We start from the raw sequence: 115,343 nt of genomic DNA on the forward strand, positions 1-115,343 counted from the left end.
TACAAGGCGTGGATATCGTCATCGCTCATACCCTGGTAAGAGGTGTAGGGCATCGCCGGGTACAGGTGCTGGCCCTTGGCGTTGATGCCTTTGCGCAAGGCGTCCGCCAGTTGTTGCTCGGTGTAGTCGCCGATGCCGTAGGCCTTGGACGGGGTGATGTTGCTGGAGATGATCTTGCCCATGGGCGAGTCGATCACATACCCGCCGGCCAGCGGCGCGCCGCCATTCTCGGCGGTACGGTGGCAGGCTTCGCAGTCGCCGGCACGGGCGACATACGCACCTTTCTGGATCAGCGCGGCAGTGTCTTCAGCGGCAAACACCGGCAACGCGGTGAGCAGCAAGGCCAGCAATGGAAATTTAAGCAATCCCATGACCTAGACCTCCCGCGCAATGATGTCGGCCATACGGATACTCAGCGCCACGCCGGCCAGGGTCGGGTTGATGGTGCCGGAGGCCGGTATCACCCCGGTGGTGGCGAGAAACAGGTTGGCGTGGTCGTGGGTGCGGCACTCGTGGTTGACCACCGAATCCTTGGGGTTGGCGCCCATGATCACGGTGCCCATCAGGTGGTCGCGGTTCTGGTAGCCGGTGTTGTCTTCCACCACCGTGCCGCCCATCAGCTGCACGAAGTGCGCATAGTCTTCAGTGACGCCGGCCTTGGCCGCCTTCACGTAGTCGCCCACCTCGTAGTTGACCACCAGCATCGGAATGCCCAGGGCGTCCTTGCGGGTGCGGCTCGGGCGCACGGTGTTGGTCTGCAATGGCAGGGTTTCATACACGGTAGAGACGTCGACCCAACGCGCCGCATCGTGGCGGATGCGTTCGTCCAGCTCCTTGCCGTACACGCCCTGGGCGATCAGCCGCTTGGCCACGGCAATGTTCGGCACGTTGTTGGAGATCGAGTGTTTGACCGAGGCCCGCTCCTTGCGGAACTCGCCGTCGCGGCGGTTGAAAATCCCGCCCTGCTGCACCGCGCCGCGTCCCGGCCACAACGGCTCGTCGGCGATAAATTGCAGGCCTTGGCCAGTGTGGTCCATCAGGTTGCGACCGACCTGGTCGGAGGAGTTGGCCACCTCGGAAATCAGCAGCAGCTTGGGGGTTTCCAGACCGTGGGCGGCAACGATGAAGTACTTGGCAGTGAGCCGCACATCAGCGCCGGTGGAGCTGCGGTAATGGATCGCGACGATCTTGTCGTCCGCGCCTTTTTCCAGCTTGTAGGCGGTGGCGTCGGTGATCAGCTTGGCGCCGGCCTGTTCCGCATGGCGGGCGTGCACGTCGCCGCTGTACATCGCGCCAATGGGGCAGACCGGCATGCAGTTGTTGTTGCCGCTGCACGCCGGGCGCCCGTCGTAGGGTTCAGTGGCACGGCCATTGGGCTCATGGATAAAGTGATACCCCGCCGGTGCCATGCGTTCGCGCAGGCGCTGGAACAGGTAGGTATCACCTTCCGGCGCCATCGGGTACGGGCTTGAGCGTGGCGGGAAAGCGCCGCCGCCCTGCCCGCTCTGGTCCTGGGTGTCACTGCCGCATACGCCCAGGGCAATTTCCGCACGCACGTAATAGGGTTCCAGCTCGCTGTATTCCAGCGGCCAGTCGCGACCTACGCCGTAGAGCGTCTTGAGTTTCATATCGTTGGGCAAGTAACGCCAGCACGCTGCCGCCCAGTGCCAGGTGGTACCGCCCACCAGTTTCAACATGCCGGGGCGGAACTCGAAAGAACCGGTGTTCTCGATGTATTGCTCATCGTAAGAATGATGGGCCCACGGTTCATTCGGATAGGGTGAGTTGTAATTGCCCTTGTTCGACGAATTACGGAAGTTCTCGACTATCTTCCAGCGGGGAATATGTTCACCGGCTTCCAGAATAATCACTGACTTGCCGTGCCTGGCCAATTCAAAGGCTGCGTTACTGCCTAATGCGCCGGAGCCAACCACAATGACATCGGCGTCAAAATCCTGATTCATAAAAGTGCCTTGTCTTAGTCGTTGGCCAGCGTGGCCGGAGGATTGACCCAGTAATTGGTTTTTCCCCGGGAGTACGTCGGGATCACCGTGGCGTCCGCGGTCGGCGCATAGGCCAGGGCGCCGGTGAAGGTGACCAGGCGCGTGCCGTCGGTGGCGCGCAGGGACACCGGCGTGCCGGTGTAGCCCAGGTACCAGGCGGAGACGATTTTCTGCGTCGTGTCCTTGATCACCGGGTCGGCGTAGAACGGGCTGCCGGACAACTGGCCGACGTTGCGCAAGTGATGCTGGCCAACCTTGCTCCACAAGGCTTTGATCTTCTCGGGGAATGCAGGGTCGTTCCGGGTGCACTGAGCCAGGATGCGCAAGGACAAGGCGGCATCCAGGTTCGAGCGTTCGAGGAGGAACATCGACAGTTGGCGGAAGGATTCAATGTCGTCGCTGGCGGCGCTGCTGACTTCCTGCGCCAGCGCGGCACCTGCCCACAGCGGGGCAAACAGGCCAGCACCGGTCAAGGCTGCGCCTGAATACAGGAGTTTTCTTCGGGTTATCACGGGATATCTCCTCATGAGTCGAACAACTATCGGCGCACGGGCCTAGTTCGACTTCACTGCAAAAGGCTGAGTACTTCGTTCACGGAGGTTGAACGGACTTTAAGAGCCCTTTTTATAACTGCCAGGAGAACGCCAAGCTGTCGTGCAGCTTGTTAATGATGAGAATGAGCAACAACGCGACCGTCTATAACAGCCGCTTAAACACCGTACAGCAATTTATCCTGCAATAACATGAAACATCCATTTGGATGTTTGCTCAGTTGTGCAGGTAATCCGCGAGGGGATACTTCGCGCACAAGGCTTGAGCCTGCAAGCGCAGTGATTCCTGTGCATTCGGATCCAGGGTGAACTTGTGCTCGTTGAGGGGCGTGACCGCATCGAGTACCCGGCACACCAGTTCGACGACCTGCCGACATCCATCGGCGTCGAGCTGGCGTTGCGCCAGGGAGCCGGTGCCGATACACAACCCGCCAGCGACGAATGACGGTCGCGTCTCTCCCGGTGCGCGATGCTTGTCCACGATGATGCCGCACTGCTCCAGCGCCGCCTGGGCGATGGCGCCGGTGATGCCGCCACGCAAGCGAATCAGCACCGAGTGGTTTTCACTGCGCCCGCCCACCACCTCGTAGTCACAGGCCTGGAACGCGCTGGCCAGTTCGTCGGCCGTGGTGCGAATACGCGCCATCCAGGCGTCGAAATCCGCGGACATGGCGTAGCCGAACGCCGCCGCCTTTGCCGCGATCATGTTGAAGGCCGGTGCGCCCTGCATTCGTGGGAACACGGCTTGATCGAGGAGCCGGCTGAAGCTGGTCTTAAGGCCCGGCACCTTGGTTTCGGCGTCGCGACCGGAAAGGATCAGGCCGCCACGCGGGCCGCCCAGTTGTTTATGGGTGCACAGCGTAGTGACGTGGGCTGCGTCGATCGGGCTCGGATGGCGCCCGGTGGCGACCAGGCCGGCGATGGTCGAAATGTCCGCCAGCAGGATCGACCCGGCTTCGTCGGCAATCGCACGCAAGCGCGCGAAATCAATGGTGTGCGAGTAGGCCGTCGCCCCGCAGATGATCACGCGCGGGCGATGGGCCAGCGCCAGTGTGCGCACCTGGTCGTAGTCGATAACACCCTTGGAGGTAGTGCCGTACCTGAGCGCCTTGTAGTTCGCGCCGGTGAACGCGACGGGGCTGGCGTGGCTCAGATGCCCGCCGTGATCGGGGGCCATGCCGAGCACGGTGTCTCCCGGCTCCAGCAAGGCCGCCAGTACCTGATAGTTGGCAGTCGACCCCGAGTGTGATTGCACACCGGCGTATTGCGCACCGAACAGCTCACGCGCTCGGCGCACAGCCAGGGCTTCGACCCGGTCGGCATTCTCGCAGCCGGCGTGATGACGCCAGCCGGGCGTGCCCTCGGCGGTCACGTTGACCAGCAGCGAGGCGGACGCCGCCAGGATATTCGGCCTCACTGCGCAGGACGAAGCGGCCAGCGACAGCGTCTGGTGTTGGCGCGTGACTTCCGCATCCAGCAACCCTGCCAGCTCCGCGTCTTCTGCCCGTAGATCCGCCAGCCCTCGTTGCAGCAGGTCGGCCTGGTGGGTAAGTGGTTGCGTGTCGACTGCCATTGTCCTGTGTTCCTTCCCTGAAAATCCCGTGCGCCTTTCCGTTGGGCGCAGGGCAATTAAGCAGAAAAATGAACATTTTCCAAATTAAATGATTCTTTTTGGCCGCACACAGGGGGACAAGACGCGGTTTTTCCTGGCTGGATGATGGCCAATCGCCAAAAAACTGATCACGGTCTTTATTCTTGTGGCAGGCGCATGCAACACTTCGCGCCGCGGCGAAGCACGCACCCCAGCGCAACATGGACGCTCTGTGTAGAACATAAGGAAGTGGTGGGCATTTGATTCACAGAAAAGAACGCACCGAGTATTTGAAGAGCAATATCAAATACCTGATCAAGAGCCGCGGAGAGACGCAGCTGTCGTTGTGCAATGCGGCCGGGCTGACCAGAACCACGATCTACAACATTCTGGAAGGCAAGGTCGTCAACGTACAGCAGTCCACCATCCGCAAGATCTCGGATTTCTTCGGCGTTTCCTATGAAGAAATCGAGACCCTCGACTTCGAAGAAAAAGAGATCATCGACAGCAGTATTTCCCCCCAGGGCAACATGAACCCTGCTGCCGTGCCGATCATCAAGCAAAGCCAGGTCATGGCGAGCATGGACAAGCGCATTGGCGAACTCGCCACGCTGTACCCGCTGACCTACTACTTCGGCACTTCCTACAACTTGATAGCCGTGCTGCTGGAACATGCGATTGCCGGCGTCAACGAGCCGGGCGATTTGTTGATCGTGCAGAAAGGGACGTCGAGCGACGACAAGGAAAAGTTGGTGTACGACAGGCTCAGCAAAAAACTATTTATCACGGATCAAGCGTGTGTCAGCTCGGATCGTATCTGTGTGGTGGGAGATATCATCGAGGAGCGCTTCAATGACAACGTATGAGCACGAAGTCGAGAACAGCAAATACAAGTTGCTGGGGTTCGAGAATGACAAGAGCCTGGCGGTGATCATGGTGATCGCCACGGGCAAGATCATTCGGATAAAGCTGAGCGAAGTGCTGAACAGCGAAATCATGGACAATTTAAACAAAATGGAAGTCAAGAACATGTACAAGAAGTTCTACTCACAGGGCGGAGCGCTGACCGCGTACGACCTCAACGACCGCAACGAGAACTCATGGATGATTTACATCATCCTGAACCTGCTGCTCTTTACGTTCTATATCTTCACCAGCATCGCCGCGACCAAACCTATTTACCTGGAGTCGCTGGGCATTATCGTCACGCCCGGCACGTTCCTTTACCCGCTGACGTTTCTGATCGTGGACTTGCTCAACGAACAGTTCGGCCTGCGGCTGGCGAGACGGGCCATCCTGTTTGCGTTTGCCAGTAACGCGATGATCATCATCCTGCTCTACGGCTCGACCTTCCTCCCCGGTTTGCCAGGCTGGAAGCTCGACGGGCCTTACAACGACGTGATCATCCAGGTGTCGTCGGTGCTCATCGCCTCTTCGGTTTCGTTCCTGGTGTCGGAGAACATCAACTCGTACCTGCTGTGCAAGATCAAGGAGCTGACCAATTCCAGGTACCTGTTCCTGCGGATTTTCCTGAGTACGTTCTTCGCGGTGATCATCGACAGTTTCCTGTTCTGCTTCATCGCGTTCTACGGCGCCATGCAGACCAGCGACATCCTGAACATGATCTACGTGCAGATCGCGATCAAGGTTTGCTTTGCCTTCTTCAACATCCTGCCGGCCTATGGCGCCCGCTCGCTGTTCAAGCGCTACATCACGGGCGATACCCAGGCCCAACCACACGCCAGCTGATGATCGTTCCCACGCTCTGCGTGGGAATGCCGCCTTGGACGCTCCGCGTCCGCCTTTGTGACGCGGAGCGGCACGGGATGCGTTCCCACGCGGAGCGTGGGAACGATCGACATCACGCCAGTTTGCTTTTCAGGCTCTGCATGACGGCTGCCTTGTTTTCGAGGTAGTCGTTCAGGCCACGTGCGCGAAGGTTGCACGCGTCGCAGTTGCCACAACCCGTACCGATAATGCCGTTGTAGCAGGTCAGGGTCTGGTTGCGGATCAGGTCCAGCTGCTGATGATCGTCCGCCAGGGCCCAGGTCTCGGCCTTGTTCAGCCACATCAACGGCGTTTCCAGGCGCACGTCGTATTCCATGCCCAGTTGCAGCGCTTTGTTCAGCGCCTTGACGAACTCGTCCCGGCAATCGGGATAGCCGGAGAAGTCGGTTTCACACACCCCGGTGATCACCGTTTCCGCCTTGACCTGGTAGGCGTAGATCGCCGCGAGGGTCAAAAACAGAATGTTCCTGCCAGGCACGAAGGTGCTCGGCAAACTCTCGCCCGAGCTGTTCACCGTGGGTACCGGAATGTTGTCGCGGGTCAGGCTGCTGATGGCCAGCTCGTTCAACAGCGACACGTCCATCACTTTGTGAACGGTGGCGCCCAGCTGTTTGGCGAGTTTCTGTGCGACTTCGATTTCCGCCACATGGCGCTGGCCATAATCGAAGGTAATGCAGTGCACCTCGTCATACAGCGCCAGTGCCTGGATCAGGCAGGTGGTCGAATCCTGCCCACCACTGAATACGATAACGGCTTTTTTACTCATCACGCTGCTTCCTGCATTTGTAAGATTTGGCATAGTTTAAAGGCCCCTCAATAAAAAACCCCGCGCTTCTTTCGAAGGCGGGGTTTTTTACTGCTCGATCACTCAGTGAGCGTACGTCAGCAGCAACTCTTTCGGCACCTGGAAATCCAGGGACATCATCACGCTCAAGGCGGTGATGGTGAAGATCGAGAAGACGAACAGCTTGCGTGCCCAGACGGTGTCATCCACCGCCTTGTAGCCGGTCCAGGCCATGTACAACCAGTACATGCCCATGGCGGCGGCAACGGCGAGGTAGCTCATGCCGGCGTAGCCACTGAAGGTCAACATCAAGGTCGCCACGAGGAAGGCCAGGATGTAGAGCAGGATGTGTTTCTTAGCGACCTTGATGCCACGCTTGACCGGAAGAACCGGAATCGAGGCAGCCAGGTAGTCGTTGAAGCGGAAGATCGCGATGGCATAGGAGTGCGGCATCTGCCACAGGCTGAACATCACCAGTAGCACCAACGCGGCCATGTCGAAGCTATTGGTCACAGCCACATAACCAATCACCGGCGGCATCGCCCCCGACAGACTGCCCACCAGCGTGCCGTGAACCGACTTGCGCTTGAGGTACAGGCTGTAGAAGCCGACGTAGATGACAAAGCCGATCACGGCAAACAGCGCCGCCAGCGGGTTGGCCACCTTGTACAGCAACACCACGCCGGCGATACCCAGGATGGTCGCGAAGATCAGTGCCAGTTTCAGGGAGATAAGGCCCTGGACCAGCACACGATTCTTGGTGCGTTCCATCTTGATGTCGATATCGCGGTCGATGCAGTTGTTGAATACACAACCGGAAGCTACCACCAGGGACGTGCCGATCATCGCAGCCAGGAAAATGGCCAGATCGACATGCCCCTTGGAGGCCAGGAAGAAACCGCCTGCCACAGAAAGCACGTTACCGAAAATGATCCCCGGTTTGGTGATTTGGATAAAGTGCTTAAGCGACATCGGGTCTTACCTCACTTCGCCATCATGAACGTATGGATGCTGAACATGATCCATACCGACAGGCCAACCAGCAGGAGGATCACCAAACCTGCGAACACGAACGCAATCACGTTATCGCGCTGAGCCTTCGAGCGGTCCAGGTGCAGGAAGTACACCAGGTGAACCAGGACCTGGATCACCGCGAACGCCAGGACGATCATCAAGGTGATCGACTTCGGCAAGGTTGGGTACATCACCAGGCCGAACGGGATCAGCGTCAGGATGACCGACAGGATGAAGCCAATGGCGTACGACTTGACGCTGCCGTGGCTGTCATCATGGCTGTCATGGGAATGTGCATTAGCCATTACAGAGTCCCCATCAGGTAGACAACGGTGAAGACGCAGATCCAGACCACGTCCAGGAAGTGCCAGAACAGGCTCAGGCAGCTCAGGCGAGTCTTGTTGGTGTTGGTCAGGCCATGTTTGTTGACCTGATACATCATGGTCGCCATCCAGATCAGACCGGCAGTCACGTGCAGACCGTGGGTGCCTACCAGCGTGAAGAACGCCGACAGGAAGCCGCTACGGTGCGGGCCGTAACCTTCGGAGATCAGCAGGTGGAACTCGTTGACCTCCATGCCGATGAAGCCCAGGCCGAACAGGAAGGTCAGTGCCAACCAGCTCAGGACGCCTTTCTTGCTGCCCTTGTAGAAGGCCAGCATGGCGAAGCCGTAGGTGATCGAGCTGAACAACAGCAAGGCGGTTTCGCCGAGCACGTAAGGCAGTTCGAAGATGTCGTGGCCCGACGGGCCACCCGCTACGTTGTTTACCAGTACCGCGTACACCGCGAAGATCGACGCAAACAAGATGCAGTCGGTCATCAGGTAGAGCCAGAAACCGAATACGGTCATTGGCCCCGAGTCGTGGTGATGGTCATCGTGCCCATGGTCATCGACATGGGCGTGTCCAGCATTGGTCACTAAGTTCGACATGGTTTAAGCCTGTTCCAACGAGGTTTCAACACGGTTGGCCGGGATCTTCTTCTCGGCAACCAGGCGAGCGTGTTGCTCGGCTTCGATGCGTTCGATCACGTCGACCGGCACCATGTAGCCTTGGTCATCACGGGCAGCGTGAACGATGAAGTAGCCGATGGTGCCCACCAGGCTCACGATGGCCAGCCACCAGATGTGCCAGATCATCGCGAAACCGAACACGGTCAACAGCGCGCCCATCACAACGCCGGTAGCGGTGTTGTTAGGCATGTGGATCGGTTCGTAACGCGCAGGCTTCTGGTACGCAGTACCGTCTTCCTTGGCTTCGGTGAACGGATCGATGCTGTCAGCCTTCGGCAGTACGGCAAAGTTGTAGAACGGCGGTGGCGACGAAGTCGACCATTCCAGGGTGTGTGCATTCCATGGGTCGCCGGATTCGCACATGTTCTGCTTGCGATCACGCACGCTGACATACAGCTGGATCAGCTGGCAGGCGATACCCACAGCGATCATCAGTGCACCCACCATGGCAACGTACAGGTACGGTACCCACTCAGGGTTGGTCGTGGCGTTCAGACGACGGGTCATGCCCATGAAGCCCAGAGCGTAGAGCGGCATGAACGCGACGAAGAAGCCCGAGATCCAGAACCAGAATGCAGCCTTGCCCCAGCCTTCGTGCAGCTTGAAGCCGAACGCTTTCGGGAAGTAGAAGCTGAAACCTGCGATGTAGCCGAATACTGCGCCGCCGATGATCACGTTATGGAAGTGAGCAATGACGAACAGGCTGTTGTGCAGCACGAAGTCAGCACCCGGGATGGCCAGCAGTACGCCGGTCATGCCGCCGATCGCGAAGGTCACCATGAAGCCCAGGGTCCACAGAACCTGGCTGGTGATACGCAGACGACCGTGATAGATGGTGAATAGCCAGTTAAATAGCTTCACCCCCGTCGGGATGGAAATCAGCATCGTCGCCAGTCCGAAGAACGCGTTGACGCTGGCCCCCGAACCCATGGTGAAGAAGTGGTGCAGCCAAACCATGAAGCCCAGTACCGAGATCGCGCCCGAGGCGTAGATCATCGAATGGTGACCGAACAGGCGCTTGCCCGAGAAGGTCGAGATCACTTCAGAGAAGATACCGAACGCTGGCAGGATCAGGATGTACACCTCAGGGTGACCCCATGCCCAGAACAGGTTCACGTACATCATTGGATTGCCACCAAGTTCATTGGTGAAAATGTGGAAATCCAGGTAACGGTCAAGCGACAGCAACGCCATGGTTGCAGCCAGGATCGGGAACGATGCAACGATCAGTACGTTGGCCCAGGTGCAGGTCCAGGTGAAGATCGGCATGTCCATCAGCTTCATGCCAGGGGCGCGCATTTTCAAGACGGTGGCCAGGAAGTTGACCCCCGTCAGTGTCGTCCCGAGTCCTGATAACTGTAGCGCCCAGATGTAGTAATCCACACCCACGCCCGGACTGTAGGCCAGGCCCGACAATGGCGGATACGCAACCCAACCGGTCTTGGCGAATTCGCCGACGCCCAGGGACAGGTTGATCAGCACTACGCCGGATACCAGCAGCCAGAAGCTCAGGGAGTTCAGGAACGGGAACGCAACGTCACGCGCACCGATCTGCAGCGGCAAGGCAAGGTTCATCAGGCCGGTGAAGAAAGGCATCGCCATGAAGATGATCATGATCACACCGTGGGCGGTGAAGATCTGGTCATAGTGTTCAGGAGGCAGGTAGCCAGGCGAACCCTCGGTGGCCATGGCCAACTGGGTACGCATCATGATGGCGTCGGCAAAACCACGCAGCAGCATGACCATGGCAACGATGACGTACATGACGCCAATTTTCTTGTGGTCGACCGAAGTCAGCCACTCGGTCCACAGGTAGGTCCACTTCTTGAAGTAAGTGATACCTGCAAACAGTGCCAGACCACCCAGCGCGATCATGGCGATGGTCACCATCACGATCGGCTCGTGGAACGGGACCGCATCCCAACTTAATTTACCAAACATCGTTTACTCCTCTGCCCCAGCAGTTGAATGCGAGCCCGTGTCAGAACCTTCAACCGCGGCCACTTCTTTCTTCTCGTGCTCGATCGGCTTGCCTGGCTTCATACCTTCGTACTTGTCGACGATTTTCTGAAACAGGTCCGGCTCGTACGTGGAGTACAGGGCGACTGGGTTGTTCTGGCTTGGTTTGGCAAGGGCGTCGTATTCAGCTTGATCAAGCTGTTTAGGTGCGGCCTTGACTTCGGCTACCCAGGCGTTGAAATCTTCCTGGCTCGTCGAGATCGCTTTGAATTTCATGCCGGTGAAGCCAGCACCGCTGTAGTTGGCGGAGATGCCTTCCATTTCAGCTTTCTCGTTCGCGATCAGGTGCAGACGGGTCTGCATGCCTGCCATCGCGTAGATCTGGCCACCCAGTGCAGGGATGAAGAACGAGTTCATCACGGCGTCGGAGGTGATCCGGAAATTAAGCGGGGTGTTCTCCGGGAACCGGATCTGGTTCACAGTGGCGATACCCAGGTCCGGGTAGATGAACAGCCACTTCCAGTCCAGCGCGACCACTTCGATGTTGATCGGCTTGACGTCGGAGTCCAGCGGACGGTACGGGTCCAGCTCATGGGTCGACTTATAGGTGATGTAACCCAGGGCGATGATGATGAGGATCGGCACCAGCCACACCGCGATTTCAATCTTGGTGGAGTGCGACCACTTCGGCGCGTAGGTGGCGCTGGTGTTCGACGCGCGGTATTTCCAGGCGAACGCGAACGTCATGATGATCACGGGCACCACGACCAACAGCATCAGCAGGGTGGCGGTGATGATCAGGTTGCGTTGATCCAGACCGACCTGACCTTTAGGGTCGAGCAAGGTCCACTTGCAGCCTCCCAGCATTAACATCATGCCAAGCAGCGGCAAAAAGCCTAGTAATCGGGGGTACCTGTTTTTACTCATCTCACGACCTCTAAAGCAGCTTGCGCAATGCAGTTGGGTTTTGATCGCCAACACTTCACCCTGCCAAGGGTTGGCATTTCTCTTCGATTGAATAAGGGCCTGCCCGTCGCACCTTGCGCGAATCGACACGTCCCGGGCTAGCGGTGAGTTCTTATTCGAATTCGTTGGTCAAAGGCCTTGTTACAGACCAATTCCATTTGGTGCGGATAGTTGAAAGGCTGCCGGCACCTGGGGTCGCATGAAACGTTACATCCGCTTCTCGACCGCCCTAGTTTGCTCAGGGGTGAGCAGCACCGGACATTCAGTGCGGGCGATTGTAGTTAGCTAGCGATGTATAAACCATGTCTTATCCAGAAATAATTTTTATCGTTTCCAGCAATAATCCTTCACCATTATTGCAAAGGTCCGCGATCGTATCGCGTTTGATTCTCGACAAAAACCACAAAAAATGCCGTGTTATTGGGCAATCTGCCACATCCCTTACAGCCTGTAAGGGCATCGAAAACGGATCCAAGTCCCCTAAAAACAAGGCATTCGGACATCGGGCAATGTCGCCGACCGCACGCCACTCGCGGCGTCGGCCAGACGACGAACTGACAGCCATAAAACGCCGCTTCATGCAAATTTATGGCGCGTTTACGAGCGTCAGAAACGTCCTGCGACAGCTTCCGTGTGACAACATGTCGCACGCTGCGCACACCCAAACTTGCCCCGCGTCACGGCCTCTTCACAAATGCCTACAAACAAAAACGCCCCAGCCTTCTTTAGAGGAAGGCCGGGGCGTTGAGTTGTAACCGCTTAGGCTTTGCCCTGGCGATTACGGTAAATGCCCAGTGGCACCAGGATCACCGTCAGCACAAAGGCCACCAGCGCCCACTGGGCCAGGGACAGGCCGAGCACGGGCGGGTACGGCGTCTCACAGAAGCCGTCGACCTGGAACCCCAGGGGAAACACCGAGGCCAGCGGCAAGCCATCGACAATCGGTTGCAGCACGTCGATGCCGCAGCTGACCTTCGGAAAGAACTGGATGTACACGTGATAGCCGGCAGCGGCGACGCCCCCCAGGGCGCTGAGGGTCACCAGTGCTTCAAACACCGTGACACTGCGGGTGGTGCGCATGGCGGCACCGATGAAGGCGAAGATCGCGATCAGCAGCAAGGCATAACGTTGCAGGATGCACAGCGGGCAAGGGGCCTCGCCCAGCACCACCTGCATGTACAGCGCCCCGCCGATCAGCGCCAGGCAGATGATGCCCAGCAGTACCAGAAAGCGTCGCTCCCTGCCCAAACGCAATTCGTCGATCATCCCCGTTTCCCTTTAGCCAATGATGGTTGTGCCAATGGCCGCAAGTTTACACGCGGACGGTGAAAGTTGAGCAGTTGGCGTGTGGAGGTTTAAACAGGAGGCATTAACAGGAGATTAATCAGGGAAAATGGAGATCAAAATGTGGGAGCGGGCTTGCTCGCGAAAGCGGAGTGTCAGTCACTGAATGTGTGCCTGATACACCGCCTTCGCGAGCAAGTCGAATCGTCGCACCGCCGCTCCCACATTTTTGACCGAGTAAGTTATTCCAGGGCCGACGCCGGCCCAAAGAACTCATACCGGCTCTGCGCTTCCGGCACACCCAGGGCCTTCAAGTGACGCTTGATCGCCGCCATGAAGCCTTTAGGCCCCAGGAAGTACGCATCCACATCGCGCTCCTGCGGCAGCCACGCCGCCAGTTGCTCCTGGCTCAGCATCCCGACCTTGTCCGCCGCCGGGCTCACGCCATCATCCTCGGCGTAGCAATAGAAGCGCTTGAGCTGTGGATGCTGCGCCGCCAGGCCGTCCACCCATTCGCGGAACGCATGCACGCCGCCATTACGCGCGCAGTGGATAAAGTGAATCGGACGCTCGGTGGCCAGCGCCGCTTCGAGCATCGGCAATGTTGGCGTGATGCCCACGCCGCCGCTGATCAGCACCAATGGCTTGTCGCTGGCCGCCAGGGTGAACTCCCCCGAAGGCGGGAACAGATCGATGGTCGCACCCACATGGAACTGGTCATGCAGGTAGTTCGACACCCGCCCACCGGCTTCGCGCTTGACGCTGATGCGGTACTGGCCCGAATCGCCACGCGCCGACAGGGAATAGTTGCGGCGCACTTCCTCGCCCTCCAGCACCAGCTTCATGCCGATGTACTGCCCAGGCTCGGCGGCCAGGATCGGGCCGTTATCCACAGGCGCGAAGTAAAACGAGATAATTTCCGCGCTCTCCTCCACACGCTTGACCAAGGTGAACGGCCGCGCGCCACGCCAGCCGCCCGGTGCTTGTTCCTTCTCTTTATAGATAGCCGCCTCGGCACCGATCAGGATGTCGGCCAATTGGCCATAGGCGGCGCCCCAGGCACTCATCACTTCAGGGGTGGCGATTTCGCTGCCCAGCACTTCGGAAATTGCCCGCAGCAGGCAGGTACCGACAATCGGGTAATGCTCCGGCAGGATCTGCAGGGCCACGTGCTTGTTGATGATCTTTGCCACCAGATCGCCCAACTGGTCGAGTTGGTCGATATGCCGGGCGTACATCAGCACGCCGTTGGCCAAGGCCCGGGGCTGGTCGCCGCTGGCCTGGTGGGCCTGGTTGAACAGCGGACGTACTTCTGGGTATTCGGACAGCATCATCCGGTAGAAATGGGTGATCAGGGCTTCGCCGCCACTTTCCAGCAGGGGCACGGTGGATTTGACGATGGCACGGTCTTGGGCACTAAGCATGGCAGACTCCTGAGTCTTCTTACTGAATACCCTTTACTACTCAGTATTCATGCCAACTAATAAATCCTTATAAATCAAATGCTTAATATTAATGTAGTCAGTATGACTTCCTACGCTATATAGTCACTATGACTACAAGGAGTCATTATGACTGCGAAGCCGCTGCTCACCACCCTGCTGCCCCTGGTCGCCGACCTGTCCCGCGAGTTGCCCGAAGGCGAGCGTTACCGGCGTCTGCTCCAGGCCATGCGCGCCCTGCTACCCTGCGACGCGGCCGCCCTGCTGCGCCTCGACGGCGAATGGCTGGTGCCGCTGGCGGTGGATGGCTTGAGCACCGACACCCTCGGCCGGCGCTTCAAGGTCAGCGAACATCCGCGTTTCGCCGTGCTGCTCAGCAGCCCCGGCCCTACCCGCTTTGACAGCGACAGCGAACTGCCCGACCCCTATGACGGCCTGGTGGATGGCCTGCACGGGCATCTGGAAGTCCACGACTGCATGGGCTGCCCGCTGTTTGTCGACGACCGGCCCTGGGGCCTGCTGACCCTCGACGCCCTGGATACCGAGCGCTTCGAACGGGTGGAACTGGACGCCCTGCAAGCCTTCGCCAGCCTCGCCGCCGCCACCGTCAATGTCGCTGAACGCATTGAACGCCTGGCCCTGCGTGCCGAAGACGAACACCAGCGCGCCGAAATCTACCGCCAGGCCAGCGGCCAGCAGCACAAGGAAATGATCGGCCAGAGCAAGAGCCACAAACGCCTGGTGGAAGAAATCAACCTGGTGGGTGGCAGTGACCTGACGGTATTGATCACCGGCGAGACCGGCGTGGGCAAGGAGCTGGTGGCCCAGGCGATCCATGCTGCATCAAACCGCGCCGAGAAACCGCTGATCAGCCTCAACTGCGCCGCCCTGCCGGAAACCCTGGTGGAAAGCGAACTGTTCGGCCACGTGCGCGGGGCGTTTACCGGCGCGCTCAACGAACGCCGGGGCAAGTTCGAGCTGGCGAATGGCGGCACGCTGTTTCTTGATGAAGTGGGCGAGTTGTCCCTCACCGTGCAGGCCAAGCTGCTGCGGGTGCTGCAAAGTGGCCAGTTGCAGCGCCTGGGGTCTGACAAGGAGCATCAGGTGGATGTGCGCCTGATCGCTGCCACTAACCGGGATCTGGCCGAAGAAGTACGCAGCGGCCGCTATCGTGCCGACTTTTATCACCGTTTGAGTGTGTACCCGCTGCAAGTCCCGGCACTGCGTGAGCGCGGTCGCGATGTGCTGTTGCTGGCGGGCTTTTTCCTTGAACAGAACCGCTCACGCATGGGACTGGGCAGCCTGCGCCTGACCAGCGATGCCCAGGCGGCACTGCTGGCTTATACCTGGCCGGGGAATGTGCGCGAACTGGAACACTTGATCGGCCGCAGCGCCTTGAAAGCCCTGGGTAACTGCCGGGAGCGCCCGAAGATTCTCAGCCTCAGCGCGGCGGATCTGGACTTGCCGAACGCCACCGCGCCACCGCTCGAAGCGCAGCCCGACCCCGTGCCGGACGTCACCGGCGACCTGCGCCTGGCCACCGAGAACTACCAGCGCCAGGTCATCAGCGCCTGCCTGGAACGCCACCAGCACAACTGGGCCAGTGCCGCCCGCGAGCTGGGCCTGGACCGGGCCAACCTGGGACGAATGGCCAAGCGCCTGGGCCTGAAGTAATGAACGGTGATTCTCGGGTAAAGGAGATCAAATGTGGGAGCTGTCGAGCCCCCACACTAAACCTGCTTCGCCTTGTAGATTGGATTGATCGGCGCGCCAGCCTTGGGCTTGCGAAACACCAACACATTCCCCAGCATCACCAGCACCAACCCCGCCAACGCCGGCGCCGTCCACTGATAGCCCTCGGCAAACGCCGAGACGTTTAACGCCACCACCGGGAACAGCACGGTGCAATACGCCGCCCGCTCCGGCCCCATGCGCCCGACCAGGGTCAGGTAGGCGGTAAAGCCAATCACCGAACCCGGGATCACCAGGTACAGCAGCGAACCGATGTACCGGCTGTTCCATTCCATGTCGAACGGAATGCCCTGCACCGCGCAGTACATCGCCAGCATCGACGCACCATAGGCCATGCCCCAGGCATTGGTGGTCAGTGGCTTGAGGCCCGCCTTCTGCTGCAGGCTCGACAGCATATTGCCCGCCGAGAAACACATGGTGCCGAGCAATGCCAAACCCAGGCCGAGCAAGGTTTGCGGGCTGGCGGTGTGCCCCACCAGTTCCGGCCAGAACAACAGCCCGAGGCCGAGCAAGCCAAGGCCGCCGCCCATCAACACATTGCGTGCGACCTTCTGCCCGAAGAACACCCGGGCGTTCAGCGCGTTCCACAAGGTGGCCGTCGAGAACACCACCGCCACCAGGCCGCTGGGAATCCACTGGCTGGCGGTCAGGAAGCACATGAAGTTGACGCAAAACAGGCACAGGCCCTGGGCCAGGCAGATCAGATGCCCGCGCCGGTTCATCACCTGCAGCTTGCGGCTGAGCAGCAGCATCACGAACAGCACCAGCGCCGCGAGGCCAAAGCGATAGACGATGGACACCGGAATCGCCACCACGCCCAGTTGCCACTTGAGGGCAATCCAGGTGGTGCCCCAGATCAATACGGTGAGTAAATACAGGAAAAGGTTCATGGCGGGCTCCGAGGGTTGAGCCACAGTTTCGCCCCTGGCGGCACCAGGTCTCTTGCACATTCTTGCGCTTTTGTCGGCTGCCGGGATCACAGCCGCCGCCGCGGGGAGTAGGATGCAAGCCGTCAGAGAGTACGAATATGCCGCCACTGGAAACCCTGCAAGTCTTTCAATCCCTCAACCGCTCGCCCAACGCTCGCCTCGAGCTGTGCGCCGAGCTCGGTGACGGCTTGTCTGCAGCCTTGTGGAGCAACCATCACGACGCCCAGGATTACGAAGCCCCCGAGCACCACACCTTGTCCTGCTACATCGGCGGCGGCACCGGCACCTTTCGCCGCGACCAGCCCGGCACCAAGGGCGGCCCGGACAAGCTGTGCATCCTGCCGGCCGAGCATCAGTCGGCCTGGGTGATCAACGGCGAAATCCGCCTGGCCCACGTGTATTTCAGCCCCGAGCAATTCGCCCTGGGCTGCGTCACCTTGCTGGACCGCGAACCCCGCGAGTTGCAACTGCGCGAGAGCACCTTCCTCGACGATGCGCGGCAGGCCCGGCGTTTTCACCAGTTGATCGGCCTGAACTGGAAAGAGCCCGGCGAACGCCTGCTGACCAGCAGCCTGGCCCATGAAATGCTCAGCCATACCTTGCTCAGCCAGGTGGGGATGCGCGAGGGTTTGCGTTTGAAAGGCGGGCTGGCCGCCCACCAGCGCCGGCAACTGGTGGAGCACATCGACCAGCAGCTGGCAGAGCCGATCAGCCTGGGGCAGTTGGCAGGCTTGTGTGCGTTGTCGGAGTACCACTTTGCGCGGATGTTTCGCGAGAGTTTTGGACTGCCGCCCCATCAATATCTGCTGGCGCGGCGCCTGGCCCGCGCCCGGGAGTTGTTGCGGGGTGGGTCGTTGCCGCTGGGCGAGATTGCCCTGGCGTGCGGGTTTTCCAGTGCCAGCCACTTTACCAACCGGTTCCGCCAGGCGATGGGCGCCACCCCTGGTGAATACCGGCAGGCGTTCCTGCCTTGAAATGCAATCTGCCTGACAGCACAGGGCCAATGTGGGAGCGGGCTTGCTCGCGAAAGCGGTGTGACAGTCAACACATGTACTGACTGAACCAGCGCATTCGCGAGCAAGCCCGCTCCCACCTTTGATCTTCGGTGCTCAATAGTCCGTGCTGTTGGCCAGTGCCGTGGCCAGGCGGTTTTCCAGCGCCTTGACCCGCGCGCCTGCGACCACGTAATTGTTGGTCACCATCGAAAACACCAGCTTGCGCCCATTGGCATCGGTGACATACCCGGTCAACGACGACACGCCGCTCATGGAGCCGGTCTTGCCGTGCAGGTTGTTTTCCGCAGCGCTGCCCCGCAGGCGGTAACGCAGGCTGCCGCCCACCAGTCGCTGCGGATTACCGGCAACCGGCAACGCGTTGTACCAGGCGTTGAACCAGGGCTGTTTGCTGGCGGCCAGCAGCACATCCGTGAGGTTCTGCGACGACACCAGGTTACGCCGGGATAACCCCGAACCGTCCACCTGGTTCAACGTCGCCGTATCAATCCCCTGACGCTTCAGGAACCCGGCCACCGCCGCCACACCGGCAGGCGCCGTACCGGCATTCACGGTCTTGCGCCCCATGCTCTTGAGCAAGGCTTCAGACATGTTGTTATTGGAAAGCTTGAGCAACGGCGTGATCAGTTCCTGCAACGGCGCCGACTCATGCAGCGCGAGCACCGTCGCCGTGGTCGGCGTCACACCCCCGATCATCCGACGCCCCTGCACGACAATCCCCTGCTGCGCCAAGGCCTGTTCAAACAGGTTGGCCACCAGTTGCGTCGGCTCCCACACACTGACCAGTTGCGGGCTCTGCCTGCCCGGCGCCAGCGCGCCACTGAGGCGCAACAGGTTGGTGCCGTGCTGGCGATTGATTCCATAGCTGTTGCCTGTGCCGCTGACCGCACGGTTGCTGAGCTGCACGTAATCGGTAGCCGGGCTGATCTCCACCGTCACCGGGCGCCCTGCCACGACCGGCGCCCTGGCCGTGACCAGCAGGGAGCCCGCATCAAAGTCGTCATTGGGCGATACCGTCAGCGCCGAAATCTGCGCGCCGTAGTAGGTGCTTTCATCGTCCTGGGACCAGTCGGTGCCCAGGCGCTCGGCGTCGAAGAACGTGTCGTCGAACACCAGGTCGCCCCGCACCTGCCGGATGCCCTGCTGCGCCAGGTTGGCCGCCAGCGCCTGGTAATCCGCCCACTGGATCGTCGGGTCGCCCAGGCCGCGCAGGTAGAGGTTGCCGTCAAGCACCGCGCCCTGGCGGATGCCGTCGCTCAACAGTTGCGTGGAAAACCGATACTGCGGCCCCAGCACATCCATCGCCGCCGCAGTGGTCAACAGCTTGAGGCTCGAAGCCGGGCTCAGCCGCGTACGCGGGTTGTGCTGGTAGAGCGTGTTGCCGCTGCGGGCATCGCGCACCATCAGCGACACGCTGGCGCCGTGCAGTGCCGGGTCGGCCAGCAACTGGTCGAGGCTGGCGCTGGTGGAGGTTTTCGGCGCCGTGGCGCAACCGCCCAGCAACAAGCTCAAGCCCAGCAGCAGCCCGCCGGTGTGTGTCCATCGTCCCAACCGCATAAACCTGGTAGTCCTTGAATTTCGAGAGTGCGCAGCTTGTGGAATTCCTCCCGGTCAATCAAGGCCCGTAGGTCGTGACGGAAAACGTATTGGCATGAAACAGCGGGTCCGGCTTGGGCTCGGCCTTGCTCGGCGCCGGCTGGGTAAAGTCCATGGCCGGCAGGAATACCCGCTGGCTCGCCGGGTCGAACGCCATGTTGTAGGCCATCGGCAAGGTGCTGACGCTGGCGCGTACGGCGTAGTGGTCGGCATCCGTTTGATCCACCAGCGTCAGGTTGGCATCGACGCCACTGGGGATCAGCAAGCGCCGGTGCTGCTCGTCGTAGGCCAGGGCGTTGACGTCGCGGGTGATCGGCAGCTTCGCCTTTACTTCACCGGTTTTCCGGTCGGCAACGATCAACACCGGCACTTCACCGCGACACGCCACAAACAGTCGCTGGCGCGCCACGTCCTGGGCCAATGCGCTGGGCTTGGGGCAACCGGCAAACTGCCAGGTGTCAAGCAACGCAAAGGTGGTCGCCGAATAGCGGGCGACCTTGCCTTCATCGCGCATCGGCAGGAAGAAGCTGCCGTCGCCCTTGATCAGCAGCGGGTCGATTTTCTTCACCGCCAGTTCATGGGCGCCGGTGATTCGTTCCTGTTTCGGGTCGAATTCAAACAGCGTCGAACGATCCGCCCGACGCCCACTGACAATAATCACCTTGCCCGTCGATGGCTCGTACACCGCGCTGTTGAGGTTGCTTTGCGCCACCGGGATGCGCTTCAGGAATGTGAGTGTGGATAACTCCACCACACTCAGACTGCCGTCGGTGTTGAGCACGAATACCCGGTCTACCTCAGGCACGAACACCACGCCGTTGGCGCCTTCGGACTGCGCCACCGTCTCGACCAGGCGCTGCTGTTTCACATCAAACACGCTCAGGCCGTTTTCCCGGCGGGCCAGGAACAGATACGGCCGGGTCGGGTCCAGCCCGACAAAGCCCCAACTGTGGCCGGAGCCGGGCAATGTCACCCGGTGTTCGCGATGGTAGGTCGAGTCATCAGCCGATGCCGCGCCGCTGATCAACAGTGCTGCCAGTAACCAGTGTTTCATCAGAACTCCAGGGTGCTGGAGACGGACACCTGCCGCGCATCGCCGATGGACACGAACTGGGTGTTCACGGCCGAGGTGTAATAGGTACGGTCAAACAGGTTCTTCACGTTGAGCTGGAACTTGACCTTCTGCCCCTCGATTTTAGTGTCATAGGTGGCGAACGCATCGGCCACGGTGTAGCCCGGCAGTTCGAAGCTGTTGGCCGCGTCCCCTGCACGCTCGCCGACATAACGTGCCCCGGCGCCGACCCGCAGTTGGTCGCCACCGAGAATGCTGCCGAAGTCATACACCGCCGACAGCGAGCCAGTGTTCTTCGCCACGTTTTGCAGGCGATTACCTTTGTATTCCGGGTCTTCGGTAACCTCTGCATCGGTGTAGGCATAGCTGCCGATCACGCTCCACTTATCCGTCAGTTGGCCGCTGGCATCCAGTTCCAGACCACGGGAGCGCACTTTGCCGGCGACGCTGTAGACCGAGGTCAGGCCATCGCCGACCTGCACCAGCACGTTGCGTTTTTCGATGTTGAACAGGGCGGCGCTGGCGGTGATGCGCCCCGGTATATCGAGCTTGGTCCCCAACTCCCAGGACTTCGACTGCTCCGGCTCAAGGCTGCCATCCAGCACACTTTTGTTCGCCAGCGGTGCGATGGTGGAGTTGGGCTTGAACGACTCGGTGTAGCTGCCATAGAACGACAGCTCGTCAGTGTAGCGGTACACCAGGCCCGCGCGTGGCACCCACTTCTGGCCATTGCCGTCGGTGTTGGCGGTGAACGGGACACCCTTGCCGGCGTATTGGTCGTACATCTGATAACGCGCGCCACCCACCAGGATCCACTGGTCGGTGAGGTGGATCGCATCCTGCAGGAACAGCGAGTCGCTGCGCAGCAGGTCCGTCTGGTTGCTGTCCGGCGCGCTGACGGTGGTGCCCGCCACTTCATTGCCATAGACCGGGTCGTTGTAGTTGAACGTGCCACGGGGCGCCTGGCGGATCAGGTCGGCCCGGTAGATCTTGCGGTATTCGTCATCCAGGCCGAAGGTCAGGTCGTGCTGCATGCCTGCGACGTTGACCTTGCCTTCAAGGCTGGCGGTGGCGAAGCGGTCGGTGGTCAGTGCGCCCTGGGTGCCGTCCATGCTGCGGGTCAGGGTGCCATTGGCGTTGACCTTGACCACACGCACCTGGCTGGCGTCGTAGGTCTCGCGGTTCCAGCTGTAGCCGAAGTGGGCTTTCCAGTCGTCATTCAAATCGTGGTCGGCCTCGAAGCGGTACAGGTCGGAGCGGCCTTCCATGTTGTTGAAGGGCTCGTCCAGGCGGCGAGTCGACGGGATGTTGAGCGGGTGGTTGGTCTTGGGGTCGATGGCGGTGCCCCGGTCGAACGGCGAGAGAAACTCCCGGTGCTCATAGGCAAACAACAGCTTGGTGTTGTCGCCGTACCAGGCCAGCGACGGTGCGATCAGGCTCTCGCGGTGAGTGCCGTAGTTGCGCCAGTAATCTTCGTCTTCGTGATCGACGATCAAGCGGTACGCCAACCCGCTGTCACCGATGGGCCCTGTGGTGTCGAGGTTGCCGCCGCTGCCGTTCTTGCCGTCGCCAAAGGTCGAGCCGCGCACGGTCAGCGAGGTGGATTGGATCAGCTCGGGTTTCTTGCTGACGATATTGACCACGCCGCCCGGATCCTGGATGCCATACAGCAACGACGACGGGCCCTTGAGCACTTCGACGCGCTCGGCGGTGGAATTCAGCGCGCGGCCCTGCACCAGCGGCATGCCGTCCTGCATGATCGAACCGTTTCGGTTGTCACCAAAACCCCGCAGCATCACCGCGTCCTGGGTGCTGCCCAAGGTGTTGGCCTGGGTGATGCCACTGATGTTGGTCAGGGCATCGTCGAGGTTGCGCGGCTGTTGATCGCGCATCACCTGGGCCGGTACAACGTTGACAGTCTGTGGGGTTTCCAGCAGCAGGCCGTGGGAACGCATCACCGAACTGGTAGGCGGCGGTTGATAGCTGGTGGTATCCGAGGCCAGGGCGGCACCGTTGATGGTGGTGGCGCCGAGGTTCAGCGCGCCGTCGGTGGGCAGCGGTTCCAGGGCCAGGGTGCGGGCGTCGATCTGGCGGAAGGTGAAGCCGGAATTACCCAGCAGGCGTTGCATGGCCTGGGCCGCACTCATCTGCCCGGTGATGGCCGGGGCCTTGATGGCGTACGGCGCTTCGTCGGTGTAGACCACGCTGATGCCGGTCACCCGGGTGAAGTCGCTCAAGGCCTGGGGCAGCGGCTTGGCGGCCAGGGCAAAGTTGAACAGCGTGCTCTGCTGCTGCGCCTGCGCCGCCTGCGCCACGCCCAGGGGCAACAGCGCCAGCCCCGAAACTGCCAATACCGAGGCTCCCAGCCAATGTTTAACCGAACCCGCCGACGTTGCCCTGGACTTCATGCTTGAGAACCCGTGTGTAAAAACGCTGTTAATGCGAATTAATCGCAGTTTCAAGCACTACACGGATGGCCGACAGGTTTACCTCACACCGATTTGAAAATAATTTCAGTCACGCCGGTTGGATCCGAAATCCGAAGCGCGGAACGTGCACATGCACGGTGCCGGCGCGGTCATCGGTGCGCCGCAGAATCAGCTCTTCGCGGCCGGCAAACAGCAACTCCCCGGCCACCGGATCGGTGCCGTAGTCGGTGGCGCTGATGGTCACTTGCTGGCCGGGCTTGAAGCCGTTCGGGTCTTCGAAGATTTCTTCCGGCAGGTTGGCCGGCGTGGCATTGCGCGCGACTTCCAGGGCTTGCTCGGCACTCATCTGGCTCGACGTGCCATGCCCGAAACCCAACACCCGGGCGAGCCAGGCGGCCACCGCAGGATAGGTTTCCACCAGCGGCGAGGTGACCGACGATCCCATGAGGAACCACAACGGGTGCGCCAGGGCGAAGTCGGCAATCGACGGCTCGCCGAACAGGAAGTCGCCCTGCTGGTGCTGCAACTGCTGATTGATACGACCGATGATCACCGGCCATTGATGCTTGGCCTGATCCAGTTGCACACGGGTGGCCGTGCCGCCACTGAACAATTTGCTGCGGTCGGCCACCAGCACCTGGAGCATTTCCGGCGGCACTTTGGCGAACTTGACCGCCAGGGATTCCGGCTGGAACACCAGGCTCACGGCATGGGAGAACACCGTCGAATCAGCCCAGGCGGCGAAGCTTTGGCTGACCAGTTCCAGGCCTTGGGGAAACAGCGCCGGCACGGACTTTTCCTGCTCCAGGCGGCGGGCGATCAGTGCGGTGTCGCAGTAGATATCGGCGCTCACCTGCAACACCGGGGTCTTGCGATAACCACCGGTGAGGGCCGTCAAGTCAGGCTTGGGCATCACCGGCGAGATGTGCACCGAACGCCAGGACAAGCCCTTGAAGCCCAGCAACAGGCGGGCTTTTTCGGCAAATGGGGATTGCGGGTAGTGGTGGAGGATCAACTCAGTCATGCCAGGCTCCGCTCAATGAGTGAGCGTCCAGCTTAGCCTGCAAACCCGGCAAAGGCGCGCATGGGAACCTATCAGTCAAACTGATGGGCCGATCGCCGCCAGGCACTCCTTGGCGCTTTTCTTGAGTTTCTTGATCAGCCGTTCCTGGCGCAGCGCCTCGGCCTTGCTGATGCATGCCTCGGTGTACACCAGCGCCACGGCTGGGCTCGAGAGGAAAAACCGTGCGCCCTTGCCACTCTGGTGCATGGCAAAGCGGCGCACCGGGTCATTGCTGATACCGCAATAGAGCGAGCCATTGGCGGCGCGCACCAGGTAGACAAACCACGGTTTGGCTTCAGAAGGAGTCGTCACGGATCAATTCGGCAAACCAAAGGAACGCCAATCTTATCAACGACTGGCCTGGAACGCCTTCAACCCTTTCAGCGCCTGGGCCCGCACGGCGTTTTTCACCAGCGGCGTCCAGCCCAGCAACAGGCCTTTGGTGCCCAACGCCTGCCGTGACCAGCGCCACAGGTCAAAGTGGTCGTGGTGCTCGCAGATCTTGCCGTCGCGAAACACAAAGCGCGCCCGGATGTCGTTGACCACGGTGTTGCCCGTCGCGCTGAACAGGTAGGTCGCCACCCAATGGGCGCTGCCGGTGATTTCATCGCTGCGCACACTGTCGAAGGTCAGGGAAAAGTCCTTGGCCCGGGTGGTCAGCATGCGCCACATGTCGCCGGCATCACGGCCACGCAGTTCACCGAATGCCGGGTCGCTGAACACCACGTCGTCGCTGTAGCAGGCGCTCATGGCCTCGGCATCCAGGCGCTGGAAGGCACTGTAGAACTCGGTGATCAAGGCGTTATGGGCGTCGCTCATGGGCAGGTTCCGCAAAAGAAGTTGGGATGGCCGGTACGATAATCCCCAAGGCCGGGGAACACTACTGGCATCAACGCCAGGAATACCTCATCCCGTCCCTTCAGGGCACCATTCCGCTGCTGCGAGCATAGTGGAACAAATCCACATCGGTGGAGATACACAGCCGGTTCATCGCGGTACTTTTCTGTTTGCTGATGGTGGAGATGCTGCGATTGACCCGCGCGGCAATCTGGCTGACGGTCATGCCGCTGGCCAGCATGCGCACCACTTCGCGTTCCTTGCCCGACAGTTGCGGCGGTTGTGATTGATCGCCCGTGCCGGCCTGCACCAACTGGGTCCGCAGGGACTCGCTGACGAAGGTCTTGCCCTCGCAGACTTCCTTGATGGCCGTGGGCAACTCCTTGGCCGACGCACTCTTGGCGACAATGCCTCGGGCGCCCTCGGCGAACGAGGCACGCAGGGTGGCGATATTGGCGAACATCGTCACCAGGATCACCGGCACCCCGGGGTATTGGCGTTGCAACAAGCCCAACAACACATAGCCGTCAGCCTGCTGCCCGCCCGGCATGGCGAAGTCCGTCACCAGCACATCGCAAGGGGTGCTGCCCAGTACCCGCAGCAGCTCATCCGGGCCGTTGGCCTCACCGACCACCTTGCACTTGCCGTTGGCCTCGATCACCACCTTCTGCCCGATCCGAACAATGGGATGATCGTCAGCAATAATTACGCGAAGCATAGAAATCCATGAGTGATGGCAAATTGATTTGCGCAAAATAACCCTGTCCGTCCCGGGCAACAACCGCCCACCTGGGAGCGGTTTTCAATGGCGTCCCGTGTTCTTAAGCGGGTGATTTTTTACCTACAACAAAAAAGGAAACCACCTACAAACTAAGCCCACAGACAGAGGTAATACCCCCTACAGAATCGCTGAAAATGTCATAAATCTGTCAAATAGCGCAGATACACCAGCAGGTCTTGGTCGAACCGCTGCAATGCCCGCCTGTTGCACCGGATCCCGTGCTTGCGCACCTGTTCGATCAACTCCCCCGCACAGCGATCCAGCTCAGTCTCGCCAAAAAACGCCAGGCTTCCCGCCAGGCGATGCAGGCAGTCGACCAATGCATGCGGGTCGACGATGCGGCAAGCCTGTACCAGGCCGGCGTAATCAGCCTCGGCCTCGCGCACCAGGGTGCGCAACATTTGGTTCACCACCTGTTCATCGCCAAATGTCCTGATCAGTTCGGCACGAGTCGGCCAGTGCGCCCCGGCGCAGGCTGTGGCAGGCGGGTTCGTACTGGCGCCCGGCGGCTGTGGCAGCCACTGCTCCAGCACCCCGCGCAATTGTTCCAGGGTCAGCGGTTTGAGCAGCCAGGCATCCATGCCGGCCTCAAGGCAGCGGCGCGCATCGTCCGCAGAGAGTTTGGCGGTCAAGGCAATGATCGGCACACGCGGTCGGCTGTGTACGGCCTCTCGCCGCCTGATCTCACGAGCCATGCTATAGCCATCCAGCACCGGCATGCGGCAATCGCTGATCACTAGGTCGAAATGCCGCAGGGCGATGGCGGTCAACGCGGCCTGCCCGTTGCACACCAGTTCGTGATCGACTTCGAATTTTTGCAGGAACCAGCCCATCAAGGCGCGATAGGCCTGATGGTCCTCGACGATCAGCACGCTCAGGTGCTTCCAGTGAACAGGAGGACTGCGCCATGGCACCGTTTGCTGCCTGGGGGCGTCGTCAGCAAACACGCTTGGCGTCATGGCCACCTCGATATCGGCGCCGACCTGCCAGGGCCATCAGACGGCCCTGGCATATCGTCTAGTGAGGGTGCGCTTGACGGTGATCCTTAACCCATCCGCCTGGCACCCATTACCGAATCAAGCTATCCACATGAATACCACTCTTGCGATACAAGAACTACGAAAAGACAGTTTTTCCTACAGCTCCGCCCACCTATTCCGACTTGACGCAGGCGAGCTAGAGGGATAGCGGATTGTCGTAATTCTTGTATTTCCCCTCCTCTCCCCCGGCGCTAAATTGCGCCCCACCCCAAGAGGGCAATCCGCCAACTCACCTGGCGGCCAACTATCCGAACTGACCCGACGCCCAACCGCGCCTCTTTCTGCGCTGCGGTGAGCTGCACCCGTCAGTTGATCCAACACCGAGACAATACAACCATGAACAAGCACCTGATCGCCGTCGCCAGCGCCCTGCTGATCACTGGCACCGCCCCCGCCTTCGCCGCCAGCACCGTGGACCTGACAGTCAAGGGCATCATCACCCCGAATGCCTGCACGCCGAGCCTGTCCAGTGGCGGGGTCATCGACCACGGCAAGATGTCGGCCAAGGACTTGAACGCCACCCAGATCACCCTGTTGCCGAAAGTCACGCTGCAAATGACCGTGACCTGCGATGCGCCGGTGATCTTCGCCCTCAAGGCGACCGACAACCGTATTGGCTCCGGCAGCGGCAGCGGCTTCGGGCTGGGCTTTATCAACGGCACGCAAAAGCTGGGTTCCTATAGCTTGACCCTTGGCGCCAACGGTAGCCCGCCCCAGGCCGACGGCGAAACCGTGCAAGCCATCGGGTCTTTCGACAATGGCGTCACCTGGGAGCGTTGGAACAGCTTTGAAACCGGCACCTATCTCTCGGTCGCCACCCTGGCAGACGCCAGCACCCCGCGTGCCACCCAGCAACTGGTCACCCCCGTGGCCTACAGCGGCTACATCAACCGCACCGACGGCCTGGACCTGAGCAACGAAGTCAATATCGACGGCTCGGCCACCATTGAAGTGCTCTACCTGTAACCCACCTTCGCCCCTGACCTGCAACCAAAAGGTGCTGCTCGATGATGAATTCCTCACCCGCTGTCTTTCTCGCCACGTTGCTGCTGGCCCCCACCGTCCTGGCCGCCAGCAGTACCGACTTCGCCGTCACGGGCACCATCACACCCAATGCCTGTGAACCCATGCTCTCCGGCGGAGGCGTGGTGGATTACGGAAAAATGCCGGCCAAGGAACTCAACACCGACAGCCCGACCTCACTGCAGCCGCAGACCATGCAAATGGAAGTCCTGTGTGAAGCGCCAACGTTCATCGCGCTGAGCACGATCGATAACCGCGCCGGCACTTCGGCAATTAACGACTACTGGCATGGCCTGGGGCTGACGGACAGTGGCGAAAAACTTGGCGCCACCGCATTCGGCCTGCTCAACCCGGTCGCGGACGGCGTCACGGTCAAGACGATCAACTCGACCGATGGCGGGGTGACCTGGCTCCCGTCGATTTACCTGGGCCACTACACCCAGACCTCGGTCGCCACCAACGGCGGTGCGAACACCCCGATTGCGATACGGCAATTCAGTGCCGACCTGCGCGTGTACACGATGGTCGACGGCACCGACCGCCTGACCGTGCTCGACGAAGTGCCGCTGGACGGCCATGCCACCGTGCAACTGAAGTACCTGTAACCCTTTATTCAACCGGCCCCACTCGAAAGGAAACGTGTGCCCCATGAAACTTACGCTCAATGCCCTGGCCACCGCGCTGCTGCTCAGCACCAGCGCCTCTGCCCTGGCGGCGTCCACCGTCGACCTGACTGTCAAAGGGGTGATTACCCCCAACGCCTGCACACCTGGCCTGTCCGGCGGAGGGATGGTGGACTACGGCAAGATCTCCGCCAAAGACCTGAACCTCACGACCCCCAAACAACTGCCACGCACCACCTTGCAACTGACCATCACCTGCGACGGCGGCACCCTCTTTGCCGTCAAGGGCACCGACAACCGCGCCGGGTCCAACTCCAGCGGCGGCACCTACGGCCTGGGGTTGATCAACGGTACGCAGAAGCTGGGGGCCTACGACCTGATGCTGAATAACGCAGTCGCAGACTCTGTCGCCGTCACGGTGCTGGAATCCGGGGATAACGGCACGACCTGGGCAGAGTCGGCGGACGCGATCCTGCCACCCAGCGCATTGGCGGCTTTCGGCGATAGAACCTCGGGCACCTGGCTGCCGGTGCCGATCCAGCAAGTCGTCAGCGACCTGGTGGTGTACGCGCAGATCGCCCGGGCCGACAGCCTGGACCTGAGCGATGAACACCCGATCGACGGCTCGGCCACGCTGGAAGTGAAGTACCTGTAAACCCGCGGCCTCGCCGTTCGCAGCGAGGCGCCTTACTTGCACCGAACACATTGAAGACCGAATGATGAACAGAACCCTACGCCTGTGCACGGCGCTGTTATTGCTCAACACCGGCTCTAGCGTGTTTGCCAGCACCGCCACCGAGATGACCCTGTCGGGCCTGGTCACCCCCAGTTCCTGCACCATCGCGCTCTCCGGCAGCGGCATCATCGACCACGGCACCATCCCTGCCCATCTCCTCAACCAGGTGGTTCCCACCCCGTTGCCCACCCAATGGCTGGAGGTAGAGATCCACTGCAGCGGCCCCTTGTTGTTTGGCCTGATTGGCCTGGACAGCCGCGAAGATTCGTCCGCCGCACCGGACACTACCTACGGCCTGGGGAGAAACCCCAACGCGCCCGCGGAGCAGTTGGGTTACGTCGACCTGGCGTTCGAAGCGGCGCAAGGAGACGGCCAGGCCATGCAGTCACTTGTGTCAAACCCCGAAGGCGGCCTCTGGGCTCCCCAACCGGCCATCCACCCCAAGACCCTCATGGGCTTTGCCCGGCCCGGCCGACCGTTTCCGGAACCCATCGTCACCCTGACCACCCGGATCCGCGCACAGACCACCATCCACCCGGCGAACCGTCTGACCCTCAGGCAAGACGTTCCCCTCGATGGCTCACTGGTCCTGGATTTGCGTTACCTCTAAGCCCTGTGATCATTTTAGGAACTGCGTCATGAAGACCTATCCAACCTTGCTGGCCCTGGGCTGGCTGCTGAGCACCCAGGCGTTTGCCGACGGCATGGTGCCCGACACCTCGGTGGTGATCGTCAACGAGGCCGACGGCGAAGCTTCGGTGTCGGTGACCAACACCGACGGCAAACTGGCCCTGCTGCACGTCACCCTGGAAGACATTCCGGAGGACACCGAATCGCTGCTGTTCGTCACCCCGCCCCTGTCCCGGGTCGAGGCCGACAAAAGCCAGCTGGTGCGCTTTATCCTGCGCAACCCCACGCCCCTGAAAACCCAACGCCTGAAGCGGGTGATCTTCGAAGGCATGCCCAAGGACCGTGACGCCGCCCAGGCTGGCCATGCTCGGGTGGGCGTGACCGTGCGCCAGAACCTGCCGGTGATCATTCATCCCAAGGGCCTGGCGCCGAACCGCACACCCTGGACCGGGCTGACCTGGTCGTTGAACGCCGGTCACCTGAACGTCGCCAACCCCACGCCTTACGTGGTGCGCCTGGCCCAGGAGCTGCAATTGCTGCCCGGCAAGCAGAGCCTGGTGCTGCCGCGCACTTATGTGTTGCCCGGCGAAACCCTGCGGCTCAGCACGCCCCACACCGCCACGGCCGTACGCCTGCAACCGGCCACCGTGTACGGCTTTGCCGTCGCCGCCTATGAAGCACCGATAACCGCCGCAAACGCTGAATAACGAAGTGACAGCCCTGTGACTGTCACCGGGAAGCCCGCCAACCGTTGCCGGCTTCCATAACCTGAGTGCCTTTACGTGAACACAGTAACCACTGACCCGGCTGGCGAAGCCGTGCCCGACTGTCCTTTACGCCCCGCCCGGATGCGGGCCGCGCTGCCACTGACCATGGCGTTGCTGTCGGCCGATGCCTGGGCCGACGCCTTCGACGCGCAAACCCTGCACCAGCGCGGCATCGACCCGGAACTGGCCTACCTGCTGCTCGACGCACCGCGCTACACCAGCGGCCGCCATGCCGTGAGCCTGACGGTGAACGGCCAGCGCCGTGGCCGCCTCGATGTGCAGTTCGACAGCCAGGGGGCGCTGTGCTTCGACCGCCCGCTGCTGGACGCCGCCGACCTGGTGATACCGGCCCCGCTGGCCGACAGCCGCTGCCATGACTTCCTCGGCGAATACCCGCATACCGTGGTGGAGCAAGACCCCGCCAGCCTGAGCGTGAGCCTGATGGTGCCCACCGATGCCCTGCGCCCGCGCCAACGTGAGCTGTCCGGTTATGAAACCGGAGGGTTCGCCGGCTTGCTCAACTACGACCTCACCGGTTTGTACAACCGTTATGGCGACGACGCCAGCCGCTTCGGCTCGGCCAATACCGAGCTGGGCTTCAACGCCGGCGACTGGATCGTGCGCAGCCGCCAGGTACAGACCTGGCAAGACTCCCGGTCCCGCAGTACCCACCTGGAAGCCTATGCCCAGCGCACCTTCGCCGAGCAGCAGGCGGTGTTGCAGGCCGGGCAGATCAACCTCTACAACCCGGTGCTGTCGTCCGCGCAGATCACCGGCATGCAACTGTTTACCGAACAGGCCCTGCAGGACCAGGAACAGGGCTCGACCATCAGCGGCATCGCCAACAGCCCGGCCCAGGTCGAGGTACGCCAGAACGGCGCACTGATTCACTCCACGGTGGTGCCGGCCGGGCCGTTCTCCCTCACCGACGTACGGCGCCTGAACACACGCTCGGACGTTGAAGTGACGGTCAAGGAAAGCACCGGCGAAGAGCGGCGCTTCACCGTGCCGGCGGCGATGCTCGGCATCGGCTTGCCAGCCCCGGGTTACTCGTTGGGAGCAGGCCGGGTGCGCAATATCGGCGATACACGGGGCGACGATCCATGGGTAATCAGCGGCGGCTGGAGCGGTGCGTTGAACCCGCGCCTGAGCCTGGGGGCCGGCGCACTTGCCGCCGAAGACTACCGTGCCACGGGTGCCAGCCTCGGCCTGTTGCCGTGGCCAGACGGCCAGGTACAACTGTCGACCCAGATTGCCGATGCCCAACGCCTGGGTGAACGCGGCGTACAGACCGACCTGAGCCTGTCCCAGCGCCTGGGCCGGCAATGGTCGATCACCGCCGGCGCCTCCCACCGCACCATGGGCTACCGGGAGCTGGAAGACGCCGCCTACTACGACTCACGGGACGACGAAGGTCGCCTCACCCGCTATCGCGACCAGCAGAGCCTGGCCCTGGGCTGGGCCCATCCATGGCTGGGTGCCTTCAATGCCGGCCTGTCGCGCACCACCACGTTCAACGGCGAAAACAGCAGCCGTGCCCTGGCCTCATGGGGCACCAGCGTGCGCGGCGTGTCGCTGTCGGCCAGTGCCGAGTGGCAGGTCAGCGGCCGGCAGAATAACGAGAACGCGGTGTACCTGAACCTGAGCGTGCCACTGGGTGAGAACCGGCGTGGGCGCTCCTGGGTGCGCAACTCCGGTGGCGAGCATCGCATCGGCCTGGGGGTGAACGAGCAGGTCAACGATCAACTCAGTTACCGGGTCAGTGCCGAGCACGACAGCCGCGACCAACAAGTGGAATCCACCCTCGGCGTGTCCTATCTGCCGCGCTATGCACAACTGGACATGAACTACAGCCGCTCTGACGCCGAGCGCTCCAGCTACCAGGGCGGTGTGCGCGGTGCGGTGGTGGCCCACAGCGGTGGCGTGACCTTCTCGCCTTATCCGGTGCGCGACACCTTTGCGCTGGTGTCTGTCGGCGATATGGCCGGGGTCAAGCTCACCACGCCCAGCGGCCCGGTATGGACCGACTTCCAGGGCCAGGCCGTGGTACCGCAGGTGTCCGCCTACGGGCGCAGCCCCGTGGAAGTGCAAACCCAGTCGCTGCCGCGCAACGCCGATATCAGCAACGGCCTGGCCGTCATCAGCGCCGGGCGCGGCGCGGTGGATCGCGTGGAATTCGGCGTGGCCCTGACCCGTCGTGCCTTGCTCACAGTGACCACCGACCACGGCACGCCGCTGCCCCGTGGCGCCACGGTGAGTACCGTCGATGGCGAGTTCGTGACCCTGGTGCAGGAAGGCAGCCAGGTGTTCCTGCCGAACGTGCTGGACCCACGTCCCCTGTGGGTCAAGGCACCGGGCATGAGCCGCTGTGAACTGCAGGTTGAACTCGCGGAAAAAGCCGACCCGCAGGTGTATTTCGAAACCGCCCCGGCCCGCTGTGTGACGCCATGAGGAAGACTGTGATGAAGCGATTGTTACTGCTGGGATTGGCCCTGGGCGCCATCGTCCAGAGCCGGGCGCACGCCGACGAATGCCAACTGACCCTAAGCCAGTCGCGCCTGGATTTCGGCGTGATGAACCGCGCCGTGCAGCGCAACCCCGGCGCAGAAATCCTGCTGGGAGAACGCCGCCTGAGCCTCAACCTGAACTGCCCGACGCCCACCGATATGCACGTGTTCTACCGAGCCCTGGCCGCGACCGCCGAGCGCTACCGCTTTACCGAGCGTGGCAGTTACCGCGTGCACATCAGCGATGCGGTACTCGACGGCCAGGCTGTTGAACTGGGGTTGACCAGCGGGCAAGGCCAGGCGCCCAGTGCCAGGGGCAGGACACTCGATTGGCGGCCCGACCAGGCCATCGTACCGTTGCGCGACGGTGCGCCGACCACCGGCAGCAGCTTCTCGGCGCAATTGCTGGTCAATGCCTGGGCGCAGGCCGACGCCCTGCAAGTGCGCGACGCGGTGACCTGGGAAGCCACCGGCTTGATCGACGCCGTCGCCACCGGCCGCGCCCGGGAGCTGTCGCTGCAAGCCGGCTTCGCTCCGGCGGCCTGCGAGACCACGCTGTCCAACGGCGGCATCATCGACTTTGGCCGTATGTGGTCCAGGAGCCTTAACACCGACAAGGAAACCGGGCTGGTCTCCCGCAGCCTGCTGCTGAGTATCGGCTGCGACGGTCCGACTCATTTCGCCTTGCGCATGCATGACAACCGCAAAGGCTCGGCCACCGGCGGCATCGACGAAACCGCCTACGGCCTGGGAGTGGACGACAGCCGTAATAAAATCGGCCGGTACTTCCTCTATTTCGACCCCTTCGACCTGCGCGCCGATGCCCTGCCCCAGGTATATCGCACCGACTCCACCACCGGTGGCGTGGCCTGGAGCAGCTCCAGCGCCTACCCCATTCCCATCGGCAGCAGCAGTTTGCTCGGCTTTACCGCTCTACCCGGCAGCAATGCCGGCCCCACCGCGATCCAGAACCTGAGTGGGCAGATCAGCGTGCGCGCCGTCCTGTCCCCCATGAACAGCCTGGACCTGCGTACGGAAGTACTGCTCGACGGTTCGGGCACGATTGAAATCATCTACCTCTGATCAAGGAGTATGGTCATGCACCTACGCCAGCGTTCTCTCGCAACACTTGCCCTGCTGACCCTCAGCAGCGGCGCCACGGCAGCCTCCAGTGTCGAACTCGGCGTCACCGGCTTGCTCACTCCCAGTGCCTGTACACCGGCGCTGTCGAGCAACGGGCTGATCGACTACGGCAAGATTTCCCAACAGGAGTTGAACATTGATCGCGGCAAACGCCTGCCGGTGCGCTACCTGAGCGTGACCATCAACTGCGAGGCAGCGACTCGCTACGCCCTGCGCATGAGCGACAACCGCGACGGCACCGCCAACGTCAACAGCGAAATCTACTACGGGCTGGGACTGGACCCGAGCGGCAACAAGATCGGGCTGTACTCCCTGACCTTCGACCCCAAACAGACGGTGATCGACAGCCTGCCGGAGGTTTACGGCACCGAGTCCACCAGCGGCGGGATCGCCTGGCGCACCGCCAACAGCAACCCGATCGACATCGGTTCGCGCAGCTTTCTCGGCTTTACCGACACCGTCGGCAGCACCAGCGGGCCGACGGCCTTTCAGACGCTGAGCAGCCTGGTCAGGGTCGATACGGTGATCGCTGCCAAGAACAATCTCGACCTCAGCAGCGACGTGCATATCGATGGTTCCAGCACTATGGAAGTGCTGTACCTCTAGACCTTTTCGCTGGTCACGCCGACATACCGCGCACGCCCGGCGCCCAACCCCGCGATGATCGCGCCCAGGCCGATCACCGCGAAAATCCAACCGGTGGCGTTCCAGCCACCGGTCCAGTCATGCACCAGCCCGACCGCGAACGGCCCCATGGACGCCAGGGTGTAGCCGATGCCCTGGGCCATGCTCGACAGGTTGGCGGCTACATGGGCGTCCCGTGAACGCAGCACGATCAAGGTCAGCGCCAGGCTGAAAGTGCCACCCTGGCCCAGGCCCAGCAGAATCGCCCAGCCCCACAAGCCGTCCAACGGTGCATACAGGCAACCGAACAGGCCGCCCAGGGTCAGCACCATCACCACCACGATGGCCAGGCGCTGGTCCTTGCCGCGGGTGGCCAGCCAGGGCGCAGCCAGGGAACTGGCCAGTTGCACAATCACCGAACCGGAAAGCACCAGGCCCGCCTGGGTGGCGCTCAGGCCACGGCCGATCAGGATCGACGGCAGCCAGCCAAACACAATGTACGCCAGGGAGGATTGCAGGCCCATGTACAGGGTCACCTGCCAGGCCAGCGGATCACGCAACAAGCCCTTCACGCGATAGGCCACCTGGTGCGCGCCGTGTTTCTGGCCAACTTGCGGCAACCAGAACAACGCCGCGACCAACGCCGGGAGAATCCAGAACCCCAGGCCGATGTTCCAGCTGTCGCCGAAGTAATGACTCAGGGGGACCGTGGATCCCGCCGCCAGCGCTGCACCCAGGCATAAGGCCATGGTGTACACGCCCGTCATAGTGCCGGCCTGTTTGGCGAAATCGCGTTTGACGATGCCGGGCAACAGCACCCCGATGATGCCGATACTCGCGCCCGCCAGCAGGCTGCCCGCGAACAGCCCGGCCTCACCCAATGAGCTGCGCAGGATGATGCCGCCGGCCAGGGTCAGCAGAATGCCCAGCACCACCCGCTCGGCGCCAAAACGTCGGGCCAGGATCGGAGCCAGTGGCGCGAACAGGCCTAGGCACAAGACGGGCAGCGTCGTCAGCAACCCGGCCTTGGCCGCCGAGAGACCCAGGCTGTGGGAGACCTCAGCGAGCAGCGGCGCCATGCTCGACAACGCCGGGCGCAGGTTCAGCGCCACCAGGATCAGGCCCAACAGCAACAACCACGGACGGCTTACCACCGGCGGGCTGTGCTGGACCTCATCGTCATCGGCTTCGGCGTCGATCAGCAGTTCATCAAGGGCATTTTCTGAACGGGGCATGGTGGTCTCGGGTTCAAGGTTCATTGATCAACTGCCGGGACAGGGCCTTGGCGCGTTCCGGGTCCTGTTGCTCCACGGCATCGAGCAAGGCGCCGTGCAGGTCGAATACCGCTTGCCGACGCGGCTGGATATTCAGGGTCTGGCGCAGTTGCGCGCCGACAATGCTCGAGAAGTACTGATACAGCTCGCTCAAGGCCGGGTTGTGGGCCGCGTCCACCAGGCGTTTGTGGAACACCAGGTCGCAGCTGATGTAGTGCTCAAGATCACCGTGGTAATGGTCGCCGCTGGCGTTGAGGGCCGCGCGCAAAGCGACCAGGTCTTCATCGGTGCGGCGCAACGCGGCCAAGCCGACTGCCTCGACTTCAAGAATCTGCCGCGTCTCCTGCGCCTGAGCCAGGGTGCAGTGGGACAAGGCTTTCATCGCGCCCAGTGGGTCGGTCATGGAGCGCAAATAGCTGCCGTCGCCCTGGCGGATCTCGATCAACCCGGAGAATGCCAATACGCGCATGGCTTCACGCACGGTGTTGCGGCTGATCCCCAACTCGGCAGACAACTCGGGCTCGGTGGGCAGGCGTTCGCCGATGGCCCATACGCCTTGGGTGATGCGCTGGCGCAACTGTTCGAGGGCTTGATCGACGAGGGAGCGTTTGATCAGGGGGGCGATGTCTGTCATGGGTTTCGTCCTTTCATCCAATCATAGGATGAATTTTCCCACAGCCTATTCGGAGTTGCCTACAAAGGCAACGCACTAGGGTTCTTGGGCAGGCAAAGGAGCAGTATTTTCGATTGGTAAAATTACCCTCAGAGGGTAATTATTGGACTCAGGTGTCTTATGGAAAAGTACACACCTCATTACGATCTGGCGGTGATAAAGGCGGATGTCAGGCGGCTTGGAAAGCAAGCATTTACTCAAAGCGCACGCCGTTGCGGCGAGGATCTTGATTTAAGCATCGAACAAATGCAGGCGGTCATTTTCGAGTTGAAAAACACGATGTTGTACAAGTCGATGACCACTCATGACGACCATCGAGTTTGGCAAGATGTGTATCACATTCACTCATATGATCTGGAGATCTACATCAAGGTGACCTATCGCACGGATGGTAAACCTCCGGTGATCTCCTTCAAGGAGAAAAACCCATGAAAACAGAGCAATGCTTCAGCTGCGGCAGGCATGACGGAATGCATCACTTCTCAGGACGTAGCGAAACATCGGAAGTCAAAGGTTTGCATCGCCGTATAGACGATCTGTCTGGATGGGAGTGCCAGGCATGTGGAGAGGTGATCCTGGACCCCGAAGACGCGGAACGCTATTCAGACCACTGCGATGAAATCGTTCACAGTTTCAGGCAGATGGTCGGCACCGAGATGAAGCGCATACGCCGCAAACTGCACCTTTCACAAAAAGAAACGGTACAACTGCTATCGGGTGGCGGCCACAACGCCTTATCTCGCTACGAGCGCGGTGAGGTATTGCCCCCCAAATCCCTGGTAGTCCTGATGCGTTTGCTTGAGCGTCACCCCCACTTGCTGGTCGAAGCAAAAATCCTGAGTGAAGGCGCAGATCTTCGCAATTCCGTGCATACGGTACATAAAGAGCACGAGACCCTGACGACAACTTGATTGATGGCAAAAATAAACCCGGCACCAGGCCGGGTTTATTGTTTCAAGCATCACTCATCGATCAATGCAGAATCTGGCTCAAGAACAACTTGGTCCGATCATTCTGCGGGTTGTCGAAGAAGTCATTCGGCGCCGCCTGTTCAACGATCTCGCCCTTGTCCATGAAGATCACGCGGTTGGCCACGGTGCGCGCAAAGCCCATTTCGTGGGTCACGCAGAGCATGGTCATGCCGTCTTCCGCCAGGCCGATCATGGTGTCCAGTACCTCTTTCACCATTTCCGGATCGAGCGCCGAGGTCGGCTCATCGAACAGCATGATTTTCGGCTTCATGCACAGCGCACGGGCAATCGCCACGCGCTGTTGCTGGCCGCCGGACAACTGCCCCGGAAACTTGTGGGCCTGCTCCGGAATACGCACGCGCTCAAGGTAGTGCATGGCAATTTCTTCAGCCTTGCGCTTGGGCATCTTGCGTACCCACATCGGGGCCAGCGTGCAGTTCTGCAGGATGGTCAGGTGCGGGAACAGGTTGAAGTGCTGGAACACCATGCCGACTTCGCGGCGGATCGCTTCGATCTGCTTGAGGTCGTTGGTCAGTTCCACGCCATCGACCACGATGCGGCCCTGCTGGTGCTCTTCCAGGCGGTTGAGGCAGCGGATGGTGGTGGACTTGCCGGAACCCGACGGGCCGCACAGCACGATACGCTCGCCCTGCTTGACGTTCAGGTTGATGTCTTTCAACACGTGGAACTGGCCGTACCACTTGTTGACGCCCTGCATCTGAATAATGCCTTCAGGGCTCACAGGCTGTTTGATCGCTTCACTCATCACAAAACTCCTAACGCTTGTGGCCTGTGTCCAGCTTGTGTTCCAAATGAATGGAATAGCGGGACATACCAAAACAGAAAATCCAGAACACCAGGGCGGCGAACACGTAGCCTTCAGTGGCCATGCCCAACCATTTCGGGTCGGCGGCGGCTTGCTTGACGCTGTTGAGCAGGTCGAACAGGCCGATGATGATCACCAGGCTAGTGTCCTTGAACAACGCGATAAACGTGTTGACGATGCCCGGGATCACCATCTTCAGTGCCTGGGGCAAAATCACCAGGCCCATGCTGCGCCAGTAACCCAGGCCCATCGCGGCCGCAGCCTCGTATTGGCCCTTGGGAATCGCCTGCAAGCCACCGCGCACCACTTCGGCTACATAGGCCGACTGGAACAGGATCACGCCGATCAAGGCCCGCAGCAATTTGTCGATGCCCATGCCTTCCGGCAGGAACAGCGGCAACATTACCGACGACATGAACAGCACCGTGATCAACGGCACGCCGCGCCAGAACTCGATGAAGGTCACGCAGACCACACGAATCGCCGGCATGTTCGAACGCCGACCCAACGCCAGCACAATGCCCAGCGGCAAGGCCCCGGCAATGCCGACGGTGGCGATCACCAGGGTCAGCATCAAGCCGCCCCACTGGCTGGTGGCCACGTTGGTCATGCCGAAGATCCCGCCGTGCAGCAGGAAGTAGGCAACGATCGGGTACACCACCAAAAAGCTCAGGCCGTAGACCGCCTTGCGCGTGAAGCGCGAGATGAACAACGGCGCCACACCCACGATGGCCAGCCACACGGTCAGGTCGACGCGCCAGCGCAGGTCGCCGGGGTAGTAGCCGTACATGAACTGCCCGAAGCGCTGTTGGATAAACACCCAGCAGGCGCCCTCCTTGGTGCAGTCGGCGCGGGTGGTACCGACCCAGTTTGCATCGAGGATCGCCCAGTGCAGGATCGGCGGCACGACCAGGTAGATCAGGTAGAACGCCAGCAATGTCAGCAGGGTGTTGAGCCAGCTGGAAAACAGGTTGGCGCGCATCCATGCCATCGGCCCGAACACTTTGTTCGGTGGCGGCATATCAGGTTTGAAAGTATGCGTACTCATGCAGGTTTCCTCACCGCTCGATCAGCGCAATGCGCTTGTTGTACCAGTTCATCAGCAGGGAAATGCTGATGCTGATCGCCAGGTACACGCTCATGGTGATGGCAATAACCTCGATGGCCTGGCCGGTCTGGTTGAGCACCGTGCCGGCAAACAGCGAAACCATTTCCGGGTAACCGATACCGGCCGCCAGTGACGAGTTTTTCGCCAGGTTCAGGTATTGGCTGGTCAGCGGCGGAATGATCACGCGCAGGGCTTGCGGGATGATCACCTTGCGCAGGGTCGGACCGTTGCGCAGCCCGAGGGAACGCGCCGCTTCGGTCTGGCCGTGGCTGACGGACTTGATGCCTGAACGCACGATCTCGGCGATAAACGCCGCGGTATACACGGTCAGGGCCAGGGTCAGCGCCAGCAACTCGGGAATCAGTACCCAGCCGCCGACGAAGTTGAAGCCTTGCAGCTTGGGCATTTCCCAGTGCAGCGGCGCGCCGAACACCAAAGCGCACAGCGCAGGGATCACCACCAACAGCGCCAGGCCGGCCCAGAACTTGTGGAACGGAACACCGGTGGCTTCAAAGCGTTTATTTGCCCAACGGGCCATCAGCACAATGGCGATGATTGCCACCACGACGCTGATCACAAACGGCCAGAAACCCTCCGCCATCAACGCGGCGGGCATGTTCAGGCCACGGCTGCTGACAAAGAACGTGTCGCCGAAGTTGTGGCTGTTGCGCGGCCCCGGCATCGTCAGGAATACCGCGAAGTACCAGAACAGGATTTGCAGCAGCGGCGGAATGTTGCGGAACACTTCCACATACACCGTGGCCAGCTTGTTGATCATCCAGTTGGGCGACAAGCGCGCCACACCGATGATGAACCCGAGGATGGTCGCCAGGACCACACCGATCACCGTCACCAGCAGGGTGTTGAGCAGACCGATCACAAAGACCCGGGCATAGCTGTCCGATTCGGTGTAGTCGATCAGGTGCTGAGCGATGCCGAAGCCGGCACTGCGCTCAAGAAAGTCGAAACCCGAGGTAATGCCCCGGTGTTGAAGGTTGGTTTGCGTGTTGTTGAACAGGTACCAGCCCAACGAGACCACCGCCACAATCGTGATGATCTGGAATAGCCACGCACGCACTTTTGGATCACTGAAGCTGAGCTTCTGTTTTGGTGCGCCGATTTGATTTTGCATTAAGTGCCCCAGAAATAATGGAACAGAACATCACCCGGCGGTTGGCCCACCGGGTGATAGAACCATCAGCGATCAGCGCACAGGTGGTGCGTATTGAATGCCACCGTTGGTCCACAGAGCGTTCAGGCCACGATCGATTTCCAGAGGCGTGCTCTTGCCGAGGTTTTTCTCGAACACTTCGCCGTAGTTACCGACCTGCTTGACGATCTGTACGACCCAGTCCTTCTTCACTTTCAGGTCTTTGCCGTATTCGCCGTCAGCACCCAGCAGACGGGCAACGTCCGGGTTCTTGGTGGACTTGGCTTCAGCTTCGACGTTTTTGGAGGTGATACCGGCTTCTTCGGCGTTGAGCATGGCGTAGCCAACCCAGCGCACGATGGCCAGCCACTCGTCGTCGCCGTTACGCACGACAGGGCCCAGTGGTTCTTTGGAAATGGTTTCCGGCAGTACCACGTAGTCTTTCGGCGAAGCCAGCTTGCTGCGCTGTGCGTAGAGCTGGGACTTGTCGGAGGTCAGTACGTCGCAACGACCGGATTCCAGCGACTTGGCGCTTTCATCGGAGGTGTCGAACGTGATCGGGGTGTACTTCAGGTTGTTGGCGCGGAAGTAGTCGGAAACGTTCAGCTCAGTGGTGGTACCGGCCTGGATGCAGATGGTTGCACCGTCCAGTTCCTTGGCGCTTTTAACGCCCAGCTTGTTGTTCACCAGGAAACCAACACCGTCGTAGTAGGTGATGAAGCCCGGGAATTTCAGGCCCATGCCGGCATCGCGGGAGCTGGTCATGGTGGTGTTGCGCGACAGGATGTCGACTTCGCCAGACTGAAGCGCGGTGAAACGCTCCTTGGCATTCAACTGGCTGAATTTGACCTTGGTTGCGTCGCCGAACACGGCAGCGGCAACAGCACGGCACACGTCAGCGTCGATCCCGAGGATCTTGCCGCTGGCGTCCGGCACCGAGAAGCCCGGCAGACCGTCGCTCACGCCACACTGCACAAAGCCTTTCTTCTGCACGGCATCCAGCGTGGCGCCAGCCTGGGCGAAACCACTGACACCCAGTACGGTAGCCGCGGTCACGATGGCCAGGGTGGATTTCAATACCTTCATTCAAACCTCCAGTTTTGCTCTTGTTGTGTCGGAGCTCGAACCCCACCGCACCCTTATGAGGCGACATCGACCCGTGTTGGCTTTTTTTGGGGTCAAACAGCATGAGGTTTTTGCTTTAAGTCCAGTTGCTATCCCACAGGCGCCAGTCACTGATAGTGTTACCGCCTGGGGTGAGCCTTGACATCGGGTTTCACATAGCAAGCCCCGTACCAGACTGATGGCTGAGTCGTTTCAGCCCATGGTCAAGAGCAAAAGATTCAACCTTGCGACATTCTCTTAACAGATCAACCTGTCGCGCACCGTTCCGACGCACTCAATCGGAGCGCACGCACATTTATGGAGCAGACATGACCGAACCCTTGATTCTTCAGCCCGCCAAGCCCGCAGACGCCTGCGTAATCTGGTTGCATGGCCTGGGTGCCGATCGCTACGACTTCCTGCCCGTGGCCGAAGCCCTGCAGGAAAAACTCCTGTCGACGCGCTTTGTCCTGCCCCAGGCGCCGACACGCCCGGTGACCATCAACGGCGGCTATGAGATGCCCAGTTGGTACGACATCAAGGCCATGAGCCCGGCGCGTTCCATCAGTGTTGAAGAGCTGGAAGCCTCGGCAAAAATGGTTACCGACCTGATCAAGGAACAAAAAAGCAGCGGGATAGACGCCTCGCGGATTTTCCTCGCCGGTTTTTCCCAGGGTGGCGCCGTGGTGTTCCACACCGCGTTCCTGAAATGGCAGGGCGCCTTGGGTGGCGTGATCGCCCTTTCCACCTACGCTCCCACTTTCGGTGACGAACTCGAATTGTCGGCGAGCCAGCAACGGATTCCGGCGCTGTGCCTGCACGGCGAATACGACGACGTTGTGCAGAACGCCATGGGTCGCAGCGCCTATGAGCATTTGAAGTCGCGCGGTGTCACCGTTGCATGGCAGGAATACCCAATGGGCCACGAAGTGTTACCCCAGGAGATACACGATATCGGTGACTGGTTGGCCGCCCGCCTGGGCTGAAAACCACCCATTGTGTAGCCGCATGACCAACGCACTACGCCGCGCCCGATTCTTGCATTACACTGGCCGGCGTACATTCCTTAACCAATTGATGAGATGACCGTGCTCAAAGCACTCAAGAAGATGTTCGGTAAAAGCGAGGCTGAGCAGCTCGCGCCAGGTTCCAGTGCCCCCGCCCACGTTCAAGGCAGCCGCAATGACGGCCAGCAGCCTGGCCGGACCGCACCTGTAGCCTCGCCAAAAAAAGAGCCGGTGACCACACCCGCCACGGTTAACGTCGCTGAAGAGCCAGCCGCCGACCAACCACGCCAGGAGCCACGCCAGGAGAAGCCGCGCCGTGAACGCGCGCCCAAACCTGTGGTTATTCCCTGGAAACTGGAAGACTTCGCCGTCGAACCCCAGGAAGGCAAAACCCGCTTTCATGATTTCAAGCTCGCCCCGGAACTGATGCACGCCATCCAGGACCTGGGTTTCCCGTACTGCACGCCGATCCAGGCGCAGGTATTGGGCTTCACCCTCGCCGGCAAAGACGCCATCGGTCGCGCCCAGACCGGTACCGGCAAGACCGCCGCCTTCCTGATCTCGATCATTACGCAGTTGTTGCAGACCCCACCGCCAAAAGAGCGCTACATGGGTGAACCCCGCGCACTGATCATCGCCCCGACCCGGGAGCTGGTGGTACAGATCGCCAAGGACGCCGCCGACCTGACCAAGTACACCGGCCTCAACGTGATGACGTTTGTTGGCGGGATGGACTTCGACAAGCAGCTCAAGCACCTGGAAGCGCGCCACTGCGACATCCTGGTGGCCACGCCGGGGCGCTTGCTGGACTTCAACCAGCGCGGCGACGTGCACCTGGACATGGTCGAAGTGATGGTGCTGGACGAAGCCGACCGCATGCTCGACATGGGTTTCATCCCACAAGTGCGTCAGATCATTCGCCAGACCCCGCCGAAAAACGAGCGCCAGACCCTGCTGTTCTCCGCGACCTTCACCGAAGACGTGATGAACCTCGCCAAGCAGTGGACCACCGACCCGTCCATCGTCGAGATCGAGGCACTCAACGTCGCCAGCGAGAACGTCGAACAGCACATCTATGCCGTGGCCGGTGCCGACAAATACAAGCTGCTCTACAACCTGGTCAACGACAACGGTTGGGAGCGGGTCATGGTGTTTGCCAACCGCAAGGACGAAGTGCGCCGCATCGAAGAACGCCTGGTGCGTGATGGCGTGAATGCCGCGCAACTGTCCGGCGACGTGCCGCAGCACAAGCGCATCAAGACCCTGGAAGGTTTCCGCGAAGGCAAGATTCGCGTGCTGGTGGCCACCGACGTGGCCGGACGCGGGATTCACATCGATGGCATCAGCCACGTGATCAACTTCACCCTGCCGGAAGTGCCGGACGACTACGTGCACCGGATTGGCCGTACCGGCCGCGCGGGCGCGGCGGGCGTGTCCATCAGCTTTGCCGGTGAAGACGACTCGTATCAGTTGCCGTCGATCGAAACCTTGCTGGGTCGCAAGATCAGCTGCGAAACGCCACCGACGCATTTGTTGCGTCCGGTGGAGCGCAAACGCCCTTAAGTTGGAAGACCTCAGGCCGAATTCCATTCGGCCAGGATGGGTTGGCGAACACGCGAGGCCTCCTGCGAAAAGGCCTCATGGAAAGTGAAGCTGCTGCCCGACATATCGACAAGGCGATGGGCCTGAGGCTGGGGTTGCGGCTGCCCCAGTGGCTGCTGCAAGTTCTCGGCATCGCCCCCGATAGGCGCTGCCGGCTGGCGCTTTCTGATCCGACCGTCGACCGAGCGGTACAGATTGACCACGCGCAAGCCAAAACGCGTCACCCCCCAGGCTTGGCTTGGCAGCGTGATGTCATTGAAGAACTTGTAAGAAGCACCGGTCAGCAACTTGCCAGCGGCCTGCAATCCGGCCCTTGCTTGGGAACTCAATAGACTGAAGCTTCGGACCGCCGGGCTTGCGGCGACTTCAACCGCCCGGGAAGCGCCCGTCGCCGCTATGCCTGCGCCCCCTAAACTGGCCGCGACACCCACCGCTGCAAAGGTCAGCGATGCCCAGTTCAGGACGTTGATTTGACTGGAGCGATCCCAGCCCATCTGATTGTCGACCGCCTCAACGCTCAGTGCGGCAATCCCCAACGTCCCACCTACCGAGGCCGCGCCTGAGGCTACCAACAGCGCGCTCTTGCCGGCAATGGTCAGTGCAGCGGCTTGAGCGCCGATGGCAGCGAGCAAGCCCGCGGTTGCAAGCCCAGCGGTGACCACCGACATGCCCAGTGCAACACCGGTCAGTGCCCACCGGGCCCATGTTGGAAAACTGAAGAGGCCGCTGGGGTCCGACCAATTCACCGGGTCACCGCCACAATAGGCGTAGCTGTTGATCCCGCCCTCGTCAAAAGGACTGAGGGGATCAGGAGAGAGAAACACCATCAGTTCGGGGTCATAGGCACGGCGCCCATTACCCAGGTGATAGAGGTTGACCGGTACGTCCAGCCGCTCGCCGTTGTAGGCGGGCAATTGCATTTCCATCATCGTGGGCGACACGTCATCCCGCAACTCGATCCTGGCGTCACCGTAGGGTGCGTAATGCCGGCGCACCTGGTCCGTGATCGGTGCCACCACACCGCGGACGCTGCCAGCGCCGTCAAGAACCAGTAGTTTCTGGTAATTACCACTATCTCGGTAGGCCACCACCTGGTCACCGTCGCGCACGTAACGTGCCCGCATGCTGACCTGCGCCAGCGTGTCGAGCCGATCCCCGGCATAGGCCAGCATCACGGGAGCTTCGTTGCCTCGCGCAGCAAGCACCTGGCGTGCTTCGCCGTCGTACTGGTAGCTGTACTTGTCTGTGGCGGTCTGTACAGCAGTGAGCTGGTCAAAACCGTTGTACGTGAAACCGCGACCGAAGGTGCCCTGTTGCAAATTACCGGCGGCGTCATAGCTCAGGGTCAGGTTTCGTACCGGGTTTGTATGGGTCAGGTGCGTCAGGCAGGCAGGGTCCTTACCCTGGAAAAACCGCTCGCTGCGGTCGCTACTGCCATCGATAAACGTTGTCCGCACTTCAGTCATATTATCGAGACCGTCATAACTGAAACGCTGTTCCTTGATCGCCCGATCCAATTTATCCATCGGGTATTGCGTGCCCTCGCACACATAGGATTTGAGTCGCGAATAACCATCGTAAGTGAACGTCTCGCCCGTGACCACGGCGTCATTCGCGTCTTTCAACGTGCGAGTGGCCAGCAGGCCATCGTCGTAATAGGTGCTGACAATGTTCTGCAGTAGCGCACCGTCCTGTTCCAGCTTGCGTTCCGACTCACGCCCCCATGCGTCAAAGGTCACCGAGTCGGTAAGACGCATTTGATAATTGAGGGTTCGCGCCGAAAGGCGGCCCAGACTATCGTAAGTCCGGATCATGCGGACGAAACCGGTGGTGGTCTGTTGGAGGCGTCCGAACTGGTCATATACGAGGTCACTGTGCTGCCCATCCGCCGCGGAGTGCCGCAACAGCCGCCCACCCGGCGAATAACTCGTCAGGCTAGTCAAGGGCTGGCTGCCCAGCGTCTGGACTTCCTTGGCGAGATAGCCGTTCTCGTCGTAACTCATCTCATGCTTGAGCCCGGCGGTGAGTGATTGTCGCATCGCTCCACTGATGGGGTCGTACTCAAGGTCTATCGGTGCATGCCCTGCCATCTTGACGCTCGTTAATGTCTCCAGCTCAGGATCATGACCGTACTCTTGACGATCACCGCGCGGCGAAGTCACCGCCACTGGCGCAACCTGGTTGGGCTTGTACTCCCAGGTCGTGGCTGTTGCGCTGCCGCGCGCCTGGGAAATGACGCGGTCCAGACTGTCGTATTCACGCGTGCCAACCAGCTTGCTGTCTACGGTGAGGGTGCGCACCATTGGCTCGCTGGTGCCAAGCGCATACGTCGTCAACCGCTCACGGGGCGGCGTTCCGTCGGATGGGGTTTCCAGGCTGCGCACCACACGATCAAAAATGTCATAGGCGTATTCAGTCTTGGTCTTCCTGGCATCGATGCGCTCCGTGCAGCGGCCCAGCCCGTCATAAGTACGGGTTTCCACCACAATGCGCGCACCGCCAACGCTCACCCGCTCAACCCGTGCCGGTTGATTGTGTTCGTTGAACCAGGTTTCCAGTTGCGCGTCACCTTGCACCCCCGTCACCCGGCGGTTGAGGAGCGGGTCATATTCATCGATCAATACCCGACCATCGGGTTGAGTTACCGTCCACGGGTTGCCCCAAATGTTATAGGCGTGGCTGGTTTTCAATGTACGCGGCCCATCACCCAGATAATCCAGACGGGTTTGCTTCACGAGCCGCCCGAGTGCGTCGTACGCCCAGGAACCCAGAAGCCTGTCATTGTCCGCGATGCCATCAAGCGATTGCGCAGCAGAGAGCTGGCGTCCCATGCCATCGAAATACGTGAAGAGCACGGTGCCTTGTGCATCCGTGGTGACCAAATGGGCCATCTTGGCCCCGGCCGAAAAGTGATAGGCATAACGACGTCGGGCCATCTGGAGCGTGGCTGGCGCGGCGGTTTCCGATGTCAGCCGCCCACTGACATCGTACGTCATCGCCAGGCTGCCGACGGCATCACGTGTCATGTCGAGCAGACGCTGATTGGTCAGTGACCACGTGCGCGCGGACTCGAGCCATTGACCAGGCTCACGCCCCTTCAAGCTCCGGACTTCGGTGATCGAGTCGCCATTGAAGGTGCAGGTGAAATCGGAGACCAGAGAGAGCTTGTCGATCGTCGTCGTGGAGCTTTTCAAGCGACCATGCAGGGCGGGGTTGGCGGCCACAGAATGATAGGTATAAGACGTATGGGTGCCCCCTTCAAGGTTGATGGCAAGCGGCATGACGAAGTAGCCGCCCCCCGTTATCGAGACGTCGGTGTGGGAATGTTCAGTGGTCCGAGCCGCAGTGGTCGATCTGGCCGGGAAAAGCTTTTCCAGCTTCAGGTAACGTTGAAAGAGTCCATGGGGGTCGGCAGGGCATCTTCGGGGCTCGCCGGTCACCGGGTAATAAGTGTATTCGGTGCGTACGCCGGAGGCCTCGGTGCGGCTTAGTTCGTTGCCGAAGTCATCGGTGGTGATACTGACCACTTCCGCCCTTGGGGGTTTGCCACCCTGAGGATACAGCTCAAAGGTCTTGGTGATGCGGCTCGGAAGTTGGAGATTGGCGGGCTGATTTGGAAACTGGACGCCCCGAACTTCATTGTAGACAGTCTCGGTTTTGACCTGGCTGCCATTGGCTAGCATTAATTCCTCAGTCAACAGGTGAAAACGATTATAAGTGGCGCGGGTAGACCGCAGGGGCTTGCCATTATTATCAACGTAAGTTTCTTCCGCCCAATAAGCGTACTCGCTATCCACCCGATACAAATTATCCTGGCCCTGGCGAAATCCGCCATTAAGAGGATATCCCGTGAAGTTACGGTTGGGACTGTAGTTATAAGAGCGGACGACTGAGGGCTGCCCGCGTCCGGGGTTTTGCTCCCAGTAGGTGACGACCGGAATATACAAACGGGCATCGTATTGATGCCCATTTGAGTTATACCGAATTATCTCCTGCCCCCCCATGGGTGTCATAACCTGCGAAATAGCTACCATTGCATCAGGCAACCTGAGGTACTGAAACGAATAGGCCTCACTTGCGACTGGCCCGGCCAAGTCATAAGGAACCGTGACCTTGGTCAGTTGATTGTCGATATGAGTATATTCAAATCGCGTACGGGCATAACGATTACCATCAATTAGTGTATCGGCGGTTACCAGCGATCCGGCGGAATACTTCAACATCAACAGGTCGGTTTCTTTATCGTCAACAATGCTCTGCAATAAGTTATTACCGCCATACCGGAAGGTCAGCCGCTCGCCATTTTCGAACTGGATGGCACTGATCTTATAGGGACCGGGAATGCTGAGGGGACGCAGGATTTCGACAGTGCCATCCTTGTAAATTACGTGCAGCGTATTTTGCGCAACCCGTTTTATGGTGAGGTCCTTCAACTTATGGTCGGTAATAACAGCATTGTCCCCTACGGAGGGCAGCCCTTGGGTTAGATATTGTTCACCGTTGAGTAGCGTAAGCTTGAAGCTGTTCGGGTCAAATTCGGTATTCGACAAGCTCCAGCCTTTACCGTAGCCACTGTTGCGGGTATCCATCATCGAGAACGCCAAGGCAATCTCTCGGCTGATCTCTAACGGCCCTTTTGGGCTCAAGACTGCCAAACGAACCAGACACCCATACTGCCCGGTACGCAGGTCAACCGAACCGCCGAGGTGGGCACTGAAATTAAACGCGTTCGAATAGATGTCCATAGGTCCACCGCTTCGCACTTGGAGAGGGGATGAAATGCCTGGAACGTCAGGGTTTTGAAGTGGCGCGCAGCACCATCACATTGTAATTGTCGGTCTCGGTCAGGTAATAGTGATGCGAGCAGCCATAACTATCGACCATTGTCCAAATACTGGCCCCTTGTTGATCGGTGTTGGGGTTATCCAACCAGGCCTTGACTCGCGCAGCACGCATGATGGTATTGCGCTTGTTCGCAGGAATTGGGTCATTTCCCCCTGAAGATTTTTTCAGCAGGCTATTCATTGTGATGTTTCCAACAGTATTACCCCGTATGACACCGCCGATCTGTCTAATACCGTGCCCAATGTCCCGAGTGTAGTAAATATCAAAGTGATCCCCCTGAACAGATGAATCTTTTAATTTTACGGGATCAGTCGGAGGTATATTCTCGACAAATCTCAACCCAAGGGGGGGCGTCCAATAATAAATATCCACATCCACACCCTGCACTGAAAAGGCGTCGGTATCAGCCCAATGATCGAGCCGCTCAGCAGACAATGTATAGGGCTCTTGACACTTAACAGTGACAGATGATTGATAATTAACATTATCTCTCTCCATATTAGTTGTATATGTTTTACGTCCCACCGTAATTTTTGCCATAAACTGCTGATTACCACTTGATCTCAGATCACACCTCAGGTATCGCTTCTCATTTTCGAGCGGACCAATACCGGGCATCGGCTGAATAATAGGGTTAGAAGGGGCTGTAGCCATGCTGGGTTCCTCAAGCACCCCCGACCACCGACCCATGTTAAATTCGTTCCTTTTTGTATCACAATACCATCCGGCCGGAATTGTCGCTTCTGGGTTTGTGGAATACTCAACCACCGTGGCACTTTCAAGCTCCGTCGCCTCAAAGGCTGCCAGCTCCCATATACCTTCAGCGTTTCTCCTCTCCTTTTGGACAATTATATTGACTTGACATTGCTGTTTGCCACCCAGATACACCTCATTATTAACTACATTGCCACCATCGCGAGGGAATTCAATATCAAACGTTTTTAAACGAACATTGGGATCTTCCGCTTTCATTTCCTTCTCCTTATCCAACATAGAGAACAGTTATCATCAACGCCACATCTTGTACCGGCCTGATGCAAGTAAGCGCTTTATAGAAGGGACCGCCTACTGTTAGAAATAACAGTTTTTCCGGAATTTTCAGGTCAAAAGGAAATAGCGATTTCCTGCTTTATCGCCAGGCTGAATATAAATGTGAAAGCGGGCTTGTGGAGGAGCAAGCAAGCCTGCACATTTGGTTTCAGCATTTTTCAAATCCAGGAGGAACACATGAACCAGGCCGACTACCTCATCATCGGCGGTGGCATCGCCGGCGCATCCGCCGGCTACTGGCTGTCACACCATGCCCGCGTCATCGTGCTGGAACGCGAGTCGATGCCGGGTTACCACTCCACCGGCCGTTCCGCCGCCCTGTACATCGCCGCCTATGGCACGCCCCAGGTCCGCGCACTGACGCTGGGCAGCCGCGCCTTCTTCGATCAGCCGCCCGCAGGCTTTGCCGAACACCCCTTGCTCACCCCACGGGGCGAATTGCTGGTGGACTTGATTGGCGACCCCGGTGAGTTGCAGCGCCAGTACCTAAGTGCCAAAGCCCTTGTGCCAGAAACGCGACTGCTCGACGTCGAGGAGTCGATGGCCATGATGCCGATCCTGCGCCGGGAAAAAGTCCATGGCGGGATCTACGACCCGACCGTGTGTGACATCGATACCGATGCGCTCTATCAAGGTTACCTGCGCGGCATTCGGCGCAATGGCGGAGAAATCCACACCGACAGTGACGTGCAGAAACTGACCCGCGACGGTCAGGGACTGTGGCAAGTGCGCACGGCCCAACAACACTTCAGCGCCCCGGTGATCATCAACGCCGCCGGCGCCTGGGCCGACCATATCGGCGAGTTGGCCGGTGCACAGAAAATCGGCCTGCAACCCAAACGTCGCAGCGCGTTCGTCTTCTCTCCACCCGCCGAGCTGAACATCCACGCATGGCCGGAGCTGGCGGCCCTCGACGGTTCGTTCTATATGAAACCCGACGCCGGCATGTTCCTCGGCTCACCGGCCAATGCCGACCCGGTGGAGCCCCACGATGTGCAACCGGAAGAGCTGGACATCGCCACGGGCATCTATCACATCGAGGAAGCCACCACCCTGAGCATCCGCCGGCCTGCGCGGACCTGGGCCGGGCTGCGCAGTTTCGTCAGCGATGGTGATCTGGTCTGCGGGTTCGATCCACAGGTGGAGGGATTATTCTGGATTGCGGCTCAGGGCGGCTACGGGATCCAGACGTCTCCGGCGATGGGCCAGGCCAGTGCGGCGCTGGTGCGCGGCAAGCCTTTGCCGGATGCATTGGCGGCGTTCGGGTTGACCGAAGCGATGCTGTCGCCCCACCGGCTGCAAGCCTCGACCTGACCTGTGTGGCGGGGGAGCTTGCTGTGGCGAGGGAGCTCCCTCCCACAGCAAGCTCCCTCGCCACACGTTATTTCCAGCGGTCAGCGGCTGCGTGATCGCTGTCGCGCCCTTCCACCCAGCGTGGCCCTTCGCTGGTGTTTTCCTTCTTCCAGAACGGAGCCCGCGTCTTCAGGTAGTCCATCACAAAGGCGCAGGCATCGAACGCGGCCTGACGATGGGCGCTGGCCGCCGCAACAAACACGATCGGCTCACCCGGCTCCAGGGCGCCAATGCGATGCAACACTTCCAGCTTGAGCAGCGGCCAGCGTTGCTCGGCCTCCACGACGATTTTGCCGAGGGCCTTTTCAGTCATGCCCGGGTAGTGTTCGAGGAACATCCCTGCCACATCCAGGCCATCATTGAAGTCGCGCACATAGCCGACAAAACTCACCACCGCGCCTACGCCCACATTGGCCGCATGCATCGCATTGACCTCGGCGCCGGGATCAAACGCCTCGGCCTGCACCCGAATCGCCATGGTCAGCCTCCGGTCACGGGCGGGAAGAATGCCACTTCGTCGCCAGCCTGCAGCGGCTCATCAAGGTCGCACAGTTCCTGGTTGCGAGCGCACATCAGGCTGGTCTCATTGAGCACCGCGAATTTCGGGTCACCGGCCAATGCCTGGCGTACAGCGTCGACCGTCGCGAAATCGCCTTCCATCTCCAGGGAGTCCAGACCAATCGCTTCGCTGTAGCGCGCAAAAAACAGTACGTTGATGCTCATGCCTGGTCCGCCTTGAAATGCCCGCTCTTGCCGCCGAGTTTCTCCAGCAGCCGAATCGTTTCGATGGTCATGCCACGGTCCACGGCCTTGCACATGTCGTAGATCGTCAGGGCGGCAACACTGGCCGCGGTCAACGCTTCCATCTCCACGCCGGTCTGCCCGGAGAGTTTGCAGCGGGCGACGATGCGCACCGCGTCCAGGCCATCGGCACTGAGCTCGACCTTGACCCCGGTGAGCATCAACGGGTGGCACAGGGGAATGAGATCACTGGTTTTTTTTGCGGCCTGGATCCCGGCGATACGGGCCACGGCAAACACGTCGCCCTTGGGGTGGGCGCCGTCGACAATCATTTTCAGGGTCTCGGGCAACATGCGCACCCGCGCTTCGGCCACGGCTTCACGGAACGTCACGGCTTTTTCAGTGACGTCGACCATGTGGGCGCGACCTTGGGAATCGAGATGAGTCAGCACAGGGATACTCCTGATCAGGAGCTCCGATTGTAAACCCAACGCCGATCAAATGTGGGAGCTGGCTTTTGTGGGAGTCGGGCTTGCCCGCGATGCAGGCACCTCGGTATGTCAGTTACACCGAGGTGATGCTATCGCAGGCAAGCCAGCTCCCACATTGACCGTGGTTACAGGTGAGATTCGGCGTATTCGGCCAGAATCGAACGAGGGACACCTTGCAAGGCGATGTGCACGCCGTTCGGGAAGTCCTTGAAGCGTTCCGTCAGGTAAGTCAGCCCGGAGCTGGTCGCGGACAGGTAAGGGGTGTCGATCTGTGCCAGGTTGCCCAGGCACACCACTTTGGAACCGGCGCCGGCACGGGTGATGATGGTTTTCATCTGGTGCGGCGTGAGGTTCTGGCATTCATCGATCAAAATCAGGCTCTGCTGGAAGCTGCGACCTCGAATGTAGTTGAGGGATTTGAACTGCAACGGCACTTTGCTGAGGATGTAGTCGACGCTGCCATGGGTGTTTTCGTCATCCATGTGCAAGGCTTCGAGGTTGTCGGTGATCGCCCCCAGCCACGGCTCCATTTTTTCCGCTTCGGTGCCGGGCAGGAAACCGATTTCCTGGTCCAGGCCCTGCACGCTGCGGGTGGCGATGATGCGGCGATAGCGTTTGGTAACCATGGTCTGTTCGATGGCGGCGGCCAGGGCGAGGATGGTTTTCCCCGAACCTGCGGCGCCGGTCAGGTTGACCAGGTGGATGTCCGGATCAAGCAAGGCATACAGCGCCAGGCTCTGGTAGATATCACGCGGTTTCAGGCCCCAGGCTTCCTGGTGCAACAGGGGTTCCTGATGCAGGTCGAGGATCAGCAGCTTGTCGACCTGGATCTCTTTGATCCAGCCCACAAAACCCTGTTCGTCGATGATGAATTCGTTGATGTGCACAGCCGGCAGGTTGTCGATCAGCTGTACCTGGTGCCAGGTGCGGCCATGGTCCTGACGGGTTTCGACCTTGCTGACGCGATCCCAGAACGAGCCGGTCATGGTGTGATAACCACGAGACAGCATCGACACGTCGTCAACCAGTTGGTCAGTACTGTAGTCCTCGGCAGCGATCCCACACGCTCGTGCCTTGAGGCGCATATTGATGTCTTTGGTCACCAGCACCAGGCGCAGGTCCTTGTCGCGTGCGTGCAGGTCGATCAATTGGTTGATGATTTTGTTGTCGTTCAGATTTTCCGGCAGCAGGCTGTTGGGCTCGCTGCGCTTGCTCATCAGAATCGACAGCAAGCCCTTGGGCCCGCTTTTGCCACGCTGGATCGGTACGCCCACCTCGACGTCGTCGGGGGAGGCTTCGCCGAGGGTCTTGTCGATCAGGCGGATGGCCTGGCGGCATTCGGCGGCAACGCTGTGGTGCCCGCTTTTGAGTTTGTCGAGCTCCTCAAGCACGATCATCGGGATGGCGACGTGGTGTTCTTCGAAGTTGAGCAGTGCGTTTGGATCGTGAATCAGTACATTGGTATCAAGCACATAAAGGATTGGCTGGTCGGAAGAAGGGTTACGTCCATGATCATCCATACTCGGTCACCTTTGTGGGAGCCAGTCGACGCAATACCGCGACAGTGCTGCGCCTCGATTCGACCGTCGAACGCACTTGAGGGGCGTCAAGTGCGGTGCACACAAGAGGTGTCTTGGAAGACGCCACCTGTGTTGCAGGTTTCGGCTGTCTGTCTTCGTAATACCGCAAAACACATGACAGGAAAAAGCACTTTGACGCTTTTTTGAAGTTTATTTTTCAGGATGACGAATAGCACTAGGCGCGCCGGCATTGCACCGTTAAAGTCGGAAGTCCGCCTGTATCGAAATACCTCCCAAATTCCCCCCTGAAAAACCTCAGCCCCAACAGGGCCGGGCTTTTCGTGCTTTTTCAGCGAAACGCTTCGCGGCAATCCTGCCAGCCGAGTCCACTTTCTGCCGTGGCGTGTAAAAGCCAGGGTAAAGCGATGCGCGCCTTGTCCTGGGTGTCGTGGAAGACGATCACCCCGCGCCGCCACAACAGCATCAGTGTGAGCACGCGGTTCGCCGACTCATCAGCCTTGAGCTTGCCGGGTTCGTCTTCCGAGTCGATGTCCCACAAGGCCACTTGCAGCCCTTGTGACTGGAAAAATCCCTGGCTGTCGGACCGGCGCTGACCGTACGGCGGGCGGAACAGCGGCAAGTAGTTTTCCGGCATCAGGTTTTGCGCCAGGGAGGCGCTGCGGGTGATGGACGACTGCCAGTCGACCCAGTGGCTATGGGAGCGGTACTGCCAGCCCTGGATGCCGACGCACTGGCCCTGGTACAGCGCCTGCACATCGGTGGCCGAGCTTTTCTCGACGCGGGTTTGCAGGCTGTTGCCCAGCACGAAGAAGAGGCTGTGCATTTTCTGTTTGCGCAGGTAGTCGGCGAGCCAGTCGGTATTGCCGCTGACCGGGGACGGTCCGCTGTCGAAGGTCAGCAGGAACATCCGGTCGTTGAGTTCGTCGCCGTTGCGTTCGTGATCGCCGAAGCGCGCGATTTCGCTGCTGATCTGGGGGAACAGGGCGGCCTTGCGCAACTGTTCATCCAGGTAGCGTTCGTGGAATGCGCGGCTGGGGCCGGCCCAGCCTATATAGAAGGAGTTGTCGCTGACTTCGAATTTGGCGGCTTGTTCGCGCAGGTCGTCCATGTTTTCCACCAGGTAGCAGAAGGAGGCGTCCTGTTCGCAGCTTTGTTGGGCGAAGGTGTAGTTTTCCAGTAGCCGTTGCCAGAGTTGGCGGCGCAGGTCGTCGATCGAGGCCTGGTTGATGATCTTCAGGCCCAGGCGCTGCTTGAGGGCGGGCTCGTCGAGGGATTCGCTGGCGAGCAGGGTGTGGGCGAACATCAGGATTTCTGCGCGTGAGGCGACGTCGAACAGGGCGGGGCTGCTGAGGCGTTCGGGCCAGGTGCCGCGGTCCAGGGTGGCGACGTCCACGGGGGCGGCTTGGGCGCCCAGGCAGATGAGCCAGGCTGACAGTAAAAGCGCAATTCGCACGAAGGGTCTCCCTTTCCAGAGTCGTCGGGCACTATAGCCGATCGTGTGGGGGCGCTATTGGGTTGGTGTGTATATGCGTTATTTGAGTGATGGCTTGTATTGGTTCCGCTCTTACAGCGGCTCACTTTTGAACGCTTTTGCAAAGTGACTCGCTGTAAGAGCGAAACCATAAGCCGCCGTAACCGCAGAAACGGATATGCCCCCCAACGACCGCACAGCTATCTATCACCATCATAGGTGGAGTCAAACCGCCCTACCCCCTAGAATCCCCCCACGATTAAAGGAGACGACTTCATGCTGACGGTGATTTCCCCCGCCAAAACCCTCGATTTCGAGTCAAAGCCGGTCACCCCGCGCTTCACCCAGCCGCAATACCTCGACCACTCCCAGGAGCTGATCGAACAACTGCGCGAACTCAGCCCGGCGCAAATCAGCGAACTGATGCACGTCTCCGACAAAATCGGCGGCCTCAACGCCGCACGCTTCGGCAGCTGGACCCCCGCCTTCACCCCCGCCAACGCCAAACAAGCCCTGCTGGCATTCAAGGGCGACGTCTACACCGGCCTCAACGCCGAAACCCTCAAGGACGCCGACTTCACCTACGCCCAGGACCACCTGCGCATGCTCTCCGGCCTGTACGGCCTGCTGCGGCCGCTGGACCTGATGATGCCGTACCGCCTCGAAATGGGCACCAAACTGCCCAACGCCCGTGGCAAGGACCTGTACGCTTTCTGGGGCACCCGCATCAGCGAGTGGCTCAACGAAGCCCTGGCCGAACAAGGCGATGACGTGCTGCTCAACCTCGCGTCCAACGAGTACTTCTCGGCAGTCAAACGCCCGGCATTGAAAGCGCGGATCATCAACACCGAGTTCAAGGATCTGAAAAACGGCCAGTACAAGATCATCAGCTTCTACGCCAAGAAGGCCCGGGGCATGATGAGCCGCTTCGTGATTGAAGAACGCATCAACGACCCGGCCAGGCTCAAGGAGTTTGACGTGCAGGGTTATCGCTTCAATGCGGAGCAGTCGAAGCCGGATAACCTAGTGTTCCTGCGGGATCACGCACCGGAATAACCTGACAACGAAGATCCAAATGTGGGAGCGGGCTTGCTCGCGAAAGCGGTGGTTCAGTCGATGCCTTTATTGCCTGACACGCCGCTTTCGCGAGCAAGCCCGCTCCCACATTTTGTTTGCATCCAACTCCGAATTCGTCATTTATTTGGCGTCAAAAATAATTCTTCAGATTCCCTAACATTTATTTCACTCGACATTCGTCAATTTTTTTCGTAGTGGCACCACTTTTTTAAAACAGTAGTGGCACAAAACTATTCACCCCTCGCAACTCCCCGCAACTACTGGCCTAAATAGCAAGTGCTATCAGAATAGTACTAGTGCCATCTTTCCTAATATTTCAAGAAATTTCCGGAAACAGGATGAGTGGACAGGAACTATGTCCTAAAGCACCGCTCATACCACCGGTAACGATTATCTCTGAAGATGTAAGAGATGACTTACGTGGCGACCAAGGGAAGTAGCAAAGTTGTCATATAACTTTGACTCAATGGTCAAATCATCAACTGATTAGTTGAAGGCGGACGCAAAGGTTTCACTACTTTCTCCGACAAGGCCAAGGCTGAGCTCACCTGTATGGGTCAGTGAGACAACCCAAGCCGTTGATATATAAGGGCTCAAAGCCCCTGTCAACGCCTTGCGGCACTGGCGCCAGGCCCTTCCCCAGGAAGGCTGGCTGCATTTCAGGGCAAGCCCCAACAATAAGGCCAAGTTGCGCACAACTTGAGTGCATTAGTTAGTCACTCGACTTTTAGTATGCCTGCACTGGATATACCGACGTTTATTCGTCGCACTTCCCAGTGCCTGGGTGACGCTTCAAAACATGAACTCCGGCCATCTAGTGGCACGATTAACAATGAGGTAAATGCGATGCGCATCAGCATATTTGGTTTGGGTTACGTCGGCGCGGTATGTGCCGGTTGCCTGTCTGCACGGGGCCATGAGGTCGTTGGCGTAGATATCTCCAAGGAAAAGATCGACCTGATCAACGCGGGTAAATCCCCCATCGTTGAACCGGGTCTGGGCGAGCTGTTAAGCCAGGGCGTTCAAACCGGCCGACTGCGCGGCACCACCAATTTCGCCGAGGCAATCCGTGATACCGACCTGTCGATGATTTGCGTCGGCACGCCGAGCAAGAAGAACGGCGACCTGGAACTCAACTACATCGAATCGGTGTGCCGCGAGATCGGTTTTGTCCTGCGTGACAAGACCTCCCGTCACACCATCGTGGTCCGCAGCACCGTGCTGCCAGGTACCGTGGCCAATGTGGTGATTCCGATTCTCGAAGACTGCTCGGGCAAGAAAGCCGGCGTCGACTTCGGCGTCGCCGTAAACCCTGAGTTCCTGCGTGAAAGCACCGCCATCGCCGACTACGACCTGCCGCCGATGACCGTCATCGGTGAATTCGACACCGCTTCCGGCGATGTTCTGCAGTCGCTGTACGAAGAACTCGACGCGCCGATCATCCGCAAGGACATCGCCGTCGCCGAGATGATCAAGTACACCTGCAACGTCTGGCATGCGACCAAAGTGACCTTCGCCAACGAGATCGGCAACATCGCCAAGGCGGTGGGTGTCGACGGTCGCGAAGTGATGGAAGTGGTCTGCCAGGACAAGACCCTCAACCTGTCCCAGTACTACATGCGCCCGGGCTTTGCCTTCGGCGGTTCCTGCCTGCCCAAGGACGTGCGCGCCCTGACGTACCGCGCCGGCTCCCTCGACGTGGATGCGCCGCTGCTCAACTCGCTGATGCGCAGCAACGAGTCCCAGGTGCAAAACGCTTTCGACATCGTTTCCAGCCACGACAAACGCAAAGTCGCCCTGCTGGGCCTGAGCTTCAAGGCCGGCACCGATGACCTGCGCGAAAGCCCGCTGGTGGAACTGGCAGAGATGCTGATCGGCAAGGGTTTCGACCTGAGCATCTACGACAGCAACGTCGAATACGCTCGCGTGCACGGCGCCAACAAGGACTACATCGAAGGCAAGATCCCTCACGTGTCGTCCCTGCTCAACTCGGACTTCGACGAAGTGATCAACAACTCCGACGTGATCATCCTGGGCAACCGCGATGAGAAGTTCCGTGCCCTGGCGCACAACGCCCCCCACGGCAAGCAAGTGGTCGACCTGGTGGGCTTCATGTCCAAGGCCACCAGCGTGAGCGGCCGTACCGAAGGCATTTGCTGGTAACAGCAACGGCAAGTTTCAAGCGGCAAGCGTCCTGATCCCCAGCGCTTGCTGCTTGAAGCCTCCTTCACCTGCGGAATGACGCCTATGTCCAAGTTAAAACACGTACTCCTCCAATCTGCCGGCTGGCTGTTTTTCCTGAGCCTGCTGATGGGACTCGCCCTGCTGTTGCCGGCGAGTACGTTCGACTCAGAGTCGAAGAATTTTATTTTCCTGATTGGCGCCGTCGGTATCTGGCGCTACTCGATGGGTGCTACGCATTTCTTTCGCGGCATGCTGTTCCTGTACGTGGTCTACCCGCACCTGCGGCGCAAAGTGCGCAAGCTGGGCAAGGCAGCAGACCCGTCCCACGTATTCCTGATGGTCACCAGCTTTCGGATCGACGCGCTGACCACGGCCCAGGTCTACAGCTCGGTGATCCGCGAGGCCATCGAATGTGGCTTCCCTACCACCGTGGTCTGCTCCCTGGTGGAAATGTCCGATGAGCTGCTGGTCAAGAGCCTGTGGGCCAGGATGAACCCGCCCGACCACGTCAAACTGGACTTCGTGCGCATCGCCGGTACCGGCAAGCGTGACGGCCTGGCCTTCGGTTTTCGCGCCATCTCCCGCCACCTGCCGGACGACCGTGCCGTAGTGGCCGTGATCGATGGCGACACCGTGCTCGCCGAGGGCGTAGTGCGCAAGACCGTGCCGTGGTTCCAGCTGTTCGGCAATGTCGGCGGCCTGACCACCAACGAGTTCTGCGAAGTGCGCGGCGGCTACATCATGAGCGAGTGGCACAAGCTGCGCTTCGCCCAGCGCCACATCAACATGTGCTCCATGGCCCTGTCCAAACGCGTGCTGACCATGACCGGCCGCATGTCGGTATTCCGCGCCAACGTGGTCACCGACCCGGGCTTCATTGCCGATGTGGAAAGCGACTCGCTGCAACACTGGCGCCTGGGCCGCTTCAAGTTTTTGACCGGTGACGACAAGTCCAGCTGGTTCAGCCTGATGCGCCTGGGCTACGACACCTTTTATGTGCCGGATGCCGCGATTCACACCGTGGAACACCCGCCGGAAAAGAGCTTTATCAAGGCCAGCCGCAAACTGATGTTCCGCTGGTACGGCAACAACCTGCGCCAGAACTCACGTGCCCTGGGCCTGGGTATGCGTCGCCTGGGCCTGTTCACCAGCATCGTGCTGTTTGATCAACGCGTGTCGATGTGGACCTCCCTGCTGGGGCTGACCGTGGCGATCATCGCCACCTTCAAATACGGCGGCGCGTTCATCCTCGCCTACCTGCTGTGGATCGGCATCACCCGCCTGATTCTGACCCTGCTGCTGTCGTGCTCCGGCCACAAGATCGGCCCGGCTTACCCGGTGATTCTCTATTACAACCAGATCATGGGCGCGCTGGTGAAGATCTACGTGTTCTTCCGCCTTGATCAACAGTCCTGGACCCGCCAGGACACCAAACTGACCCGCGATTTGGCCAGCTTTCAACGTTGGTTCAACACCTGGTCGTCTCGGACCATGACCTTCTCCGCCGGCAGCATTTTCGTCGCCGTGTTGCTGATGATGGTTTGACCCTGCCAAGCCTGAATTAACTAGGAACTAAACACCATGAATAGCCCAGTAAACGCCAACGTTGTCCACGAATCCGAAGCCCAGCGCCAACACGCCCGGGTCAAAATCCCGGCCAAGCTGCGCTTCTTCGGCGCCGATCAAACACCGATGGAAGTGCGGGTGATCGACCTGTCAGCCGGCGGCCTGGCCTTCAACGCCCCGCAGCAGCCGCTGAAAGTCGGCGATGTGCACAAGGGTCGCTTGCAGTTCGTGATCGACAACCTGGGCCTGGCGATGGACGTCGAGCTGCAGATTCGCTCCTACGACCGCCAGACCGGCCGCACCGGTTGCCAGTTCCAGAACCTCGATGCACAAGACATCTCCACCCTGCGCCACCTGATCACCTCGCACCTGGCCGGTGACATCGTGACCATGGGTGACGTGCTGGCAACCCTGCAACGCGACAACTTCACCAAGGCGCGCAAGGTCAAGGACGGCGGCAGCAACATGAGCGTCGGTGGCCGCCTGCGGGCGGTGACTTTCAGCCTCGGGATCTTCGTGGTGGGCCTGGCGGCATTCGGCTTCGTGGTCAAATCGGTGTACGGCATGTACTTCGTCAGCCACGCCACCTCCGGCCTGGTGAGCGTGCCCGGGATGAACGTGACCATGCCCCGCGATGGCACCGTGCAAAGCCTGATCAAAGGCGATGCGGTCGCCGCCAAAGGCGCGCCATTGGCAACCTTCAGCACCAGCATGCTCGACGTACTCAAGGGCCATCTGGACGAAGACCAGCTGCAACCGGCCAAGGTCGAAGAGCTGTTCGGCAAGCAAATGACCGGCACCCTCACCTCCCCTTGCGACTGCGTCGTGGCCCAGCAACTGGTCGCCGACGGTCAGTACGCCAGCAAGGGCGACGTGATCTTCCAACTGGTGCCACGCGGCAGCCAGGCCAACGTTGATGCACGTTTCTCCTATCGCCAGTTTGCCGACGTTCGCCCGGGCACCCGCGTGAACTTCCAGGTAGCGGATGAAGAGCAGGTACGCACCGGCACCATCGTCAGCAGCACCAGCCTGAACAGCAGCGAAATGTCCTCCGACATCCGCGTGCAGATCAAACCCGACGCCCCGCTGGACAGCACCTACGCCGGTCGCCCGGTTGAAGTGACCAGCGATCGCGGCCCGTCCCTGAACTGGCTGATCGACAAAGCCATGGCCAACGGTCTGTAAGCAGAGGACATGCCTGTGATGACTCTCTCAAAAACACCGCAATCCCTGTGGGAGCGGGCTTGCTCGCGAAAGCAGTGTGTCAGCCAACACATGCATCAACTGACAGGGCCCCTTCGCGAGCAAGCCCGCTCCCACATGGGAACTGTGGCGTTGCTGGCTGTTGCGGTCAGCCTCGCCGGTTGCGCCGGTCTGCCCGACCAACGCCTGGCCAATGAAGCGCTGAAACGTGGCGACACCGTCACTGCCCAGCAGAACTACCAGCAGCTCGCGGATTTGGGCTACAGCGAGGCCCAAGTGGGCCTGGCGGATATCCAGGTCGGCACCCGCGACCCCGAGCAAATCAAGCAGGCCGAAGCGACGTACCGCGCGGCCGCCGATACCTCGCCCCGTGCCCAGGCACGCCTGGGCCGCCTGCTGGTGGCCAAGCCCGGCGCGACCGAAGCCGAACACCATGAAGCCGAAGGCCTGCTGAAAAAAGCCTTTGCCAATGGCGAAGGCAACACCCTGATCCCGCTGGCAATGCTCTACCTGCAATACCCGCACAGTTTCCCGAACATCAACGCCCAGCAGCAGATCAGCAAATGGCGCGCCTCGGGTTACCCGGAAGCCGGTCTCGCCCAGGTGCTGCTGTATCGCACCCAGGACACCTACGACCAGCACCTGGATGAAGTGGAAAGCATCTGCAAGGCGGCGCTGAACACCACCGATATCTGCTACGTCGAGCTGGCCACGGTCTACCAGAAAAAAGCCGAGCCGGAAAAACAGGCCGACCTGCTCAAGCAGATGGAAGCCGGCTACAGCCGCGGCACCGTCACCGCCCAACGGGTCGACAGCGTGGCTCGTGTACTGGGTGATGCAAGCCTGGGCAAGACCGACGAAAAAACCGCCCAGGCCCTGCTGGAAAAAATCGCCCCCGGCTACCCGGCCTCCTGGGTCAGCCTGGCGCAACTGCTCTACGACTTCCCGGAACTGGGCGACGTCGACCAGATGATGAAGTACCTCGACAACGGCCGCGCCGCCGACCAGCCCCGCGCCGAACTGTTGCTGGGCAAGCTCTACTACGAAGGCAAGTGGGTCCCGGCTGACGCCAAGGCCGCCGAAGAACACTTCCAGAAAGCCGTCGGCCGCGAAGTCGCCGCCGACTACTACCTCGGCCAGATCTACCGCCGTGGCTACCTGGGCAAGGTCTATTCGCAAAAGGCCCTGGACCATCTGTTGACCGCTGCGCGCAACGGCCAGAACAGCGCCGACTTCGCGATTGCCCAGCTGTTTTCCCAAGGCAAGGGCACCAAGCCCGACCCGCTTAACGCCTATGTCTTCAGCCAGTTGGCCAAGGCCCAGGACACGCCGGAAGCCAACGACCTGGCGACCCAGCTCGAAGCGCCGCTGACCCCGGAACAACGCGCCGAAGGCCAACGCCTGGTGCAACAGGAACTGGCCGTGCGCGGCACCCTGGCCCAAAGCACGCTGCAATTGCACGCCCTGCAAGAAGAAGACGGCGAGGAATCCCTATGAAGCTCAACCCATTCGTCAAGGCCGGCATCGGCCTGACCTTCGCCCTGCTGTGGTCGTGCCCGACCCTGGCGGCGCTGACCGAAGCCAAGAACTTCGGCCTGGAAGTCAAAGTCACCGGCCAGTCCGAAGATGACCGCGACCTGGGCACCCAGAAAGGCGGCGACGTCAACGGCATCGGCCTTGACCTGCGCCCGTGGATCTACGGTGAAAGCGGCAACTGGAGCGCCTACGCCATGGGCCAGGCCGTGACCTCCAGCGACATCATCGAGACCGACACCCTGCAACAGTCCTCGGATGACGCCACTCAACAGACCAGCAATGACGACCGCAAGAGCAAGAAGAACTACCTGGCGATGCGCGAGTTCTGGGTCGCCTATGGCGGCTTCACGCCCTACCCCGGCGAGATCCTCAAGCTCGGTCGCCAACGCCTGCGCAATGACGACGGCCAATGGCGCGACACCAATATCGAAGCGCTGAACTGGACCTTCGACACCACCTTGCTCAAGGCCAATGTCGGCGTCGCCGAGCGCTTCAGCGAATACCGCACCGACCTCAAGGAACTGTCGCCCAAGGACAAGGACCGTCAGCACCTGTACGCCGACGCCGCCTACCAGTGGACGCCAGGCCAGTGGATCGGCCTGCGCGCTCACCACACCCATGATGACGGCAAGCTCGACTACCCGGAACCGGGCGTGGCCACCGACTCGCTGGACAAGCGCGAGAACGGCGACCTGACCTGGCTCGGCATCGAAGCCAACAGCGACGCCTACAACTGGCGCAACACCAACACCGTCAACTACTGGGCGAGCGTCACCGGCATGCAGGGCGACCGCGACACGGTCAACGCCTTGAACGCCGACGGCACCCGCCCGGCCAACGCCAAGCGCAGCGATGACGTGAATGGCTGGGCCACCGACCTGGGTGTGCGCCTGCGCCTCGACCCGCAGTGGCAAGTGGGCGCCGCCTACTCCCGCGCCAGTGCCGATTACGAGCAGAACGGCCTGCAAAGCAACCGTTCGAACTGGACCGGTACCCAGTCCCGCGTCCACCGCTTCGGCGAAGCGTTTCGCGGCGAGATGAACAACATGCAGTCCATGAGCCTGTTCGGGTCCTGGCAGTTGCGCGAGGACTATGACGCAAGCCTTGTGTACCACAAGTTCTGGCGCGTAGACGGCAACAAGCCGGTGGGCAGCAACGGCATCGATGCCGTGCAGAACAACACCGATGACGTGACCGGCGCGATCCTGTCCAGCACGTCCCTGCCGCTTGAAGACGGCAAGAAAGACCTGGGCCAGGAGATGGACCTGGTGGTCACCAAGTACTTCAAGAAAGGCCTGCTGCCGGCCGGGCTCAGCCAGTCGATCGACGAGCCGTCGGCCCTGGTGCGCTTCCGTGCAGGCGTGTTCAAGCCGGGCGACGCCTATGGCAGCCAGGTCGACTCGTACATGCATCGCGCCTTTGTCGACGTGATCTGGAAGTTCTGATGGGAGCCTGCGCAATGAAGTCTCAACGCCTGCTCGTCGCGGCCATGCTGTTGGCCAGCGCCTCGGCCTTCGCCGACAAAGCGCCGACCATCGCCAAAGAGCTGCAACAGGCCAAGACCTACACCATCTCCAGCCCGCCGACCGAGCCGCTGGAGATGGCCAAGCCTGCGCTGCCGGACGTGTCCGGCTACACCGCGGCCAATATCGCGAAAAAGATCGTGCGTACCAAGCCAGGCAAAATCAGCATCCGCCGGATGATGCAGGAAGACGCCCTGAAGGACTTCATCGGCGGCGACAACAAGATGGCCGAATGGGTAGTGCGCCAGCACGGCATTCCCCAGGCGATCTTTGTCGACGACGGCTACATGAACCTCAAGGACCTGCTGAAGAAAGTGCCCAAGCAGTACTTCAGCGAAACCTCGCCGGGGGTGTTCCTGGCCAAGTTGCCGATCGTAGTGGGCCGTAAAGGCATCCTCGAAATCGACAAGCAGACTCAAGAGCTGCGACTGTCCCAGGAAGCCGGTTCGTTCCTGATCAACGACGGCCAGCTGTTCGTACGTGACACCAGAATCACCGGCTGGCGCGAGAAGACCAACGGCCCGGCGACCTTCCAGTCGCCCAAGGAATTCCGCCCGTTCCTGCTGGCCTGGGGCGGCACCGAGACCTACATCGCCAATAGCAAGATGGCCAGTTTCGGCTACGCCAACAGTAAGTCGTATGGCGTGAGTATTTCCCAATACACGCCGAACATGGCCAAGGTGCTCAAGCGTCCTGAACCGACGGGCTGGATCGTCGACTCCGAGTTCTCGGACATGTGGTACGGCTTCTACTGCTACGAAACCACCGGCTTTGTGCTCAAGGGCAATACCTACAAGGACAACATCGTCTACGGCATTGACCCCCACGACCGTTCACACGGCCTGATCATCACCGACAACACCGTCTACGGCACGAAGAAGAAGCACGGCATCATCATTTCCCGGGAAGTGAACGACAGCTTCATCTTCAACAACCGCAGCTTCGACAACAAGCTCTCGGGCCTGGTGATCGACCGTAACAGCGTCAACAACCTGATCGCCGACAACGAGATCTACCGCAACCACACCGACGGCATCACCCTCTATGAGAGCGGCGATAACCTGCTGTGGGGCAACAAGGTGATCAGCAACCGTCGCCACGGCATCCGCGTGCGTAACAGCGTGAACATTCGCCTGTACGAGAACGTTGCCATGGCCAACGGGCTGACCGGCGTGTACGGCCACATCAAGGATTTGACCGACACCGACCGCGACATCGCCCTCGACCCGTTCGACACCAAGGTCTCGCTGATTGTGGTGGGCGGTGAGCTGGCCGCCAACGGCAGCGGGCCGCTGTCCATCGACTCGCCGTTGAGCGTCGAGCTGTACCGCGTATCGATGCTTGCGCCGACCAAATCCAGTGGCATCAGCTTCTCGGGCGTTCTTGGCGATCGCCAGGAAGAGATCCTCGACTTGCTGGTACGCCAGAAGAAAGCCGTGCTGATCGACCCTGTCGAACGCCAGACCGAAATGCAGGACTGAGGATGACCTTTATGCACCCACACATGATCAAACTGCTCAGCCTTTCGGGTTTGACCCTCGGCCTGCTCGCGGCCAGCCAGGGCGTGCGCGCCGACGAAATCAAGGCGCCAACCTTCACCGCCGAACCGTGCTGCAGCCTGTGCCCGGCCGCCCACGACGCGAAGAACTACACCACGCGCTACCAGCAGAACTTCACCACCCTGGTGCAAGCCCAGGGCGATTGGCTGTTCCGGACCCAGGAAGACCTGCGCACCGAATTCGACACCAGCCCCGCCGGCTACAAACGCATGCAGCAGCTGCACGATGCGTTCAAGAGCAAGGGCGTGGAACTGGTGGTGGTCTACCAGCCGACCCGTGGCTTGGTGAACCGCAACAAGCTCAACCCTGAAGAAAAAGCCAGGTTCGATTTCGACAAGGCCCTGGGCAATTACAAGACCATGCTCGGGCGCTTCGCCAAGATGGGCTACGTCGTGCCGGACCTGTCGCCGCTGACCAACGAGCAACTGCCGGACGAGTTGCCGGCCCACGATTTCTACTTCCGCGGCGACCAACACTGGACGCCATACGGCGCCCAGCGCACCGCCAAAATCGTCGGCGCGAAAGTGCGGGCGATGCCTGAATTTGCCGGCATCCCGCAGCGCGAATTCGAGACCAAACGGTCCGGGCGCATGGGCAAGACCGGCACCCTGCACAACATGGCCGGGCAACTGTGCGGCACCAGCTACGCGATCCAGTACATGGACCAGTTCACCACCGAGCCCAAGGGCGAAGCGGCAGACGGCGACCTGTTCGGTGATTCCGGCAACCCGCAGATCACCCTCGTGGGTACCAGCCACAGTGGCAAGAACTACAATTTCGCCGGCTTCCTGGAACAGGAAATCGGTGCCGACATCCTTAACGTCGCCTTCCCCGGTGGTGGCCTGGAAGGCTCGATGATCCAGTACCTGGGCAGCGAAGAATTCCAGAAGACCCCGCCGAAGATCCTGATCTGGGAATTCTCGCCGCTGTATCGCCTGGACCAGGAGACCATCTACCGCCAGATGATGTCGCTGCTGGACAACGGCTGTGAAGGCAAGACCGCCCAGATGAGCGCCAGCACCACGCTGAAACCCGGCAAGAACGAATTGCTGGTGAACAGTTCGAACAAAGACCTGCGCAACAGCAGTCACCAGGTCGACATCCGCTTCGCCGACCCATCGGTGAAAACCCTGCAAGCCACCCTCTGGTACATGAACGGGCGCCACGAGGACATCAAGATCGAGAAACCCGAAACATCCGATACAGACGGGCGTTTCGCCTTTGAACTGCGCACCGATGAAGACTGGGCCACGCAAAACCTGCTGGCCGTGGAAGTGCAGGGCCCTGAAGCGGGCCAGGCCGCGCAGAAAGTCGAAGCGAAAATTTGCACACGCAACGTATTCCCCGCCGGTGGTCAACAGACTGCTTCAACGGGGCAATGAGGTTACTTATGCAGAAGTTATTGATTCCAACGCTGCTGGGCCTGGCAATGTTTGCCGGCCAAGTCAACGCCGCCGCACCACTGCGTCCGCCCCAGGGTTATTTCGCCCCGGTAGAAGCATTCAAGACCGGCGACTTCAAGAATGACTGCGACGCCATGCCCGCGCCGTACACCGGCTCGCTGCAATTTCGCAGCAAGTACGAAGGTTCGGACAAGGCTCGTTCCACCCTGAATGTGCAGTCCGAAAAAGCCTTTCGCGACAGCACCGCCGACATCACCAAGCTGGAAAAAGACACCAGCAAGCGCGTGATGCAATTCATGCGCGACGGCCGTCCGGAGCAGTTGGAATGCACGCTGAACTGGCTCACGAGCTGGGCCAAGGCCGATGCATTGATGTCCAAGGACTTCAACCACACCGGCAAGTCCATGCGCAAATGGGCACTGGGCAGCATGGCGTCGGCCTATGTGCGCCTGAAGTTCTCCGACTCTCATCCGCTGGCCAACCACCAGCAGGAGTCGCAGTTGATCGAAGCCTGGTTCAGCAAAATGGCCGACCAGGTGGTGAGCGACTGGGACAACCTGCCGCTGGATAAAACCAACAACCACTCCTACTGGGCTGCCTGGTCGGTGATGGCGACCTCCGTCGCCGTGAACCGCCGCGACCTGTTTGACTGGGCCGTGAAGGAATACAAGGTCGGCGCCAACCAGGTGGATGCCCAAGGCTTCCTGCCCAACGAATTGAAGCGTCAGCAACGGGCCCTGTCGTACCACAACTACGCCCTGCCGCCGCTGGCGATGATCGCCAGTTTTGCCCTGGTGAACGGTGTGGACCTGCGCCAGGAAAACAACGGCGCGTTGAAACGCCTGGGTGACAAGGTGCTGGCCGGGGTGAAAGACCCGGAGATCTTCGAGCAGAAGAACGGCAAGGAACAGGACATGAAGGACCTCAAGGAAGACATGAAATTTGCCTGGCTTGAGCCCTTCTGCACCCTCTACACCTGCGCCCCGGATGTGATCGAGCGCAAGCACGGGATGCAGCCGTTCAAGACGTTCCGCCTGGGGGGTGACCTGACCAAGGTCTTCGACCCGGCGCATGAGAAAGGCAACAAAGGCAGCTGACGAAACGCACTTCAAATGTGGGAGCGGGCTTGCTCGCGAAGGCGCTGTGTCAGTCGCCCTCTGTGTTGAATGACACACCGCATTCGCGAGCAAGCCCGCTCCCACATTTTGAGCCGGTTTCGTCAGTGGGAATGTAATACCGCCCCTCTCCGTTTTCGGTGGGGGGTTTGGGGGGGCCGTTGGCCCTTGACTGTTGGTTAAACATGGAGAGATCGGGATGGTTTTCTCGTCCAATGTGTTCCTGTTCCTGTTCTTGCCGATCTTCCTCGGCTTGTACTACCTGAGCGGGCAACGCTATCGCAATCTGCTGCTGCTGGTTGCCAGTTATGTGTTCTACGCCTGGTGGCGAGTGGACTTCCTGGCGCTGTTCGCCGCCGTGACGCTGTGGAACTACTGGATCGGCCTCAAGGTCGGTGCGGCAGGCGTGCGCACCAAGCCGGCCCAGCGCTGGCTGCTGCTGGGCGTGGCGGTCGATCTGTGCATCCTCGGCTACTTCAAGTACGCCAACTTCGGTGTCGACAGCATCAACCTGATGATGAAGTCGGCCGGCCTTGAGCCTTTCATCCTGACCCACGTGCTGTTGCCAATCGGGATCTCGTTCTACATCTTCGAGTCCATCAGCTACATCATCGACGTGTACCGCGGCGACACCCCGGCCACCCGCAACCTGATCGACTTTGCGGCGTTCGTGGCGATCTTCCCGCACCTGATTGCCGGCCCGGTGTTGCGCTTTCGCGACCTGGCCGACCAGTTCAACAACCGCACCCACACCCTCGATAAATTCTCCGAGGGCTGCACGCGGTTCATGCAGGGTTTCATCAAGAAGGTGTTTATCGCCGACACCCTGGCGGTGGTCGCCGATCATTGCTTCGCCCTGCAAAACCCTACGACGGGTGACGCCTGGCTCGGCGCACTGGCGTACACCGCGCAGCTGTACTTCGACTTCTCCGGCTACAGCGACATGGCCATCGGCCTGGGCTTGATGATGGGTTTTCGCTTCATGGAAAACTTCAAGCAGCCGTACATCAGCCAGTCGATCACCGAGTTCTGGCGGCGCTGGCACATCAGCCTGTCCACCTGGCTGCGTGACTACCTGTACATCACCCTGGGCGGCAACCGTAAAGGCACGCTGACCACCTACCGCAACCTGTTCCTGACCATGCTCCTCGGTGGCCTGTGGCACGGTGCGAACATCACCTACATCGTGTGGGGCGCCTGGCACGGCATGTGGCTGGCGATTGAAAAAGCCATCGGCCTCAACACCGCACCGCGCAGTTTCAACGTTGTGCGCTGGGCCTTCACCTTCCTGCTGGTGGTGATGGGCTGGGTGATCTTCCGCTCGGAAAACCTGCACGTAGCCGGCCGTATGTACGGCGCGATGTTCAGCTTCGGCGAGTGGTCGCTGTCGGAACTCAACCGCGCCAGCCTCACCGGCCTGCAAGTGGCAACCCTGGTGGTGGCGTACGCAACCCTGGCGTTCTTCGGCCTGCGGGACTTCTACAGCAACCGCCCACCGGAAAAAACCAAGCCTGCGGTGAACACCCAGGCCGATGGCCCGGCGACTGCGCAACCGGGCTTGATCAAGGCCGTACCGGGCGACAACCCGGGCAGCATCCATGAGCCCGGCTACACCGTGGGCACCGAGGCCACCGTGCAACCGGCCTACTGGAGCGCCACCTGGCCACGCTACGCCATGCGCGCCGCAGTACTGCTGCTGTTCGTGGCGTCGATTCTCAAACTTTCGGCGCAGAGCTTCTCGCCGTTCCTTTACTTCCAGTTCTGAGGGAGCCGACCATGACCCGTTCATTACGCGTCCTCTACATCGCCTTGTTCCTCGCCGTGCTGCTGGCGTTGGGCGCCTGGTCGATGCGCAGTTTCCTGGGCTTCAGCACCAACGCCGACGCCACCGTGCTCAACGGCCGCTGGACCAAGGCCGTCGAGACCCACTACGACGACCAGTTCCCGATCAAGCGCCTGGGCACCAACCTCTGGGCAGCGCTGGACTACAAGCTGTTCAACGAAGGCCGCCCTGGCGTGGTGATTGGCCGCGACCACTGGTTGTACAGCGACGAGGAATTCAACCCGATCGTCAACGAAGACCAGAACCTGCAAGGCAACTACGCCTTGGTGGAAGGCGTGCGCCAGAAGCTCAAGGCCCAGGGTATCCAACTGGTGATGGCGATCGTGCCAGCCAAGGTGCGGCTGTACCCGGAACACGTGGGTGAAGTGCAGCCGGCGAGCATCCGCGCCGGTCTGTACCAGGACTTCCATGCCCGCATGGCCGCCGACAAGATCGTCGCCCCCGACCTGATGGGTCCGCTGCAACAGGCCAAGCTGCACGGCCAACAAGTGTTCCTGCGCACCGACACCCACTGGACCCCGGACGGCGCTGAAGTGGCGGCCAAAGAATTGGCCAAGACAATTGCCAACAAAACGCCCCTGAGCGGCGAGCCTCAACGCTTTGTCACCGAAGCCGAGAAGACCGAGCCACACAAGGGCGACCTGCGCCTGTTCCTGCCGCTGGACCCGCTGTTCGAAAACCTGATGCCGCCCAAGGAGCCACTGCAAAAACGCGTGACGCACCTGGCCGAAACCAAAGGCGACGATGCACTGTTCACCGACAGTGAAACCCCGGTGGCCCTGGTGGGCACCAGCTACAGCGCCAACCCGAACTGGAACTTTGTCGGCGCGCTGAAGCAAGCCCTGGGCAGCGACGTCATCAACTACTCCGAAGACGGCCACGGCCCGATCCTGCCGATGCTCAGCTACCTGAAAAGCGACGACTTCAAGAACAGCCCGCCACAGGTGCTGATCTGGGAGTTTCCCGAGCGTTATCTGCCTGTGAACAACGAAATCGGCGATGCCGACCCGCAGTGGGTTGCGCAGCTCAAACAAGCCGGTATGCGCCAACAGAACATGGCTATCAACACCCCCACCGTTAAAAACATGAACTCCGAGACGCCCGACCGGGCGCAAAACTGAAAGAGAGGTAACTCACATGACTTTCACTACTAACCTCGCAAAAACTTTTGCCCTCGTCGCCGGCATGAGCGTTGTTTCGATGTCCGCCTTCGCCGGTGGCGACGCCGCCCTCTACGGTCCCGTCGCGCCAAAAGGCTCGAGCTTTGTGCGGGTGTACAACGCCAGCAACCAGGAAGTCAGCGCCACCGTCGGCAGCACCAACCTCAACGAGGTTGCACCGCTGGCCAGCAGTGACTTCAGCTTCATGCCGGGCGGTGACTACAGCGCCAAGGTCGGCAGCCAGACCCTGCCGGTCAAGCTCGCCGCCGACCACTACTACACCCTGGTCAGCAGCGGCAGCGGCCAACCGCAACTGATCGAAGAACCGCCGTTCAAGAACAAGCAGAAATCCCTGGTGCGCGTGCAGAACCTCAGTGACAAGTCGCTGACCCTGAAAACCGCCGATGGCAAGACCGACGTGGTCCAGGCCGTGGCCGCCAAGGGCCGTGGCGAGCGCGAGATCAACCCGGTGAAGGTCAGCCTGGCGCTGTATGAAGGCGATAAAAAAGTCGGCGACGTGAAGCCGGTAGCTCTGGAACGCGGTGAGGCCGCAGTGCTGTACGTCACCGGCACCGGCGCCAACCTGTCGCCAGTGTGGGTGAAACGCCCTGTGTCGACCCGCTGATTAGATTTTCAGATTGACGCTGCCCCCTGTGGGAGCTGGCTTGCCTGCGATGCGGACAACTCGGTGTATCAGGTACACCGAGGTGATGCCATCGCAGGCAAGCCCGGCTCCCACAGGCTCTAACCAAATTTGATTCAAGGAGAAACACCATGATCCCAGTAATCCTTTCCGGTGGTAGCGGCTCACGTCTTTGGCCGCTTTCGCGTAAACAGTTTCCCAAGCAGTTCCTGGCCCTGACCGGCGAGCACACCTTGTTCCAGCAAACCCTGGAGCGCCTGGTGTTCGACGGCATGGACGCGCCCATCGTGGTGTGCAACAAGGACCACCGCTTTATCGTCAACGAGCAACTGGCTGCCCGCAAACTGGAAACCCAGCGCATCCTGATGGAGCCGTTCGGCCGCAATACCGCGCCGGCCGTGGCCCTGACGGCGATGATGCTGGTCAACGAAGGCCGCGACGAACTGATGCTGGTGCTGCCCGCCGACCACGTGCTGGATGACCAGAAAGCCCTGCAACGCGCCCTGGCCCTGGCCACTGTGGCGGCTGAGCGTGGCGAAATGGTGCTGTTCGGTGTGCCGGCCACCCGTCCGGAGACCGGCTACGGCTATATCAAGTCGACCAACGATTCGCTGCTGCCCGAAGGCGTCAGCCGCGTGCAACAGTTCGTGGAAAAACCCGATGAAAAACGCGCCGCCGAATTCGTCAAGAGCGGTGGTTATTTCTGGAACAGCGGCATGTTCCTGTTCCGTGCCAGCCGCTTCCTCGAAGAGCTGAAAAAACACGACCCGGACATCTACGACACCTGCCTGCTGACCCTGGAACGCAGCAACCAAACCGCCGACACCATCGACATCGACGAATCCACCTTCGCCTGCTGCCCGGACAACTCCATCGACTACGCCGTGATGGAAAAAACCCAACTGGCCTGCGTGGTGCCATTGACTGCCGGCTGGAGCGACGTGGGTTGCTGGGCATCGCTGTGGGACGTGAATGAAAAAGACGCCAACGGTAACGTCAGCAAGGGCGACGTGGTGATCCAGGACAGCAAGAACTGCATGATCCACGGCAACGGCAAGCTGGTGTCGGTGATTGGCCTGGAAAACATCGTGGTGGTGGAAACCAAGGACGCGATGATGATTGCCCACAAGGACAAGGTCCAGGGCGTCAAGCAGATGGTCAACACCCTCAACGAGCAGGGCCGCAGCGAAACCCAGAACCACTGCGAGGTGTACCGTCCATGGGGCTCGTACGACTCGGTGGATATGGGCGGGCGCTTCCAGGTCAAGCACATCTCGGTGAAACCGGGCGCGTGCCTGTCGTTGCAGATGCACCACCACCGCGCCGAACACTGGATCGTGGTCAGCGGCACCGCCGAAGTCACCTGTGACGAGAACGTGTTCCTGCTCACCGAAAACCAGTCCACCTACATCCCGATTGCCTCGGTGCACCGTTTGCGTAACCCGGGCAAGATTCCATTGGAGATTATCGAGGTGCAGTCCGGCAGCTACCTGGGTGAAGACGATATCGAACGCTTTGAAGATATCTACGGTCGATCCACGCCAATCGAGCGTGGCGTTTCGGTGAAAACCATCGCGCAGTAAACAGAGCAGCACAACAAGCCCCCGCCCCACCGACTGCGTCCCCTATCCGCAGCCGGTGGGCCGGGGGCTTTTTCTTTGGGGCCGGGGAACCCGAAGATGGTCAACTCCACCTACGCTTGGTTAGGATGCCCGTTCCGTTTTCGAGGTTGTTGCCATGTTCTTTGGTGTCTTGCTGATTATCACCTGGCTGATCCTCTTGCTGCGCTACCCCGCCAGGGCGTTGCCGGTTTCCCTCGCGGCCGCCGTCGGCCTGGGCCTGGTGGCGGTATGGGTGGTGTGGCTGGACAACCGCGAGGCCCAGCAATTGGCACGCCTGGAACTGCGTACCGTCTACGCGCCGAAAGAATGCCCCGCAGACCGCCCGCTCAAGCTCACCTTGAACAACGGCAACAACGTACCGCTGACCGAACTGCGTTGGCGCATCGCCGCGTATGCGCCGGGCGATACGGTCAACCTGGCAGACAACGTGTACGCTGCCCCGCGCTATCGCGGCCCCGGCGAACTGCAGGCCGGCGCCACCTGGGAAGACTGCCTGCCAGTGCCGCCGCTGCGCCCCGGCTACCGCCCGCAAACCCTGGAATTTCGTGCCGAGCATTTGCAAGGCAGCTTCTCTGACTGATAACGACAAAGGACTGATCCATGCCCAACGTACTGATCACCGGGTGCTCCAGTGGCATTGGCCGTGCCCTGGCGGACGCCTTCAAGCAAGCCGGCTTTGACGTGTGGGCCAGCGCCCGGCGCAGCGAGGATGTGGCGGCACTTGCCAGCGCCGGCTTTAACGCGGTGCAACTGGACGTCAACGACAGCGCTGCACTGGCGCAGTTGGCCGGGCAGGTCGGCGAGCTGGATGTGCTGATCAACAACGCCGGCTATGGCGCCATGGGTCCGTTGCTCGACGGCGGCACCCAGGCGATGCAGCAGCAATTCGAGACCAACGTATTCTCAGTGGTCGGCGTGACTCAGGCGCTGTTCCCGGCCCTGCGTCGCCGTAAAGGGTTGGTGGTGAATATCGGCAGCGTGTCCGGCGTGTTGGTCACACCGTTCGCCGGTGCGTATTGCGCCTCGAAAGCCGCAGTGCATGCCTTGAGTGATGCGTTGCGCATGGAGCTCGCACCGTTTGACGTGCGGGTGATGGAAGTGCAGCCAGGCGCCATCGATACAAGTTTTGCAAAAAACGCCGGCACCCAGGCCGAACTGTTGATCAATGAAAAGTCGCCCTGGTGGCCACTGCGCGAAAGCATCCGCGCCCGGGCCAAGGCCTCCCAGGATCGGCCTACGCCCGCCAGCCAGTTTGCGGCAGACGTGCTCAAGGCCGTGCAACAGGGCACGCCGCCGCGCCTGTTGCGCTCGGGTAATGGTTGCCGGGCACTGCCGTGGATGGCGGCGCTGTTGCCCAAGGGCTTGCTGGAGACTGTCTTGAAAAAGCGCTTTGGCCTGAGCGGCCAGCTCTAAGAGCCCCCGCCTCCCCGTGGCGAGGGAGCTTGCTCCCGCTGGGCTGCGCAGCAGCCCCAAAACCACCCATCCAAGTTTCCTGAAAGAATGCGCTGACCTTTTCAGGGGTGCTTCGCCCCCCAGCGGGAGCAAGCTCCCTCGCCACACGGTTTCTCGGCTGATCAGCCTTTCATGAAATCAATGAAGGCCCGCACTTTCAGGGGCAAATGCCGGGTATCCGGGTACAACGCGTACACCCCCTGCGGCGCAAATCGATACCCCGGCAGCAACCGCACCAAACGCCCCGCATCCAGGTCTTCCTGCACCAGCCACTGGGGCAGGATCGCCACGCCATGCCCGCGCACGGCAAACGCCTGGAGAATCGCGGCACTGTCGGCAACCAGTGAAGCCTTGCCGGGGCCTGGACGGTACAGGTGCTCATGGCCGGCCGGGTCGAGCACCGTCAACTCCGTCAGCCGCCCGTGCCCCAGCTTGGGCAGTTGCTCCAGTTCTTCCAGCGTGGCGACCCCGGCAAACCCCGGTGCAGCCACGGCGAGGATTTCGTAGCTCGACAGCTGCACCGCCCGATGATTGGAGTCGAGCATCCGCCCCAATCGAATAGCCACATCGAAGCGCTCGGAGATCAGGTCGGCGTGGCTGGAGGAGGTGGATAACTGGATGTTCAATTCCGGGTGCAGGCCGCGAAAGGTTTCCACTGCCGGCACCACCACCGCCAATCCGTATTCGACGGTGGTGGTGATCCGCAATGTGCCCTTGAGCTGGCTGTGCTCCGAACGGGCTTCTTCCACCGCCAGGCGCGCTTCTTCCAGCATGCGCGTGCAGCGCAGGTAAAAGCGTTCGCCCGCATCGGTCAGTGCCAGTTGCCGAGTACTGCGGGTCAGCAGGGTCACGCCCAGCTCGGCTTCCAGGCGCTTGAGGTTGAAGCTCACCACCGCTCGCGTCTGCCCGAGGACATCAGCGGCTGCCGTCAACGATCCGGCCTCGACCACGGCCTTGAAGGTGTCGAAACGATCCAGGCTGACCATATGCCACGCGCTCCTTTGTCAAAATATTTTTGACAAACTAACAGTCAAACCGCTGTTTCCCAAGTGCCCGCACCCGCCTACCCTGCCGCCATCCACAGCAGGAACCGCGCAATGACCTACCGCTCGAAAGTCACCTGGATCTTTCTACTGGGCTTCGCCCTCGACCTGGTGAACATGTTTGTCGCCACCATCGCTTACCCGGACATCGCCCGCGAGTTGCACGCCTCGGTCACGCAACTGGCATGGATCGGCAACGCCTACATGCTCGGCCTGACCGTGGTGATTCCCCTGAGCGTTTGGCTGGCGGCGCTGCTGGGGGAGCGCCGGTTGATTGCCGTCAGCCTGTTGCTGTTCGGCGTAGCCTCGGTGCTGGTGGGCCAGGCCGCCTCGATTGAAGCGCTGATCGGCTGGCGCCTGTTGCAGGGCTTGGGTGGCGGCTTGTTGATTCCGGTGGGGCAAGCCTTGGCCTATCGGCATTTTCCGCCGGCAGAACGCAGCCAACTGACAGCCAGGGTCATGCTGGTGGCGCTGCTGATTCCGGCGTTGTCGCCAGCATTGGGTGGCCTGGTGGTGGACAGCGTGTCGTGGCGCTGGATCTTTTTCGCCAACCTGCCGCTGGCGCTGATCACCGTGATGCTGACCTTGCGCTGGCTGGTGGCAGACACGCCCGCGTCCACACGCCCGGCGCTGGAGCTCGGTCACGTATTGGGCCAGGCTCGCCGCCCGATGCTGCGGGTCGCGATGCTGGTTTACCTGTTCATCCCGGGCGTGTTTATCGGCACCAGCCTGGTGGCGATTCTTTATCTGCACGGTCTTGGCTTTACCGCCAGCCACATCGGCGCGCTGATGCTGCCGTGGGCGCTGGCCTCGGGGCTGGCGATTGCCTTGAGCAAAAAACTGTTCAATCGCTGCGGGCCGAGGCCGCTGCTGCTGGCGGGCATGCTGCTGCAAGCCCTCGGCATCCTGTTGCTGATCGAGCCGCACCCGGTTGTCGTGGTGCTCGCCTACCTCCTGATGGGCCTGGGTGGCAGCCTGTGCAGCAGCACCGCGCAAACCCTGGCCTTTCTCGACATTCCGGCCGAGCGCATGGGGCATGCCAGCGCCTTGTGGAACATCAATCGGCAATTGAGTTTTTGCCTCGGTGCCGCCGTGCTCAGTGGGGTGCTGGCTGCGCTGGACTCGTTCACCGTCACCTTCGCGATTGCCGCAGCGTTGACCCTGTTTCCGTTATTTGCCGTACTGTGGCTGGATGCGTCCAAGGTACGGACACTGCTTCACCCTGCCAGCGAGCCCACACGATGATTGACTACCGCGATTTTTTTGATGAAGTGATCCAGGCCCATGTCGAAATCGAACAATGGTTTGCCGGCACAGCCCCCGAGGGAACACTGGAGGTTTTGCTGAGGCGTTTTTCGCCGGACTTTTCCATGATCACCCCGGCGGGCAAACAACTGGATTTTGCACTGCTCAACCAGCTGTTCAGCCAGGCTGGCGGCAAGCGGCCCGGGTTCAAGATCAGCCTCAGCGAGTTTGCCGGGATTGACCGACATGCCCGTGGCGCGACGGTGAGTTATCGCGAGCAGCAGGTGGATGGCAGCGGTGCCCAAACCGATCGGCGATCGACCGTGGTGTTTGAAAAGCAGGCCAGTGGCGCCCTGCTGTGGCGCCACTTGCACGAGACGTTTCTACAGGCCTGACACGGTCAAAATGTGGGAGCGGGCTTGCTCGCGAATGCGGTGGATCAGTCGATATTTTCGTTGACTGACACACTGCCTTCGCGAGCAAGCCCGCTCCCACATTCAGTTCTGTGTTTGATTGACGATCACGGTGCAGGTGATCCCCGCCGCCAACAGCACACCTTCCGGCACTTCATCGATATGAATCCGCACCGGCACCCGCTGGGCCAGGCGCACCCAGTTGAACGTCGGGTTCACATCGGCGATCAACTCGCGGCTCTCCGGGTTGTCCCGGTCGTAGATGCCGCGCGAAATGCTTTCCACGTGGCCCTTGAGGGTTTCGCCGCTCATCAACTGCATGTCGGCCTTGTCCCCGACTTTGACGTGGGGCAGCTTGGTTTCTTCAAAGAAGCCGTACACCCAGAACGAGTTCATATCCACCACCGCCATCTTCGCCTCGCCGATGCGTGCATAGTCGCCGCGGTGCACGTTGAGGTTGGTGACGTAGCCGTCGACCGCCGCCACCACCTGGGTGCGCTTGAGGTTCAGTTGCGCCGCTTCAAGCTGGGCCAGGGCATGTTGGTAGTCGGCCAGGGCCGAGTCGGCGATGTTACTGGCGTCGTCGCGGTTTTCCTTGGAGATCACCAGGGCGTCGAGGTCGGCGCGGCGGTGGGCGTTGACCTTGCGCATCTCCCAGGTGGCCTTGCGGGAAGCCACCAGGGATTGCGCCTGCTTGACCGCAATCTGGTAATGCTCAGGGTCGATCTGCATCAGCAGGTCACCCTTTTTCACCAACTGGTTGTCACGCACCGGAACGTTGACCACTTCGCCGGTGACGTCGGCGGCGACGTTGATGATGTCGGCGCGCACCCGGCCATCGCGGGTCCAGGGAGTTTCCATGTAGTGCACCCACAACGTGCGGCCAATCCAGATCGCCAGGGCCAGTACCAGCAAGGTCGCGAGCAGGCTGAAAAACTTTTTCATCGGGGCATTCTCAACGGTAGACGGTCAGCGCCAGGGCGCCGAACAAGCAAGCGAACAGGCTCAGGCGCAGCAGCGCCGGGTGCCAGAAAAAACGGTACAGGTCAAAGCCGGCCAGGAACCGGTCAAGGGCCCAGGCCAGGCCCGCCGCGATCAGAAACATCAGGGTCATGGTGGGCATGTAGACGCCGTGGAAGGCGATTTCACGAGGCATGGGCGGGTCCTTCGGGCTTGAGGGCAGCCAGGGGTGATTGCGGGTCCAGCAATGAGGTGCGGATAAAGTGCAGGTAGCTTTTCACCCGGCGCAGGGCCGAGGTGTCGAAGTGCGGGGCGAAGGGTTCGTCGGTGGCCTGCACCCGGCTGATGGCGTGGTCCACGGCGATCAGGCTGCGCTCCAGGTTGCTGGCGCTGGGTTGCAGGAACAGCCGCACCAGCGAACGGCCCATCACCCGGATCGCCTGGCGCCACGGCTGGGACTCGGCATACGCCGGATGCACCGGCAGGATCGCCTGTTCCTTGCGCAATTCGATGATTGCGTGGCCGACTTCCAGCACCACGAACATCCAGCGCAGCAGGTTGCGTTGCACCTGGGGTTGCCCGGCGGCAAAGCCGTAGGCCTGGTGCAGCAGGTCGCGGGTGCGGCTTTCGAAACCCGAAGCCAGGCCCTTGAGTTTACCGCTGATGGCGAACACCACTTGCTCGCGCAAGTCCTGCTCCAGCCGACGCCACAACCAGCGGCTGTTGGGCGGCAGGATGATCGCGCCCGCCGCCGCACACACCAGCATGCCGATGACCATGGCGATGTAGTCGTTGATGAAGGTGTAGGGGTTGTAGATCGTGAGGTTGTCCGGCACCGAGCCGGTGCTGAAGAAGATCAGCAACCCGACGCCGACTCCCGCGTACTGCGGGCGCGAAGCCAGGAACGAACCGAAGATGATCACCGGCGCGAGCATCACGCACAGCAACGGGAAACCGTCGATCCAGGGGAACACGAAGAACATTTCGACAAAGCCCACCAGCGCCCCGATCAAGGTGCCGCAAGCCATTTGAAAGGCCATGCGCTTGGGGTTGGGGGTGGCGGCCGACAAACCCACCGTCGCCGCGGCGATCAGGGTCATGGTGGCGCCACTGGGCCAGGCCGTGGCCACCCAGTAACTGCCGAGCACGATCAGGATAAACGAGGCGCGAATCCCCGAGGCGGCGCAGGCCAGCCAGTTGGTTTTGGGGGTGTAGGGTTCGTCCCAGTGTTCGCGCTCGTGGCTGTGATCCGCCAGGGATGCGTGGGTCTGGGCGTAGTTGTGCAAGTCGTCGACGAAGCGGTACAGCAGCTCATAGGCGGTGTGAAAGTCCAACAGTTCGGCGTCGCTGGGGGCGCTTTCCTGGAAGCGGGTGCGCAGGCTGCGCACCTTGGCGGGCAGGCCTTCCTTGTAGGCGTTCAACTGATTGGCCAGGCGCGCCGCATCGGGGCTGGTGAGCGCACGGCCGGAAAAACCGTCGAGCAGTTCCGCCAGGTCTTGCAGGCCCGGCTTGATGGCAGCCACCACGTGATCGGCCTCCTGGCTGCGCAGGCGCTCGAGCAATTGGTGCAAGGCGTTGAAGCGCGTGGTGATGCCCATGAACTCGCTGTTCAAGCGCGTCAGCCGGCCATTGCGCCGACGCATGTGCGGGTCTTCGAACACGGTGATGCTGCGCAGCCCTTCCAGGCCCACGGCTTCGGCGATAAAGCGCACGTTGCTGCGCTCAAACCCTTCACGCTCACTGCGACCGCGCAGGCCATCGGTGACGAACAGCGCGAACACACCGAAGCGCTGGTACAGGGCGTTGCGCATCGCAGCGCTGGAGGTTTGCGGCAGGATCGCGGCGCTGACCAGCGTGGAGCAGACAATCCCCAACGAGATTTCCAGGACTCGCCACACCGCCGCCATAAACGCGCCGTCGGGATGGGCCAGGGCCGGCAAGCCGACCATCGCCGCGGTGTAGCCGGCCAGCACAAAACCGTAGGCGCGAAAGTTGCGATTGCGGGTCGCGCCAGCAGTGCAGATGCCGACCCAGATCGCCAGCGAACCGAGGAACAGTTCAGTGTTCTGCGCAAACAACGCGATCAGGAACACCATCACCGCCGAGCCCGCCAGGGTGCCCAGGAAGCGGTAGAAACTCTTGGCGAATACCTGGCCGCTTTGCGGCTGCATCACGATAAATACCGTGATCATCGCGGTACGCGGTTGCGGCAATTCCAGGCGCATCGCCAGCCACAGCGTCAGGAAGGCCGCGATCAGCACCTTGAAGATATAGACCCAGGTCACGCCATCACTGCGTGCCCAATCGAAGAAACCGCGGCGCCACTCAAGCGAGTGCAACCAGCGCAGCGGTGCAGGCAAGGGAGTCATCGCATCCTACTCAGTGATCAAACACGGCGAGGGCCGCCGGGGTCTTGCTCGGTAAGGTCTGGCTGTCCTGAGGCACGTCGCTGCCGGCACCGAGGCCACCGCCCAACGCGGTCACCAGTTCGGCGTGGGCACTCAGGCGTGCAGCCTGGACCTGCTGCTGCACCTGCTGTTGGCGGAACAACAGGCTTTGGGCATTCAGCACGTTGAGGTAGTCGGTGAGGCCGCGCTGGTAGGCGATCATCGCGATGTCATAGGTCTTCTGCGCCGAAGCCACCGATTCGGCGGCGAAGGCTTGCTGCTTGTCCATCGACTCGCGGCGGATCAACTGGTCGCTGATGCCCTTGAGCGCGTTGACCAGGGTCTGGTTGTAGTGCGCGACGGCGATGTCGTAGCCGGCGCTGGCTTCACCCAGTTGCGAGCGCAGGCGGCCACCGTCGAAGATCGGCAGGCTGATGGCAGGGCCGGCGGTGTAGTTGAGTTTCTTGCCGGTCAGGAAACTCAGCATTCCGCCGCCGGTGGCGACGTAGCCGAGGCTGCCCACCAGGTCGACGTTGGGGTAGAAACCGGCGTGGGCCACATCAATGCCACGGGCCTGGGCCGCCACTTGCCAGCGGCTGGCGACCACGTCCGGGCGCTGGCCGAGCAGTTCGGCCGGCACGCTCGACGGCAGTTTCAGCGGCGCGGCCAGGGACAAGGTGGGCCGCTGCAACTGCGCGCCCTCCCCCGGCCCTTTGCCCGCCAGCGCGGCCAACTGGTTGCGACTCAGGGCGATCTGTTCATCCAGGGCGTCCAGCTGGCGATGGGTTTCCGGCAGCGGCGTCTCAGCCTGGCTGACTTCGAAGTGGGTGCCGATCCCGCCATTCAAACGCTTTTGCGCAAGGTCGAGAATCTGTTGTTGCTGGGCCAAGGTGGCGGCCACGATATCGCGCTGGGCGAAGTGCAACGACAGCTGGATATAGGCGCGCACCACGTTGTTCTGCAATTCGAGCTGCGCCTGGCGCGCTTCGGCGGCGCTCATGTGGGCCATGTCCACGGCGCGCTCGGTGGCATTGCTTTCGCGGCCCCAGAGGTCGAGGGCATAGCTCAGCCCCAGGGACGCGTTGTTGTCCCAGGTGGTGGAATTGTCCAGCGCGCCTGGGCCGTAGAATTGGTCGCTCGGCCAGTTATGGCGCTTGAGCGTGGCATCACCATTGATCTGCAACGACTCGGCCGACTCGGCGATCCCGGCCATGGCCCGGGCTTCACGCACACGTGCAGCGGCCATGGCCATGCTCGGGCTGCCTTGCACGGCGAGGTCGATCCAGTGGTTGAGTTGCGGGTCGCCGTAGGCTTGCCACCATTGCGCGGTGGGCCAGTGGGCGTCCTGGGCGGCGCTTTTGATCGCCTCGTCGGTGGCCAATGAACTGGCGACGAGTGACTGGCCTTGAGGGGCAATTCCTCCGGTTCCGATGCAGCCGCTGATTGCTAACGATAAGGCCCAAACACTGAGAGTCTTCAGCTCTCTGCTGATGCGACGCGGCACTGCTGCGAATTCCTGAGAGGGTGTTGCGGGGAAGGTGGCGCAATTCTAAGGGGCGGGCCGGATGGCGATAAGGTGGGATTCTTGTGAATCTTTGTTACCGTTCAGGCGATAATCCGTTCGTAGGGATCACTGGATCCTGCAACTTCGTGTCACAATTTGCCATCTCCCCTGAGAGCACCTTAATGGACACCTTGCAAAACATGCGCGCCTTCAGTTGTGTGGCCGAAGCCGGCAGCTTCACCGCCGCCGCCGTGCAACTGGATACCACCACGGCCAACGTCTCGCGCGCGGTCTCCAACCTTGAGGCCCATCTGCAAACCCGTTTGCTCAACCGCACCACCCGCCGCATCGCCCTGACCGAGGCCGGCAAGCGCTATTTGCTGCGTTGCGAGCAGATCCTGGCGTATGTCGAGGAAGCGGAAGCCGAAGCCAGCGATGCCCACGCCCGCCCGGCCGGGCAGTTGAAGGTGCACACCATGACCGGCATCGGCCAGCACTTCGTGATCGATGCGATTGCCCGCTACCGCCGCACCCACCCGGACGTGACCTTTGACCTGACCATGGCCAACCGCGTGCCGGACCTGCTGGATGAGGGTTACGACGTGTCCATCGTGCTCGCCAGCGAGTTGCCGGATTCGGGGTTTGTCTCGCAGCGCCTGGGGATAACTTACAGCATCGCCTGTGCCTCGCCGGCCTACGTCAAGGCCAACGGCTGCGCGCAACGGCCCAGCGACCTGCTCAACCACGCGTGCCTGCGCCTGGTCAGCCCGGTGATTCAGCTGGATAAATGGTCGTTCAATGGCCCGGAAGGCCAGGAAAGTGTGGCGATCAACAGCTCACCGTTCCTGGTGAACTCGGCCGATGCGATGAAGACCGCGATCACCAGCGGCATGGGCGTTGGCCTGTTGCCGGTGTATGCGGCGATTGAAGGGCTGCGCAACGGCACCCTGGTGCGGGTGATGCCCAACTACCGCTCCCAGGAGCTCAACCTGTACGCCATCTACCCGTCGCGCCAATACCTGGATGCGAAGATCAAGACGTGGGTGGAATACCTGCGCAGTTCCCTGCCGGAAATCATGGCCGCGCATCAGGCGGAACTGGCGGCCTATGAGCTAAGTGGCAGTTTGGGCGGGGTACGACTGAGTAACTGAGGGGGGCGGCCGCTACACCGGCAGCGTAATGCCAAAGGTGTTGCCGCCGCCCTCGCTGCGCACAAACACATCTCCGCCGTGCATCAACGCGATCGCCTTGACGATCGCCAGTCCCAACCCGTGATTCGCCCCGCTATTGCTGCGGGACGCGTCCACCCGATAGAACCGCTCGAACAACCGGGGCAGGTGCTCGCTGGCAATCTCATCGCCCGGGTTGGTCACCCCGATCGCCACGTGATTCGCCAGCACTTCGATCTTCACCTCGATCACCTGGCCAGGCGCCGTATGCTGCACCGCATTGCTCAACAGGTTGATCAACGCCCGGCGCAAGTGCGCCTTCTCGATCTGCACCTGGGCATCGCCGGTCACACGCACCTGCACCTGGGCGTCCTCGAGGATAAAGTCCAGGTAGTCCAGGGTGGTCGCCACTTCATCCGCCAGCGAACTGGTGATCAGCTTGGTGGCCTTGCTGCCCTGGTCTGCACTGGCCAGGAACAGCATGTCATTGATGATCGAGCGCAGCCGTTCCAGCTCTTCGAGGTTCGATTGCAGCACCTCGAAATAATGCTCGGCCGAACGCCCACGGGTCAGCGCCACCTGGGTCTGGCCGATCAGGTTGGTCAGCGGCGAGCGCAGCTCATGGGCCACATCGGCGTTGAATGACTCCAGGCGCGAATAGGCCTGTTCCACCCGGTCGAGGGTCGAGTTGAAGGAGTTGACGAACTGCTTCAGCTCCGGCGGCAATGGCGACAATTGCAGGCGCCCGGAGAGTTTCGGCGGTGCAAGTTTCTGCGCCTCGTCCGACAGTTTGATCAGCGGCTTGAGACCGATGCGCGCCACCCAGAACCCCAGCAGCGAGGCCAGCAGCACGCCGACAAACGCCAGGCCGATCAGCGCCACCAGCAGTTGATGCTGGGTGGCGCGGAAGTTCTCGGTGTCGACCGCAATCAGGAAACGCAGCGGCGGGCGCTGCTCCTTGGCTGGAAACTGGCTGACCAATACTTTGAACGGGTAGGCATGGCCCGGCAGGCGCAAGTCGCGCTTGCCGGTCGGGCCGGCGGCAAAGGCGCGAATCTGCGCGTCCGGGTTGCCGTATTCGTAGGTCGGGTCGCTGCTCACCACCCAGAAGCGAATGCGCTTGTCTTCCTCTCCCAACAACTTGAGCTTGGCGGTGATCTTCGCCCAATGGTCCGGCGTACCGAAGCGATTGACCGAAGACTCCAGCACGCTGTAGCGCGCATCCAGCTCGGCCCCGGGCAGCAGGCCCAGGCCTTTGTCCACCTGCTGGTACAGCGCGCCGCCGATCAACAGGAAGATCAGCAGCGCCACCAGGGTGAACATGCCGCTCAGGCGCAGGGCGATGGAGTTAGCCGACACTGCGGTTCTCCAGCACGTACCCCATGCCACGGATGGTGTGCAGCAGTTTCTGTTCGAACGGTCCGTCGAGCTTGGCCCGCAGGCGTTTGATCGCCACTTCCACCACGTTGGCGTCGCTGTCGAAATTGATGTCCCAGACCATTTCCGCAATCGAGGTCTTGGACAGGATTTCACCCTGGCGCCGGGCCAATACGCTGAGCAGCGAGAACTCCTTGGCGGTCAGGTCCAGGCGAACGCCGTTGCGACTGGCCTTGCGGCTGATCAGGTCGATCCACAGGTCGGCGATGGTCACCTGCACCGGCTCATGCCCGCCACTGCGACGGGTAAGGGCTTGCAGGCGCGCCACCAGTTCGAGGAACGAGAACGGCTTGCCGAGGTAATCATCCGCGCCTTCGCGCAGGCCGCGAATACGGTCTTCCACGCGCTCGCGGGCGGTGAGCATGATCACCGGCGTCTGCTTGCGCGCCCGCAGCGCGCGCAATACACCAAAGCCATCCAGGCCGGGCAGCATCACGTCGAGCACGATGACCGCGTAATCGTTCTCCAGGGCCAGGTGCAACCCTTCGACGCCTTCACGGGCGACGTCGACGGTATAGCCTTGCTCCGTCAGGCCGCGGTGCAGGTAGTCGGCGGTTTTTTCTTCGTCTTCAATAATCAGTACACGCATGAGCCTTTTGTTCCAGGACGGGGCCTCAGCCTCAGTGTGTGATTGCCAGCTGGGGAGCTGGTTTGGGTCTGTGGAAAAACTTCTCGAGGTACAAGTATATGACCGGTGTGGTGAACAGCGTCAGCGCCTGGCTCACCAGCAACCCGCCCACCACCGCGATACCCAGCGGCTGGCGCATTTCCGCGCCGGGGCCGGAGCCCAGCATCAGCGGCACCGCACCCAGCAGGGCGGCCAGGGTGGTCATGATGATCGGCCGGAACCGCGTGACACACGCCTCGTAAATCGCTTCCTCGGGCGGCAGGCCGCGTACGCGCTGGGCGTCCAGGGCGAAGTCGATCATCAGGATACCGTTCTTCTTCACGATCCCGATCAGCAGCACCAGGCCGATCAACGCCATGATCGAAAAGTCCTGGCCCATCAGTGACAACATGATCAGCGCCCCCAACCCCGCCGATGGCAAGGTGGAGATGATCGTCAGCGGGTGCACGAAGCTCTCGTACAGCACACCCAGGATAATGTAGACCGCCACCAGTGCCGCGAGGATCAGCCAGGGCTGGCTGGCCAACGAACTCTGGAACGCCTGGGCCGCGCCCTGGAAGTTGCCGATGATGGTAGTCGGCATGCCGATTTCATTCTTCGCCTGGTTGAGCAGGATCACCGCATCGCCCAACGCGACGCCGGGTGCCAGGTTGAACGACAGGTTGGCCGCCGGGAACATGCCGTCATGGCTGATGGACAAGGGCCCGACGGTGGGCGGGTCGACCTTGGCCACCGCCGACAGCGGTACCATCTCGTTGGTCAGCGGCGAGCGCAGGTAGAAGTAGTTCAGGCTTTCGGCCTTGCCGCGTTGCTGGGTGTCCAGTTCCAGCACCACCTGGTACTGGTTGATCTCGGTCTGGAATTCGTTGATCTGGCGCTGGCCGAAGGCGTCGTACAGTGCCTGGTCCACATCGGTGGCGGTGAGGCCAAACCGCGCGGCGGCCTGACGGTCGATGCTGATGTGGGTGATGCTGCCGCCCAGCTGCAAGTCGTTGGACAGGTCGCGGAACGCCGGGTTGGCCCGCAGTTTTTCGGTGAGGCGCTGGGTCCAGGTATTCAGGGTCGGGCCGTCATTGCTCTTGAGCACGTACTGGTACTGGGCGCGGCTGGGGCCGGAGCTCAAGTTGATGTCCTGGCCGGCCCGCAGGTACAGGACGATGCCCGGCACTTTCGCCAGTTTCGGGCGGATCCGGTCGATAAACTGGCTGGCCGACACGTCGCGATCCCCGCGATCTTTCAAGGCAATCCAGAACCGGCCGTTGGCGATGGTCTGGTTGCTGCCGGTCACACCCACCGAATGGGAGAACGCTTCCACCGCCGGGTCATCCTTGACGATCTCGGCGATTGCCTTGTGCTTGGCGACCATGTCCGGGAACGACACGTCGGCCGCCGCTTCGCTGGTGCCGAGGACGAAGCCGGTGTCTTGTACCGGGAAGAAACCCTTGGGGATAAACACGTAGCCGACCACGGCCAGGGCCAGGGTCACCATGAAGATCGCGGCCATGGTGCGTTGATGGGCCAGGGCGCGGCGCAGATTGCGCGCATAGCCGGCCAGCAGGCGTTCGCTGAAACCGGGTTTGTCGTGGGCATGATGGGTTGGTGCGCGCATGAACAACGCGGCCAGGGTCGGCGCCAGGGTCAGCGAGACCACCACCGAAATCAGGATGGTCGAGGTGGCTGTCAAGGCAAACTCCTTGAACAACCGTCCCACGACACCGCCCATGAACAGCAGCGGGATAAACGCCGCCACCAGTGAGAAGCTGATGGAGACCACGGTAAAACCGATTTCACCCGCGCCCTTGATCGCGGCTTCGCGCTTGTCGAGGCCCGCTTCCAGGTGGCGGTGAATGTTCTCCACCACCACGATCGCATCGTCCACCACAAACCCCACGGCGATCACGATCGCCACCAGGGTCAGGTTGTTCAGGCTGAAGCCCATCAGGTACATCAGGGCAAAACTGGCTACCAGCGACACACCGAGCACGCTGGACACGATCAACGTGGCCGACAACTGGCGCAGGAACAGCGCCATCACCGCCACCACCAGCAGGATGGCGATCAGCAGGGTCACTTCCACTTCATGCAGGGACGCGCGGATGGTCTTGGTGCGGTCGGTCAACACGCTGACCTGCACCGAGGCCGGCAGCATGGCTTGCAGGCGCGGCAGTTCGGCTTGAATGCGGTCCACGGTCTCGACGATATTCGCGCCGGGCTGGCGGGAGATCACCAGGTTGACCCCTGGCGTGTCGCCGGACCAGGCCTGCACGTAGGCGTTTTCCGAGCCGTTGATGACTTTGGCGATATCCCGCAGCTGTACAGGTGCCCCGTCCTTGTAGGACACGATCAGTTGGGCGTAATCCTCGGGGTGGAACAACTGGTCGTTGGTCGAGAGGGTCGACACGCTGTTTTCGCCGTAGATCGCGCCCTTGGCCAGGTTCAGGCTCGATTGCTGGATCGCCAGGCGCACGTCCGCCAGGGTCAGGCCGATGGCCGCGAGTTTATCGGCCGACGCCTGCACCCGGATGGCCGGGCGTTGCTGGCCGGTAATGTTGATCTGGCCGACCCCGTCGATCTGGCTGATCTGCCGGGCCAGCAGGGTTTCCACGTAGTCGCTCAGCTCGGTGCTGGGCATGCTGTCCGAGCTGACGCTGAGGATCAGCACCGGGCTGTCCGCCGGGTTGACCTTCTTCCAGGTCGGCAGGCTCGGCATGTCGCTGGGCAGTTTGCCGGACGCGGTGTTGATCGCCGCCTGCACTTCCTGGGCGGCGGTGTCGATGCTCTTGGTGAGGGTGAATTGCAGGGTCAGCAGGCTGGAGCCCAAGGCGCTGCTGGAAGTCATCTGGGTCATGCCGGGGATGGCGCTGAATTGCACCTCCAGCGGCGTTGCCACGGATGAGGCCATGGTGTCCGGGCTGGCGCCGGGCAGCGTGGCGCTGACCTGGATCGTCGGAAATTCCGCTTCCGGCAGTGGGGCGATGGCCAGGCGTGGAAAGGCAATCATCCCGAGCAATACCAAAGCGAAGGTCAGCAGCAAGGTGGCGACCGGGTGGTCGACGCACCAGGCCGACGGCGAACGACTGCCGCTCATGGCTGCACCTTGGCATCAACGGTCTGGATCACCTGCGGCGGCTCCTTGAGCACATCGACCTGGGCGCCCGCCTTGAGCCGGGACTGGCCGTCGCTGACCAGCACATCGCCGGCCTGCACACCCTGGAGGATGTTCATGTCGCTGTTCTGGTACAGCACCTGCACCGGCACCACCTCAACCTTGTCACCCTTGAGCCGGTACACGAAGTGCGAATCCAGGCCGCGTTGCACCACGGTAGGCGGCACCACCAGGGCATTCTTGTGCAGGGCGGTCTGGATGCGGATCGTCACCAACTGCCCCGGCCAGAGTTTCTGAGCGCCGTTGCTGAACTCGGCCTTGGCGCGGATGGTGCCGGTGGTGCCGCTGATCTGGTTGTCGATCAGGCTCAGGCGGCCCTCACCCAGCAGGTCGCCGGTCTGGCCGTCGGTGTCGGCGCCCATGTAGGCGTTGACGTCGGCGGGCAGTTGCGCGGCGATCAGGCCTTGCAGGGTCGGCAGCATCTGTTGCGGCAGGGAGAACTCGACAGCAATCGGGTCGATCTGGGTCACGGAGAACAAGCCCTGGGTGTCGCTCATGCGCAGGAAGTTGCCTTCATCCACTGTGCGAATCCCGACGCGACCGGTAACCGGCGAGCGAATCTGGGTGTACGAAAGCTGCACCTGGGCCGAATCAATCGCGGCCTGGTTGCCTTGGGCCGTGGCCTTGAGCTGGTTGACCAGGGCTTGTTGCTGGTCATAGGTCTGCTTGGACACGCCGTCGTCGATGCTCAGTTCCTTGTAGCGCTTGAGGTTGACCAGCGCGACTTGCAGTTGCGCCTGGCTTTCCCCGAGTTGCGCCTTGGCCTGGTCCAGGCTGGCGCGGATCGAGCGGTCATCAATGGTCGCCAGCAGGTCGCCGGCCTTCACCAGTTGACCTTCCTTGACCAGCAATTTGGTAAGGATGCCGTCGATCTGCGGGCGAATCACCACACTGTGCAACGACAGCACCGAGCCGATGCCGCTGACAAACCGCGGGATGTCCTGCTGTTTGACGCTGATCACCCGCACCGGGATCGCCGACGATGCGGTCAGTTTGGTCTTGGCCGGGCGGGTCACCACCCAGGCAACCACGGCCAGTACCACAAGGACGCCCACGATCAAGGCAGGTTTTCGTTGAATGTGCATGGGGTGAGGCGCCAGGGCAAAGGATCGGAAGAATGAAGGCTCTTTATAGCCCGCCAACCGGGTCAGCAAAGTGACTGCTAACTGACAGCGCCGTCAGTAAAGTCCGACCATTCGTACGAGCAGTGGTTAAAGATCCGAGGCGCGCAGGTATACTGCGCGGCGGTGTGGCCTGCAAGTCGGGCCCGCGTCATTTTCAGTACTCCCCGGAGCTTCCATGAATTCCCCGACACAACCCGCTGTTGAAGCGGTCGACATCGACCAACAGGCCAACCCTGACAGCGTCGAAGGCGAAACCAAGGCCGAGATCCCGGCGTTCAAGTTTCCGTTCAAGCCGGGCGAACTGGCCGGGGCGAAAAACGCCAGCCAGCCGTGGTACAAAAACGGCGCCAAGAACGGCCACACCAAGAGCCCGGGCATGGCGCCTCCCGGCACCCGTCGCTCGATGGGCAAGCGCTGACCGGTAATAAATCCTCCGTAATGGAGATTTATGCCTACAACAGTTACTGACGTTTCGCCTTGTAGGCCTGCGGCCAATTCTTGAAAGCTTGCATGACACCCGCTTGCCCCGACTCTTTCGCTCGGGGCTGGACGTGGTAAAGCTGGTTTTCTGGAAAAGGACGTCCCCTGTGGTTCTGATACGCAACTGTGTCGTGCTGTTGTTGTCGCTGATGGCCAGCGTTTTCTCCACCACTGCGGCCAGCGGTCAACCACGGCATGAAATTCGTTTCGCCGTTGCTGCGCAATTTCCACCCTTCCAAAGCCGCAATCAACATGGCCAGCTTGCAGGGCTGAACATCGAGCTGGGCAATGCCCTGTGCATACAGCTCAATGTGCGGTGTACCTGGGTCGACCAGGTCCTTGTGGAAAACTTCCCCGCCCTTGAAGCCAGGCAATTCGACGCGATCATGGGCATGGCCCCTACACTGAAACGGCGCCAGCGGGTGAATTTCACCGATAACCTTTATCCGATCACCACGCGCCTGGTGGCCCGCAAGACATCAGGGTTGAAGCCGACCCCACGGTCACTGAAGGGCAAGCGCGTGGGCGTTCTGGTGGGCAGCAACCGCGAAGCCTTCGCCCTGTCGAAGTGGGCGCCCAAGGGGGTCATCGTCAAGGCATTCTGGCGCAATGACGAGTTGATCCGCAGCCTGCTGGCAGGCGACATCGATGCAACATTGCAAGGCACCGTGGAAATCCGTGAGGCGCTGCTCGACACCGCTGATGGTCAGGTTTTCGACTTCCTCGGCCCTCACGTCTCCACCGAACTGCTGGGTAACGGCGTGGCGATCGCACTGCGCAAGCCCGACACCGCCTTGCGCAGCGCCCTCAATCACGCCCTCGAGCAACTGAAGCAGAGCGGCGAATACCAACGCATCATCGAGCCCTACCGCCTGGACGCGCCGCTCTCCAGACCGTAATGGCCAATTAATTGCGCGGAACATGAGCTGGATCAGTATTTGCCCAACCGGTGCGCTTAGAGTCGACGCCCTGCCGACTCCTCCAACAATCACGAGCGCGCTTTTTCATGAAGATCAATCTGCCGGTCACCGGTCGAAATGTGGATTTTGCCCCCGACGCCAATATCCTCTCGACCACCGACCTGACCAGCGCAATTACCTACGCCAACCAGGACTTCATCGATATCAGCGGCTACACCCGCGAGGAGCTGCTGGGCACGCCGCACAACCTGCTGCGTCACCCGGACATGCCGGCCGCGGCGTTTGCGCACATGTGGCAGGTATTGAAAAGCGGTCGCTCGTGGATGGGTATGGTGAAAAATCGCTGCAAGAACGGCGATCACTATTGGGTCAGTGCCTATGCCACGCCGGTCACCCGGGACGGCGTGACGGTGGAGTATCAATCGGTGCGCACCAAGCCCGATGCACGGCGGGTGCATCGGGCCGAACGGGCCTATGCCCGCCTGCGTGCCGGCACTCGGCGAGCACGGCCCGTGGTGGGCATGACCTTCAAGCTGTCGGCATGGGTCCTGGTGGCTTGCGCCACAACCTGGGCATTGGGCCTTGGGCTGGCGCCTTATTCGCTGACCTGGCAACTGCTGGCGGTAACGGCGGCCTGCACCGCGGGGGTAGCGGGTGTGCATGGCTTGTTACGGCCCCTGGCACAGTTGAACCAGCGGGCACGGCTGATTGCCGATAACCCGCTGAGCCAGGCGATCTACACCGGGCGCAAGGACGAGTTCGGACGCATCGAGTTTGCCATGCAGATGCTGGAGGCGCAGGTGGGCGCGGTGGTCGGCCGGATTGGCGATGCATCGCAACGTCTGTCCGGCCATGCCGCGGCGCTGGTGCAACAACTGGACAGCAGCCACACCAGCAGCCTCGGCCAACAGACCCAGACGGATCAGGTCGCCGCCGCGATCAATCAAATGGCCGCCAGCGTGGCGCAAGTCGCCGAGCACGCGCTGCAGGCGTCCAGGGCCGCTGACCAGGCCGGCAGCGAAACCCGCGAGGGCCATCAACGGGTGGATGAAAGCCGCGACGCGGTGCTGCGTTTGTCCGAGGAACTGGCGCGGGCCACCGCAGTGATCCATCAACTGGAAAGCCACAGCGGCGATATTTCCGGGGTGCTGGAAGTGATCCGGGCGATTGCCGAACAGACCAACCTGCTGGCGCTGAATGCCGCCATCGAAGCGGCGCGGGCCGGGGAGCAAGGACGCGGGTTTGCCGTGGTGGCCGATGAGGTACGAGGCCTGGCTCAGCGTACGCAGGATTCGACCAATGAGATCCAGCGCATGATCAGCACCCTGCAAGGCGGCGCCCGGGATGCGGTGCAGGCGATGGCGCAAAGCAGCCAGCATGTCGAGGCCAGCGTCGATCAGGCCCAGCGCGCCGCTGCCGCACTGGATGGGATCAGCCAGCGAGTGACCCGAATTACCGCCATGAGCCAGCAGATCGCGGCGGCGGTGGAAGAACAGAGTGCGGTGAGCGAAGACATCAACCGCAACATCATCGGCATTCGCAATGCCGGGGAAGTGACGGTCAGCGCTGGCCAGCAGAGCCAGCTCAGCTCAGGGGACGTGGCGGGGCTGGCGGATGACTTGCGGCGGTTGGCGGAGGAATTCTGGGGCAAGCGGCGCTAGCGCTTAAGCCGCCCGCAATGAAATGAAGGCGTAGTTCGCCGGCACCTCGGTGGCAATCCGGGCGCCGGCATCCAGCAGTTGCTCGGCAATGTCCATCCCGGACACATGAAACACCCACTCATTGGCCTGCACGACTTCTTGCGTCGCCAACTCGATCGCCTGGGCAAACAGGCCCATGTCGGGCAAGTACGCGGTAAACCCATCGCCCTTGAGCGCCGTGGTATGGATGCCCAGCAACCCGCACACGGCTTCCTTGGCCTGGATATCATCGCGGTCAGCCTGGCGTGAGCGGCGGATCAACTCGGCCAGCTCCTTGTCCATCAACTCGCCCCCCACGATCAGCGCCGGCCCCTGCTCCCAGGATTCCGGCGGGCAGTCCTTGGCTGCCGGGTTCAACGGGATGTGCGGATTGATCTCCATCGGGTAGATGCGGCACACCAACGGCCGCCGCTCGTAAATGCGGCAACGGTCGTCTTCGTCAAGATTCCGGCAGCGCCCGGCGTTATAGGCGGCAAAGGTGATTGCCACATACGCCTCGGTATTGCCGCTGGGCACGATGGCGGAACGGCGTTGTGCGTGGTCACGTTGCAACTCGGGCAGCCCCAGGCCACTGCCCAGGAAACCTTCCACCAGCACGATGACATTACCGCCGTCAGCCGCCCAGCTGCGGGCTTCTTCGAGGGTCAAGGGCACATGGTGGTCGGTGCAGCATTTGCCACAACCGACGCAGGAAAAATGGGTATTCATGGAGGATCTGTCACCAGGCAAGGTCAGAAGGCACTCATGAACGGTGGCGGGTTTTTGCCTCTGTTCACCGTTCTGCCTCTGTGCAAAGCAAGTTATGCGCCAGCGCCGTCAGTCCTCGGGGACAAGGTCGCGAAGCACAAACACCATGCCCGCACGTTCATACAACTGCCGTGCCCGCAAGTTGGACTCCAGCACCTTGAGGTCGACAAACGCTTCGCCGCGTTGCTTGAACACCTGGAAGGTGTGCAGCAATAACGCACGGCCCAACCCCATGCCCTGGGCACAGGGGTGAATGGCCAGGTTCTTGATGTAGGCGCTGGTCCAGCATTGGGACACACCCAGGATGCCGCTGGCGTTACTTGCCACCAGGCACAGTTTTGGGTCGAACTCGGCATCGGTAACGAACTGCTGGCGCCAGTGCTCAAGGGAGCCGACCCGTCCGCCGCCTTGTTCCTGGGCCAGGCTCAATACCGCGTGGATCGCCGGGGCCATGGCTTCGCGGTAATGATCCAGCTGGATATCCGCCGGCCATTGCGGGGCGGGCAGGCTGCCGGTGAGGTCGCGGCGCAGCAGCTGGAAATATTCACCCACCGGTCACAGGCCCTGTTGCGCCACGGTCTGGGCGGCTACCACCAGGCACTTGGTCAGTTCCGGCGAAGAAAACTTGGTGAGTACCGCATTGGCGCCGGCCAGGCGGGCTTTTTCGCTGTTCATCGCACTGTCCAGGGAGGTGTGCAGCAGCACATAGAGGTCCTGGAAGTCCGGGGTTTCCCGCAGGGTGCGGGTAAAGGCGTAGCCGTCCATTTCGGACATTTCGATGTCCGAGACCACCACGTTGATTTGCTCGACGGTGCCTTGCAGCTCCAGCAAACGGTCAATGGCTTCCTTGGCACTGCGGGCGGTGTGGCAGGTGAGGCCGAGGTTGCGCAGGGTGTGCACCGACTGCTGCAGCGCCACCTGGCTGTCGTCCACCACCAGGATTCGGGCGTTGCCCAGCACTTCGGCTTCTTCCATGGTGAGGTCGGTGGGCGCCGCTTCGATCTGCGCCGGGGCGATGCCGTGGATGACTTTCTCGATGTCCAGCACTTGCACCAGGGCGCCTTCGACCTGGGTCACACCGGTGATAAACGAACGCGTACCGCCGGAACCAAACGGCGGCGGGCGAATGTCGGTGGTCAGGCAGTGCACGATCTTGCTTACCGCCTGCACATGCAGGCCCTGCTTGGAACGGCTTACATCGGTGACGATCAGGCAGCCGCCGTCCGGGTCTTGCAGGGGCATTTCCCCCAGGGCGCGGCTCAGGTCGATCACCGACAACGCGGCGCCGCGCAAGGTGGCGATGCCTTTGACGTGGGGGTGCGACTCCGGCAGCTTGGTCAGCGGCGGGCAGGGAATGATTTCACTGACTTTCAGCAGGTTGATCGCCATCAGCTTGCCGCTGCGCAAGGTAAAGAGCAGAAGCGAGAGTGAATCTGCGCGGGCTTTGGTGGTGGACATAAAAACCTTCTGTGGATCAGGGATGACGATCTATAGACCGTTATCGACTTGCGCGCGAAAAACTGTAGGAGCGAGCTTGCTCGCGAAGAACCTGAGGGCGCTGTGTTTATCCAGGCTGCCCGCGTTATCGTTGACGCTTTTCGCGAGCAAGCTCGCTCCTACCTACAACAAGCAGTCGTCAGCCCTTCCACACCTGCGGGTTTACCAGATCCTGCGGACGCTCGCCCAGCAAGGCGCTGCGCAGGTTTTCCAGGGCGCGGTTGGCCATGGCTTCGCGGGTCTCGTTGGTGGCCGAGCCAATATGCGGCAGGGTCACCGCATTGCTCAGCTGGAACAGCGGCGACTCGGACAGCGGCTCCTGCTCGTACACATCCAGGCCGGCACCACGGATGGTCTGGTTTTGCAGGGCCTGGATCAGCGCCGGCTCATCCACCACCGGGCCACGGGAGATGTTCACCAGGATCGCACTGGATTTCATCAGGCCCAGCTCGCGATGGCTGATCAGGTGGCGGGTTTTCTCGCTCAGTGGCACCACCAGGCAGACGAAGTCGGCTTCGGCCAGCAACTGGTCGAGGCTGCGAAACTGCGCGCCGAGTTCCTGTTCCAGTTCGGTCTTGCGGCTGTTACCGCTGTATAGAATCGGCATATTGAAACCCAGGCGACCCCGACGCGCCACGGCCGCGCCGATGTTGCCCATGCCGACGATACCCAGGGTCTTGCCGTGTACATCACAGCCAAACAACGGCGCGCCGACGCTGGCTTTCCACTGGCCGGCCTTGGTCCAGGCGTCCAGTTCGGCGACGCGGCGGGCGCTGCTCATCAGCAGGGCGAATGCCAGGTCGGCGGTGCTTTCGGTGAGCACATCCGGGGTGTTGGTGAGCATGATCCCGCGCTCATTGAAGTACGCCAGGTCGTAGTTGTCGTAGCCCACCGACACGCTGGAAACCACTTCCAGTTTGCTCGCACCTTCCAGTTGCGCGCGGCCCAGTTTGCGGCCTACGCCGATCAGGCCGTGGGCATGGGGCAAGGCTTCGTTGAACTGGGCGTTGATGTCGCCCTGCTTGGGGTTGGGGGCGATGACATCGAAATCCTGTTGCAGGCGTTCGATCATTTCCGGGGTGACGCGGCTGAAGGCGAGGACGGTCTTTTTCATGGAAGGCAGGCTCATCGACTACGTGGGAATGGCAAGCACGCTAACATTCTTGGGTAGGGCTTGTCAGGCCGGCCCTCACACCCCACAGCCAGACTGTTGCGATTTGGGCAACAGTCATTATCTTGTTACACTCTGTATCGCACCGCTCACCTGCGCTAATTTGTCGCATCGATGAGCGCAGCGGTTAAGACCGACCCGCTCTCCCCCGATTTCCCTCGACTTATTTCCAGGGCTCTACACTGGGGATCTGTCTTAAAGCCGCTGAGTTCAGCGGCTTTTTTTTGCGCTGAAAAAAGGCCAGGAACCCCAACAACACTGGCCGGTTTCGATTGACCCAAAGGAGCTCCACCGGTGAAAACCTCGCTGACGTTCACCCCGTTATTCCTCGCGATTGCTGCAACGATCGTTCCCCTTGCCCACGCGGCAGACACCCCGGCCACCGACGGCTTCGTCGAAGGTTCCAGCTTCAAGATCAACACCCGCAACTACTACATGAACCGCGACCGTCGCGACATTCACACCGATGACAGCAAGGAATGGGGCCAGGGCTTCATCGGCATCTTCGAATCCGGCTACACCCCCGGCATCGTCGGCTTCGGCCTGGACGCCAACGCCATGCTCGGCCTCAAGCTCGACGGCGGTGGCGGCACCGATGGCTCGAGCATCCTGCCGGTAAGCTCCGGCAACGGCAAAGCGCCCGGCTCGTTCTCCACCGCCGGCGCCACCCTGAAAATGCGCGCCTTCGACACCGAACTGAAAGCCGGCGACCTGTTCCTCAACAATCCGGTGATTGCCGGCGGCATGACCCGCATGCTGCCCCAGACCTTCCGCGGCGTGAGCCTGACCAACCACAGCCTGGACGGCTGGATGTTCGAGGGCGGCCAGGCCAGCTTCACCAAGCTCTACAACCAGAGCGGCCATCGCCGCATCGGCACCAGCTACGGCGCATTGCCCAATGGCGAAGACAGCCGCCACCTGGACTGGGCCGGCGTGTCCTTCAGCGGCGTGCCGGGGCTGACCAGCAACCTGTACGCGTCCGAACTCAAGGACATCTGGAACCAGTACTACTACGACCTCGACTACACCTGGCAGTTGAACGAGCTGGTCAGCCTGAACCCGGGCCTGCACTACTACCACACCCAGGAGACCGGCAAAGCCTTGCTGGGCAACATCGACAACAACACCTACAGCCTGCATTTCACCGTGGGCGTGGGCAATCACAGCGTTACCGCCGCCTACCAGCGGGTCAACGGCAACACGCCGTTCGACTACATCAGCCAGGGCGACAGCATCTACCTGGACAACTCCCAGCAATACTCCGACTTCAACGGCCCCAACGAGCGCTCGTGGAAGCTCAAGTACGCCTATGACTTCGTCGGGCTGGGCCTGCCGGGCCTGACCTCGGCGGTGTCGTACATCAGCGGCAAGACCGACCTGACCACGGTCGATCCGGACAGCCGTGGTTACTCATCCTGGTACAGTGCCGACGGCAAGAACGCCAAGCACTGGGAACGGGACATCGACCTCAAGTACGTGGTGCAAGGCGGCAAGGCCAAGGACCTGGCCGTGCGCCTGCAATGGGCGACCAATCGCGGCGGCAATGGCTACGCGGCAGTGGACCGGGACGTGGATGAGTACCGCGTGATCGTCGACTATCCGATTGACGTTTTTTAACCTTCAGGCTTTCTTTTAGCGGCGACGACTTATTTTTCACAGCATGGAACTAAACTGCCAGCATCTTGAGTGCCGAAGCCAGTCCCATGAGTCAACGCCGCGCCTTCACCCTGCCTGCACGCCCGGAGCTTTTGCTGATTCTGGGCAGTGGCCTTACTGTCGTGCTGATCGTGGTCATCGTTGCCGTACTGCTGATCCGCGAACACGCCAGCGCCTTGCAGGCAGCCAAGCGTTCCACCAGCAATATCACCCAACTGATCAATGCCGATGTGCTGCGCAACGTCGAGCTCTACGACCTGGCGCTGAACGGCCTGATCACCGCAACCACTCGCGATGACCTGCCCCAGGTTTCCGCCGAAGTCCTGCATATGGTGCAGTTCGACCAATCCACGGCCGCCCCTTTCAAAGGCGAAGTCCTGCTGCTGGACAAAACCGGCGCGGTCACCGCCGACTCCTCCACGCTGACCCCCACGCCACGTAATTTCGCCAATCGCGACTATTTCCAGATCCACCAGCAGAACCCCGATGCCGGGCTGTTCATCAGTCGGCCCTTCAGGATTCGTTGCGACTGCGATCAAGTCTGGCGCATCGCCTTCAGCCGCCGGGTGCCCGGGCCCAATGGCGAGTTTGCCGGTGTGGCGGTGGCAACCATGCGCCTGGCGTATTTCGACCAGTTGTTCAATAGCCTGACCATCGGCAGCGGCAGCAGCATCAACCTGCTGAATAACGACGGCATCCTGTTGGCCCAGCAGCCGCTGCTCGAAAGAGACATGATCAACAAGGACCTGAGCGCGCGGCCCAACTTCAAGCGAATGCTGCGCGAAGGCAGCGGCAGTTTCAGCGCCATCTCCGCCATCAGTGGCGCGCAACGGCTGTACACCTTCACCAGCGTCGGCGCGCTGCCGCTGATTGTGGTGGTGGCGTTGTCGAGCGATGACGTGTTTGCCGCCTGGAAGCGCGCCGCCCTGCTGATCAGTGGCGCCACCGGCGTGCTGTGTGTGGGGCTGTTGTGGCTGACCTGGATGCTGCGCCTGGAACTGCGCCGCCGCTATCGCGCCGAGAAGGTGTTGTCGGAACTGGCGGCCACCGACGGCCTCACCGGCCTGGCCAACCGCCGCACCCTCGACCAGCGCCTGCGCCTGGAATGGGAGCGCGCGCAACGCTCAGGCGAGCCACTGGCCTTGCTGATGATTGATGTCGACCACTTCAAGGCCTTCAACGACCGCCATGGTCACCAGGGTGGCGATGAGGCCTTGCGCAACGTGGCCCGGGTCATCGGCAGCAATATTCGTCGCCCCGCCGACCTGGCTGCGCGCTACGGCGGCGAAGAGTTCGCGGTGATCCTGCCGGATACCGACGGCGAGGGTGCGAGCACCATCGCCGAACATATCCGCAGTGCGGTGGAGCACTTGCCACCGGCGGACGGCGACGCGCTGTCGGTCACCGTCAGCGTCGGGCTCAGTACCTGGGACAAACGCAGCCGTGGCTCGCTGGAAGAGCTGCTGCTGAGTGCCGATCGGGCGCTGTATGACGCCAAGCATTCCGGGCGCAACCGCATCGTTCACAGCCAGGCCACATAAGCGGTTATCAGCAACTACGCTAAGGGCATCCTCGAAGCAGAAGTACGCCCGATGAGCCCAGGCACTACCCGCCCGCCCCGCCCCACCCACCGTCCGGAGCTGCTGCTGATCATCGGCAGTTGCGTCACGGTGCTGCTGATCATGCTGGTGGTCGCGGTGCTGCTGATTCGCGAACACGCCAACACGTTGCAGGCGGCCCAGCGCACGGCCAATAACATCACCCAACTGATCGACGCCGACGTGCTGCGCAACGTCGAGCTGTACGACTTGTCGATCAAAGGGCTGATCGCCGCCACCGAACGCACTGATTTGGCTGGGGTATCGGCCGGCATCCGTCACCTGGTGCTGTTCGACCGTTCGGAAGCGGCGCCCTACAAAGGCGACATCCTGCTGTTGGACAAGGATGGCAACGTGATCGCCGACTCAGCCCTGCAGACGCCCAAATCCGCCAACTTCGCCGACCGCGATTACTTCCAGGCCCATCGGCAGAATCCCGACCTGGGGCTGTTCATCAGCCGGCCCTTCATGGCGCGCTGCGTGTGTGACGACCAATGGCGTATCGCTTTCAGCCGCCGGGTTTCCGGGCCGGATGGGCGATTCCTCGGCGTGGCCGTGGCCACCATGCGCCTGTCGTACTTTCAGCAACTGTTCCGCAGCCTGAATATCGGCAGCGACAGCACCATCAACCTGATCAACCGGCAAGGCATCCTACTGGCCCAGCAGCCGCTGCTGGAACGGGACATGATCGACAAGGACCTCAGCCAGCGGCCCAACGTCGCGCGCATATTGCACGAGCGCGACGGCAACTTTCGCGGCACCTCCAGTGTGGATGAGGAGCACCGCCTGTATACGTTCTCAACGGTGGGCGATCTACCGCTGATCGTCGTCGTAGGGCTGTCCACGAATGACATATTCGCTCCCTGGAAGCGCGCAGCACTGGTGATCAGCGGCGCCACCGGGATTTTGTGCATCGGCCTTTTGTGGCTGACCTGGATGCTCTGCATGGAACTGCGCAGGCGCCACCGTGCCGAACAGGTGCTGTCAGAACTGGCAGCCACCGACGCGCTCACCGGCCTGGCCAACCGCCGCACCCTGGACCAGCGCCTGCGCCTGGAATGGGACCGCGCCCAGCGTTCGGCCGAACCGTTGACGGTGCTGATGATTGACGTGGACCACTTCAAGGCGTTCAACGACCGACATGGCCATCAAGGTGGTGACGAGGCACTGCGCACGGTGGCGCAGGTGATCGAGGGCAATATCCGCCGCCCGGCCGACCTCGCTGCTCGCTATGGCGGGGAAGAATTTGCAGTGGTGCTGCCGCATACCGACAGCCAGGGTGCACGCGTGATTGCTGAACATATCCGCAGCAGTGTCGAACACCTGCCGCGAGTGAGCGGGGATACGGTGCCGATTACCGTCAGCATCGGCCTCAGTACCTGGACCAAAAACAGCCGCACCACGCTGGAGGAATTACTGCTCAACGCCGACCAGGCGCTGTATGAGGCCAAGCATACCGGGCGTAATCGCGTTGTTGATGCCGGCGCTTTAAAGCCGTGACGCAAAGCGTCACAGGAGGCGTTACCACGCAGAGCGTGGGAACGATCAAAAAAAAGGCCACCCGAAGGCAGCCTTTAAAAACAAAAGGAAAGAGAGTTGTTACTTACACCGCCGCGACGGGACGCATGTAAGAGATCGGTGCGGTGCTGGCATCTTCGAAGGTCACGACTTCCCAGGCATCTGTCTGTGCAATCAGCTTGCGCAGCAGTTGGTTGTTCAGGGCGTGGCCAGACTTGAAGCCTTTGAACTCGCCTATCAGGCTATTGCCCAGCAGGTAGAGGTCACCGATTGCATCGAGGATCTTGTGCTTCACGAATTCGTCTTCATAGCGAAGGCCGTCTTCGTTCAGTACACCATCCGCGTCGACCACAATGGCGTTTTCAACGCTGCCGCCGAGTGCGAGGTTGTGCTTGCGCAGGTACTCGATGTCACTCATGAAACCAAAGGTACGGGCGCGGCTGACTTCTTTTACGAACGAAGTGCTGGAAAAATCCACGCTTGCACTTTGGGTGCGGTCACGGAATACCGGGTGATCGAAATCGATCTCAAAGCTCACTTTAAAGCCTTCGAACGGGACGAAGGTGGCGCGCTTGTCGCCGTCTTCTACTGTCACTTCCCGCAGAATGCGAATGAACTTCTTGGCTGCGTCCTGTTCTTCCAGGCCGGCAGATTGAATCAAGAATACGAAGGGTCCGGCGCTGCCATCCATGATCGGGACTTCGGACGCGGAGAGCTCGACGTAGGCGTTATCGATGCCCAGACCGGCCATGGCCGAGAGCAAGTGCTCCACCGTGTCCACTTTGACGTCACCGTTGACCAACGTGGTCGACATCGTGGTTTCGCCAACATTTTCCGCGCGAGCAGGTATCTGCACCACAGGGTCCAGGTCGGCACGAACAAACACGATGCCGGTGTCGACAGGTGCGGGCTTGAGGGTCAGGTATACCTTCTCCCCGGAGTGCAGACCTACACCTGTGGCACGGATAATATTCTTCAGGGTGCGTTGTTTAATCATGGCTTGGACCGCTTCAGCGCAAATTGCGAACTGGTATCAACAAAGGCTGGCGATAATAGCAGACCAGACCTTTGCTGAACACCAATCACCTTCATAGCCCTGATACATTCCATTAATCGGCCTGACGACGCAGGAAAGCCGGGATGTCCAGGTAGTCCAGGTCATCTTGCGGATTCGGGCTGCGGGATGCAGCAGCACCGGCCTGAGCCTGGTTGCGCATCACGGTCGGACGATCCAGGTCACGATAGTTCACAGACGGCAGTTCCTGGCGCGAAGGCGCTGGAGCGGCAGCTTGCTGGCTGGCGTGGCTGGTATGGACGGTGTTGTCGATGACCTTTACAGGCTTCTCGATTTTCGCACCCAGGCCGGTCGCAACAACGGTCACGTGCAGTTCGTCGCGCATGTCCGGATCGATAACGGTACCGACCTTGACCATGGCGTGCTCGGAAGCGAAGGCTTCGATGATGCTACCCACGTCGGAGTACTCACCCAGGGACAGGTCAGGACCGGCGGTGATGTTCACCAGGATGCCGCGTGCGCCTTGCAGGTTCACGTCTTCCAGCAACGGGTTGCGGATGGCCGCTTCGGTAGCTTCACGTGCACGGTTCGGACCGCTGGCGCAGCCAGTGCCCATCATCGCCATGCCCATTTCGCTCATCACGGTACGTACGTCGGCAAAGTCGACGTTGATCATGCCCGGACGCTTGATGATGTCGGAGATACCGCGAACGGCACCGGCCAGTACATCGTCAGCCTTGGCAAACGCGGACAGCAGGCTTGCGTCCTTGCCGAGGATGGTCAGCAGCTTCTCGTTGGGAATGGTGATCAACGAGTCGACGCTTTCGGACAGCAGACGGATGCCTTCATCGGCGATCTGCATGCGCTTGCGACCTTCGAACGGGAATGGACGGGTCACGACGGCAACCGTCAGGATCCCCATTTCCTTGGCCACTTCGGCAATGATCGGCGCAGCACCGGTACCGGTACCACCGCCCATGCCCGTGGTGATGAACACCATGTTGGTGCCTTGCAGCACTTCAGCGATGCGCTCGCGGTCTTCCAGGGCGGCTTGACGGCCGACTTCCGGATTCGCGCCGGCACCCAGGCCCTTGGTCACGGCTGTGCCCAATTGCAGGATGGTGCGTGCACCGATGCTTTTGAGGGCCTGGGCGTCAGTGTTGGCGCAGATGAATTCAACGCCTTCAATGTTGCTCTTGACCATGTGGTTGACAGCGTTGCCGCCGCCACCGCCGACGCCGATCACTTTGATGACCGGGCTTGCGGGGATGTTGTCTACGAGTTCGAACATTTTCCCTCTCCTTTCATTTCTCTAGTTTTTTCGCCTACTACTTGAAACGGTGTTGCGGTAAATCTTTAGAAATTGCCTTTCACCCAAGCCTGCAACCGCTCGAACAACGGCGCTTTCGCTTCGTCGTCGCTTCTGTAGCTGTCGCGGTTGCTCGGGCCCGACAGGGAAATGCCGTCGGTCTGCTTTTGCAGCCCGTACAACAGCAAGCCCACACCGGTGGAATAAATCGGGTTGCGCACTACGTCGCCCAGGCCTTTCACGCCATGGGGCACGCCCAGGCGGACTGGCATGTGGAAGATTTCCTCGGCCAGTTCGACCGCGCCTTCCATCTTCGAGGTGCCACCGGTCAGCACGATGCCGGCCGGGATCAAATCTTCGTAGCCGCTGCGACGCAGTTCAGCCTGGATCAGGGTGAACAGTTCGTCGTAGCGCGGCTCGACCACTTCGGCCAATGCCTGGCGCGACAGTTCGCGCGGTGGACGGTCGCCCACGCTTGGCACCTTGATGGTTTCACCAGCACCGGCCAGCTTGGCCAGGGCGCAGGCGTAACGGATCTTGATTTCTTCGGCGTACTGGGTCGGTGTGCGCAACGCCATGGCGATGTCGTTGGTCACCTGGTCACCGGCAATCGGGATCACCGCGGTGTGACGAATCGCACCCTCGGTGAAGATCGCGATGTCCGTGGTGCCGCCGCCGATGTCCACCAGGCACACGCCCAGTTCTTTTTCGTCGTCGGTCAGTACCGAGTAAGCCGAAGCCAACTGCTCGAGAATGATGTCGTCGATTTCCAGGCCGCAGCGGCGCACGCATTTTTCAATGTTCTGTGCAGCGTTGACGGCGCAGGTCACTACGTGAACCTTGGCTTCCAGACGTACGCCCGACATGCCCAGGGGCTCGCGAACGCCTTCCTGGTTATCGATCACGTAGTCCTGCGGCAGGGTGTGCAGCACGCGCTGGTCAGCCGGGATCGCGACGGCTTGCGCTGCGTCGAGTACCCGCTCCAGGTCGGCCGAGCTGACTTCGCGGTCGCGAATCGCCACGATGCCGTGGGAATTCAGGCTGCGGATGTGGTTGCCGGCAACGCCGACAAATGCCGAGTGAATCCGGCAACCGGCCATCAGCTGCGCTTCTTCGATGGCGCGCTGGATCGATTGCACGGTGGATTCAATATTCACCACCACGCCCTTCTTCAGGCCCCGGGACGGATGCGTGCCGATTCCGACGATTTCCAGCGTGCCGTCGTCCGCGACCTCGCCTACCAGCGCCACCACCTTAGAGGTGCCGATATCCAGACCGACGATCATTTTGCCGCTTTGCACGTTTGCCATGGGTCCTGCCTCTTCTTAATTCTTCGCGACAGCAGGTTGCGCTGCCGTGGGCGCCGCAGGGGCCCGCCAGCCGACGGCGAGGCCGTTGGCGTAACGCAGGTCGATGCTCGCAATGTTCGTAATCTGTTCTTTCAAGGTCTTTTCATAGATGGCAATAAAACGGCGCATCTTTTCCACCAGGTTGCCGCGTCCCAGCAACAACTCGATGCCCGGGCCGGAACTGCCTGCACCCGTGGTCAAAAACCAGCTGCCCCGCTCGCGCAATTCCAGTCGCGCAATCGAGAAGCCCAACGGCCGCAGCATCTGGCTCAACGCCTGGTACTGCTGCATCACTTGCTGCTGCGCCCGCTGCGGTCCGAACAACTGCGGCAGGTGCTCGTAATTCGCCACTTCGCGAGGTGCAAACGCCTGGCCCTGGTTGTTCAACAGCGCACCATCACCCCAACGGGCCACGGGCAGTTGTTCTTCCAGGCGGATCGTCACTTGATCCGGCCACACGCGACGTACTTCGGCGTGGGCAATCCATGGCATCTGTTCCAGCTCGGAGCGCATGCCTGCCAGGTCGATGGTGAAGAAGCTCGACGCCACAAACGGGGCGATTCGCTGCTGCACGGCTTGCTGGCTGATGTAGCTCAAGTCACCCTGCACGCTGATCTTGGTGATCGGCCGGTCGGCATACGGCAGCAGGCGCTGGGCGCCTTCATACGTACCGAACCCCAGGGCCACCAGGATCACCGGCCAGAACAGCGCCTTGAGAAAACCAAAGTTGGCTTTCGGCATGCGCGCCGACATCGGCTCTTTAGCCACCATTCGGCTGGCACCACGCGGCACCGGCTTGCGGCCGGGAGCGGGTTGCTGATGACGAAGCGATGCGCCGTTCATGGTCTTAGCCTCGTGGCTCTATGCTTGCTGCCAGGATCGCCAGCACCAACTGCTGGAAATCCAGGCCGGCGGCACGAGCGGCCATGGGTACCAGGCTGTGGTCGGTCATCCCGGGTGCAGTGTTGACTTCCAGGAACCAGAAGTTCCCCTGGTCATCCTGCATCACGTCTGCCCGCGCCCAACCGGCGATACCCAGCGCCTCACAGGCTTTCGCCGTGAGGTCCATCAATTCCTGTTCCTTGGCTGCGTCGAGGCCGCACGGGATCCGGTACTGGGTATCGGAGGCCACATACTTGGCGTCGTAGTCGTAAAAGGTGTGGGGCGTGCCCAATGCGATGGGCGGCAATACCTGGCCACGCAGAGTAGCGATGGTGAACTCGGGACCTTGAATCCACTGTTCCACCAACACTTGCGAATCGTAGGTACTGGCCGCTTTCCATGCGTCAATCAATTCGGCGGCTGAGTTCACTTTAGCCATGCCGATACTGGAGCCTTCATGGGCTGGTTTGACGATCAAAGGCAGGCCCAGTTCCTTGGCTGCAGAAATACAATCGTCTTCGCTGCACAGCACGCTGTGACGCGGGGTCGGAATACCCAGGCTGTGCCACACCTGCTTGGTCCGCAACTTGTCCATGGCCAGGGCCGAAGCGAGGATGCCGCTGCCGGTATACGGAATGCCCAGGCACTCCAGCAGGCCCTGCATGCTGCCGTCTTCACCGCCACGTCCGTGAAGAATGATGAAGGCGCGGTCGATCTTCTCGGCCTGCAGGCGCGACAGGAAGTCATCACCCACGTCGATGCCGAACGCATTCACACCGGCACTTTGCAGCGCTTCCAGCACGGCATTGCCGGACTTCAGCGACACTTCACGCTCAGCGCTCTTGCCACCGAACAGCACCGCAACCCGGCCGAAGTCGGCAGGTTGAATGGTCGAGAACAGGGAGCCGTAGTCAGTGGTCATTTCGACTTCCCCTGTGCGGCGGCAAACAGCGGGCTTGCCAGCAATTTAGGGGCGAGGCCACCGATGTCACCGGCACCCTGGCACAGCAGGATGTCGCCGGCACGCAGCAGCGGCTTGACGATCGGCGCCAGGTCCACACCACGCTCGATGTAGATCGGGTCCAACTGGCCGCGTTGACGGATGCTGTTGCACAGCTTGCGGCTGTCGGCACCCGGGATCGGTTCTTCACCGGCCGGGTAGACTTCCATCAGCAGCAACACGTTGGCATCCGCCAGCACATTGACGAAATCGTCGTACAGGTCGCGGGTACGGCTGTAGCGGTGCGGCTGGTACACCATCACCAGGCGGCGTTCCGGCCAGCCACCGCGTACGGCCTTGATCACCGCTGCCACTTCGGTCGGGTGGTGACCGTAGTCGTCCACCAGCATCACGTTGCCGCCGTCCACCGGCAGTTCGCCGTAGACCTGGAAGCGACGACCCACGCCGGCAAAACCCGACAGGCCTTCGACGATGGCTTCATCGCTGACGCCTTCGTCGGAGGCGATGCAGATGGTCGCCAGGGAGTTGAGTACGTTGTGGTTGCCCGGCATGTTCACCGAGACATCCAGCGGCTCGCGGTCAGGACGCAGCACGGTGAAGAAAGTCTGCATGCCTTGCTGGCGCACATTGATCGCGCGCACGTCACAGTCTTCGCTGAAGCCGTAGGTCACGGTCGGACGCTTCACCAGCGGCAGGATTTCGCGCACCACCGGATCGTCCAGGCACACCACGGCCAGACCGTAGAACGGCAGGTTGTGCAGGAACTCGACGAAGGTTTTCTTCAGTTTGTTGAAGTCACCGTCGTAGGTCGCCATGTGGTCGGCGTCGATGTTGGTCACCACGGCCACCAGCGGTTGCAGGTGCAGGAAGCTGGCGTCGCTTTCATCGGCTTCGGCGATCAGGTAACGGCTGGTCCCCAGTTGTGCATTGGTGCCGGCTGCATTCAGGCGGCCACCGATGACGAACGTCGGGTCCAGGCCACCGGCGGCGAATACCGAGGCGATCAGGCTGGTGGTGGTGGTCTTGCCGTGGGTACCGGCGACGGCGATGCCGTGGCGGTAGCGCATCAGCTCAGCCAGCATTTCGGCACGCGGCACTACGGGAATGCGGCGTTCAAGGGCGGTGGCCACTTCCGGGTTGGAGGTGTTCACGGCACTGGAGACCACCAGCACATCGGCTTCGGCGGCGTTCTCGGCGCGGTGGCCGATAAAGATTTTCGCGCCAAACGATTCCAGGCGCTCGGTGACCGGCGACATTTTCAGGTCGGAGCCGGACACCTGGTAACCCAGGTTCAGCAACACTTCGGCGATCCCGCACATGCCCACGCCGCCGATACCGACGAAGTGGATGCGACGGATGCGGCGCATTTCCGGCTGTGGCATGGCTTTCTGATTCTCAACCATGGGCCACCTCCAGGCAGATATCGACCACGGTGCGGGTTGCGTCAGGTTTGGCCAGGCGGCTTGCGGTGCTCGCCATGCTGTTCAGTCGTTCCGGTTGCATCAAAACCTCGGTCAGGCGTGCGGCCAAATCGGCGGCGCCAGTCGTTCTTTGCGGCAGCAGGAAGGCAGCGCCCTCCCCAGCCAAATATTCGGCGTTGCGGGTCTGGTGATCGTCGATCGCGTGGGGCAAAGGCACCAGCAAGGACGGCAGACCGGCGGCAGCCAGTTCACTGACGGTCAACGCACCTGCGCGACAGACCACCAGGTCGGCCCAGCCATAGGCTTGGGCCATGTCTTTGATGAAGGGCTGCACATTCGCCTCCACACCCGCATCGCGATAACGCGTCGCGGTCACTTCATCGTGGTTCTTGCCGGCCTGATGGAAGATCTCCGGGCGCAGCTCCACGGGGAGTTGCGACACCGCTTCAGGCAGCAATTTGTTCAACGGTTCGGCGCCCAGGCTTCCGCCCAGGATCAACAGGTGCGCCTTGCGACCGGCCAATGGCTGGCGGGCGATGTCCATGAACAGTTCGGTACGCACCGGGTTGCCGGTGGTACGCAGCTTGTCCGCGGCACCAAAGGTCTTCGGAAACGCCTCGCATACCCGTGCAGCCAAGGGCACCAGCAGGCGGTTGGCAGTGCCGGCCACGGCATTCTGCTCGTGGACGATCACTGGCACGCCGGCGAGTCTTGCCGCAACACCGCCCGGGCCGGTCACGTAGCCACCAAAGCCCAGCACGCATACCGGCTTCACTTCGCGGATCACCTTGCGCGCTTGCCACACGGCCTTGAGCAACACGAACGGCGCCTTCAGCAGGGACAATTTGCCCTTGCCACGCAAGCCGGTGACGTTGATCAAATGCAGCGGCAAGCCGGCATTCGGTACCAGATCGTTTTCGATGCCCCGCGGCGTACCGAGCCAATGCACGGTGTAGCCACGGTTCTGGAACTCACGGGCACAGGCCAGCGCCGGGAACACGTGGCCACCGGTGCCGCCTGCCATGATCAGCACGTTAGCGCCCATGGTTCGGCTCCTCGGCGAAGTCGCTTTCGCTGAACTCCATCTCTTCGCTGCCCAGGTGGGTCCGACTCTCCCACTCGATGCGCAGCAACAACCCGAGACAGGCGCAGCAAATCACCAACGAGCTGCCGCCGTAACTGAGGAACGGCAAGGTCAGGCCCTTGGTCGGCAGCAGGCCGACGTTCACCCCGATGTTGATCAGGAACTGGCCGATCCACAGGAACGACAAGCCGTACGCCACGTAGGCGGCGAAATATTGCTTGGCCTTTTCGGCCCACAAGCCGATGTACATGCCGCGAACACACACGAACACGAACAGCGCGACGGTGCACAGCGAACCGACCACGCCCAGCTCTTCGGCGAGTACCGAGAACACGAAGTCGGTGTGGGCTTCCGGCAGGTAGAACTGCTTCTGCACGCTGTTGCCCAGGCCCACGCCCAGCCACTCACCGCGACCGAAGGCGATCAACGCCTGGGTCAACTGGTAGCCGGAACCGAACTGATCGGACCACGGGTCGGTAAAGGTAATCAGACGGGCCATCCGGTAGGGTTGCGCCTGCACCAGAATGGTCACGGCGGCCACCGCCAGCACCACCATCAGGGTGAAGCGGAACAGGCCGACGCCACCGAGGAACAGCATCGCCGCCGCCGCGCCCATCATTACAACGGTGGCACCGAAGTCCGGCTCCATCAGCAACAGGCCGGCCATGGGCAGCAGCACGATGAACGGCTTGAAGAAGCCCATCCAGCTTTCGCGTACTTCTTTCTGGCGCCGCACCAGGTAGCCGGCGAGGTAGATCACCACGAACACCTTGGCGATTTCCGACGGCTGCACGTTGAACGCACCGAAGCCGATCCAGCGCATCGAACCGTTCACCTCACGCCCGATGCCGGGCAGGATCACCATCACCAACAGGCCGAAGGCGCCCACCAGCATCAGCCAACCCAGGCGCTGCCAGGTGGCGATCGGGATCATCATGGTGACGATGCATGCGCCAAGGCCAATCACCAGGTACACCAGGTGACGGATCATCATGTACAGGGTGTTGCCCGATTGCACCGCAGCCACTTCCGAGGAGGCCGAGGTGATCATCACCAGGCCCAGGCCCAGCAGCGCGAGGCAACCGGCGAGCATCGGGAAGTCCAGGTCGATACCGCGCCCGGTAATGATCGGCGACGGGTACGGCTTGATGATGTTACGGAAATTGATACTCATGCCAAGGCCTCCACGGCGCGGGCGAACAGCTGGCCGCGCTCTTCGTAGTTCTTGAACATGTCGAAACTGGCGCAGGCAGGCGACAGCAGCACCACGTCGCCCGGCTGAGCCAAGACTTTGGATTGGGCGATGGCATCGTCCAGGGACTGCGCGCGCACCTGCGGTACGGCGTCGCCCAGGGCATCGGCGATCAGGCCGGAATCACGGCCCATCAACACCACGGCGCGGCAGTTGGCGGCGACCGGGCCTTTAAGGTCCTTGAAGTCGGCACCCTTGCCGTCGCCACCGGCAATCAGCACGATCTTGCCTTGAATGTCGGCACCCAAACCTTCGATGGCAGCGAGTGCCGCACCGACGTTGGTGGCCTTGGAATCGTTGTAATAGCCAACGCCATCCAGCTCGCGAACCCACTGGCAGCGATGCTCAAGGCCGGCAAAGCTGCGCAGGGCCGAGAGCATGGCGTCGAACGGCAAGCCGACGGCGTGACCGAGCGCCAGCGCCGCCAGGGCGTTGGCCTGGTTGTGGGCACCACGGATTTTCAGTTCGCGCACCGGCATCAGGTTCTGGAATTCGAAGGCCAGGTATTTCTCGCCGTTCTCTTCCCGAAGGCCGAAAGCCTTGAAGTCGGGTTTGTTCAGGCCGAAGGTCCAGCACGGCAGACCTTCGCCGATCAGCGGACGGCTCAGGGCATCCTGACGGTTCACCACCACTTGCCGCGCGCCACGGAAGATCCGGTGCTTGGCCAGATGATACGCCGGCAGACCGCTGTAGCGGTCCATGTGGTCTTCGCTGACGTTAAGCACGGTGGCCACTTCGGCGTTGAGCTGGTCAGTGGTTTCCAGCTGGAAGCTCGACAGCTCCATCACGTACAGCTCGACGTCGTCGTTGAGCAGGTCCAGCGCCGGCGTGCCGAGGTTGCCGCCCACGGCCACGCGCTTGCCGGCCGCAGCCGCCATCTCGCCCACCAGGGTGGTCACGGTGCTTTTGGCATTGGAACCGCTGATGGCCACGATCGGCGCCTTCGCGTTACGCGCGAACAGCTCGATGTCGCCGGACAACTTCACGCCACGGGCCGCCGCCGCTTGCAGGGCCGGGGTCGCCAGGGCCAGGCCGGGGCTCACGTAGAGCTCATCGGCACGGCACAGAAACTCGACATCCAGCTCGCCACAACGCACTTCCACGTGCGGGTAGTCACGGCGCAGCGTGACCAGCTCCGGTGGATTTTCCCGCGTATCGGCCACGGCAAACGACGTGCCCCGGTTCGCCAGGAAGCGAACCAGGGACATGCCGCTCTTGCCGAGGCCGACAACGATGCGGAAGTGGTCTGAAGCGATCAGGGACACTCGTTTCTACCTCAGTTTCAGGGTGGCAAGGCCGAACAGAACCAGAATCACGGTGATAATCCAGAAACGGACAATCACCCGCGGCTCAGGCCAGCCCTTGAGTTCAAAGTGGTGGTGAATCGGCGCCATGCGGAATACGCGGCGCCCGGTCAATTTGAAGGAGGCAACCTGGATCACCACCGACAGGGTTTCCATCACGAACACACCGCCCATGATGAACAGGACGATTTCCTGACGGACGATCACCGCGATGGTGCCCAGGGCCGCGCCCAGCGCCAGTGCGCCGACGTCGCCCATGAAGACTTGTGCGGGGTAGGTGTTGAACCACAGGAAGCCCAGGCCCGCACCGATCAACGCGCCGCAGAACACAATCAGTTCGCCTGCGCCCGGTACATACGGGATCAGCAGGTATTCAGCGAATTTCACGTTACCCGACAGGTAGCAGAAGATGCCGAGGGCACCGCCCACCATCACCGTCGGCATGATCGCCAGGCCGTCGAGGCCGTCCGTCAGGTTGACCGCGTTGCTGGAGCCGACGATCACGAAGTAGGTCAGCACCACGAAGCCGACGCCCAGTGGAATGCTGGCGTCCTTGAGCATCGGGATGATCAGGGTGGTTTCCACCGCGCTTGGCGCAGTCATGAACAGGAAGATCGCCGCGCCGAGGCCGAACACCGACTGCCAGAAATACTTCCAGCGGCTAGGCAGCCCCTTGGAGTTCTTCTCGATCACCTTGCGGTAGTCATCTACCCAACCGATGGCGCCGAACAGCAGGGTCACCAGCAGCACGGTCCAGACATAACGGTTATGCAGGTCAGCCCACAGCAGCGTACTGATGCCGATGGACGACAGGATCAACGCACCGCCCATGGTCGGGGTGCCGGACTTGGACAGGTGCGACTGCGGGCCGTCGTTGCGCACGGACTGGCCGATTTGCAGGTTTTGCAAGGTACGGATCATCCATGGCCCGAGGAACAGCGACAACGACAGCGCGGTCAGCACACCCAGGATCCCGCGCAGGGTCAGGTACTGAAAGACCGCGAAGCCTTTGTGGAACTGTTGCAGATACTCAGCCAGCAGCAGCAGCATTAATGTTTCTCCGTACTTGAGCCACACAAGGCCGCGACGACGTTTTCCATCACCGCGCTGCGCGATCCCTTGATCAAAATAGTGGTGTGTTTGTCTTGTTCAGCCGCACTCAGTGCCTGGATCAGTTCGGCCTGGCTGGCGAAATGCCTGGCGCCCGGCCCGAAGGTGTCCACGGCGTGCAGCATGTTCGGGCCAACGGCGTACAGGGCATCGACCTTGCCAGTTGCGTACGCGCCGACTTCACGGTGAGACTGTTCGGCCCACTCGCCCAGCTCGGCGATATCCCCCAGCACCAGCACCTTGCGACCGTCGAAGCTGGTCAGCAGGTCGATGGCGGCACAGATCGAGGACTGGTTGGCGTTGTAGGTGTCATCAATCACGCGCATGCCGTTGCTGGCCAATTGCGCGACGGTACGGCCCTTGACCGGTTGCACGGCACCAAGGCCGGTGGCGATGCCAAACAACGACACGCCCAGCACGTGGGCGGCGGCGGCGGCAGCCAGGGCATTGGCGACGTTGTGGTTGCCCAGCAGGTTCAGTTGTACGTGCTCGTCACCTTGCGGGGTATGCAGGGTGAAGGACGGGCAGCCACGGGCGTCGGCCTTGATATTCGAGGCATGGAAATCGGCAGCGGCGTTGTGCACCGCGAAGCTCAACACCTTGCGACCGGCGGCACGTACACGCCAGGTTTCGAAGGCCTTGTCATCGAGGTTCAGCACGGCAGTGCCGGATGCGTCGAGGCCTTCGATGATTTCGCCCTTGGCTTCGACGATCTTTTCAGGGCCGCCAAACTCGCCGACGTGGGCAGTACCGGCGTTGCTGATCACCGCGACATGAGGCTTGGTCATGGCCACGGTGTAGGCGATTTCGCCGATGCGCGAAGCACCCAGCTCAATGACGGCCGCCGTGTGTTCCGGGGCCAGTTCGAGCAGGGTCAGCGGAGCGCCGAAGTCATTGTTCAGGTTGCCACGGGTCGCCAGGACCGGGCCGCGCGTGCGCAGGATGCCGGCCAGCAGCTCCTTGACCGTGGTCTTGCCGCTGGAACCGGTGATCGCCGCAACAGGCTTGGTGAAGGCGGCACGGTTCAGCGCCCCCAGTTGGCCGAGGGCCAGGCGGGTGTCGGCGACCAGCAATTGTGGCAGCGTCGAGTCAGCGACTTCGCGCTGCACCAGAGCGCCGACAGCGCCTTTGGCAGCGACGTCATTCAGGTAGTCATGGCCATCGAAGCTCGGGCCGGCCAAGGCGACAAACAGTTGCCCGGGCTTGATAGTCCGGCTGTCGATGCTGACGCCATCAAAGCT

Annotated in this window: 98 protein-coding genes and 3 pseudogenes (2 of these 101 only partly in view); 42 read left to right on the forward strand and 59 right to left on the reverse strand. The window is 61.2% G+C overall.

Features of this window, described 5'->3' with window-relative positions:
- From HX821_RS18115 to glyA, 4 genes are all read right to left on the reverse strand, one after another.
- A protein-coding gene (locus tag HX821_RS18115) for a cytochrome c (RefSeq protein WP_177036189.1) crosses the window boundary here: on the reverse strand, nucleotides 1-371 show its 5' portion. It extends 1,072 nt beyond the left edge of the window; the window shows 371 of its 1,443 coding nt (coding positions 1-371); its start codon is at nucleotides 369-371; its stop codon lies beyond the left edge, outside the window.
- A 3-nt stretch (nucleotides 372-374) separates the two neighbouring features.
- On the reverse strand, nucleotides 375-1,964 hold the full coding sequence (locus HX821_RS18120) for a GMC family oxidoreductase (protein WP_008435597.1): 1,590 nt from the start codon (nucleotides 1,962-1,964) through the stop codon (nucleotides 375-377).
- Nucleotides 1,965-1,978: 14 nt separating this feature from the next.
- Nucleotides 1,979-2,515: a sugar dehydrogenase complex small subunit gene (locus tag HX821_RS18125; RefSeq protein ID WP_023659207.1), complete on the reverse strand. Its 537-nt coding sequence runs from the start codon at nucleotides 2,513-2,515 to the stop codon at nucleotides 1,979-1,981.
- 256 nt (nucleotides 2,516-2,771) lie between these two features.
- A complete protein-coding gene (glyA, locus tag HX821_RS18130) occupies nucleotides 2,772-4,127 on the reverse strand; it encodes a serine hydroxymethyltransferase (protein WP_177036190.1) in 1,356 nt (451 codons plus the stop codon).
- 278 nt (nucleotides 4,128-4,405) lie between these two features.
- On the opposite strand from glyA, the gene HX821_RS18135 reads away from it, so the two are divergent.
- Nucleotides 4,406-5,011 (forward strand): helix-turn-helix transcriptional regulator, encoded by a 606-nt coding sequence (locus HX821_RS18135; protein WP_003216382.1) that lies wholly within the window; start codon nucleotides 4,406-4,408, stop codon nucleotides 5,009-5,011.
- Nucleotides 4,998-5,894, forward strand: a complete 897-nt coding sequence (locus HX821_RS18140) for a queuosine precursor transporter (RefSeq protein ID WP_003216380.1) — start codon at nucleotides 4,998-5,000, stop codon at nucleotides 5,892-5,894. The genes HX821_RS18135 and HX821_RS18140 overlap by 14 nt, the downstream gene beginning before the upstream one ends.
- Before the next feature lie 112 nt (nucleotides 5,895-6,006).
- Here the strand turns inward: HX821_RS18140 and queC are convergent, their stop codons facing one another.
- From queC to hmpA, 8 genes are all read right to left on the reverse strand, one after another.
- Complete coding sequence (queC, locus tag HX821_RS18145) at nucleotides 6,007-6,699, reverse strand: 7-cyano-7-deazaguanine synthase QueC (protein ID WP_003216378.1); 693 nt, start codon at nucleotides 6,697-6,699, stop codon at nucleotides 6,007-6,009.
- A 102-nt stretch (nucleotides 6,700-6,801) separates the two neighbouring features.
- Entirely contained in the window at nucleotides 6,802-7,689 is an 888-nt protein-coding gene (cyoE, locus tag HX821_RS18150) for a heme o synthase (RefSeq protein WP_003216376.1), read from the reverse strand.
- 11 nt (nucleotides 7,690-7,700) lie between these two features.
- Nucleotides 7,701-8,036, reverse strand: a complete 336-nt coding sequence (cyoD, locus tag HX821_RS18155) for a cytochrome o ubiquinol oxidase subunit IV (protein ID WP_003216374.1) — start codon at nucleotides 8,034-8,036, stop codon at nucleotides 7,701-7,703.
- A complete protein-coding gene (locus HX821_RS18160; protein WP_008435616.1) occupies nucleotides 8,036-8,662 on the reverse strand; it encodes a cytochrome o ubiquinol oxidase subunit III in 627 nt (208 codons plus the stop codon). Before HX821_RS18160 ends, cyoD begins: the two co-directional genes overlap by 1 nt.
- A gap of 3 nt (nucleotides 8,663-8,665) precedes the next feature.
- Complete coding sequence (gene cyoB / locus HX821_RS18165) at nucleotides 8,666-10,684, reverse strand: cytochrome o ubiquinol oxidase subunit I (protein ID WP_003216371.1); 2,019 nt, start codon at nucleotides 10,682-10,684, stop codon at nucleotides 8,666-8,668.
- A 3-nt stretch (nucleotides 10,685-10,687) separates the two neighbouring features.
- Nucleotides 10,688-11,629 (reverse strand): ubiquinol oxidase subunit II, encoded by a 942-nt coding sequence (cyoA, locus tag HX821_RS18170; RefSeq protein WP_008435619.1) that lies wholly within the window; start codon nucleotides 11,627-11,629, stop codon nucleotides 10,688-10,690.
- A 798-nt stretch (nucleotides 11,630-12,427) separates the two neighbouring features.
- Complete coding sequence (locus HX821_RS18175) at nucleotides 12,428-12,934, reverse strand: disulfide bond formation protein B (protein ID WP_008435621.1); 507 nt, start codon at nucleotides 12,932-12,934, stop codon at nucleotides 12,428-12,430.
- A gap of 260 nt (nucleotides 12,935-13,194) precedes the next feature.
- Nucleotides 13,195-14,376, reverse strand: coding sequence for an NO-inducible flavohemoprotein (gene hmpA, locus HX821_RS18180; protein ID WP_177036191.1), 1,182 nt, complete (start codon nucleotides 14,374-14,376; stop codon nucleotides 13,195-13,197).
- Nucleotides 14,377-14,523: 147 nt separating this feature from the next.
- Between hmpA and norR the strand changes: the two genes are divergently transcribed.
- Complete coding sequence (norR, locus tag HX821_RS18185) at nucleotides 14,524-16,068, forward strand: nitric oxide reductase transcriptional regulator NorR (protein ID WP_087692812.1); 1,545 nt, start codon at nucleotides 14,524-14,526, stop codon at nucleotides 16,066-16,068.
- A gap of 56 nt (nucleotides 16,069-16,124) precedes the next feature.
- Here norR and HX821_RS18190 read toward each other — a convergent pair whose 3' ends face one another.
- Entirely contained in the window at nucleotides 16,125-17,036 is a 912-nt protein-coding gene (locus HX821_RS18190) for a DMT family transporter (RefSeq protein WP_008435625.1), read from the reverse strand.
- Nucleotides 17,037-17,173: 137 nt separating this feature from the next.
- Between HX821_RS18190 and HX821_RS18195 the strand changes: the two genes are divergently transcribed.
- Nucleotides 17,174-18,049 (forward strand): helix-turn-helix domain-containing protein, encoded by an 876-nt coding sequence (locus HX821_RS18195; protein WP_177036192.1) that lies wholly within the window; start codon nucleotides 17,174-17,176, stop codon nucleotides 18,047-18,049.
- Between the two features lie 135 nt (nucleotides 18,050-18,184).
- Here HX821_RS18195 and dacB read toward each other — a convergent pair whose 3' ends face one another.
- From dacB to HX821_RS18235, 8 genes are all read right to left on the reverse strand, one after another.
- Nucleotides 18,185-19,645 (reverse strand): D-alanyl-D-alanine carboxypeptidase/D-alanyl-D-alanine-endopeptidase, encoded by a 1,461-nt coding sequence (gene dacB / locus HX821_RS18200; RefSeq protein WP_177036193.1) that lies wholly within the window; start codon nucleotides 19,643-19,645, stop codon nucleotides 18,185-18,187.
- Nucleotides 19,646-19,703: 58 nt separating this feature from the next.
- Nucleotides 19,704-20,738: a YncE family protein gene (locus HX821_RS18205; RefSeq protein ID WP_177036194.1), complete on the reverse strand. Its 1,035-nt coding sequence runs from the start codon at nucleotides 20,736-20,738 to the stop codon at nucleotides 19,704-19,706.
- Complete coding sequence (locus HX821_RS18210) at nucleotides 20,738-23,164, reverse strand: TonB-dependent receptor (RefSeq protein ID WP_177036195.1); 2,427 nt, start codon at nucleotides 23,162-23,164, stop codon at nucleotides 20,738-20,740. The genes HX821_RS18205 and HX821_RS18210 overlap by 1 nt, the downstream gene beginning before the upstream one ends.
- Before the next feature lie 109 nt (nucleotides 23,165-23,273).
- Nucleotides 23,274-24,209, reverse strand: coding sequence for a glutathione S-transferase family protein (locus tag HX821_RS18215; protein WP_177036196.1), 936 nt, complete (start codon nucleotides 24,207-24,209; stop codon nucleotides 23,274-23,276).
- A 75-nt stretch (nucleotides 24,210-24,284) separates the two neighbouring features.
- Nucleotides 24,285-24,560, reverse strand: coding sequence for a GIY-YIG nuclease family protein (locus HX821_RS18220; protein ID WP_003216354.1), 276 nt, complete (start codon nucleotides 24,558-24,560; stop codon nucleotides 24,285-24,287).
- Between the two features lie 36 nt (nucleotides 24,561-24,596).
- A complete protein-coding gene (locus tag HX821_RS18225) occupies nucleotides 24,597-25,067 on the reverse strand; it encodes a nuclear transport factor 2 family protein (RefSeq protein ID WP_008435632.1) in 471 nt (156 codons plus the stop codon).
- A gap of 100 nt (nucleotides 25,068-25,167) precedes the next feature.
- Nucleotides 25,168-25,803, reverse strand: a complete 636-nt coding sequence (locus tag HX821_RS18230) for a response regulator transcription factor (protein WP_003216351.1) — start codon at nucleotides 25,801-25,803, stop codon at nucleotides 25,168-25,170.
- A 200-nt stretch (nucleotides 25,804-26,003) separates the two neighbouring features.
- Entirely contained in the window at nucleotides 26,004-26,738 is a 735-nt protein-coding gene (locus tag HX821_RS18235) for a response regulator (protein ID WP_003216349.1), read from the reverse strand.
- 504 nt (nucleotides 26,739-27,242) lie between these two features.
- Between HX821_RS18235 and HX821_RS18240 the strand changes: the two genes are divergently transcribed.
- The 8 genes from HX821_RS18240 to HX821_RS18275 all read left to right on the forward strand — a co-directional run bounded on the left by HX821_RS18240 (nucleotide 27,243) and on the right by HX821_RS18275 (nucleotide 34,941).
- The gene (locus HX821_RS18240; RefSeq protein WP_087692818.1) at nucleotides 27,243-27,872 is read left to right on the forward strand and encodes a DUF1120 domain-containing protein; all 630 of its coding nucleotides are present in this window, start codon (nucleotides 27,243-27,245) and stop codon (nucleotides 27,870-27,872) included.
- A 44-nt stretch (nucleotides 27,873-27,916) separates the two neighbouring features.
- Complete coding sequence (locus tag HX821_RS18245; RefSeq protein WP_166742204.1) at nucleotides 27,917-28,534, forward strand: DUF1120 domain-containing protein; 618 nt, start codon at nucleotides 27,917-27,919, stop codon at nucleotides 28,532-28,534.
- A gap of 43 nt (nucleotides 28,535-28,577) precedes the next feature.
- On the forward strand, nucleotides 28,578-29,207 hold the full coding sequence (locus HX821_RS18250) for a DUF1120 domain-containing protein (protein WP_008435636.1): 630 nt from the start codon (nucleotides 28,578-28,580) through the stop codon (nucleotides 29,205-29,207).
- 64 nt (nucleotides 29,208-29,271) lie between these two features.
- Nucleotides 29,272-29,898 carry a DUF1120 domain-containing protein gene (locus HX821_RS18255; RefSeq protein WP_256344188.1) on the forward strand — a complete coding sequence of 209 codons (627 nt, stop codon included), beginning with the start codon at nucleotides 29,272-29,274 and terminating at the stop codon, nucleotides 29,896-29,898.
- Between the two features lie 28 nt (nucleotides 29,899-29,926).
- A complete protein-coding gene (locus HX821_RS18260; RefSeq protein WP_008435638.1) occupies nucleotides 29,927-30,625 on the forward strand; it encodes a fimbria/pilus chaperone family protein in 699 nt (232 codons plus the stop codon).
- Nucleotides 30,626-30,766: 141 nt separating this feature from the next.
- Nucleotides 30,767-33,136, forward strand: coding sequence for a fimbria/pilus outer membrane usher protein (locus HX821_RS18265; RefSeq protein ID WP_177036247.1), 2,370 nt, complete (start codon nucleotides 30,767-30,769; stop codon nucleotides 33,134-33,136).
- Between the two features lie 11 nt (nucleotides 33,137-33,147).
- Nucleotides 33,148-34,275 (forward strand): DUF1120 domain-containing protein, encoded by a 1,128-nt coding sequence (locus HX821_RS18270; RefSeq protein ID WP_177036198.1) that lies wholly within the window; start codon nucleotides 33,148-33,150, stop codon nucleotides 34,273-34,275.
- A 15-nt stretch (nucleotides 34,276-34,290) separates the two neighbouring features.
- Nucleotides 34,291-34,941, forward strand: coding sequence for a DUF1120 domain-containing protein (locus HX821_RS18275; protein ID WP_087692824.1), 651 nt, complete (start codon nucleotides 34,291-34,293; stop codon nucleotides 34,939-34,941).
- On the opposite strand, the gene HX821_RS18280 is transcribed toward HX821_RS18275, so the two are convergent.
- Together HX821_RS18280 and HX821_RS18285 are read right to left on the reverse strand one after the other, a co-directional pair.
- Complete coding sequence (locus HX821_RS18280) at nucleotides 34,938-36,218, reverse strand: CynX/NimT family MFS transporter (protein WP_177036199.1); 1,281 nt, start codon at nucleotides 36,216-36,218, stop codon at nucleotides 34,938-34,940. The two genes, HX821_RS18275 and HX821_RS18280, sit on opposite strands and share 4 nt — an antisense overlap.
- Entirely contained in the window at nucleotides 36,208-36,867 is a 660-nt protein-coding gene (locus tag HX821_RS18285) for a FadR/GntR family transcriptional regulator (protein WP_003216331.1), read from the reverse strand. Before HX821_RS18285 ends, HX821_RS18280 begins: the two co-directional genes overlap by 11 nt.
- Before the next feature lie 159 nt (nucleotides 36,868-37,026).
- Here HX821_RS18285 and HX821_RS18290 point away from each other — a divergent pair, with 159 nt between their 5' ends.
- Both HX821_RS18290 and HX821_RS18295 read left to right on the forward strand, forming a co-directional pair.
- Entirely contained in the window at nucleotides 37,027-37,338 is a 312-nt protein-coding gene (locus HX821_RS18290) for a type II toxin-antitoxin system MqsR family toxin (RefSeq protein ID WP_177036200.1), read from the forward strand.
- Entirely contained in the window at nucleotides 37,335-37,817 is a 483-nt protein-coding gene (locus HX821_RS18295) for a type II toxin-antitoxin system MqsA family antitoxin (protein WP_003216327.1), read from the forward strand. Before HX821_RS18290 ends, HX821_RS18295 begins: the two co-directional genes overlap by 4 nt.
- 61 nt (nucleotides 37,818-37,878) lie before the next feature.
- Here the strand turns inward: HX821_RS18295 and HX821_RS18300 are convergent, their stop codons facing one another.
- The 4 genes from HX821_RS18300 to HX821_RS18315 form a co-directional block, all read right to left on the reverse strand.
- A complete protein-coding gene (locus HX821_RS18300; protein ID WP_003171943.1) occupies nucleotides 37,879-38,643 on the reverse strand; it encodes an amino acid ABC transporter ATP-binding protein in 765 nt (254 codons plus the stop codon).
- 10 nt (nucleotides 38,644-38,653) lie between these two features.
- Complete coding sequence (locus HX821_RS18305; RefSeq protein WP_003216325.1) at nucleotides 38,654-39,751, reverse strand: amino acid ABC transporter permease; 1,098 nt, start codon at nucleotides 39,749-39,751, stop codon at nucleotides 38,654-38,656.
- A gap of 10 nt (nucleotides 39,752-39,761) precedes the next feature.
- Nucleotides 39,762-40,943: an amino acid ABC transporter permease gene (locus HX821_RS18310; protein WP_003216323.1), complete on the reverse strand. Its 1,182-nt coding sequence runs from the start codon at nucleotides 40,941-40,943 to the stop codon at nucleotides 39,762-39,764.
- 72 nt (nucleotides 40,944-41,015) lie between these two features.
- On the reverse strand, nucleotides 41,016-42,047 hold the full coding sequence (locus HX821_RS18315) for an amino acid ABC transporter substrate-binding protein (RefSeq protein ID WP_003216321.1): 1,032 nt from the start codon (nucleotides 42,045-42,047) through the stop codon (nucleotides 41,016-41,018).
- A gap of 347 nt (nucleotides 42,048-42,394) precedes the next feature.
- On the opposite strand from HX821_RS18315, the gene HX821_RS18320 reads away from it, so the two are divergent.
- Complete coding sequence (locus HX821_RS18320) at nucleotides 42,395-43,051, forward strand: alpha/beta hydrolase (RefSeq protein WP_177036201.1); 657 nt, start codon at nucleotides 42,395-42,397, stop codon at nucleotides 43,049-43,051.
- A gap of 96 nt (nucleotides 43,052-43,147) precedes the next feature.
- Entirely contained in the window at nucleotides 43,148-44,635 is a 1,488-nt protein-coding gene (rhlB, locus tag HX821_RS18325; protein WP_032899430.1) for an ATP-dependent RNA helicase RhlB, read from the forward strand.
- 11 nt (nucleotides 44,636-44,646) lie between these two features.
- Here rhlB and HX821_RS18330 read toward each other — a convergent pair whose 3' ends face one another.
- Both HX821_RS18330 and HX821_RS18335 read right to left on the reverse strand, forming a co-directional pair.
- Nucleotides 44,647-49,419, reverse strand: coding sequence for an RHS repeat domain-containing protein (locus tag HX821_RS18330; RefSeq protein ID WP_177036202.1), 4,773 nt, complete (start codon nucleotides 49,417-49,419; stop codon nucleotides 44,647-44,649).
- Nucleotides 49,420-49,465: 46 nt separating this feature from the next.
- Nucleotides 49,466-50,491, reverse strand: coding sequence for a hypothetical protein (locus HX821_RS18335; RefSeq protein ID WP_087692829.1), 1,026 nt, complete (start codon nucleotides 50,489-50,491; stop codon nucleotides 49,466-49,468).
- A gap of 255 nt (nucleotides 50,492-50,746) precedes the next feature.
- Between HX821_RS18335 and HX821_RS18340 the strand changes: the two genes are divergently transcribed.
- Nucleotides 50,747-51,883, forward strand: a complete 1,137-nt coding sequence (locus tag HX821_RS18340) for an FAD-binding oxidoreductase (protein ID WP_177036203.1) — start codon at nucleotides 50,747-50,749, stop codon at nucleotides 51,881-51,883.
- A 67-nt stretch (nucleotides 51,884-51,950) separates the two neighbouring features.
- Here the strand turns inward: HX821_RS18340 and moaE are convergent, their stop codons facing one another.
- From moaE to HX821_RS18365, 5 genes are all read right to left on the reverse strand, one after another.
- Entirely contained in the window at nucleotides 51,951-52,400 is a 450-nt protein-coding gene (moaE, locus tag HX821_RS18345) for a molybdopterin synthase catalytic subunit MoaE (RefSeq protein ID WP_003216307.1), read from the reverse strand.
- A gap of 2 nt (nucleotides 52,401-52,402) precedes the next feature.
- Nucleotides 52,403-52,645: a molybdopterin converting factor subunit 1 gene (moaD, locus tag HX821_RS18350; protein ID WP_177027774.1), complete on the reverse strand. Its 243-nt coding sequence runs from the start codon at nucleotides 52,643-52,645 to the stop codon at nucleotides 52,403-52,405.
- Nucleotides 52,642-53,115: a cyclic pyranopterin monophosphate synthase MoaC gene (gene moaC / locus HX821_RS18355; protein WP_008435663.1), complete on the reverse strand. Its 474-nt coding sequence runs from the start codon at nucleotides 53,113-53,115 to the stop codon at nucleotides 52,642-52,644. The genes moaD and moaC overlap by 4 nt, the downstream gene beginning before the upstream one ends.
- Before the next feature lie 164 nt (nucleotides 53,116-53,279).
- Complete coding sequence (locus HX821_RS18360; RefSeq protein WP_010170407.1) at nucleotides 53,280-54,674, reverse strand: PhoH family protein; 1,395 nt, start codon at nucleotides 54,672-54,674, stop codon at nucleotides 53,280-53,282.
- Nucleotides 54,675-55,023: 349 nt separating this feature from the next.
- On the reverse strand, nucleotides 55,024-56,148 hold the full coding sequence (locus tag HX821_RS18365) for a polysaccharide deacetylase family protein (RefSeq protein WP_003216300.1): 1,125 nt from the start codon (nucleotides 56,146-56,148) through the stop codon (nucleotides 55,024-55,026).
- A 294-nt stretch (nucleotides 56,149-56,442) separates the two neighbouring features.
- Here HX821_RS18365 and yaaA point away from each other — a divergent pair, with 294 nt between their 5' ends.
- The 15 genes from yaaA (at nucleotide 56,443) to HX821_RS18440 (ending at nucleotide 76,013) form a co-directional block, all read left to right on the forward strand.
- On the forward strand, nucleotides 56,443-57,222 hold the full coding sequence (gene yaaA, locus HX821_RS18370) for a peroxide stress protein YaaA (protein ID WP_102606060.1): 780 nt from the start codon (nucleotides 56,443-56,445) through the stop codon (nucleotides 57,220-57,222).
- 867 nt (nucleotides 57,223-58,089) lie between these two features.
- Nucleotides 58,090-59,406, forward strand: a complete 1,317-nt coding sequence (locus tag HX821_RS18375; protein WP_003216295.1) for a nucleotide sugar dehydrogenase — start codon at nucleotides 58,090-58,092, stop codon at nucleotides 59,404-59,406.
- Nucleotides 59,407-59,490: 84 nt separating this feature from the next.
- The gene (gene alg8 / locus HX821_RS18380) at nucleotides 59,491-60,972 is read left to right on the forward strand and encodes a mannuronan synthase (protein ID WP_017477650.1); all 1,482 of its coding nucleotides are present in this window, start codon (nucleotides 59,491-59,493) and stop codon (nucleotides 60,970-60,972) included.
- 36 nt (nucleotides 60,973-61,008) lie between these two features.
- A complete protein-coding gene (locus tag HX821_RS18385) occupies nucleotides 61,009-62,178 on the forward strand; it encodes an alginate biosynthesis protein Alg44 (RefSeq protein WP_003216292.1) in 1,170 nt (389 codons plus the stop codon).
- A 135-nt stretch (nucleotides 62,179-62,313) separates the two neighbouring features.
- Entirely contained in the window at nucleotides 62,314-63,693 is a 1,380-nt protein-coding gene (gene algK / locus HX821_RS18390) for an alginate biosynthesis TPR repeat lipoprotein AlgK (protein WP_218166090.1), read from the forward strand.
- Nucleotides 63,690-65,177, forward strand: a complete 1,488-nt coding sequence (locus tag HX821_RS18395; protein ID WP_177036204.1) for an alginate export family protein — start codon at nucleotides 63,690-63,692, stop codon at nucleotides 65,175-65,177. Before algK ends, HX821_RS18395 begins: the two co-directional genes overlap by 4 nt.
- On the forward strand, nucleotides 65,177-66,736 hold the full coding sequence (gene algG, locus HX821_RS18400; protein ID WP_177036205.1) for a mannuronan 5-epimerase AlgG: 1,560 nt from the start codon (nucleotides 65,177-65,179) through the stop codon (nucleotides 66,734-66,736). The genes HX821_RS18395 and algG overlap by 1 nt, the downstream gene beginning before the upstream one ends.
- Before the next feature lie 11 nt (nucleotides 66,737-66,747).
- Nucleotides 66,748-68,196 carry an alginate O-acetyltransferase gene (locus HX821_RS18405; protein WP_076014451.1) on the forward strand — a complete coding sequence of 483 codons (1,449 nt, stop codon included), beginning with the start codon at nucleotides 66,748-66,750 and terminating at the stop codon, nucleotides 68,194-68,196.
- Between the two features lie 8 nt (nucleotides 68,197-68,204).
- Complete coding sequence (locus HX821_RS18410) at nucleotides 68,205-69,314, forward strand: mannuronate-specific alginate lyase (RefSeq protein ID WP_177036206.1); 1,110 nt, start codon at nucleotides 68,205-68,207, stop codon at nucleotides 69,312-69,314.
- Nucleotides 69,315-69,531: 217 nt separating this feature from the next.
- Nucleotides 69,532-71,097 carry an MBOAT family protein gene (locus tag HX821_RS18415; RefSeq protein WP_008434176.1) on the forward strand — a complete coding sequence of 522 codons (1,566 nt, stop codon included), beginning with the start codon at nucleotides 69,532-69,534 and terminating at the stop codon, nucleotides 71,095-71,097.
- 11 nt (nucleotides 71,098-71,108) lie between these two features.
- Nucleotides 71,109-72,296, forward strand: coding sequence for an alginate O-acetyltransferase (locus HX821_RS18420; RefSeq protein WP_003216279.1), 1,188 nt, complete (start codon nucleotides 71,109-71,111; stop codon nucleotides 72,294-72,296).
- 16 nt (nucleotides 72,297-72,312) lie between these two features.
- Nucleotides 72,313-72,960 carry an alginate O-acetyltransferase AlgF gene (locus HX821_RS18425; protein ID WP_008434181.1) on the forward strand — a complete coding sequence of 216 codons (648 nt, stop codon included), beginning with the start codon at nucleotides 72,313-72,315 and terminating at the stop codon, nucleotides 72,958-72,960.
- Between the two features lie 149 nt (nucleotides 72,961-73,109).
- Nucleotides 73,110-74,561 (forward strand): mannose-1-phosphate guanylyltransferase/mannose-6-phosphate isomerase, encoded by a 1,452-nt coding sequence (locus tag HX821_RS18430; RefSeq protein ID WP_003216275.1) that lies wholly within the window; start codon nucleotides 73,110-73,112, stop codon nucleotides 74,559-74,561.
- Between the two features lie 154 nt (nucleotides 74,562-74,715).
- Complete coding sequence (locus HX821_RS18435) at nucleotides 74,716-75,180, forward strand: hypothetical protein (protein ID WP_003216273.1); 465 nt, start codon at nucleotides 74,716-74,718, stop codon at nucleotides 75,178-75,180.
- A gap of 20 nt (nucleotides 75,181-75,200) precedes the next feature.
- Nucleotides 75,201-76,013 carry an SDR family oxidoreductase gene (locus HX821_RS18440; RefSeq protein ID WP_177027778.1) on the forward strand — a complete coding sequence of 271 codons (813 nt, stop codon included), beginning with the start codon at nucleotides 75,201-75,203 and terminating at the stop codon, nucleotides 76,011-76,013.
- 161 nt (nucleotides 76,014-76,174) lie between these two features.
- Here the strand turns inward: HX821_RS18440 and HX821_RS18445 are convergent, their stop codons facing one another.
- A complete protein-coding gene (locus HX821_RS18445; protein WP_003216270.1) occupies nucleotides 76,175-77,038 on the reverse strand; it encodes a LysR family transcriptional regulator in 864 nt (287 codons plus the stop codon).
- Between the two features lie 111 nt (nucleotides 77,039-77,149).
- On the opposite strand from HX821_RS18445, the gene HX821_RS18450 reads away from it, so the two are divergent.
- Complete coding sequence (locus HX821_RS18450) at nucleotides 77,150-78,340, forward strand: MFS transporter (protein ID WP_177036207.1); 1,191 nt, start codon at nucleotides 77,150-77,152, stop codon at nucleotides 78,338-78,340.
- On the forward strand, nucleotides 78,337-78,735 hold the full coding sequence (locus tag HX821_RS18455) for a hypothetical protein (RefSeq protein ID WP_003216266.1): 399 nt from the start codon (nucleotides 78,337-78,339) through the stop codon (nucleotides 78,733-78,735). Before HX821_RS18450 ends, HX821_RS18455 begins: the two co-directional genes overlap by 4 nt.
- 102 nt (nucleotides 78,736-78,837) lie before the next feature.
- Here the strand turns inward: HX821_RS18455 and HX821_RS18460 are convergent, their stop codons facing one another.
- The 4 genes from HX821_RS18460 to HX821_RS18475 are packed head-to-tail and all read right to left on the reverse strand — an operon-like array spanning nucleotide 78,838 to nucleotide 83,604.
- Nucleotides 78,838-79,698 carry an HlyD family secretion protein gene (locus HX821_RS18460; RefSeq protein ID WP_087692839.1) on the reverse strand — a complete coding sequence of 287 codons (861 nt, stop codon included), beginning with the start codon at nucleotides 79,696-79,698 and terminating at the stop codon, nucleotides 78,838-78,840.
- Between the two features lie 10 nt (nucleotides 79,699-79,708).
- Nucleotides 79,709-79,909 carry a DUF1656 domain-containing protein gene (locus HX821_RS18465; RefSeq protein ID WP_003216262.1) on the reverse strand — a complete coding sequence of 67 codons (201 nt, stop codon included), beginning with the start codon at nucleotides 79,907-79,909 and terminating at the stop codon, nucleotides 79,709-79,711.
- Nucleotides 79,899-82,082, reverse strand: coding sequence for an FUSC family protein (locus HX821_RS18470; protein WP_008434187.1), 2,184 nt, complete (start codon nucleotides 82,080-82,082; stop codon nucleotides 79,899-79,901). The genes HX821_RS18465 and HX821_RS18470 overlap by 11 nt, the downstream gene beginning before the upstream one ends.
- Before the next feature lie 10 nt (nucleotides 82,083-82,092).
- Nucleotides 82,093-83,604, reverse strand: coding sequence for an efflux transporter outer membrane subunit (locus HX821_RS18475; RefSeq protein ID WP_177036208.1), 1,512 nt, complete (start codon nucleotides 83,602-83,604; stop codon nucleotides 82,093-82,095).
- A 182-nt stretch (nucleotides 83,605-83,786) separates the two neighbouring features.
- Between HX821_RS18475 and HX821_RS18480 the strand changes: the two genes are divergently transcribed.
- Nucleotides 83,787-84,755 (forward strand): LysR family transcriptional regulator, encoded by a 969-nt coding sequence (locus HX821_RS18480; RefSeq protein WP_003216257.1) that lies wholly within the window; start codon nucleotides 83,787-83,789, stop codon nucleotides 84,753-84,755.
- Between the two features lie 12 nt (nucleotides 84,756-84,767).
- On the opposite strand, the gene HX821_RS18485 is transcribed toward HX821_RS18480, so the two are convergent.
- Genes HX821_RS18485 through HX821_RS18500 form a run of 4 tightly spaced genes read right to left on the reverse strand, consistent with a single transcriptional unit; the run spans nucleotide 84,768 to nucleotide 91,089 of the window.
- A complete protein-coding gene (locus HX821_RS18485) occupies nucleotides 84,768-86,132 on the reverse strand; it encodes a heavy metal sensor histidine kinase (RefSeq protein ID WP_102369879.1) in 1,365 nt (454 codons plus the stop codon).
- The gene (locus HX821_RS18490; protein ID WP_003216255.1) at nucleotides 86,122-86,799 is read right to left on the reverse strand and encodes a heavy metal response regulator transcription factor; all 678 of its coding nucleotides are present in this window, start codon (nucleotides 86,797-86,799) and stop codon (nucleotides 86,122-86,124) included. Before HX821_RS18490 ends, HX821_RS18485 begins: the two co-directional genes overlap by 11 nt.
- Nucleotides 86,800-86,830: 31 nt before the next feature.
- The gene (locus HX821_RS18495) at nucleotides 86,831-89,926 is read right to left on the reverse strand and encodes a multidrug efflux RND transporter permease subunit (RefSeq protein ID WP_008434191.1); all 3,096 of its coding nucleotides are present in this window, start codon (nucleotides 89,924-89,926) and stop codon (nucleotides 86,831-86,833) included.
- Nucleotides 89,923-91,089, reverse strand: coding sequence for an efflux RND transporter periplasmic adaptor subunit (locus HX821_RS18500; protein ID WP_003216249.1), 1,167 nt, complete (start codon nucleotides 91,087-91,089; stop codon nucleotides 89,923-89,925). Before HX821_RS18500 ends, HX821_RS18495 begins: the two co-directional genes overlap by 4 nt.
- 214 nt (nucleotides 91,090-91,303) lie before the next feature.
- On the opposite strand from HX821_RS18500, the gene HX821_RS18505 reads away from it, so the two are divergent.
- The 4 genes and pseudogenes from HX821_RS18505 to HX821_RS32015 form a co-directional block, all read left to right on the forward strand.
- A complete protein-coding gene (locus tag HX821_RS18505; RefSeq protein ID WP_003216247.1) occupies nucleotides 91,304-91,546 on the forward strand; it encodes a hypothetical protein in 243 nt (80 codons plus the stop codon).
- Nucleotides 91,547-91,715: 169 nt separating this feature from the next.
- Entirely contained in the window at nucleotides 91,716-92,507 is a 792-nt protein-coding gene (locus HX821_RS18510) for a transporter substrate-binding domain-containing protein (protein ID WP_177036209.1), read from the forward strand.
- A gap of 107 nt (nucleotides 92,508-92,614) precedes the next feature.
- A pseudogene (locus HX821_RS32010) lies at nucleotides 92,615-92,896 on the forward strand (PAS domain-containing protein); the annotation flags it as partial.
- 297 nt (nucleotides 92,897-93,193) lie between these two features.
- Nucleotides 93,194-94,189, forward strand: a pseudogene (locus HX821_RS32015) (methyl-accepting chemotaxis protein); the annotation flags it as partial.
- Nucleotides 94,190-94,192: 3 nt separating this feature from the next.
- Here the strand turns inward: HX821_RS32015 and HX821_RS18520 are convergent.
- The 5 genes and pseudogenes from HX821_RS18520 to HX821_RS18535 all read right to left on the reverse strand — a co-directional run bounded on the left by HX821_RS18520 (nucleotide 94,193) and on the right by HX821_RS18535 (nucleotide 97,586).
- Nucleotides 94,193-94,936 (reverse strand): YkgJ family cysteine cluster protein, encoded by a 744-nt coding sequence (locus HX821_RS18520; protein WP_003216242.1) that lies wholly within the window; start codon nucleotides 94,934-94,936, stop codon nucleotides 94,193-94,195.
- Nucleotides 94,937-95,044: 108 nt separating this feature from the next.
- Entirely contained in the window at nucleotides 95,045-95,527 is a 483-nt protein-coding gene (locus tag HX821_RS18525) for an N-acetyltransferase (RefSeq protein WP_008434201.1), read from the reverse strand.
- A 3-nt stretch (nucleotides 95,528-95,530) separates the two neighbouring features.
- Nucleotides 95,531-96,433 (reverse strand): chemotaxis protein CheV, encoded by a 903-nt coding sequence (locus HX821_RS18530; RefSeq protein ID WP_063027220.1) that lies wholly within the window; start codon nucleotides 96,431-96,433, stop codon nucleotides 95,531-95,533.
- 57 nt (nucleotides 96,434-96,490) lie between these two features.
- Nucleotides 96,491-96,583, reverse strand: a pseudogene (locus tag HX821_RS31850) (outer membrane lipoprotein carrier protein LolA); the annotation flags it as partial.
- Between the two features lie 28 nt (nucleotides 96,584-96,611).
- Complete coding sequence (locus HX821_RS18535; protein ID WP_003216236.1) at nucleotides 96,612-97,586, reverse strand: D-glycerate dehydrogenase; 975 nt, start codon at nucleotides 97,584-97,586, stop codon at nucleotides 96,612-96,614.
- Nucleotides 97,587-97,937: 351 nt separating this feature from the next.
- On the opposite strand from HX821_RS18535, the gene HX821_RS18540 reads away from it, so the two are divergent.
- The 3 genes from HX821_RS18540 to HX821_RS18550 all read left to right on the forward strand — a co-directional run bounded on the left by HX821_RS18540 (nucleotide 97,938) and on the right by HX821_RS18550 (nucleotide 102,397).
- Nucleotides 97,938-99,260, forward strand: a complete 1,323-nt coding sequence (locus tag HX821_RS18540; protein WP_177036211.1) for an OprD family porin — start codon at nucleotides 97,938-97,940, stop codon at nucleotides 99,258-99,260.
- 86 nt (nucleotides 99,261-99,346) lie between these two features.
- Nucleotides 99,347-100,840: a sensor domain-containing diguanylate cyclase gene (locus tag HX821_RS18545; RefSeq protein ID WP_008434208.1), complete on the forward strand. Its 1,494-nt coding sequence runs from the start codon at nucleotides 99,347-99,349 to the stop codon at nucleotides 100,838-100,840.
- A 51-nt stretch (nucleotides 100,841-100,891) separates the two neighbouring features.
- Nucleotides 100,892-102,397: a diguanylate cyclase gene (locus tag HX821_RS18550; RefSeq protein WP_177036212.1), complete on the forward strand. Its 1,506-nt coding sequence runs from the start codon at nucleotides 100,892-100,894 to the stop codon at nucleotides 102,395-102,397.
- Nucleotides 102,398-102,500: 103 nt separating this feature from the next.
- Here the strand turns inward: HX821_RS18550 and lpxC are convergent, their stop codons facing one another.
- The 11 genes from lpxC to murF form a co-directional block, all read right to left on the reverse strand.
- Nucleotides 102,501-103,412 carry a UDP-3-O-acyl-N-acetylglucosamine deacetylase gene (gene lpxC / locus HX821_RS18555; RefSeq protein WP_003216227.1) on the reverse strand — a complete coding sequence of 304 codons (912 nt, stop codon included), beginning with the start codon at nucleotides 103,410-103,412 and terminating at the stop codon, nucleotides 102,501-102,503.
- A 112-nt stretch (nucleotides 103,413-103,524) separates the two neighbouring features.
- A complete protein-coding gene (gene ftsZ / locus HX821_RS18560) occupies nucleotides 103,525-104,721 on the reverse strand; it encodes a cell division protein FtsZ (protein ID WP_003216225.1) in 1,197 nt (398 codons plus the stop codon).
- A gap of 65 nt (nucleotides 104,722-104,786) precedes the next feature.
- Nucleotides 104,787-106,049 carry a cell division protein FtsA gene (gene ftsA, locus HX821_RS18565; RefSeq protein WP_003216224.1) on the reverse strand — a complete coding sequence of 421 codons (1,263 nt, stop codon included), beginning with the start codon at nucleotides 106,047-106,049 and terminating at the stop codon, nucleotides 104,787-104,789.
- 15 nt (nucleotides 106,050-106,064) lie between these two features.
- Nucleotides 106,065-106,931, reverse strand: coding sequence for a cell division protein FtsQ/DivIB (locus HX821_RS18570; protein WP_023659197.1), 867 nt, complete (start codon nucleotides 106,929-106,931; stop codon nucleotides 106,065-106,067).
- 4 nt (nucleotides 106,932-106,935) lie between these two features.
- Entirely contained in the window at nucleotides 106,936-107,892 is a 957-nt protein-coding gene (locus HX821_RS18575; protein ID WP_003216220.1) for a D-alanine--D-alanine ligase, read from the reverse strand.
- Nucleotides 107,889-109,334, reverse strand: a complete 1,446-nt coding sequence (murC, locus tag HX821_RS18580; protein ID WP_003216219.1) for a UDP-N-acetylmuramate--L-alanine ligase — start codon at nucleotides 109,332-109,334, stop codon at nucleotides 107,889-107,891. The genes HX821_RS18575 and murC overlap by 4 nt, the downstream gene beginning before the upstream one ends.
- Nucleotides 109,327-110,397, reverse strand: a complete 1,071-nt coding sequence (gene murG / locus HX821_RS18585) for an undecaprenyldiphospho-muramoylpentapeptide beta-N-acetylglucosaminyltransferase (RefSeq protein ID WP_003216217.1) — start codon at nucleotides 110,395-110,397, stop codon at nucleotides 109,327-109,329. The genes murC and murG overlap by 8 nt, the downstream gene beginning before the upstream one ends.
- On the reverse strand, nucleotides 110,387-111,610 hold the full coding sequence (ftsW, locus tag HX821_RS18590; RefSeq protein WP_003216215.1) for a putative lipid II flippase FtsW: 1,224 nt from the start codon (nucleotides 111,608-111,610) through the stop codon (nucleotides 110,387-110,389). The genes murG and ftsW overlap by 11 nt, the downstream gene beginning before the upstream one ends.
- The gene (gene murD, locus HX821_RS18595) at nucleotides 111,607-112,953 is read right to left on the reverse strand and encodes a UDP-N-acetylmuramoyl-L-alanine--D-glutamate ligase (RefSeq protein WP_177036213.1); all 1,347 of its coding nucleotides are present in this window, start codon (nucleotides 112,951-112,953) and stop codon (nucleotides 111,607-111,609) included. Before murD ends, ftsW begins: the two co-directional genes overlap by 4 nt.
- A gap of 6 nt (nucleotides 112,954-112,959) precedes the next feature.
- Nucleotides 112,960-114,042, reverse strand: a complete 1,083-nt coding sequence (mraY, locus tag HX821_RS18600) for a phospho-N-acetylmuramoyl-pentapeptide-transferase (RefSeq protein WP_008434230.1) — start codon at nucleotides 114,040-114,042, stop codon at nucleotides 112,960-112,962.
- Nucleotides 114,042-115,343, reverse strand: partial view of a UDP-N-acetylmuramoyl-tripeptide--D-alanyl-D-alanine ligase gene (murF, locus tag HX821_RS18605; protein ID WP_177036214.1) — the 3' portion only. 69 nt of this gene lie beyond the right edge of the window; only the last 1,302 of its 1,371 coding nucleotides appear in the window; the start codon falls outside the window, past its right edge; the stop codon is at nucleotides 114,042-114,044. The genes mraY and murF overlap by 1 nt, the downstream gene beginning before the upstream one ends.

It is taken from the genome of Pseudomonas sp. B6001 (genome assembly GCF_013386015.1).
Lineage (GTDB): Bacteria > Pseudomonadota > Gammaproteobacteria > Pseudomonadales > Pseudomonadaceae > Aquipseudomonas.

What these genes read in the sequence shown, in the direction of transcription:
- HX821_RS18120 (WP_008435597.1), bottom strand. Translation starts at nt 1,964, where the DNA reads ATGAATCAGGATTTTGACGCCGATGTCATTGTGGTTGGCTCCGGCGCA.
- glyA (WP_177036190.1), bottom strand. Translation starts at nt 4,127, where the DNA reads ATGGCAGTCGACACGCAACCACTTACCCACCAGGCCGACCTGCTGCAA.
- HX821_RS18140 (WP_003216380.1), top strand. Translation starts at nt 4,998, where the DNA reads ATGACAACGTATGAGCACGAAGTCGAGAACAGCAAATACAAGTTGCTG.
- queC (WP_003216378.1), bottom strand. Translation starts at nt 6,699, where the DNA reads ATGAGTAAAAAAGCCGTTATCGTATTCAGTGGTGGGCAGGATTCGACC.
- cyoE (WP_003216376.1), bottom strand. Translation starts at nt 7,689, where the DNA reads ATGTCGCTTAAGCACTTTATCCAAATCACCAAACCGGGGATCATTTTC.
- cyoD (WP_003216374.1), bottom strand. Translation starts at nt 8,036, where the DNA reads ATGGCTAATGCACATTCCCATGACAGCCATGATGACAGCCACGGCAGC.
- HX821_RS18160 (WP_008435616.1), bottom strand. Translation starts at nt 8,662, where the DNA reads ATGTCGAACTTAGTGACCAATGCTGGACACGCCCATGTCGATGACCAT.
- cyoB (WP_003216371.1), bottom strand. Translation starts at nt 10,684, where the DNA reads ATGTTTGGTAAATTAAGTTGGGATGCGGTCCCGTTCCACGAGCCGATC.
- cyoA (WP_008435619.1), bottom strand. Translation starts at nt 11,629, where the DNA reads ATGAGTAAAAACAGGTACCCCCGATTACTAGGCTTTTTGCCGCTGCTT.
- HX821_RS18175 (WP_008435621.1), bottom strand. Translation starts at nt 12,934, where the DNA reads ATGATCGACGAATTGCGTTTGGGCAGGGAGCGACGCTTTCTGGTACTG.
- hmpA (WP_177036191.1), bottom strand. Translation starts at nt 14,376, where the DNA reads ATGCTTAGTGCCCAAGACCGTGCCATCGTCAAATCCACCGTGCCCCTG.
- norR (WP_087692812.1), top strand. Translation starts at nt 14,524, where the DNA reads ATGACTGCGAAGCCGCTGCTCACCACCCTGCTGCCCCTGGTCGCCGAC.
- HX821_RS18190 (WP_008435625.1), bottom strand. Translation starts at nt 17,036, where the DNA reads ATGAACCTTTTCCTGTATTTACTCACCGTATTGATCTGGGGCACCACC.
- HX821_RS18195 (WP_177036192.1), top strand. Translation starts at nt 17,174, where the DNA reads ATGCCGCCACTGGAAACCCTGCAAGTCTTTCAATCCCTCAACCGCTCG.
- dacB (WP_177036193.1), bottom strand. Translation starts at nt 19,645, where the DNA reads ATGCGGTTGGGACGATGGACACACACCGGCGGGCTGCTGCTGGGCTTG.
- HX821_RS18205 (WP_177036194.1), bottom strand. Translation starts at nt 20,738, where the DNA reads ATGAAACACTGGTTACTGGCAGCACTGTTGATCAGCGGCGCGGCATCG.
- HX821_RS18210 (WP_177036195.1), bottom strand. Translation starts at nt 23,164, where the DNA reads ATGAAGTCCAGGGCAACGTCGGCGGGTTCGGTTAAACATTGGCTGGGA.
- HX821_RS18215 (WP_177036196.1), bottom strand. Translation starts at nt 24,209, where the DNA reads ATGACTGAGTTGATCCTCCACCACTACCCGCAATCCCCATTTGCCGAA.
- HX821_RS18225 (WP_008435632.1), bottom strand. Translation starts at nt 25,067, where the DNA reads ATGAGCGACGCCCATAACGCCTTGATCACCGAGTTCTACAGTGCCTTC.
- HX821_RS18230 (WP_003216351.1), bottom strand. Translation starts at nt 25,803, where the DNA reads ATGCTTCGCGTAATTATTGCTGACGATCATCCCATTGTTCGGATCGGG.
- HX821_RS18240 (WP_087692818.1), top strand. Translation starts at nt 27,243, where the DNA reads ATGAACAAGCACCTGATCGCCGTCGCCAGCGCCCTGCTGATCACTGGC.
- HX821_RS18245 (WP_166742204.1), top strand. Translation starts at nt 27,917, where the DNA reads ATGAATTCCTCACCCGCTGTCTTTCTCGCCACGTTGCTGCTGGCCCCC.
- HX821_RS18250 (WP_008435636.1), top strand. Translation starts at nt 28,578, where the DNA reads ATGAAACTTACGCTCAATGCCCTGGCCACCGCGCTGCTGCTCAGCACC.
- HX821_RS18255 (WP_256344188.1), top strand. Translation starts at nt 29,272, where the DNA reads ATGAACAGAACCCTACGCCTGTGCACGGCGCTGTTATTGCTCAACACC.
- HX821_RS18260 (WP_008435638.1), top strand. Translation starts at nt 29,927, where the DNA reads ATGAAGACCTATCCAACCTTGCTGGCCCTGGGCTGGCTGCTGAGCACC.
- HX821_RS18265 (WP_177036247.1), top strand. Translation starts at nt 30,767, where the DNA reads ATGCGGGCCGCGCTGCCACTGACCATGGCGTTGCTGTCGGCCGATGCC.
- HX821_RS18270 (WP_177036198.1), top strand. Translation starts at nt 33,148, where the DNA reads ATGAAGCGATTGTTACTGCTGGGATTGGCCCTGGGCGCCATCGTCCAG.
- HX821_RS18275 (WP_087692824.1), top strand. Translation starts at nt 34,291, where the DNA reads ATGCACCTACGCCAGCGTTCTCTCGCAACACTTGCCCTGCTGACCCTC.
- HX821_RS18280 (WP_177036199.1), bottom strand. Translation starts at nt 36,218, where the DNA reads ATGAACCTTGAACCCGAGACCACCATGCCCCGTTCAGAAAATGCCCTT.
- HX821_RS18285 (WP_003216331.1), bottom strand. Translation starts at nt 36,867, where the DNA reads ATGACAGACATCGCCCCCCTGATCAAACGCTCCCTCGTCGATCAAGCC.
- HX821_RS18290 (WP_177036200.1), top strand. Translation starts at nt 37,027, where the DNA reads ATGGAAAAGTACACACCTCATTACGATCTGGCGGTGATAAAGGCGGAT.
- HX821_RS18295 (WP_003216327.1), top strand. Translation starts at nt 37,335, where the DNA reads ATGAAAACAGAGCAATGCTTCAGCTGCGGCAGGCATGACGGAATGCAT.
- HX821_RS18300 (WP_003171943.1), bottom strand. Translation starts at nt 38,643, where the DNA reads ATGAGTGAAGCGATCAAACAGCCTGTGAGCCCTGAAGGCATTATTCAG.
- HX821_RS18305 (WP_003216325.1), bottom strand. Translation starts at nt 39,751, where the DNA reads ATGAGTACGCATACTTTCAAACCTGATATGCCGCCACCGAACAAAGTG.
- HX821_RS18310 (WP_003216323.1), bottom strand. Translation starts at nt 40,943, where the DNA reads ATGCAAAATCAAATCGGCGCACCAAAACAGAAGCTCAGCTTCAGTGAT.
- HX821_RS18315 (WP_003216321.1), bottom strand. Translation starts at nt 42,047, where the DNA reads ATGAAGGTATTGAAATCCACCCTGGCCATCGTGACCGCGGCTACCGTA.
- HX821_RS18320 (WP_177036201.1), top strand. Translation starts at nt 42,395, where the DNA reads ATGACCGAACCCTTGATTCTTCAGCCCGCCAAGCCCGCAGACGCCTGC.
- rhlB (WP_032899430.1), top strand. Translation starts at nt 43,148, where the DNA reads ATGACCGTGCTCAAAGCACTCAAGAAGATGTTCGGTAAAAGCGAGGCT.
- HX821_RS18330 (WP_177036202.1), bottom strand. Translation starts at nt 49,419, where the DNA reads ATGGACATCTATTCGAACGCGTTTAATTTCAGTGCCCACCTCGGCGGT.
- HX821_RS18335 (WP_087692829.1), bottom strand. Translation starts at nt 50,491, where the DNA reads ATGAAAGCGGAAGATCCCAATGTTCGTTTAAAAACGTTTGATATTGAA.
- HX821_RS18340 (WP_177036203.1), top strand. Translation starts at nt 50,747, where the DNA reads ATGAACCAGGCCGACTACCTCATCATCGGCGGTGGCATCGCCGGCGCA.
- moaE (WP_003216307.1), bottom strand. Translation starts at nt 52,400, where the DNA reads ATGGCGATTCGGGTGCAGGCCGAGGCGTTTGATCCCGGCGCCGAGGTC.
- moaD (WP_177027774.1), bottom strand. Translation starts at nt 52,645, where the DNA reads ATGAGCATCAACGTACTGTTTTTTGCGCGCTACAGCGAAGCGATTGGT.
- HX821_RS18360 (WP_010170407.1), bottom strand. Translation starts at nt 54,674, where the DNA reads ATGGATGATCATGGACGTAACCCTTCTTCCGACCAGCCAATCCTTTAT.
- yaaA (WP_102606060.1), top strand. Translation starts at nt 56,443, where the DNA reads ATGCTGACGGTGATTTCCCCCGCCAAAACCCTCGATTTCGAGTCAAAG.
- HX821_RS18375 (WP_003216295.1), top strand. Translation starts at nt 58,090, where the DNA reads ATGCGCATCAGCATATTTGGTTTGGGTTACGTCGGCGCGGTATGTGCC.
- alg8 (WP_017477650.1), top strand. Translation starts at nt 59,491, where the DNA reads ATGTCCAAGTTAAAACACGTACTCCTCCAATCTGCCGGCTGGCTGTTT.
- HX821_RS18385 (WP_003216292.1), top strand. Translation starts at nt 61,009, where the DNA reads ATGAATAGCCCAGTAAACGCCAACGTTGTCCACGAATCCGAAGCCCAG.
- algK (WP_218166090.1), top strand. Translation starts at nt 62,314, where the DNA reads ATGGGAACTGTGGCGTTGCTGGCTGTTGCGGTCAGCCTCGCCGGTTGC.
- HX821_RS18395 (WP_177036204.1), top strand. Translation starts at nt 63,690, where the DNA reads ATGAAGCTCAACCCATTCGTCAAGGCCGGCATCGGCCTGACCTTCGCC.
- algG (WP_177036205.1), top strand. Translation starts at nt 65,177, where the DNA reads ATGGGAGCCTGCGCAATGAAGTCTCAACGCCTGCTCGTCGCGGCCATG.
- HX821_RS18405 (WP_076014451.1), top strand. Translation starts at nt 66,748, where the DNA reads ATGCACCCACACATGATCAAACTGCTCAGCCTTTCGGGTTTGACCCTC.
- HX821_RS18410 (WP_177036206.1), top strand. Translation starts at nt 68,205, where the DNA reads ATGCAGAAGTTATTGATTCCAACGCTGCTGGGCCTGGCAATGTTTGCC.
- HX821_RS18415 (WP_008434176.1), top strand. Translation starts at nt 69,532, where the DNA reads ATGGTTTTCTCGTCCAATGTGTTCCTGTTCCTGTTCTTGCCGATCTTC.
- HX821_RS18420 (WP_003216279.1), top strand. Translation starts at nt 71,109, where the DNA reads ATGACCCGTTCATTACGCGTCCTCTACATCGCCTTGTTCCTCGCCGTG.
- HX821_RS18425 (WP_008434181.1), top strand. Translation starts at nt 72,313, where the DNA reads ATGACTTTCACTACTAACCTCGCAAAAACTTTTGCCCTCGTCGCCGGC.
- HX821_RS18430 (WP_003216275.1), top strand. Translation starts at nt 73,110, where the DNA reads ATGATCCCAGTAATCCTTTCCGGTGGTAGCGGCTCACGTCTTTGGCCG.
- HX821_RS18435 (WP_003216273.1), top strand. Translation starts at nt 74,716, where the DNA reads ATGTTCTTTGGTGTCTTGCTGATTATCACCTGGCTGATCCTCTTGCTG.
- HX821_RS18440 (WP_177027778.1), top strand. Translation starts at nt 75,201, where the DNA reads ATGCCCAACGTACTGATCACCGGGTGCTCCAGTGGCATTGGCCGTGCC.
- HX821_RS18445 (WP_003216270.1), bottom strand. Translation starts at nt 77,038, where the DNA reads ATGGTCAGCCTGGATCGTTTCGACACCTTCAAGGCCGTGGTCGAGGCC.
- HX821_RS18450 (WP_177036207.1), top strand. Translation starts at nt 77,150, where the DNA reads ATGACCTACCGCTCGAAAGTCACCTGGATCTTTCTACTGGGCTTCGCC.
- HX821_RS18455 (WP_003216266.1), top strand. Translation starts at nt 78,337, where the DNA reads ATGATTGACTACCGCGATTTTTTTGATGAAGTGATCCAGGCCCATGTC.
- HX821_RS18460 (WP_087692839.1), bottom strand. Translation starts at nt 79,698, where the DNA reads ATGAAAAAGTTTTTCAGCCTGCTCGCGACCTTGCTGGTACTGGCCCTG.
- HX821_RS18465 (WP_003216262.1), bottom strand. Translation starts at nt 79,909, where the DNA reads ATGCCTCGTGAAATCGCCTTCCACGGCGTCTACATGCCCACCATGACC.
- HX821_RS18470 (WP_008434187.1), bottom strand. Translation starts at nt 82,082, where the DNA reads ATGACTCCCTTGCCTGCACCGCTGCGCTGGTTGCACTCGCTTGAGTGG.
- HX821_RS18480 (WP_003216257.1), top strand. Translation starts at nt 83,787, where the DNA reads ATGGACACCTTGCAAAACATGCGCGCCTTCAGTTGTGTGGCCGAAGCC.
- HX821_RS18490 (WP_003216255.1), bottom strand. Translation starts at nt 86,799, where the DNA reads ATGCGTGTACTGATTATTGAAGACGAAGAAAAAACCGCCGACTACCTG.
- HX821_RS18495 (WP_008434191.1), bottom strand. Translation starts at nt 89,926, where the DNA reads ATGAGCGGCAGTCGTTCGCCGTCGGCCTGGTGCGTCGACCACCCGGTC.
- HX821_RS18500 (WP_003216249.1), bottom strand. Translation starts at nt 91,089, where the DNA reads ATGCACATTCAACGAAAACCTGCCTTGATCGTGGGCGTCCTTGTGGTA.
- HX821_RS18505 (WP_003216247.1), top strand. Translation starts at nt 91,304, where the DNA reads ATGAATTCCCCGACACAACCCGCTGTTGAAGCGGTCGACATCGACCAA.
- HX821_RS18520 (WP_003216242.1), bottom strand. Translation starts at nt 94,936, where the DNA reads ATGAATACCCATTTTTCCTGCGTCGGTTGTGGCAAATGCTGCACCGAC.
- HX821_RS18530 (WP_063027220.1), bottom strand. Translation starts at nt 96,433, where the DNA reads ATGTCCACCACCAAAGCCCGCGCAGATTCACTCTCGCTTCTGCTCTTT.
- HX821_RS18535 (WP_003216236.1), bottom strand. Translation starts at nt 97,586, where the DNA reads ATGAAAAAGACCGTCCTCGCCTTCAGCCGCGTCACCCCGGAAATGATC.
- HX821_RS18545 (WP_008434208.1), top strand. Translation starts at nt 99,347, where the DNA reads ATGAGTCAACGCCGCGCCTTCACCCTGCCTGCACGCCCGGAGCTTTTG.
- HX821_RS18550 (WP_177036212.1), top strand. Translation starts at nt 100,892, where the DNA reads ATGAGCCCAGGCACTACCCGCCCGCCCCGCCCCACCCACCGTCCGGAG.
- lpxC (WP_003216227.1), bottom strand. Translation starts at nt 103,412, where the DNA reads ATGATTAAACAACGCACCCTGAAGAATATTATCCGTGCCACAGGTGTA.
- ftsZ (WP_003216225.1), bottom strand. Translation starts at nt 104,721, where the DNA reads ATGTTCGAACTCGTAGACAACATCCCCGCAAGCCCGGTCATCAAAGTG.
- ftsA (WP_003216224.1), bottom strand. Translation starts at nt 106,049, where the DNA reads ATGGCAAACGTGCAAAGCGGCAAAATGATCGTCGGTCTGGATATCGGC.
- HX821_RS18570 (WP_023659197.1), bottom strand. Translation starts at nt 106,931, where the DNA reads ATGAACGGCGCATCGCTTCGTCATCAGCAACCCGCTCCCGGCCGCAAG.
- HX821_RS18575 (WP_003216220.1), bottom strand. Translation starts at nt 107,892, where the DNA reads ATGACCACTGACTACGGCTCCCTGTTCTCGACCATTCAACCTGCCGAC.
- murC (WP_003216219.1), bottom strand. Translation starts at nt 109,334, where the DNA reads ATGGTTGAGAATCAGAAAGCCATGCCACAGCCGGAAATGCGCCGCATC.
- murG (WP_003216217.1), bottom strand. Translation starts at nt 110,397, where the DNA reads ATGGGCGCTAACGTGCTGATCATGGCAGGCGGCACCGGTGGCCACGTG.
- ftsW (WP_003216215.1), bottom strand. Translation starts at nt 111,610, where the DNA reads ATGAGTATCAATTTCCGTAACATCATCAAGCCGTACCCGTCGCCGATC.
- mraY (WP_008434230.1), bottom strand. Translation starts at nt 114,042, where the DNA reads ATGCTGCTGCTGCTGGCTGAGTATCTGCAACAGTTCCACAAAGGCTTC.